Annotated in this window: 113 protein-coding genes (1 of these 113 running past the window's edge); 24 read left to right on the top strand and 89 right to left on the bottom strand. The window is 45.2% G+C overall.

Annotated elements, in window-relative coordinates:
- Positions 1–318 precede the first annotated feature (318 nt).
- The 4 genes from NE665_RS07530 (at position 319) to NE665_RS07545 (ending at position 3,169) form a co-directional block, all read left to right on the top strand.
- Entirely contained in the window at positions 319–591 is a 273-nt protein-coding gene (locus NE665_RS07530; protein WP_117445054.1) for a DUF3795 domain-containing protein, read from the top strand.
- On the top strand, positions 591–959 hold the full coding sequence (locus NE665_RS07535; protein ID WP_117445053.1) for an MmcQ/YjbR family DNA-binding protein: 369 nt from the start codon (positions 591–593) through the stop codon (positions 957–959). Before NE665_RS07530 ends, NE665_RS07535 begins: the two co-directional genes overlap by 1 nt.
- A gap of 769 nt (positions 960–1,728) precedes the next feature.
- On the top strand, positions 1,729–2,529 hold the full coding sequence (locus NE665_RS07540; RefSeq protein WP_117445051.1) for a PHP domain-containing protein: 801 nt from the start codon (positions 1,729–1,731) through the stop codon (positions 2,527–2,529).
- Positions 2,530–2,533: 4 nt separating this feature from the next.
- Entirely contained in the window at positions 2,534–3,169 is a 636-nt protein-coding gene (locus tag NE665_RS07545) for an acetyltransferase (RefSeq protein ID WP_117445055.1), read from the top strand.
- A 495-nt stretch (positions 3,170–3,664) separates the two neighbouring features.
- Here NE665_RS07545 and NE665_RS07550 read toward each other — a convergent pair whose 3' ends face one another.
- From NE665_RS07550 to NE665_RS07655, 22 genes are all read right to left on the bottom strand, one after another.
- Positions 3,665–5,179 carry an IMP dehydrogenase gene (locus NE665_RS07550; RefSeq protein WP_109770918.1) on the bottom strand — a complete coding sequence of 505 codons (1,515 nt, stop codon included), beginning with the start codon at positions 5,177–5,179 and terminating at the stop codon, positions 3,665–3,667.
- A 188-nt stretch (positions 5,180–5,367) separates the two neighbouring features.
- The gene (locus NE665_RS07555) at positions 5,368–6,573 is read right to left on the bottom strand and encodes a UxaA family hydrolase (protein WP_117442584.1); all 1,206 of its coding nucleotides are present in this window, start codon (positions 6,571–6,573) and stop codon (positions 5,368–5,370) included.
- Between the two features lie 75 nt (positions 6,574–6,648).
- Positions 6,649–6,942 carry a UxaA family hydrolase gene (locus tag NE665_RS07560; protein ID WP_117442583.1) on the bottom strand — a complete coding sequence of 98 codons (294 nt, stop codon included), beginning with the start codon at positions 6,940–6,942 and terminating at the stop codon, positions 6,649–6,651.
- 150 nt (positions 6,943–7,092) lie between these two features.
- Complete coding sequence (locus NE665_RS07565) at positions 7,093–7,737, bottom strand: ribulose-phosphate 3-epimerase (RefSeq protein ID WP_117442582.1); 645 nt, start codon at positions 7,735–7,737, stop codon at positions 7,093–7,095.
- Positions 7,734–8,420: a ribulose-phosphate 3-epimerase gene (locus tag NE665_RS07570; RefSeq protein WP_117442591.1), complete on the bottom strand. Its 687-nt coding sequence runs from the start codon at positions 8,418–8,420 to the stop codon at positions 7,734–7,736. The genes NE665_RS07565 and NE665_RS07570 overlap by 4 nt, the downstream gene beginning before the upstream one ends.
- Before the next feature lies 1 nt (position 8,421).
- Entirely contained in the window at positions 8,422–9,552 is a 1,131-nt protein-coding gene (locus NE665_RS07575; RefSeq protein WP_117442581.1) for a mannitol dehydrogenase, read from the bottom strand.
- Positions 9,549–10,895, bottom strand: a complete 1,347-nt coding sequence (locus tag NE665_RS07580; protein WP_233104674.1) for a mannitol dehydrogenase — start codon at positions 10,893–10,895, stop codon at positions 9,549–9,551. Before NE665_RS07580 ends, NE665_RS07575 begins: the two co-directional genes overlap by 4 nt.
- A 101-nt stretch (positions 10,896–10,996) precedes the next feature.
- Entirely contained in the window at positions 10,997–11,947 is a 951-nt protein-coding gene (locus tag NE665_RS07585) for a phosphoglycerate dehydrogenase (RefSeq protein ID WP_117442580.1), read from the bottom strand.
- Positions 11,944–12,585 (bottom strand): ketohydroxyglutarate aldolase, encoded by a 642-nt coding sequence (locus tag NE665_RS07590; protein WP_256302519.1) that lies wholly within the window; start codon positions 12,583–12,585, stop codon positions 11,944–11,946. Before NE665_RS07590 ends, NE665_RS07585 begins: the two co-directional genes overlap by 4 nt.
- Positions 12,586–12,592: 7 nt before the next feature.
- Positions 12,593–13,090, bottom strand: coding sequence for a hypothetical protein (locus NE665_RS07595; RefSeq protein WP_117442579.1), 498 nt, complete (start codon positions 13,088–13,090; stop codon positions 12,593–12,595).
- 22 nt (positions 13,091–13,112) lie between these two features.
- Complete coding sequence (locus tag NE665_RS07600; protein WP_117442578.1) at positions 13,113–13,526, bottom strand: PTS sugar transporter subunit IIA; 414 nt, start codon at positions 13,524–13,526, stop codon at positions 13,113–13,115.
- Positions 13,527–13,876: 350 nt separating this feature from the next.
- Positions 13,877–14,701 (bottom strand): PTS system mannose/fructose/sorbose family transporter subunit IID, encoded by an 825-nt coding sequence (locus tag NE665_RS07605; protein ID WP_117442577.1) that lies wholly within the window; start codon positions 14,699–14,701, stop codon positions 13,877–13,879.
- A 2-nt stretch (positions 14,702–14,703) separates the two neighbouring features.
- A complete protein-coding gene (locus tag NE665_RS07610) occupies positions 14,704–15,456 on the bottom strand; it encodes a PTS sugar transporter subunit IIC (protein WP_009273135.1) in 753 nt (250 codons plus the stop codon).
- A gap of 109 nt (positions 15,457–15,565) precedes the next feature.
- Positions 15,566–16,051, bottom strand: coding sequence for a PTS sugar transporter subunit IIB (locus NE665_RS07615; RefSeq protein WP_178759805.1), 486 nt, complete (start codon positions 16,049–16,051; stop codon positions 15,566–15,568).
- Between the two features lie 20 nt (positions 16,052–16,071).
- Positions 16,072–16,725 carry a bifunctional 4-hydroxy-2-oxoglutarate aldolase/2-dehydro-3-deoxy-phosphogluconate aldolase gene (locus NE665_RS07620; protein WP_233104673.1) on the bottom strand — a complete coding sequence of 218 codons (654 nt, stop codon included), beginning with the start codon at positions 16,723–16,725 and terminating at the stop codon, positions 16,072–16,074.
- Between the two features lie 13 nt (positions 16,726–16,738).
- Positions 16,739–17,722, bottom strand: a complete 984-nt coding sequence (locus NE665_RS07625) for an NAD(P)-dependent oxidoreductase (RefSeq protein WP_256302520.1) — start codon at positions 17,720–17,722, stop codon at positions 16,739–16,741.
- A gap of 1,302 nt (positions 17,723–19,024) precedes the next feature.
- Entirely contained in the window at positions 19,025–19,972 is a 948-nt protein-coding gene (locus tag NE665_RS07630) for a D-2-hydroxyacid dehydrogenase (RefSeq protein WP_117442573.1), read from the bottom strand.
- Between the two features lie 65 nt (positions 19,973–20,037).
- Positions 20,038–21,192 carry an iron-containing alcohol dehydrogenase gene (locus tag NE665_RS07635; RefSeq protein WP_117442572.1) on the bottom strand — a complete coding sequence of 385 codons (1,155 nt, stop codon included), beginning with the start codon at positions 21,190–21,192 and terminating at the stop codon, positions 20,038–20,040.
- Between the two features lie 3 nt (positions 21,193–21,195).
- Entirely contained in the window at positions 21,196–21,903 is a 708-nt protein-coding gene (locus NE665_RS07640; RefSeq protein ID WP_117442571.1) for an RraA family protein, read from the bottom strand.
- 175 nt (positions 21,904–22,078) lie between these two features.
- A complete protein-coding gene (locus NE665_RS07645; protein WP_117442570.1) occupies positions 22,079–23,002 on the bottom strand; it encodes a phosphoglycerate dehydrogenase in 924 nt (307 codons plus the stop codon).
- A gap of 346 nt (positions 23,003–23,348) precedes the next feature.
- On the bottom strand, positions 23,349–24,176 hold the full coding sequence (locus tag NE665_RS07650) for a class II fructose-bisphosphate aldolase (RefSeq protein ID WP_117442569.1): 828 nt from the start codon (positions 24,174–24,176) through the stop codon (positions 23,349–23,351).
- Between the two features lies 1 nt (position 24,177).
- Positions 24,178–25,233 carry a zinc-binding dehydrogenase gene (locus NE665_RS07655; RefSeq protein ID WP_117442568.1) on the bottom strand — a complete coding sequence of 352 codons (1,056 nt, stop codon included), beginning with the start codon at positions 25,231–25,233 and terminating at the stop codon, positions 24,178–24,180.
- A 337-nt stretch (positions 25,234–25,570) separates the two neighbouring features.
- On the opposite strand from NE665_RS07655, the gene NE665_RS07660 reads away from it, so the two are divergent.
- The 4 genes from NE665_RS07660 (at position 25,571) to NE665_RS07675 (ending at position 30,575) form a co-directional block, all read left to right on the top strand.
- Entirely contained in the window at positions 25,571–27,958 is a 2,388-nt protein-coding gene (locus NE665_RS07660) for a PRD domain-containing protein (protein WP_117442567.1), read from the top strand.
- 190 nt (positions 27,959–28,148) lie between these two features.
- A complete protein-coding gene (locus NE665_RS07665) occupies positions 28,149–28,796 on the top strand; it encodes a TetR/AcrR family transcriptional regulator (RefSeq protein WP_117442566.1) in 648 nt (215 codons plus the stop codon).
- A 70-nt stretch (positions 28,797–28,866) separates the two neighbouring features.
- Positions 28,867–29,808: an ATP-binding cassette domain-containing protein gene (locus NE665_RS07670; protein WP_117442565.1), complete on the top strand. Its 942-nt coding sequence runs from the start codon at positions 28,867–28,869 to the stop codon at positions 29,806–29,808.
- Positions 29,805–30,575: an ABC transporter permease gene (locus tag NE665_RS07675; RefSeq protein ID WP_117442564.1), complete on the top strand. Its 771-nt coding sequence runs from the start codon at positions 29,805–29,807 to the stop codon at positions 30,573–30,575. The genes NE665_RS07670 and NE665_RS07675 overlap by 4 nt, the downstream gene beginning before the upstream one ends.
- 811 nt (positions 30,576–31,386) lie before the next feature.
- Here the strand turns inward: NE665_RS07675 and NE665_RS07680 are convergent.
- The 8 genes from NE665_RS07680 to NE665_RS07715 form a co-directional block, all read right to left on the bottom strand.
- Positions 31,387–32,436, bottom strand: coding sequence for a mannitol-1-phosphate 5-dehydrogenase (locus NE665_RS07680; protein WP_117442562.1), 1,050 nt, complete (start codon positions 32,434–32,436; stop codon positions 31,387–31,389).
- Complete coding sequence (locus NE665_RS07685; protein ID WP_117442561.1) at positions 32,429–33,607, bottom strand: mannitol-1-phosphate 5-dehydrogenase; 1,179 nt, start codon at positions 33,605–33,607, stop codon at positions 32,429–32,431. The genes NE665_RS07680 and NE665_RS07685 overlap by 8 nt, the downstream gene beginning before the upstream one ends.
- A gap of 229 nt (positions 33,608–33,836) precedes the next feature.
- Positions 33,837–34,484, bottom strand: a complete 648-nt coding sequence (locus tag NE665_RS07690; RefSeq protein ID WP_117442560.1) for a bifunctional 4-hydroxy-2-oxoglutarate aldolase/2-dehydro-3-deoxy-phosphogluconate aldolase — start codon at positions 34,482–34,484, stop codon at positions 33,837–33,839.
- 61 nt (positions 34,485–34,545) lie between these two features.
- On the bottom strand, positions 34,546–35,019 hold the full coding sequence (locus tag NE665_RS07695; protein WP_118654617.1) for a PTS sugar transporter subunit IIB: 474 nt from the start codon (positions 35,017–35,019) through the stop codon (positions 34,546–34,548).
- A gap of 15 nt (positions 35,020–35,034) precedes the next feature.
- Positions 35,035–35,964 (bottom strand): phosphoglycerate dehydrogenase, encoded by a 930-nt coding sequence (locus NE665_RS07700; RefSeq protein ID WP_117442558.1) that lies wholly within the window; start codon positions 35,962–35,964, stop codon positions 35,035–35,037.
- Between the two features lie 13 nt (positions 35,965–35,977).
- Positions 35,978–36,805, bottom strand: a complete 828-nt coding sequence (locus NE665_RS07705) for a PTS system mannose/fructose/sorbose family transporter subunit IID (RefSeq protein ID WP_117442557.1) — start codon at positions 36,803–36,805, stop codon at positions 35,978–35,980.
- Complete coding sequence (locus NE665_RS07710) at positions 36,802–37,569, bottom strand: PTS sugar transporter subunit IIC (protein ID WP_002607261.1); 768 nt, start codon at positions 37,567–37,569, stop codon at positions 36,802–36,804. The genes NE665_RS07705 and NE665_RS07710 overlap by 4 nt, the downstream gene beginning before the upstream one ends.
- 25 nt (positions 37,570–37,594) lie before the next feature.
- Positions 37,595–38,014: a PTS sugar transporter subunit IIA gene (locus NE665_RS07715; RefSeq protein ID WP_117442556.1), complete on the bottom strand. Its 420-nt coding sequence runs from the start codon at positions 38,012–38,014 to the stop codon at positions 37,595–37,597.
- A 337-nt stretch (positions 38,015–38,351) separates the two neighbouring features.
- Between NE665_RS07715 and NE665_RS07720 the strand changes: the two genes are divergently transcribed.
- Positions 38,352–40,775 (top strand): PRD domain-containing protein, encoded by a 2,424-nt coding sequence (locus tag NE665_RS07720; protein ID WP_117442555.1) that lies wholly within the window; start codon positions 38,352–38,354, stop codon positions 40,773–40,775.
- Between the two features lie 201 nt (positions 40,776–40,976).
- Here NE665_RS07720 and NE665_RS07725 read toward each other — a convergent pair whose 3' ends face one another.
- The 21 genes from NE665_RS07725 to NE665_RS07825 all read right to left on the bottom strand — a co-directional run bounded on the left by NE665_RS07725 (position 40,977) and on the right by NE665_RS07825 (position 64,380).
- The gene (locus NE665_RS07725; RefSeq protein ID WP_117442554.1) at positions 40,977–41,246 is read right to left on the bottom strand and encodes a type II toxin-antitoxin system Phd/YefM family antitoxin; all 270 of its coding nucleotides are present in this window, start codon (positions 41,244–41,246) and stop codon (positions 40,977–40,979) included.
- 70 nt (positions 41,247–41,316) lie between these two features.
- A complete protein-coding gene (locus NE665_RS07730) occupies positions 41,317–42,021 on the bottom strand; it encodes a 6-phosphogluconolactonase (protein ID WP_117442553.1) in 705 nt (234 codons plus the stop codon).
- Positions 42,022–42,088: 67 nt separating this feature from the next.
- On the bottom strand, positions 42,089–42,886 hold the full coding sequence (gene agaD / locus NE665_RS07735; protein WP_117442552.1) for a PTS galactosamine transporter subunit IID: 798 nt from the start codon (positions 42,884–42,886) through the stop codon (positions 42,089–42,091).
- Positions 42,873–43,676, bottom strand: coding sequence for a PTS galactosamine transporter subunit IIC (agaC, locus tag NE665_RS07740; RefSeq protein ID WP_002607254.1), 804 nt, complete (start codon positions 43,674–43,676; stop codon positions 42,873–42,875). The genes agaD and agaC overlap by 14 nt, the downstream gene beginning before the upstream one ends.
- 28 nt (positions 43,677–43,704) lie before the next feature.
- Positions 43,705–44,172 (bottom strand): PTS galactosamine transporter subunit IIB, encoded by a 468-nt coding sequence (gene agaB / locus NE665_RS07745; protein ID WP_117442551.1) that lies wholly within the window; start codon positions 44,170–44,172, stop codon positions 43,705–43,707.
- Between the two features lie 73 nt (positions 44,173–44,245).
- Positions 44,246–46,978 carry a sigma 54-interacting transcriptional regulator gene (locus NE665_RS07750; protein ID WP_117442550.1) on the bottom strand — a complete coding sequence of 911 codons (2,733 nt, stop codon included), beginning with the start codon at positions 46,976–46,978 and terminating at the stop codon, positions 44,246–44,248.
- A 56-nt stretch (positions 46,979–47,034) separates the two neighbouring features.
- On the bottom strand, positions 47,035–47,538 hold the full coding sequence (locus NE665_RS07755) for a PTS sugar transporter subunit IIB (RefSeq protein ID WP_117442549.1): 504 nt from the start codon (positions 47,536–47,538) through the stop codon (positions 47,035–47,037).
- A gap of 384 nt (positions 47,539–47,922) precedes the next feature.
- Positions 47,923–49,362 (bottom strand): glycogen synthase GlgA, encoded by a 1,440-nt coding sequence (glgA, locus tag NE665_RS07760; RefSeq protein WP_178759757.1) that lies wholly within the window; start codon positions 49,360–49,362, stop codon positions 47,923–47,925.
- Positions 49,362–50,477 (bottom strand): glucose-1-phosphate adenylyltransferase subunit GlgD, encoded by a 1,116-nt coding sequence (gene glgD, locus NE665_RS07765; protein ID WP_117442547.1) that lies wholly within the window; start codon positions 50,475–50,477, stop codon positions 49,362–49,364. The genes glgA and glgD overlap by 1 nt, the downstream gene beginning before the upstream one ends.
- 1 nt (position 50,478) lies before the next feature.
- Positions 50,479–51,615, bottom strand: a complete 1,137-nt coding sequence (locus tag NE665_RS07770; RefSeq protein ID WP_117442546.1) for a glucose-1-phosphate adenylyltransferase — start codon at positions 51,613–51,615, stop codon at positions 50,479–50,481.
- Positions 51,616–51,897: 282 nt separating this feature from the next.
- Positions 51,898–52,653, bottom strand: a complete 756-nt coding sequence (locus NE665_RS07775; protein WP_117442545.1) for an ATP-binding cassette domain-containing protein — start codon at positions 52,651–52,653, stop codon at positions 51,898–51,900.
- On the bottom strand, positions 52,646–53,518 hold the full coding sequence (locus NE665_RS07780; RefSeq protein ID WP_117442588.1) for an ABC transporter permease: 873 nt from the start codon (positions 53,516–53,518) through the stop codon (positions 52,646–52,648). Before NE665_RS07780 ends, NE665_RS07775 begins: the two co-directional genes overlap by 8 nt.
- A 276-nt stretch (positions 53,519–53,794) precedes the next feature.
- A complete protein-coding gene (locus tag NE665_RS07785; protein ID WP_117442544.1) occupies positions 53,795–54,784 on the bottom strand; it encodes an ABC transporter substrate-binding protein in 990 nt (329 codons plus the stop codon).
- 641 nt (positions 54,785–55,425) lie between these two features.
- Complete coding sequence (locus NE665_RS07790; protein ID WP_117442543.1) at positions 55,426–56,157, bottom strand: MerR family transcriptional regulator; 732 nt, start codon at positions 56,155–56,157, stop codon at positions 55,426–55,428.
- Positions 56,158–56,540: 383 nt separating this feature from the next.
- Complete coding sequence (locus tag NE665_RS07795) at positions 56,541–57,815, bottom strand: HAMP domain-containing sensor histidine kinase (protein ID WP_233104672.1); 1,275 nt, start codon at positions 57,813–57,815, stop codon at positions 56,541–56,543.
- Positions 57,802–58,479 (bottom strand): response regulator transcription factor, encoded by a 678-nt coding sequence (locus NE665_RS07800; RefSeq protein ID WP_117442542.1) that lies wholly within the window; start codon positions 58,477–58,479, stop codon positions 57,802–57,804. The genes NE665_RS07795 and NE665_RS07800 overlap by 14 nt, the downstream gene beginning before the upstream one ends.
- A 6-nt stretch (positions 58,480–58,485) precedes the next feature.
- A complete protein-coding gene (locus NE665_RS07805) occupies positions 58,486–59,256 on the bottom strand; it encodes an ABC transporter ATP-binding protein (RefSeq protein WP_117442541.1) in 771 nt (256 codons plus the stop codon).
- Positions 59,257–59,269: 13 nt separating this feature from the next.
- Positions 59,270–61,642, bottom strand: a complete 2,373-nt coding sequence (locus tag NE665_RS07810; RefSeq protein ID WP_117442540.1) for an ABC transporter permease — start codon at positions 61,640–61,642, stop codon at positions 59,270–59,272.
- A 342-nt stretch (positions 61,643–61,984) separates the two neighbouring features.
- Positions 61,985–62,461 carry a 23S rRNA (pseudouridine(1915)-N(3))-methyltransferase RlmH gene (gene rlmH, locus NE665_RS07815; protein WP_117442539.1) on the bottom strand — a complete coding sequence of 159 codons (477 nt, stop codon included), beginning with the start codon at positions 62,459–62,461 and terminating at the stop codon, positions 61,985–61,987.
- Entirely contained in the window at positions 62,458–62,982 is a 525-nt protein-coding gene (locus NE665_RS07820; protein ID WP_117442538.1) for a phosphohydrolase, read from the bottom strand. Before NE665_RS07820 ends, rlmH begins: the two co-directional genes overlap by 4 nt.
- Before the next feature lie 54 nt (positions 62,983–63,036).
- Positions 63,037–64,380, bottom strand: a complete 1,344-nt coding sequence (locus tag NE665_RS07825; RefSeq protein ID WP_117442537.1) for a triacylglycerol lipase — start codon at positions 64,378–64,380, stop codon at positions 63,037–63,039.
- Between the two features lie 283 nt (positions 64,381–64,663).
- Here NE665_RS07825 and NE665_RS24750 point away from each other — a divergent pair, with 283 nt between their 5' ends.
- Entirely contained in the window at positions 64,664–65,497 is an 834-nt protein-coding gene (locus NE665_RS24750; RefSeq protein ID WP_269836469.1) for a prepilin-type N-terminal cleavage/methylation domain-containing protein, read from the top strand.
- A 75-nt stretch (positions 65,498–65,572) separates the two neighbouring features.
- Here the strand turns inward: NE665_RS24750 and NE665_RS07835 are convergent, their stop codons facing one another.
- The 11 genes from NE665_RS07835 to rpsF all read right to left on the bottom strand — a co-directional run bounded on the left by NE665_RS07835 (position 65,573) and on the right by rpsF (position 74,578).
- The gene (locus tag NE665_RS07835) at positions 65,573–66,190 is read right to left on the bottom strand and encodes a TetR/AcrR family transcriptional regulator (RefSeq protein WP_117442535.1); all 618 of its coding nucleotides are present in this window, start codon (positions 66,188–66,190) and stop codon (positions 65,573–65,575) included.
- A gap of 129 nt (positions 66,191–66,319) precedes the next feature.
- The gene (locus tag NE665_RS07840) at positions 66,320–66,736 is read right to left on the bottom strand and encodes a metallophosphoesterase (RefSeq protein ID WP_233104671.1); all 417 of its coding nucleotides are present in this window, start codon (positions 66,734–66,736) and stop codon (positions 66,320–66,322) included.
- Positions 66,737–66,803: 67 nt separating this feature from the next.
- Complete coding sequence (locus NE665_RS07845) at positions 66,804–67,892, bottom strand: trypsin-like peptidase domain-containing protein (protein WP_117442534.1); 1,089 nt, start codon at positions 67,890–67,892, stop codon at positions 66,804–66,806.
- Positions 67,889–68,635 (bottom strand): MBL fold metallo-hydrolase, encoded by a 747-nt coding sequence (locus NE665_RS07850; RefSeq protein ID WP_117442533.1) that lies wholly within the window; start codon positions 68,633–68,635, stop codon positions 67,889–67,891. The genes NE665_RS07845 and NE665_RS07850 overlap by 4 nt, the downstream gene beginning before the upstream one ends.
- A gap of 114 nt (positions 68,636–68,749) precedes the next feature.
- Positions 68,750–70,096, bottom strand: coding sequence for a replicative DNA helicase (dnaB, locus tag NE665_RS07855; protein WP_117442532.1), 1,347 nt, complete (start codon positions 70,094–70,096; stop codon positions 68,750–68,752).
- A gap of 8 nt (positions 70,097–70,104) precedes the next feature.
- Positions 70,105–70,551 (bottom strand): 50S ribosomal protein L9, encoded by a 447-nt coding sequence (rplI, locus tag NE665_RS07860; RefSeq protein WP_117442531.1) that lies wholly within the window; start codon positions 70,549–70,551, stop codon positions 70,105–70,107.
- Positions 70,529–72,526, bottom strand: coding sequence for a DHH family phosphoesterase (locus NE665_RS07865; RefSeq protein WP_117442530.1), 1,998 nt, complete (start codon positions 72,524–72,526; stop codon positions 70,529–70,531). Before NE665_RS07865 ends, rplI begins: the two co-directional genes overlap by 23 nt.
- Positions 72,504–73,427: a DUF2232 domain-containing protein gene (locus tag NE665_RS07870; protein WP_117442586.1), complete on the bottom strand. Its 924-nt coding sequence runs from the start codon at positions 73,425–73,427 to the stop codon at positions 72,504–72,506. The genes NE665_RS07865 and NE665_RS07870 overlap by 23 nt, the downstream gene beginning before the upstream one ends.
- Before the next feature lie 110 nt (positions 73,428–73,537).
- A complete protein-coding gene (rpsR, locus tag NE665_RS07875) occupies positions 73,538–73,768 on the bottom strand; it encodes a 30S ribosomal protein S18 (protein WP_002607228.1) in 231 nt (76 codons plus the stop codon).
- Positions 73,769–73,788: 20 nt separating this feature from the next.
- Positions 73,789–74,262, bottom strand: coding sequence for a single-stranded DNA-binding protein (locus NE665_RS07880; RefSeq protein WP_347285923.1), 474 nt, complete (start codon positions 74,260–74,262; stop codon positions 73,789–73,791).
- A 22-nt stretch (positions 74,263–74,284) separates the two neighbouring features.
- A complete protein-coding gene (gene rpsF / locus NE665_RS07885) occupies positions 74,285–74,578 on the bottom strand; it encodes a 30S ribosomal protein S6 (RefSeq protein WP_002607226.1) in 294 nt (97 codons plus the stop codon).
- A gap of 857 nt (positions 74,579–75,435) precedes the next feature.
- On the opposite strand from rpsF, the gene NE665_RS07890 reads away from it, so the two are divergent.
- The gene (locus NE665_RS07890) at positions 75,436–76,566 is read left to right on the top strand and encodes a hypothetical protein (RefSeq protein WP_347285922.1); all 1,131 of its coding nucleotides are present in this window, start codon (positions 75,436–75,438) and stop codon (positions 76,564–76,566) included.
- A 212-nt stretch (positions 76,567–76,778) separates the two neighbouring features.
- Complete coding sequence (locus tag NE665_RS07895) at positions 76,779–76,997, top strand: hypothetical protein (RefSeq protein WP_117442528.1); 219 nt, start codon at positions 76,779–76,781, stop codon at positions 76,995–76,997.
- 170 nt (positions 76,998–77,167) lie between these two features.
- On the opposite strand, the gene NE665_RS07900 is transcribed toward NE665_RS07895, so the two are convergent.
- The 8 genes from NE665_RS07900 to NE665_RS07935 all read right to left on the bottom strand — a co-directional run bounded on the left by NE665_RS07900 (position 77,168) and on the right by NE665_RS07935 (position 85,113).
- Complete coding sequence (locus tag NE665_RS07900; RefSeq protein WP_117442527.1) at positions 77,168–77,788, bottom strand: RDD family protein; 621 nt, start codon at positions 77,786–77,788, stop codon at positions 77,168–77,170.
- Positions 77,789–77,792: 4 nt separating this feature from the next.
- On the bottom strand, positions 77,793–78,977 hold the full coding sequence (locus NE665_RS07905; RefSeq protein ID WP_118654615.1) for a PatB family C-S lyase: 1,185 nt from the start codon (positions 78,975–78,977) through the stop codon (positions 77,793–77,795).
- Positions 78,967–80,070, bottom strand: coding sequence for a Xaa-Pro peptidase family protein (locus NE665_RS07910; protein WP_117442525.1), 1,104 nt, complete (start codon positions 80,068–80,070; stop codon positions 78,967–78,969). Before NE665_RS07910 ends, NE665_RS07905 begins: the two co-directional genes overlap by 11 nt.
- 68 nt (positions 80,071–80,138) lie before the next feature.
- Positions 80,139–81,464, bottom strand: coding sequence for a PTS transporter subunit EIIC (locus NE665_RS07915; RefSeq protein WP_008818443.1), 1,326 nt, complete (start codon positions 81,462–81,464; stop codon positions 80,139–80,141).
- A 40-nt stretch (positions 81,465–81,504) separates the two neighbouring features.
- The gene (locus NE665_RS07920; RefSeq protein ID WP_117442524.1) at positions 81,505–81,837 is read right to left on the bottom strand and encodes a PTS sugar transporter subunit IIB; all 333 of its coding nucleotides are present in this window, start codon (positions 81,835–81,837) and stop codon (positions 81,505–81,507) included.
- 1 nt (position 81,838) lies between these two features.
- Entirely contained in the window at positions 81,839–82,159 is a 321-nt protein-coding gene (locus NE665_RS07925) for a PTS lactose/cellobiose transporter subunit IIA (RefSeq protein WP_117442523.1), read from the bottom strand.
- 15 nt (positions 82,160–82,174) lie between these two features.
- The gene (ypdE, locus tag NE665_RS07930) at positions 82,175–83,218 is read right to left on the bottom strand and encodes an aminopeptidase (RefSeq protein ID WP_117442522.1); all 1,044 of its coding nucleotides are present in this window, start codon (positions 83,216–83,218) and stop codon (positions 82,175–82,177) included.
- Entirely contained in the window at positions 83,215–85,113 is a 1,899-nt protein-coding gene (locus NE665_RS07935) for a PTS sugar transporter subunit IIA (protein ID WP_233104759.1), read from the bottom strand. Before NE665_RS07935 ends, ypdE begins: the two co-directional genes overlap by 4 nt.
- A 382-nt stretch (positions 85,114–85,495) precedes the next feature.
- Between NE665_RS07935 and NE665_RS07940 the strand changes: the two genes are divergently transcribed.
- The gene (locus NE665_RS07940; protein ID WP_178759787.1) at positions 85,496–85,651 is read left to right on the top strand and encodes a hypothetical protein; all 156 of its coding nucleotides are present in this window, start codon (positions 85,496–85,498) and stop codon (positions 85,649–85,651) included.
- A gap of 142 nt (positions 85,652–85,793) precedes the next feature.
- Here NE665_RS07940 and NE665_RS07945 read toward each other — a convergent pair whose 3' ends face one another.
- Positions 85,794–86,618: a hypothetical protein gene (locus NE665_RS07945; RefSeq protein ID WP_117442520.1), complete on the bottom strand. Its 825-nt coding sequence runs from the start codon at positions 86,616–86,618 to the stop codon at positions 85,794–85,796.
- Between the two features lie 281 nt (positions 86,619–86,899).
- Here NE665_RS07945 and NE665_RS07950 point away from each other — a divergent pair, with 281 nt between their 5' ends.
- Positions 86,900–88,255 carry an MATE family efflux transporter gene (locus NE665_RS07950; protein WP_117442519.1) on the top strand — a complete coding sequence of 452 codons (1,356 nt, stop codon included), beginning with the start codon at positions 86,900–86,902 and terminating at the stop codon, positions 88,253–88,255.
- A gap of 64 nt (positions 88,256–88,319) precedes the next feature.
- On the opposite strand, the gene NE665_RS07955 is transcribed toward NE665_RS07950, so the two are convergent.
- The 9 genes from NE665_RS07955 to ulaG all read right to left on the bottom strand — a co-directional run bounded on the left by NE665_RS07955 (position 88,320) and on the right by ulaG (position 97,034).
- Positions 88,320–89,633 (bottom strand): DEAD/DEAH box helicase, encoded by a 1,314-nt coding sequence (locus NE665_RS07955; RefSeq protein WP_178759790.1) that lies wholly within the window; start codon positions 89,631–89,633, stop codon positions 88,320–88,322.
- Positions 89,634–90,158: 525 nt separating this feature from the next.
- The gene (locus NE665_RS07960) at positions 90,159–90,971 is read right to left on the bottom strand and encodes a Cof-type HAD-IIB family hydrolase (protein ID WP_118654614.1); all 813 of its coding nucleotides are present in this window, start codon (positions 90,969–90,971) and stop codon (positions 90,159–90,161) included.
- Entirely contained in the window at positions 90,968–91,813 is an 846-nt protein-coding gene (locus tag NE665_RS07965) for an L-ribulose-5-phosphate 3-epimerase (protein WP_118654613.1), read from the bottom strand. The genes NE665_RS07960 and NE665_RS07965 overlap by 4 nt, the downstream gene beginning before the upstream one ends.
- Positions 91,810–92,517, bottom strand: a complete 708-nt coding sequence (gene araD, locus NE665_RS07970; protein ID WP_118654612.1) for an L-ribulose-5-phosphate 4-epimerase — start codon at positions 92,515–92,517, stop codon at positions 91,810–91,812. Before araD ends, NE665_RS07965 begins: the two co-directional genes overlap by 4 nt.
- A 10-nt stretch (positions 92,518–92,527) precedes the next feature.
- On the bottom strand, positions 92,528–93,553 hold the full coding sequence (locus tag NE665_RS07975; protein ID WP_178760106.1) for a hypothetical protein: 1,026 nt from the start codon (positions 93,551–93,553) through the stop codon (positions 92,528–92,530).
- Between the two features lie 120 nt (positions 93,554–93,673).
- Positions 93,674–93,973 carry a PTS sugar transporter subunit IIB gene (locus tag NE665_RS07980; RefSeq protein WP_118654610.1) on the bottom strand — a complete coding sequence of 100 codons (300 nt, stop codon included), beginning with the start codon at positions 93,971–93,973 and terminating at the stop codon, positions 93,674–93,676.
- Between the two features lie 35 nt (positions 93,974–94,008).
- Positions 94,009–95,481 (bottom strand): PTS ascorbate transporter subunit IIC, encoded by a 1,473-nt coding sequence (locus tag NE665_RS07985; protein WP_118654609.1) that lies wholly within the window; start codon positions 95,479–95,481, stop codon positions 94,009–94,011.
- Between the two features lie 26 nt (positions 95,482–95,507).
- On the bottom strand, positions 95,508–95,963 hold the full coding sequence (locus NE665_RS07990) for a PTS sugar transporter subunit IIA (RefSeq protein ID WP_118654608.1): 456 nt from the start codon (positions 95,961–95,963) through the stop codon (positions 95,508–95,510).
- Between the two features lie 12 nt (positions 95,964–95,975).
- Positions 95,976–97,034: an L-ascorbate 6-phosphate lactonase gene (gene ulaG / locus NE665_RS07995; protein WP_118654607.1), complete on the bottom strand. Its 1,059-nt coding sequence runs from the start codon at positions 97,032–97,034 to the stop codon at positions 95,976–95,978.
- A gap of 242 nt (positions 97,035–97,276) precedes the next feature.
- Here ulaG and NE665_RS08000 point away from each other — a divergent pair, with 242 nt between their 5' ends.
- The 8 genes from NE665_RS08000 (at position 97,277) to NE665_RS08035 (ending at position 104,493) form a co-directional block, all read left to right on the top strand.
- Positions 97,277–98,074, top strand: a complete 798-nt coding sequence (locus NE665_RS08000; RefSeq protein WP_118654606.1) for a hypothetical protein — start codon at positions 97,277–97,279, stop codon at positions 98,072–98,074.
- A 20-nt stretch (positions 98,075–98,094) separates the two neighbouring features.
- Positions 98,095–98,898, top strand: a complete 804-nt coding sequence (locus tag NE665_RS08005) for a DeoR/GlpR family DNA-binding transcription regulator (protein WP_118654605.1) — start codon at positions 98,095–98,097, stop codon at positions 98,896–98,898.
- Between the two features lie 873 nt (positions 98,899–99,771).
- The gene (locus NE665_RS08010; protein ID WP_117442507.1) at positions 99,772–100,356 is read left to right on the top strand and encodes a TetR/AcrR family transcriptional regulator; all 585 of its coding nucleotides are present in this window, start codon (positions 99,772–99,774) and stop codon (positions 100,354–100,356) included.
- Between the two features lie 81 nt (positions 100,357–100,437).
- Positions 100,438–101,283, top strand: coding sequence for an ABC transporter ATP-binding protein (locus NE665_RS08015; protein WP_117442506.1), 846 nt, complete (start codon positions 100,438–100,440; stop codon positions 101,281–101,283).
- Positions 101,280–101,957: an ABC transporter permease gene (locus NE665_RS08020; RefSeq protein ID WP_117442505.1), complete on the top strand. Its 678-nt coding sequence runs from the start codon at positions 101,280–101,282 to the stop codon at positions 101,955–101,957. Before NE665_RS08015 ends, NE665_RS08020 begins: the two co-directional genes overlap by 4 nt.
- Positions 101,954–102,676, top strand: a complete 723-nt coding sequence (locus NE665_RS08025; protein ID WP_117442504.1) for an ABC transporter permease — start codon at positions 101,954–101,956, stop codon at positions 102,674–102,676. Before NE665_RS08020 ends, NE665_RS08025 begins: the two co-directional genes overlap by 4 nt.
- Before the next feature lie 321 nt (positions 102,677–102,997).
- On the top strand, positions 102,998–103,672 hold the full coding sequence (ispD, locus tag NE665_RS08030; RefSeq protein WP_117442503.1) for a 2-C-methyl-D-erythritol 4-phosphate cytidylyltransferase: 675 nt from the start codon (positions 102,998–103,000) through the stop codon (positions 103,670–103,672).
- Between the two features lie 110 nt (positions 103,673–103,782).
- Entirely contained in the window at positions 103,783–104,493 is a 711-nt protein-coding gene (locus NE665_RS08035) for an MBL fold metallo-hydrolase (protein ID WP_117442502.1), read from the top strand.
- A gap of 526 nt (positions 104,494–105,019) precedes the next feature.
- Here NE665_RS08035 and NE665_RS08040 read toward each other — a convergent pair.
- Genes NE665_RS08040 through NE665_RS08055 form a run of 3 tightly spaced genes read right to left on the bottom strand, consistent with a single transcriptional unit; the run spans position 105,020 to position 107,942 of the window.
- The gene (locus NE665_RS08040) at positions 105,020–105,385 is read right to left on the bottom strand and encodes a PTS glucitol/sorbitol transporter subunit IIA (protein WP_178760105.1); all 366 of its coding nucleotides are present in this window, start codon (positions 105,383–105,385) and stop codon (positions 105,020–105,022) included.
- A 14-nt stretch (positions 105,386–105,399) separates the two neighbouring features.
- On the bottom strand, positions 105,400–106,929 hold the full coding sequence (locus NE665_RS24755; RefSeq protein ID WP_117442500.1) for a PTS glucitol/sorbitol transporter subunit IIC: 1,530 nt from the start codon (positions 106,927–106,929) through the stop codon (positions 105,400–105,402).
- 29 nt (positions 106,930–106,958) lie between these two features.
- Complete coding sequence (locus tag NE665_RS08055; RefSeq protein WP_117442499.1) at positions 106,959–107,942, bottom strand: sugar-binding domain-containing protein; 984 nt, start codon at positions 107,940–107,942, stop codon at positions 106,959–106,961.
- A 307-nt stretch (positions 107,943–108,249) separates the two neighbouring features.
- Here NE665_RS08055 and NE665_RS08060 point away from each other — a divergent pair, with 307 nt between their 5' ends.
- Positions 108,250–108,606 (top strand): hypothetical protein, encoded by a 357-nt coding sequence (locus tag NE665_RS08060; RefSeq protein ID WP_117442498.1) that lies wholly within the window; start codon positions 108,250–108,252, stop codon positions 108,604–108,606.
- Positions 108,607–108,916: 310 nt separating this feature from the next.
- Here the strand turns inward: NE665_RS08060 and NE665_RS08065 are convergent, their stop codons facing one another.
- The 6 genes from NE665_RS08065 to NE665_RS08090 all read right to left on the bottom strand — a co-directional run bounded on the left by NE665_RS08065 (position 108,917) and on the right by NE665_RS08090 (position 113,725).
- On the bottom strand, positions 108,917–110,209 hold the full coding sequence (locus NE665_RS08065) for an NAD(P)-dependent oxidoreductase (RefSeq protein WP_117442497.1): 1,293 nt from the start codon (positions 110,207–110,209) through the stop codon (positions 108,917–108,919).
- A gap of 128 nt (positions 110,210–110,337) precedes the next feature.
- Positions 110,338–110,703 (bottom strand): PTS glucitol/sorbitol transporter subunit IIA, encoded by a 366-nt coding sequence (locus NE665_RS08070; RefSeq protein ID WP_117442496.1) that lies wholly within the window; start codon positions 110,701–110,703, stop codon positions 110,338–110,340.
- A 12-nt stretch (positions 110,704–110,715) separates the two neighbouring features.
- Positions 110,716–111,714, bottom strand: coding sequence for a PTS glucitol/sorbitol transporter subunit IIB (locus tag NE665_RS08075; protein ID WP_117442495.1), 999 nt, complete (start codon positions 111,712–111,714; stop codon positions 110,716–110,718).
- Positions 111,715–111,717: 3 nt separating this feature from the next.
- Positions 111,718–112,260: a PTS glucitol/sorbitol transporter subunit IIC gene (locus NE665_RS08080; protein ID WP_117442494.1), complete on the bottom strand. Its 543-nt coding sequence runs from the start codon at positions 112,258–112,260 to the stop codon at positions 111,718–111,720.
- Between the two features lie 14 nt (positions 112,261–112,274).
- The gene (locus tag NE665_RS08085) at positions 112,275–112,739 is read right to left on the bottom strand and encodes a transcriptional regulator GutM (protein WP_117442493.1); all 465 of its coding nucleotides are present in this window, start codon (positions 112,737–112,739) and stop codon (positions 112,275–112,277) included.
- Entirely contained in the window at positions 112,724–113,725 is a 1,002-nt protein-coding gene (locus NE665_RS08090; RefSeq protein ID WP_117442492.1) for a sugar-binding domain-containing protein, read from the bottom strand. The genes NE665_RS08085 and NE665_RS08090 overlap by 16 nt, the downstream gene beginning before the upstream one ends.
- 458 nt (positions 113,726–114,183) lie before the next feature.
- Between NE665_RS08090 and NE665_RS08095 the strand changes: the two genes are divergently transcribed.
- Positions 114,184–115,343, top strand: partial view of an aminopeptidase P family protein gene (locus NE665_RS08095; protein WP_117442491.1) — the 5' portion only. The gene runs 100 nt beyond the window's last position; only the first 1,160 of its 1,260 coding nucleotides appear in the window; it begins with the start codon at positions 114,184–114,186; its stop codon lies off the right edge, out of view.

A 115,343-nucleotide genomic window follows, 5' to 3' on the forward strand; every position in this document is an offset into this window, starting at 1 on the left:
GTAAAATCATCGATGATATAGAAGGATTCAGAGTTCTTGGATTTTGTAACTTTAATACGCTTGCTCATAGGAATCACCTGCCTATGTATATTATACCATAAAGTACCTTAAAGTACGAATATAAAATCAAATAAATTTGACAAAAAAATAGCTTATTTAAGCCATATTTTAAACTTTCAACTTTTTTAAGTGTAAAACTTCCGTGTTCTTGAAGCTTGTAAGAATAACCGCCGCATGTATGGCGGTTTTTTACAATACAGATAGCACTGCTTGTTATATAATCAGGTATATATTTCATAAAGAAAGGGAGTGCGGATTATGATCGAATCACGTTGTGGCATCAAATGCGGAAGCTGTGCATACAAAGAGCAGATGGGCTGTGCCGGCTGTCTGCATATACAAAAACCGTTTTGGGGAGAGAGCTGTCCTGTCAAGCGCTGTGTGGAAGAAAAACAGCTCCAGCACTGTGGGGAGTGCGAAACGTTTCCATGTGAGCTTGCGAAGGCATTTGCCTATGATGAAAAACAGGGAGATGGTGGAAAACGTCTGGAAACCTGCCGCTGCTGGAAGAGGGAAGGTATTGCGGGCTAATGGATGCGGAAGGTATCAAGACCACATTGCAGGCAAAGCCTGGTGTAGAGATGGATTTCAAGCTGGAATGGGATGCATTTCGATTTCTTCTCTTTGATAAAATGTTTGCTATGCTGGGGTACAATAAGCAACAGGAGAGGATTCTGACGCTGAAGCTTCCACCGCAGGAGGGAGCCTGGTATCGGGAGGAGTATGCATTTATAACGGAAGGCTACTATATGAATAAGGTACATTGGATCAGTGTACGCTATGAGCTGGCATCTGAAGAACTGATGGAGGAGCTCATGGAAAAGAGCTATACGAATTTTTTGCAGCAGCTGACAAAGAAGCAGCAACAGCTGCTTGCAAAGAGAGGACAGCATTGCTAGATAACCGGATATTTCTTATTAGGAATATCCTTTTTATTCGCTATGCAGCGTACAGAACTTCGATTCCTGATTTTGTGCCATTATTTTAATCCATGAAATGCGCAAATTGTGAAGGCTCCCTTCCTATATGCAATGCAGGGCAACTGTTCTCTCCCTAATATCTTTTTACGAAAATGCACACAGAACGAAGTATACGCAGGGCGATGTGTACCAAATGCTGTACGCTGCCCCTTACCAGCAGGAATCATAACTCATGATCGGGCAAATTCTGAGAGTGTCTATACAATATAGAAGATAGCATAGCTGCTATACACCTTTCCCTAATGTTTCTTTTCAATTCTTCCGTCTTTAGATTTTCCTTATGCCATGGCGATGAATAGTAAGCAGCTTTCAGCTTTTTCCTGCCGAAACTCTCAGTAGCATATTGACATTTCCCAATTCCGTTTTTATAATAAAGGTAATTACAGCGATACAAGATTAAGTGATGAAAGATGGTTAGCGAACTCATGATGGTGAAAGATGAGGGCATTGGAAGTCATGGATTACGCTTGTTGAGTAGGATCATTGAAGCTTTAGTAGATGATTTCGTTTGGAGACGTTATCTCCCAATCAAGATGCGCACCTTTTTTTGTCGTGCGAATCAGGATGGCACCGCGTGTAAGCACGTTCCTGTTGGAATGTGCTTTTTTGTTTTCCGCGAAAGGGAGTGGTGCCTATGTAATTGGTAAGCACATGTTTTCCGTTACACAATAGAAAAGGAGGTTCTCTTATGAACAAACAGAAATTTAATCTTCATACACACACTGCACGCTGCGGACATGCGGAAGGATTGGATATCCAGTATATCCACAGTGCAATCGATGCTGGGCTTACCCTACTGGGCTTTAGTGAACATATCCCTTATCCGGAAATGCATCTGCCTGCCTGCCGTATGCTCTATGAACAGAAAAACGAATACCTGGATACGATTCGGAATCTGCAAAAGGGATTTCAGGACAAAATCAAGATCAAGGTTGGCTATGAGGTGGAGTACATGAATGACCATGTGGAATTTCTGATGCAGATGAAGCAGGAATGTGATTACATGATTCTGGGACAGCATTGCCGAGAAATCGGTTATGAGTATGACTGCTATTGCAGCAACAAGGATGTTTTGACGTATGTAAAACAGATTGAGGACGCACTGGAGCTTGGCATCATCACCTATGTGGCACATCCGGATTATTTCATGCTGGGAAGAAGACTGTATACCGAAGAATGCGTGGAAGCGGCTCACCGCATCGCCAGAGCAAGCATCCTGCATGATATTCCACTGGAAATCAATCTGAACGGTTTTCATTATGGGAAGAAGACCTATCGGTTTTCCGACAAGCCATGGCTGAATGTTGAACGCTACCCATATCCGTTCCGTGAATTCTGGGATATCGTAGCATCCTATGGCTGTAAGGTTCTGTATGGCTTCGATGCACATTCCCCGATCACGCTGCTGGAAGCCCACCGCATCCATATGGCTGAAGAAATTCTGGAAGGCATTCCGCTAAATTTTACAGATGCCATCTGCTTGCGGTAATGCTATGAAACGATTACTGATCTGGGGAGCGAGTGATCAGGCGGTGGTCACACTGGATTGTGCACAGGCGATGCAGATGTATGGGCAAATTGATCTCATGGGCATCACCACGCAGAAAATACGCCTGTTTGCACAACATCGCGTGATGATGGAGGAAAACGTCATCCATGCAAAGCTGTTCCATGCCTATGACGAGGTGATTGTCGCAACAGGGGATAATCGTCTTCGTCAGATCCGCTTGCAGATATTAGAGGAATATGGTATTCCCATAGCTACCATCATCCATCCCTCGGCAATCATCAGTCCGACTGCTCAAGTGAACTGTGGCAGTACCATATTGGCAAATGCGGTCATCCATACCTTGGCACGTATCGGAACAGGATGCATCATCAATACAGGAGCTATTGTCGAGCATGACTGTGTTGTAAAGGATTTTGTCAATATGTCACCAAATTGCGCCATGGCAGGCCATTGCAGCGTGGAAAGCAGAGCATTCCTCGGTATCGGAAGCACCCTGTCTCCCGCTGTCACTATTGGCGAGGATGCAGTCATCGGAGCGGGTGCTGTCGTACTTACCGATATACCAGCACATGCGACGGCTGTCGGAGTTCCGGCGAAAATCATTAAGCAGAGGGACTGACAATTCTTCATGAACAAAAAAACCGTTATTCAGGTATATTCGGGAATAACGGTTTTCTTACTTTAAGTATCCCTTTCTAAGTAAAATACGATCCTTTTATGTTCCTGCTTTTCTATGAAGTCGTTTTACAAAATAGAGCGTGCAGGTTATATTATCTCCGTCCACATCACCTTGTGTTTTCTTTTATGAAGCAGCTGCTGGAGGATAAGGAAATCCTGTCATAGATCTGCTTAATTCTATAAGCGTTATTTCATTCTGTTGTTCCGATGAATTTGGATTCGCTCATAAGTTCTCATAGCATTTCTATCGTTGAAGCTAAGCTTTAATTTTCCCTCTTGAAATTTCTGATGCTACTTCCTTTGCTATGGATTCCTTTTGCAGGATATCTGCATATTGTTTTCAATATATATCAGCCTACTCACAAGACTATAGGAAAAGCCAAAAAAGCGGCATGGATTTTCTTCCATTCCGCTTTCCTTATATATATTGGAAAATTTATTTTACTTTGGCATCCAGTGTGTTGTCCTTCACAACAACATCATGTGCCCCGCCTTCTACGATACTTGTAGAAGACACGAGTGTGATTTTGGCATTTTTCTGCAGTTCCTCAATCGTCAATGTTCCGCAGTTGCACATGGTATGCTTCACCTTGCTCAGGGTCAGATCGACATTATCCTTTAAGGCCCCTGCATATGGAACATAGGAGTCAACACCTTCTACGAAGGAGAGCTTTTTGCTTCCGCCCATGTCGTAGCGCTGCCAGTTTCTGGCACGTGCGCTTCCTTCTCCCCAGTATTCCTTCATGTAGGTACCGTTGATCGTAACCTTCTTGGTTGGAGATTCTTCAAATCTGGAGAAATATCTTCCCAGCATGACAAAGTCTGCGCCCATGGCAAGCGCCAGGGTAATGTGATAGTCATGAACAATACCGCCATCACTGCAGATTGGAACATAGATTCCCGTTTCCTTATAATATTCATCACGCGCTTTCGCAACATCAATGGTTGCCGTTGCCTGTCCGCGGCCGATTCCCTTCTGTTCACGGGTGATACAGATAGATCCACCGCCGATTCCGATTTTAACAAAGTCTGCGCCTGCTTCGGCAAGGAAACGGAAGCCCTCCGCATCCACGACATTACCGGCACCGACCTTCACGCTGTCTCCGTATTTCTCACGAACCCATTTCAATGTACGTGCCTGCCATTCGCTGAAGCCCTCACTGGAATCAATGCACAGAACATCTGCACCGGCTTCAATCAAGGCAGGGATACGTTCTTCGTAATCCCGGGTATTGATACCTGCACCGACAATATAGCGCTTCTGATCATCCAGCAGCTCATTTGGATGCTCCTTGTGGGAATCATAATCCTTGCGGAATACGAATGCCTTCAAATGCTGGTTCTCATCAATGATCGGCAGCTGGTTCAGCTTGTGCTCCCAAATCATATCGTTTGCCTCGCTCAGCGTGCAGCCCTCATTACCATAGATCAGCTTTTCAAACGGTGTCATGAAATCCGCTACTCTTGTAGATGGATCCATACGGGAGGTACGATAATCTCTGCTTGTGATAATACCGAGCAGCTTTCCCTCCGGTGTACCGTCTTCGGTAACCGCCATGGTCGCATGTCCTGTTTCTTCCTTCAGATCCAGTACATCCTGCAGCGTAGCATCCGGACGGATATTGGAATCACTGTATACAAAGCCTGCCTTTGTCGCCTTTACACGGCGAACCATGGCAGCCTCATTCTCAATCGTCTGAGAACCGTAGATGAAGGAAATGCCTCCCTCTCTAGCCAGTGCACATGCCATCTTTTCGCCTGAAACAGACTGCATGATTGCGGAAACCATCGGTATATTCAAGGAAAGCTCCGGCTCTTCCTTGCCTTTTCTAAATTTTACCAGTGGTGTTTTTAAAGAAACGTTTGCTGGGGTACATTCTGCGGAGGAATATCCTGGAACTATCAGATATTCACTGAATGTACGTGAAGGTTCATTAAAATAATATGCCATTTTCACATCTCCTTTTCCATATTCAATTTTTTATAAACTTTCCCGATTAAAAATTGATATTTTAATACATTATAAAGACATTCACTTTTGAAGTCAATATGGTTTTGAAAAAATTTTCATGATTCCGGAGAACCAGTTGAGAACCTGACATTTTGTACATATCATCTGTATTTTACAAACCCTCAGAATCAATAATAGTATGTCTCCACCTGCTCTTGTTTACTCCCCGCATTCCTTATGTATCTGCCGACGCGGGCAATCGCTGTCTCATAATAGCCCAGAATCTCACTGCGTGTCAGCTTGCCGCTTGCGACCTCTGCAAGCTCCTTCAGGAGAGCATCCCGCAGCTCCTCCATCGTTTTATCCCCATAGATGAGCGGGCTTGCATCGAAATCCAGATTATCCTTCATGCTTTCCGCTGTTTCACGATTTGCGGACACCTTGATTACGGGGACGATCGGATTTCCGGTAGGAGTGCCGCGTCCTGTGGTGAATAGAATCAGCTGACAGCCACCGGCAGCCATGCCGCTCATACTGATGGGATCGTTGCCCGGGGTATCCATAATGACAAGTCCCTTATGATGAATGGGCTGTGCATAATCATACACTGCCTGTATCGGTGCATGTCCCGCTTTATAAATACAGCCCAGAGATTTTTCCTCCAGCGTGGTGATGCCGCCTGCCTGATTTCCCGGAGAAGGATTTCGCCTGCGTACATCATCATGCACACACAGCATGGCATCCTCATAATGACGTACGATGTCCAGTATCTGTGCGGATACCTCTGCATTTACAGCCCGTCTGGCAAGCAGCTTTTCCGCTCCGATGAATTCGGTGGTTTCCGATAACACCGCAGTGCCTCCTTTGGCAACGATTCTATCCGCCACCTCACCGAGCAGTGGATTTGCCGCAAGACCACTTGTGGGATCGGAGCCTCCACACTCCATCGCCAGCATCAGCTCTGAAACATCCGCCTCTTCCCGCTGCATCCTGCTTGCCTCACTCACCATCGCCCGTGCACAGCGAACCGCCTGTTCCACCGTGCGCAGTGTTCCGCCGCACGCCTGAATGATAAAGGTTTCCAGCGGCTTATCACAGCGGCTTTTGATTTCCTTTGTAACCAGCTCCATCTGACAGTTTTCACAGCCCAGAGAGATTACAATCGTTCCATATACATTCGGATTCGCAGCCATACCGGCCATTGTCCGCAGTGTACATGCCTGATCAATCGGTGTCTGTGAGCAGCCCAGCTGATTATGGAAGCTGACCGTACCCTGTACCTGCTGCATCACCTGTCGCGCCACATCGCTGGCACAGATGCTGGCAGGCAATATCAGCACATGATTGCGGATGCCGATACGGCCGTCACTTCTTCGATAGCCTGTAAATTTCATCGCTGCCTCCTTTTCTTTGCAAGCGCTGTGCAATATAGCAAAGAAGCAGCCTGCCTGTTTTTCTATATTGTCTTTCTAGCATTCTACCCCTTCTTTCTTTTCGTAAGAGCAAGCATTATGCACATGCACATGCATCCCCTGTGCAATCGCAGCGCTCGCTATTCCGATACATTCCCCGTATTTGATAATCTGTTCTCCCCTGTGTATCTCACAAAGTGCTGCCTTATGATAGATGGGAATATCCTCTTTTATGACAAAGCTATGCTCCTCACCCCGTGCATCGGTATAGCTGCATACCTCATTCTTCTTAAAGGCTTCTATCAAAACGACAACATTGTCCCGTTCATTCATCCATATAGCACGTTTCATTTCAACCTCCTGGCAATCGCCATCTGAACATAGGAAAAGGGATGTATACTGCAACCTGATTTTCACGGATCCAGACCCTAACAATCCGTACGTTTCCCTATCGAATCAGGCGCATACATCCCGTGTAAACGTCATTACAGTTCCTTATGATTATAGGGAGCGCAGCTTGTTCATGTTTTCCGCATAGCTGCCCTTCCCCTTAAATAATGCACTCGTTCCAAGCACGAAGCCGTCAACCCCCAACGCATGATATTCCTGAATCACAGCAGGAGAGCATGCACCATCGAGTACGAGCTGATAGCCGTATACCGTCTTGCACGCAATCAGCTCACGAATTTTGGCATCCACACTTTTGATAAAGGATTGTCCGGCAAAGCCTGGAAACACGCTCATGATCAGGACGTAGTCACAATGAGGAAGCAGCTCCTTCACATAGCTGAGACTGGTGTCCGGATTGATGGCAAGTCCGGCAAGTCTGCCTTTGGAGCGAATATACATCAGGGTTTTCATAGCCTGCGGCTCTGCCTCAGGATGAATATAGATCAAATCTGCCCCGGCATCCAGAAACCAGTCGATTTTTTCCGCCGGATGGCTGATCATCAGGTGTACATCCACCATACGTTTTGTCAGTGCCCGGACCGCTTTCACATCCAGCAGCCCCATCGTGATGTTTGGTACAAAGCTTCCATCCATCACATCACAATGGAAAATATCAGCTCCGGCTTTCTCCAGTGCATGGATTTCATCCTCCAGATGGGCATAATCCGCACACATCATACTCGGACATAGCATCATAGCGCCGCCTCCTTCATCCTTTGCAGATTTTCCTGTAAAGCTGCGTCCCCTTTGAATAATCCGCTGGTTCCTCCCGTCAGTATGCTGGCACCGGCGGCAATGACCTGCGGTATAGTACCAGCATGGATGTTGCCATCTGCCTGAATACGACAGGGAATTCGATTTTCCACGATGCTCTCTTTCATGCATCGGATGTGCTCAATCGCTTCACTGCGCATCGTTTGACCGGCATAGCCCGGCTGTACCGTCAGCTTTAAAATCCAGTCCACCTGTGCTGCCAGCTTTACAAAATCCGCAGGCACTGCGGTATCACTGCGCATTGCCAGAATCGGACGGCAGCCTGCCGAGCGAATCAGTGCAAAGATTTCTTCCAGATCATCGTCGATTTCATAATGCACGGCGATATAATCAGCACCTGCTCTAGCAAAAGGCACAATGTAGGGACGTACATTTTCCACAGCCAGATGCACCTCAATCGGCTTCTCACAGATGGGACGTATCTTCTCCAAAATCAGATCACCGAATACAAAGCAATTATTAAAGCAGCCGTCCACGACATCATAATGCACAAAATCAATATCTGAAGCATTGATCTGTACGATGGAATCATACAGATGCAGCAGGTCTGCACACGACAGGGATGCGCTTACCAAAAGCTTCCTGTCATTGGGAACACAGCGCATATTATCCAAACAGAATCTGCATGATGCAGATGTTGTCTCTGTTCTTTTTGATTTCATACAGGTAATGCTTTACATGCTCAACCACCGGCTCATTTCCCTCCAGAGAATTGATTTCACAGAAGGTCGTAATCAGATCCTTATCCATTTTCGGCTCTGTTTTTCCCTGCAGTTCATCCCAGTAAACAAGTGCCGCTGCCGCAACAAATTCCAGAATACGCGGATCCATGTCATGATCCAGCAAAATCTTCATCGGTGACATGATGCGTTCCGTTGGTCCCAGCTTCCTTGCAGGGGCACGACCGTTTTTGATATTGTAATCCAGAATGCTCTTATCACGGAACTTCGCAAGCGCACGATTGGTGAAGGCCTCCTGATCCTCTTTTGTAATCTGGAAGTAATCCTGTAATGCCGGGTTCAGCTCCTCCATCAAACGCATCATGAGTGCATCAATATCCGGATCACACGCCGCATCGCCGTATACCTCATAGCCCTTGATATACCCGCAATAGGATATCAGTCCTGCCAGACAGTTATACGTATAGATTTTACGTTTGAAGAATTTTTCAAAGTCATGCACAGGAACGGCTCCTTCAAAGTCCAGCTCGTCCAGCTCATCCGCATCATATGGGAAGTACGCCTCGTTCATGGACAGAATATCCAGGCGGGTGTCGTGTATACTGACTGTTGAACAGAAAACAGCCGTCTGTGTTACCGTATAATCGCCCTCTACGCCGGCGTCTTTTAAATGCGTACGCAGTACCTTTGCGGGATTGATGCCGTTTTCCGCAGTCAGAAAAACGGTTTTCTTCTGTTTTCCACACATGCCGGCCTTAACCTGCTGTGCCACATCACCCAGGTTTTGTTCCCCGGTGGAGGTCACGATGAAATCTGCCTCCCGTATGGCCTGATCCGCTTCTTTGGAATACGTAAAGGCTGCTTGAAAGCCGTTTACATAAATCGGTGTGCGGTCTTTTTTGTAGAAGTGAATACAGAAGGCACGATCCTCATCCAGCATGCGGACAAGCTCTTCCTTCTTGTCGATAAAGGTGATTTCATAATCTCTTTGAAACAGAAAGCGGGTCACATACCCACGCCCGGTTTGTCCGGCTCCAATGACAACGGCCTTTTTCATGCAGCTTCTCCTTCCCTGATCCAGCCTTTTTTCTTCAGCTCCTCCACAGCCTCTTTGATCAGCTGCGCAATTTCTCCCTGAGGATCGATTTCAGAAATTGTTTTCAGGATATAATCGATACCCTTTGTTTCCCGAATCTCCTTCAGACGCAGTGCATCCCGATCCTCAGGATTGTCAAAATAAAGTGCAGCGGCAGCACCGAGGGCAATCGCCTTCGGCTTGATACCGGCAGATAATGCAATGCGCATCGGTCCGATGAAGCGATCCTGGGGGCCAAGCTTACGAATCGGATCTCTGGCAATCCGTGTAACCAGATCGACAATGGCACGATCCGTATATTTTGCCTTCGCTGTTTTGGAGAATTTGATTTGACTTTCTTCATTGATTCCCATACCGTGAATCAGTGCATAATTGATTTCCTCATATACCTGATCCAGGATCGGCTCGATTTCCGGGTCGTTAGCGGATTCAGCCACATAGGTCAGTCCCTTCAGCTTTCCCAGATAGGAAACAGTCGCAACGCTGGTATTGTTGGTATAAATTTTCTGTTTTAACAGATCACCGAAGTCCTGTACAAATTCCACATACTGCCATACTGGAAGCTCTCCCTTCAGACGGTCTCTGTCGATTGGCAGATAGCGCATATTCTGTACCCAGGTATCCATTTCGTTGGTCACCTTATCCGGGTCGGGTGCTCCTGTTCCCGTGCACATGATAACGGATTCACTAACCCCGACATATTCCTCAAACAGCTTGCGCTCCTCTTCATTCAGATTGGTCAGGATGGCTTCCTTTACATCCTTTGCCGGATCGATCCAGTTTTCACACGTAACAATGTTGGAGGTATGTACTGCATTCTCTTCCACCAGCTTTTTAAATGCCCTTGCCAGTGTTTCACCAACATTGCCCATGTTTTTCCCACCGCATGCCGTGAACAGAAAATCGGCTTCCTTCCAGCAGCTGCTTAGCGCATCGATATCATAAAACAGATGCGCTGTTACATCTTCCATATGTGTATTCAGCTCTTCCGCTCCAAGTACATGAATTGTATATTCCTTTTTTTCATTCAGTTTCTCAACCATTGCCGGACTGGCATCGAAATACGTGATTTCCACGCCATTGGCATGCAGCAGTTCGCTGACAAAGCCTCTTCCGATTCGTCCGGCTCCCATAATCATAGCCTTCAAATGCGTCCCTTCTTTCCGTGTTGTCCACACACTTTCCTGTTTCCTGTGCAAACCGTTTTCAATCCCATGAATACAGTTCCTTTCGCTTTTTCCAGCGTCCGAATTGACATCCATCGGCTTGTACGGCTTCCTCTCTTTTTCAGCCTCTGTATGCATGAAAATACTGCTGTGCAAGCAGAGATGCTGCTGTTGCTTCCTTATCCTGTGCTGTGCTGCATCAAATGCCATGCATACGCATTTTCATTCCTACGTATGCGCTATGCTTCTTCCAACAGCCTGATCAGGTTATCGGTTGCCATTTCTACCGTATTGGATTCCGCTTCCACCGTACGCGATCCAATATGCGGTGTCAGGATGAAGTTGTCCATATGAAGCAGCTCCTGTACCCAGTCCTCCTGAACCGGCGGCTCACTTGTGAATACATCACTTGCCGCTGCATAGATTTTCTTGTTTTTCAATGCAGTATACAGCGCCCGTTCATCAATGATACCGCCACGCGCCGCATTGACGATAACAGCTGTTTCCTTCATCATGTCAAACTGTGCATCCGAAATCATATTTCTTGTTTCATCATTAAGCGGTGTATGAATGGATATAAAGTCGGCAGTCTTTAAAATCTCCTCGATACTGCACTGCTTAGCAGCATAGGTATCCAGTACATCCTGTGCGATATCAAATACATCATAGGCAAGCACCTGCATCCCGATTCCTTGTGCCATGCGGGCTACATGCCGGCCGATATTTCCGAAGCCGATGATTCCCATCGTCTTTTTTGTCAGCTCACGGCCGGTTGGCTTGTTCCAGCCGCCTTCCCGTACCTGCACATTGCTGGATACCAGATGCTTGGCTGCCGCAAACAGCATGCCGATGGTCAGCTCCGCCACCGCATTGGAATTGGAGCCGACACAGCGTCCCACCTTAATTCCACAGGCCTCTGCGGTTTTCAGGTCAATATTGTCTGTCCCCACACCGAATTTCACAACGGCCTTGAGCTGCCTGCATTCCTTCAGCAGTGCACCGTCCAGCTCATCCACACCGACGATGATACCGGTACTGTTTTTCGCATACTCCACAAATGTCTCTCTTGGAAGCGGCTTGCCTGTCGTATTGATGTTCATTTCATAGCCCAAAGCCTCCAGACGCTTCGCCGCCTGTGCGCCATAAGCCGCATATCCCCGTGGCGTTACCAGTATGACTCCCCTGCTCATGCAGTACGTTCCTTTCTGCTCTCCTCCACGATGGCGCGCAGCTTTTTCGCATTTTCAGCGATATCTGCACTGCTTCCCTTTGTCAACAAACCGCCAAGCCCTACACTGTCCACACCGTTTTCAAACCAGGTATGCAGATTATCGAAATTCGCTCCGCCGCTTGCCAGAATCGGAATCTGCGGACAAGGCACCTTAAACACCTTGGCAAGATCCGGCCCGTAGTAATTGGAAATCGGGAAGGCCTTAATAAAGGACGCTCCCGCCTTTAAGGCTTCGATCATTTCCGTATAGCTTGTACAGCCCGGTGCATAGGGAATCTGATATAGATTTGCCATTTCCTGCACCTCTTTGTTGAAGGTTGGAGCAATGATGAATTCCGCGCCGTCCATAATCGCCAGACGGGCTGTCGTCGGATCAAGCACCGTACCGGCTCCGACCAGCAGCTGATCTGCGAAGGTTTCCTTCAAGGCACGAATCACCTCTCCTGCATTGTTGTTCGTATAGCTGATTTCCAGCACATCCACACCGCCGTCAATACAGCCCTGTGCGATTTCTATTCCGCGTTCAATGGTATCTACACGTACAATTCCCATCAAACCTGTCTTTTTAATTCTGCAAATTGTTTCTGCCAACATCATGTAAGCCTCACTTTCCTATCGTTTTATTTTTATACAGCTGCCGCACTCCTGTAAACAGGGCAATGCAGCCTCCGAGTGCCGCTGTAACAGTTTCCATCGTATTCTGCGTCTGTTCCAGCGCCAGACAGAGAAACAGTCCGGCCCCGATCATCAAAAGCAGTACCGCCAGCAGCATGCTGTTGCCTGCCTTGGCTGGTTTCTCTTTGCGCCAAGTGATATTTTTTCCTTGCACCCGATGCAGGGAGGGCAGTAATTTTTTATTCATCACAAGCAGCATGAGCACATACAGCGCAAGTGCCAGCAGTGCTGTGCCTGCGATACTGTGAAACAGGAAATACCCTAAAATAATGCTGATGGAAATGGCATTGATTTCCGCATGTTTCCACAGAGTAATCGCAAACTCCCTATGTTGCGGGAGAAGATAATACGCATGTTTCTTTTTGATATACAGCAGTCTTCTTCCTTTTGTATCTGTCCCTGTGGACAGCATCCATCCAGTCACCATTCTATCACCTCAATAGGAATTGCTAGATATCCAGCGCCTTGCGCAGATTTACAATCGTATCCTTGGCAACATCTGCCAGGTGGGCGGTAAGCTGATCCAGCTCCATGGAATTACAGCTGGAAAGTGCCTCCATCAAAAACGGCATATTGACACCGGTATAGCATTGCAGCTTGTGTGCTTCCTTCAATTCATCAATCGCCACAGCCGTCATATTGAACGGAGAGCCTGCAAAGATATCCACAAACACCATCACACCGTCGCCGGTATCGATTGCCTCTACCTTTTCACAAATGGCTTCCTTCAAATCCTCCGGATTATCCGTTGGATACAGACCTATGGTTTCCACATCATTCGACATGCTGCCGAAGAACATAGCAGAGCTTTCCTTCAGTGCCTGTGCCAGAGGGCCATGCGTTACAATTAAAATCTTTATCATACTGTATTACCCTTTCTCGTTGTTAGAAATACTGTTTATGCCAGACATAGCAGAAAGGATCGGCAGGAATTCCTATCAAACTGCATACCATACGACAGGTATCCTCCTGCGCAATCTTTTCCTATAACGTCATTGCTATGTCCTGAAGGAATCATCTTCACAGGATTATTCCTTTGAAATCATGGTTAAGAAAAGCATGCTGCCTTGGTAATGTTATGTTCCCAGCGGTTCCTGAAATCCGTCATGTAGGACACGTTTACAGGCTTTCAATCATTACCAAGGTGCATTATTCCGAAAAGCTGTTCCCTGAGAATATGAAAGAAACCCGTAAGGTTTCTTTCATGAAACTGTTAGCCAAGCAATCCGACTGCACCACCGATGAAGCCGATGATAAACAGAACGATCAGTACGGTTGTGATTTTCTTTCCCTTTACCTGCAGCCAGTATGCAAACAGCGTTGTCACAAGAGGCAGGAAGCAAGGGAATATCTTATTCATGATTTCACCAAGCTTCAGCGTTCCGGTCTTCATTTCGATTTCCAGAACTGCACCGATGCTGACGTATTTTACAATCATGGCACCCAGACAGAACAGCCCGACAATACCAAGGAAGGTGGTAATTTTCTTAACAAAGCCGCTTTCCAGGAAACGGTCAATGGAATCCATACCCAGCTGATAGCCGCGCATGAACATGAAGTAGGTGATAGCAAAGTCCAGCAGTGTAACGCCGATCCCATATGCCCAGGCACCCCAAACGTAGCCCTGCATCGCCCATCCCAGCGTAACACTCAGGATGATTGGCTTGATCAAACCTGCCCAGACCGTATCTCCGATTCCTGCCAAAGGTCCCATCAGGGCGGTTTTAATTTCTGCGATGATGCTGGCATCCATATCACCGGAGTCATCATTGGCAAGACCTTCCTCCAATGCGACTACCATACCGGGAAGGACAGCTCCCCAGCGTGGCTCTGTGTTGAAATACAGCATGTGGCGTTCCAGACCTTCCACCATCTTTTCCTGATCATTCGGATACAGCTTTTCAAAAATCGGACCCATGATCCATGCCAGACAGCCTGCCTGTAATCGCTGATAGTTATAGGTCATATGACTTGTCATGTGCCAGAAGAAGGCTGTTTTCTGGACATCGCGTTTTGTTAGTGAATGTTTTTCTGCCATGATTACTCAGCCCCTTCCTGTTCTGTGTCGTTGTTGAAACCAATCTTAATCAGAATAACTGCCAGACATACACCAACCAGTGCATACAGCAGCAAATCGGTCATGCCGGAATAAGCCGCAATACCAAAGCCCAGCACGAAGAATGGAAGCAGTGCTTTTTTGTACATAAACTTCATCAGCATGGACATACCTAATGCCGGCAGCATCTTCCCTACTGCGCCCAGACCGTTCATTGCCCATGTTGGAATACTGTTGATTAGTGTCTGAATATATTCACTTCCATATAATGCAATCAGGAATACCGGAAGTGCACGCAATACCAGAACGATTGCCGGACCACCCAGGAATTGAATTCTGCGGATGCCGCGCCAGTTTCCCTTGGCAGCGAGAGCATCCATTTTCACCGGCCACAAGGATGCGATTGTCATGTATGCGACATGCACATAGTTACCTAATAAACCAATAGGAACCGCAAACGCTACGGACGTGTCAATGGACATACCGCCCTGTATTGCTACAAATGTACCAAGCAGACCTGCCCAGTATAAGTCAGAGGCATTTGCTCCTCCTGCAGAAATCCAGCCCATGTAAGAAACGTTGATCGTTGCTCCGATGATCGTTCCCTGTACGGGATCACCGTAAATCAGACCTACCCAAAATCCTGCCATTACCGGCTCACGGAAAAAGTACCAGTGATATGGTCCCTGAATACCGTTGAGCAGTGCAAGCAGCCCCATTAACAATGCTTGTACCATGAAATTTCCTCCTTTTCATTGTCAATTCATCTACTACATACGTTACTCTTGTAAAACACCTATGATATGATCATCACCTCCATGTGATCGAATACTATTGAATACCCGGCTAGAATTTCGCCAGAGCATCCTTGAACGGATACGGATTATCTTCCGGGATCGGCTGCATAAACACATCTACGCCGCCCTGATACAATACGTTCAGCTCCTCCGCTTCCGTTTTCGACATAACTACATTTTTATAAATATTCTTCTTATCACCGGAGCCTTCGATACCGCCAACCTGCAAAGAAGGGAATGTGATGCCTGTCTCCCACGCTGCCTTTGCCTGCGATGTATTTTTAAACAGAATCAACAGGTTGCTTTTTGGAAATTCTCCTGCCTTCCATTTTTCCGCAGCCTCAGCGACATTCCAAACGATAACCTTGACGCCGCTTGGCGCAGCGCCCAGCAGAATCTTTTTCAGAATCGGACTCTTTGCGGAGCGATCATCGATTACAACGATGCTTTCGATTTCATATTTTGCGACCCAGCGAGTCATAACCTGCCCATGAATCAGTCGAAAGTCAATTCTTGTCAATTTTAAGTTTTCCATAATAGTTTTCCTTCTTTCTACTATTGCTTTGCGATTTCCACAAATCGCTGTGCCCGTCTTGTCAGTTCTTCATAATTGCCTTCTTCGCGGCATTTCTTATCTACCAGCTGGGAGCTGATGCCTGCTCCGGCAAAGCCCAGATCAAGATATTGTACAAATGTTTCCTCTGTAACACCTACGGTTGCGATGTAGTTAACATGGTGCAGCGGCGCATAGATATCCTTGCAGTATTTTAAGCCCAGTGTTCCTGCCGGAAACAACTTGATGAAATCAGCTCCGGCTTTATCTGCCGCAACAATTTCCGTCGGTGACATACAGCCCGGCATGGAGACCATGTCCAGAGCCAGTGTTTCCTTGACAATTTCCTCATCAAAGTTGGGAGAAACGATAAATCTGGCGCCGGCCTCCTTGGCGTTGTGTACCTGTTCTTTGGTCAGCACAGTGCCGATGCCCAGATACAGCGCATCACCAAAGCGCTCATGCAGCTGTTGAATATTCTCTTTCACCCGTATGCAGGTATTGGGATCAGCTGGATCGTAAGTAATTTCAAAGCAGCGGATGCCACCCTGGAACAGAGCCTCTGCCAGCTTCATCAGATCCTCACCATAAATCCCCCTTGTAATGACGACTATTTTTTCCTCTTTAATCTTTTGTATTGTGTCCTGTCTGTTCATATACGTATCCTTTCTATAAACCATTGATGATTTCCACCGGTCGTTCCCCTCTTTGCATGCAGTAGATGTCTTCCATGACCTTGCGGTTCATGTTCTTCATGCAGGTGTAGTTATAGATGGCGGAATGCGGTGTGATGGTTACCCGCTCACATGTAAGCAGCGGATTATCAGCCGTCATCGGCTCCTGTGCTGCAACATCTGCGCCATAGCCGAACAGCTTTCCACTTTGCAATGCGCACAGTAAGGCTGTTTCATCCACAAGGCCTCCGCGCCCCGTATTGATGAGGATGGCGTTGTCCTTCATTTTTGCCAGTGCTTGTGCATTGATGAGGTGCTTGCTGTCTTCGCTCAGATTTGCATGCAGACTGATAAAGTCCGATTCTCTCAGCAACGTGTCCAAATCACAGAGCTGAATCCCCTCTGCCATCACGCTTTCCCTGTCCGCGTACGGATCATATGCCAGTATGCGGTTTTGAAATCCATATTTCATGATGGTCGCAAAGCGTGTACCGATATGTCCGCAGCCAATCACCCCGCAGGTTTTCCCCCGCAGCTGAAAGCCCATGATTTCCTGACGATCCTTATTCCAGTCACCCTGATGTACCTTTTGATTGGCAATCACCACATTTTTTGATACGGCCATAAGAAGCGCTGCCGCCTGCTCTGCAACAGCATCCAGCTCTACATAGTTTTGAATATGGGTTACATACACCCCATACTTTCTCGAGCTTTCCAGATCTACATTGTTGAAGCCGATACCATGACGGGCGATCAGCTTTACATCTGTATTCCTGGAGAAAAACTCTTCATCGAAGGTTGGATAATTCCCAAGCAGTACATAGGTATATCCCTTTAACTGCTGTGCCAGTGTTTTCCCATCCATATCTGCACGCAGCAGCATTTTATCGACCGGCCCCACACGTTCTTCCAATTCTTGAAGATGCTCCGGAAATTCCCTGCCGAAGCTTGTAATATTGATCACTGCGGTTTTTTTCAAATTTATCACCTGACTCTCAATCCCTTTCTTTCACATCCTGCAGCATAGCTTCCGCTGCCTTACACTACCCATCATATTGAAAACGCTTTCGATGTCAAACGATCGATTTTAAGGCTAGTGTGTCACACTTTTTTCATAGCTGTTTTTCCATTTTATCGACTTGTTTTCATATAAAACGACATAGAAAGCCAGAAAACTACAGCATAAAAGCGGTTACATACTGTCACTGTGTTATTTTCGGCATAAAATAGCACAGTATTGAATCTGTAGTGTGTATTACATTGCACGAATATGACACGAAAAAAGAGCATATTTTCTAAAATCAAGCAGCTTTTTTTGGACATGCTGCAGATATTATGAAAATAGAAAAAAGAGTGAAATCTGAAATAGTTTTTCACCCGGTTACTATACATTAAGTTTTACTATTGTAAGATATCTTTTGTGAATCTCTCTGTTATATTTTTGCTTTCATGTCCACGTTTAAATATCAAACAGTAAAAATAGTTTATTCATGATTTTAGCTTACAGGAAGTCCTGCTCTATTGTGTGATCTGTCTGTATGGAGGGCTTCTTTGCTTATAGTTAAGAGAAGCACAGTTGATGCATTTCCTAATAAGACAATCTGGAATGATATACATAGCAAAAAATCCATTTAAAATCGTTCGCTATATTTTACCAATGCAAAACAACATAAGGCACCTATCGTACTTAGCAATGTTCCAATGAGATATTTTTCTTGAAATTGTCTTCATTAGTATTGATATCCTTATATCTTACCAATGTTTTTGCTGCTAGAATAAAACCGATGGTTGAAATAGAATCAAAAAGACACAGTAAAAATATTATGAACCTTTCCAAATATCCTATGTATCTGCCAATTTTTAATTTCATGCCTATCTTTTTCATTTTTAAAGATACTTTTAAAAAATAATGTAATAAAAATACTTACAGGCTTTATTAAAACTAACACAGCTAACAGAGTAACCAAAATATGTACATTAAATATATCTTTAAATAAAATATAGAATGAGCAACAAGATATAATAAGAAAATGTATAAACTGATCAATACAGAAAAGCATACATTTCCTATTTTTATATTTACTCTTAAGAAAAACACTGCAAACATCAATCATAAGATGGCTAATAATAATTATGATCAAAAATGAATAACCACTTTTTATAAAAAATTAGCTTAAGATGGCATGGAAAAGCAGTAAAGCTTTGAGCAAGCGAATGACTTAATTAAAAAAATCACTGCTATGTTTTCATAAGCAATGATTTATTCAATATACTAACGTATTTACACAATCCGATTCTGCGTATTTCCACGTAGAAACTCTGCCAGATTTTCAGCGGCAGTATCCATGATTCTGCTTCTCGCCTCTTTGCTGGCCCACGAGATGTGGGGAGTAATCAGGCAGTTATCACATTCCAGCAGCGGATTATCACTGCGAATCGGTTCTTCTCTCACTACATCCAGTGCAGCCGCATAAATCGTACCATCCTGCAATGCCTGCGCAAGATCACATTCATTGATGAGCTTACCTCTGGCATTGTTAATTAGAATTGCATGCGACTTCATCATCGCCAGCGTCTTTTTGTTTATCAGCGAATCATTCTCCTTCGTAAGTGGACAATGCAGGCTTACAACATCACTTCGCTGCAGCAGCTCGACAAGCGATACCTTTTCACCGCTGCCGTCCTCCTGGGCAAAGGCATCATGAAACAATATCTTCATTCCCAATGCCTGGGCAATTTCTCCGACCCTTCTGCCAATTCGTCCATAACCGATGATCCCCATCGTTCTGCCGGACAGCTCCAGCAAAGGGTATTCCCAAAAGCACCAGTCCGCATTGCGCGCCCATTCCCCTTCTTTTACACGAGCCGCATGGTGACCGATTCTGGACGTTACCTCCAAGAGGAGTGCGATTGCATACTGTGCAACCGTATCCGTACCATATCCCGGAACATTGGTAACCGCAATATGGAGATCCCTTGCAGCCTCTATGTCCACTACATCATATCCCGTTGCCAGCACGCCGATATAGCGCAGTTTGGGATGTGCTTCCATAAGCTCTCTTGTCATGCGCACCTTATTTACGATCACAGCGTCTGCATCCTGAATTCGCTCAGCTGCCTGTGCTTCCTCACTGCGATCATACACCGTCACCTCACCCAGTTCCGCAAACCCGTTCCAATCAAGATCTCCCGGATTTTCCGTATACCCATCCAATACTACAATTTTCATACGATAACCTGTAAGGACACATCGTGCATCCTTATCTCCTTTCCCTGCCCTTATTATAAAACACTTTACAAGCTGTTTCGATAGATATTCTTCACATCCTCAGCGGACAATGACACATAGCCGTTCACTGTCTGTCTTGCGGCATCCATAGCCATGGCATCAAGGTGTGTTTCATCAATGCCCAGCTCCCCTAAGGATGAGCGCAGATGCAGCTGTTCATAAAAGCCACGCAGCCGCTCGATTCCCTCTCGCGCCATATCCCACACATCCTTTTCCTCCACCTGCCAGATTTCCCTGGCGAAGCGTGCAAACTTATCCACCGTATCCTCACTCAATACATACTCCATCCAATGCGGTGTCAGAATTGCCAGTCCCTCTCCATGCGTAACGGAATAAAAAGCACTGAGCGGATGTTCCATTGGATGTACGCTCCACTGTGTCATATGCCCAAGCTTCAGCATATCGTTGATTGCCCAGCTTGCCGCCCACATGAGATTCGCTCGTGCCTCATAATGCGTAGGCTCCTGCAAAACGATTGGCCCATATTTGATACATACCTTCAAAATCCCTTCCGCAAAGCGATCCTGCAGCTCAGCTTCCTCTCTTGCGAAATAGGATTCCATTGTATGGCTCATAATATCCGCAACACCACAGGCAGTCTGATACGCACTGACGCTGAAGGTGAAGGTCGGATCAAGGATTGCCGCTTTTGGTCGAAGCAGCGGATTGCGCGTACCGATTTTCTCCTTCGTTTCCGGATTTGTAATAACGGCGATATGGTCCATTTCACTGCCGGTAGCCGCAATCGTCAGCACCGCGATGACAGGTAATGCCCGCTTGATCTCCTTGGGATGAAGCACCAGCTCCCATGGTGTTTGATCACTGCAAACAGCTGCGGAAACAACCTTCGCACAATCAATCGCACTTCCTCCGCCAATTGCCACAATCACATCTACCTGTTCTCTGCGGCATACAGCCACGCCCTTTTCCACGGTATACAGTGATGGATTGGGCTCCACTCCTCCTAATTCAACATATTCTCTTCCCGCCTTTTGCAGCTGCAAAACGACTTCATCATAGATGCCGTTTCGTTTGATGCTTCCCCCTCCGTATACAAGAAGAACCCGTTTTCCATATTCCCTGATGATTCTCTCCAGCTGATGCAGCTGTCCCTTTCCGAAATATACCGTTGTCGGTATGTCATAGATAAAATTTTCCATAGGCTAATCATAGAAACCGGACATGATTTTAATCAGTTCCTCTACATCATCGGTTTCCCTCATCCTCCGTTGTCTGTTTTCTTCAAATTGCTGAAGGTACGTCGCCTTCTCAATCACCTGATCGATGGCAGCTGCCGGAAACTTCACAGCACCGTTTTCATCCATATGAATGATTTCGCCGGGACATACCTGCATACCGAAAACCTCTACTCCGGTATTGATGGACTGCACCGCCCATTTTCCATGTCCCGCTGTTACTCCGCTTAATACATACTGCATTTGCAAAGGCCGTATCTCATCCACATCCCTGCTGGGACCGTCACTGATCACACCGACACAGCCGGCAGAGCGCAGTGCCGTCATCATGTTTCCGCCAAGCAGTCCGTTGCGGCATTTGATTTCCTCCGGCATATCCTGCTTCACAATCAGTACCACCGGTTTTCCCACCGCAGCCACAGCCTTTAGTACATCACCGAATTTCAATCGGTTGTAATTGGAATCTGGTAGACCATACGTACAGGTAATCGCATACCCCACGGTTCTTCCCAGCTCTGGATACATAACCCTTGCACGTTCATCCGTATACCATTTCCCCTGCCATGGATGATAAAGCCCCAGACAGTATTCCTTATCCGGATAGGTTGCCACCACATTCGTGATGGACGGTGTATCAAACTGCTTCAGCTTTTCCAGCTTTTCATCAATCTTCATAGCCCTCTTCTCTCCTTCTCTTATGCAGTCCCAAGATAGCTCTTCGTTTTCGAGCGCTGCACCACGCGCGGTTCATGCCCTGACGAGCACATTCTGCTCGCTTATACAGTAGTAACATCCGCCAGGCAGTACATACTTTTTATTATGCATGAACGCGTGCTGTCCTCTTCGTTTTCTACGATCCGAAATATTCCAGCACATTCTCGACAGCGATATCCGACATGCGCTGAATTGCACCAGCGCTGCTAGCGGCGATGTGTGGTGTCAGTACAGTTTTCTCACTGGCGATCAGTTCTTCGTCAAAGCCGGGCTCCATGAAATGTACATCACTTCCATAGCCATAAAGCTGTCCGTTTTTCAATGCCTCATACAAAGCATTTTGATCAATCAGCTTTGCCCGGGCCGTATTGATGATGACTGCATCCTTCTTCAGCTTTAAAAAGGCTTCCGCATCCAATAGCGGAGAGAACTCCGGAAGTGCGGGAAGATGCAGCGTCAGGAAATCAGCAGTTCTTAAGATTTCATCCACAGCTGCCTTTTGTATGCCGTATTCCTTCACAAATTCTTCGTCATAAACACTGTCAAACGCAAGTATTTTACAATCAAAGCCCTTTAATCTTCGTGCAACTGCCTTGCCAATGGCTCCCAGTCCCAGTATACCAACCGTACTTTGGTACAAATCCTTCGCAACCGGCTTTTTCCACACATGAGCACGGATATTGGCATCGCTGCGTGTGATATTGTGACAGAGTGATAGCATGAGCCCCACTGTGTGATCCGCAACGGAATTGGTATTCGCAAAGCGTGCAATTCGCAATGCAATCCCCTTTTCCTCCAGATAGTCCACATCGATTTTATCCAGCCCCACACCGTATCGCGACACGATTTTCAGATTATCCGCATGGTCGATCACATTGCGGTTAAAAACCTCCGTCCCCAAAATAACAGCGTCCATTCCCTGAATGGCCTCCACCATTTCCTCTTCGCTGAGCAGTCTGCCCTTCTCATTTAAAAACACCGTAAAGCCTGCTTCCTTTAATCGGCGAATCGGCTCATCACGCAGCTTACCAAAAGACTTTGATGTCACCAATAGCTTCATAAGCAATCTCCTCCTCTCACATACTTCTTTATCTGTCTATGTATTTCTGAACGTTCCTTTACAAGCCTTTCAATATGCAATTCAACATTCATGTCCGTGTACATCCGCATATTCATCATAGACGCTCAAATCGTCTCCATGCCGTGCTTTTTATTATCGTGTTTCAAGCCTTTCTTATGCATAGCCGTCCTGATGCAGTCAGATTACGCATACCATCAAATGCACGCTATATGCTTTCAGGATATACGCGATATTGATACCGTAGGCTATGTGACTGCACCACGCTTCCCTTCTATAGCTTCTGTTCTCACACCGTGTGATTTCCTTCACTGGTGCATGTCCTATACTACCTGCCCTCACAGCCAAACAGTCGGATATAGTGCTTGATTTTATTTTTAAAGCCCTGTGCAAGCAGCGGATAGAGCTGATATACGGCATTACCGCTCAAATCCTCCTTGATCAGATTTTCAATCGCACTGCGTTTCAAATCATTGGACAGATTGATTTTATTGATTCCCTCTTTTGCACAGCGTGCCAGATTTTCATCTCCGGTGCCGCTGCCGCCATGAAGAACCAGCGGTATTTTAAGTGCCTCCTTCAACTCCTGCAGAAGATCAAAATGCAGCTCTGGCTTTCCTTTGTATACACCGTGTGCCGTACCGATTGCGACAGCTAGCGCATCGACGCCTGTCTGTTCTACAAACGCTACAGCCTCCTCTACACGGGTAAACGCCTGATGACCATCCGTATGATACTGCTCTCCGACCCCTACATGGCCAAGCTCTGCCTCCACACTGATTCCCAGCGCATGACAGATGCGTACCATTTCCTTAACCTCCCTGACATTCTCCTCAAAGGGCAGAAGGGAGCGGTCAATCATGATGGAGGTGTAGCCTGCACGGATACCGAGCAGACAATCCTCAAAGCTCTTTCCGTGATCCAGATTCAGTGCAACCTTTACACAGGAACGTCTGGCAAGATCTGTTGCCAGATGTCCAAAGCTCACCAGATCAGGATTCGCAACCGGTGTCGTATTCAGGATAATACTGGAATTCATTTCTTCCGCGGCCTCGATTGCGGCGCGCAGATTATGCTCATTATCAATGTTGCAGGCAGGTACCGCATAATTTTCCTGCTTTGCCTTTGTTAGGATTTCCGTTAATGTTACCAGCATATCAGTTCTCTTCCTTTCCGTAATTGATCATAACGCGATAAACGCCGGGCTTGCACGCATAGTCAAAGGCCTCTTTTCCCTGCGCAAAGCTAAATTCCCGATCAATTACCTTTTCCATATCGATCATATGATAGCTGATCAGCTTGACCGCCATCTGATTATCTTCAATCGTCGGATTCAGCGTTCCGATAAATTCTATTTCACGGCTATGTACCTTTCCAAAATCCACACCGATCAACTCAGCGCTGTTCTGTGAGCTGTAGGCAATCAGTCTGCCATAAGGCGCCAGCATATCAATGGCCTGCTGCCACACCTCCTTGAAAGGAATCGTATTGATTACCGCATCTGCCCCCAAGCCATCCGTGAGCCTCTTCACTGCTTCACCAACATCACACTGCGTAGGATCAAGGGCATAGGCAGCCCCCTCCCGCAGGGCAGTTTCGCGTTTTTTTTCATCTGTCTCACTGACGATGATACGAGCACCGCTCATCTGTGCCAGCTTCAGATGAAAATAGCCCATGATGCCCATACCGATAATGACGATTGTATCACCGAATTTGATTCTCGCCTTGCGAATACTGTGAATACAGCATGCAAGAGGCTCCGTAAGTGCCGCATGACGCATATCCACATCATCACTCATACGGATAATCTGCCACGCCGGTATCACCAGATATTCACATAAGCCTCCCCCCAGAATGTTTCCGTCCAGCTGTGCACGCTTTGGCATTTCTTTTTTACGATTGCACTGCGTACCTCTTCCGGAACGGTCCAGCTCACACTGATTGCAGTATCCGGAGGTAAAAATCGCCTTATCTTGCGGCTTTACATTGACAACTCCTCTGCCAATTTCTATGATTGTCCCACTGCACTCATGTCCCCCGAGAAACGGATAGCCGTAGTTTCTGGTTCCCTTGTAGGTTCTTCGATCAACGGTACACAAAGAGCATACCTCTGTTTTAAACAATACCTCATAATCCCCGGGCCGTACGATATCCAGCTTGCGTACAGCTACTTCATCTTTTCCCTCTATTACCCATGCTTTTGCTTTTTTCATAGTTCTCCTTTCTTTTTCAGTTCATAACTATGTATCAAACATGCGTTGCTGTCTGCTTCACCTCCCTGCAGCTTTTTTTATATCCGCATATTCCGCTGTCACCTACTATCATATTGAAAACGATTACAGTGTCAAATTGACACGAAAAGTAGTAGTGTGTCACAGCAAAAAGCAATCCTTTGTACAGGACATCCCTTTTATAGTTGAAAACATTTACATATTGTCCGAAATATTATCCAGTATGTACTTTTTATCCAAATTATGTTAATATTTTTTTACCTTGTGTGTTATTTATCAGCATAAATATAACACTAAAAAATAGGAGGGAATGGTATATATGGCAAAAACAAGACGCGATTCCATTATGAACCTGGTCAGGGAATATACCAGTGAAAGTCTGGCGGATAAATCGTTCAGCTTTGAGCGCTGCAATGCGTTTGACATCGCACTGGATCTGAAGCTGGATCGTTCCAATGTTTCCAGAATACTGAATCAGCTGTTCAATGACCTTCTCCTAATCAAAGTAGAGGGCAGACCGACGCTTTATCTATCCAAGGATGTCATCGTGAGTGAATACCATTTCACTCATATACCGCAGGTCATCCCCAGCAAGGATAGCCTGAAAAACCTGTTTGTTTATGATGCAAGCGACGCTAGCTTTTATAAAAAGGGAATGGATATCATCGGAAACGGGTATGAGGAAGCGCTGACGCCCGTAATCAGTAAAATCACCCCTGCGATCTTTTATAACCAGAACAAGCCGCTGCTCATTGCCCTGCAGGGGGAAAAAGGCTCCGGTAAGAAATACTTCTGCAAGAAGCTGTTTGAGCTGGCTGTCAAAAATAAACGGATTCCAAAGAAAAGCAGAAGCTTCACCTTTGATTACCGTTCGATTACCGAAAGCCTTGTAAGCCTGCGCCAGCTATTTCTTGACCGCAGCATCTCCATGGTTATCATGGAAATTTTCACGCAGTTTCAGGAGAGTGATATTTACCGCTTCTGGAATGATCTCAACAATTTGTGCACAAATGAAGGCAAGCCGGTTCCCATCATGATTTTTCTGGTAGATAAGGGTGTGGAAAACTTTTCCTATTTCTCACAGCTTACCCCCTACATCGCGCAATATCCGAATCTGAAGGAGCGCACCACCAAGGAAATGATTGAGCTGGTACTGACCTTTCTGCAGGAGGAGGCAGTAAATCTGAACTGCCGCATTAAGGTAACAGGAAATGCCATCGCTTCCTTTCTCAGCGCAGATTATACCTATAACCTGTTTCAGCTTCGCAATGAAATTGTCTATTCCCTATCCAACAACCTATATTCCAGTGTCATTACCAACCACGAGCCGATTGTCATCACACATGAAAACATATCCAAGAATGTGATTCAAAACAAGAGTGCAGACAATTCCCTCGAGGATCATATCCGCATCACGGTGACGCAGCTGCTTCCGGAAATCATCGATATTTATCCGGATCAGCCATGTGAAACACTGGAAAATCTGTTACAGACACAGCTCAATGCAAGCATTGTCATAACCGCAAAGCTGAAAAATATTATCGAAAAGGCAAAAGAGGATGTCCTGATGACACGGACAAAGCTTCTGGATTCCTCCTCCATAGAAATGCAATCCAAGGTCTATCAGGCACTCACACCGCTGTTCACCAAAACCAAGCTAAAGAATGACCGTCAGATTTTAAGCAAGCTGTATATCCAGATTCAGCACATGCTGGATAATACCTTTGCCTATCAGTTTCAGCTGGAGCATCTGGATTATAAGGAGACCGCATACTCTCAGGAGCTGAGTGACAATGTGATCAGCACAGTGGAAAACAAGTTCAATATCAGCCTTCTGAAGGTATATAAAAGCTATATCCGCAATTTTATCTATTATGCATTGAAATCCATCAGTCAGAATACCATCATGACACTGATTGTCTGTCACGGAGAGCGTCTTGCGGAAAATTATGCCCAGCATCTGAATCAGATTCTGGGAAGCCGCTGTTTCTTTTCCTTTGATTATAATCTCTATTATCAGACACATGACTTTCACGAGTTTACCGATAAAATCTACAAGCTGATCAAATATATTGATATCGGCAAGGGTGTTTTGATTGTCGGTGATAAGCCGCCCTTGACAACGCTGGACAAGTCCATCATCTCCTCTTTGAACATCCCGTCCTTCTCTTTGTATCCGGTATCCCTGCCGCTGCTTTATGAGACAAGTGAGGTAGTTTCACAGAAAACCATGCATTTACTGGCACTGCTCAGCGATGTGGTGAATCGAAAGAAAAAAATCAAGACATTCTTGAATGACAAAAGCCTGACCTTTAAAAACGAGCGACAGAGCAGTGACATCTTTCAGCGCTTTCAGGCAACTTTCCCCACCATCAATATTGCGAAATCCAATGAAGCCCTGTATCGCGTACTGCTCAATATCTGCACAGAATGCAATCTGCCGCTTTCCAATCATATTATTATACAGTTTCTGTTCCATGGTACCTGTATGCTAGACCGCTGTGTGAAGAAGCAGAAAATTCGCTACAATCTTTTGGAAAGCTTTATGATGGAGCATACCGAGCTGTTTCATATCATGAAAACGAATTTGTTGAAAATCCGGGATTTTATGACCCTTTCCATTTCACAGGAGGAAATCGCCGTTTTGTGCGATGTGATACGTAATTATCAGATGGAGATTCAGGGACAGCTGGAACAGAGGTTATAGATCCCTCATATTATATACAATGCAGAAAACCGGTCAGTCTGATCGGTTTTTGTTGTAAAGCACCGTTTGCACACAGTTCCTTATCGTTTTGAATTATACGCAGGCAAACAAAAGACAGGATATGCATTGACAACATACACTGTGTATGTTAAATTATAGATACACAATGTATGTATTAAGGAGTGATACAATGCCGCGCAATAAGTATCCGGAGGAGACGGTTCAGAAAATACTGGATGTATCCATGAAGCTGTTTCTGGAAAAAGGATATGAGGAAACAACCATTTTGGATATTGTTAGAGAGCTGGGAGGACTTACCCGCGGTGCTTTCTACCACCATTTCAAATCCAAGGAGGAAGTGCTGGATGCGCTGAGTGACCGCATGTTTCTGGAGCATAATCCATTTGAGGAAGTTCGTAAGGACAAGGAGTTAAGTGGTCTTGAAAAGCTGAAGAAGCTCATTAAAATGCAGGCGCAAAATCAGGATCAGCTCGATTTGAATCAGATGTCTGTTCCGCTGCTGAAGAATCCGAAGATTCTTGCGGATTATATGGAAAGCAATCTGCGGATCGTCACACCGTTTTTTGAAGAGCTGTTTCTGGAGGGCATTCAGGACGGCTCCATTCCGGATATCAAATATCCCAAGGCACTGGCCAGTCTATTTGTAATGATAACCAGTGTGTGGTTCATTCCCTCCATCGTTCCCTGTACGCAGGAAGAGCTGCTGGAACGCCTGTTGCTCACCAAGCACCTGCTGGACAGTATGGGAATCTACCTCATCGATGACGAAATTCTTCAGCACGCTCAGACGATCGTCCAAAGCATTCCTACGAAATAAGATTGCATATGCAATTTTATTTTACCAGAATACATACATTCTGAATGTATATAAAAAAGGAGAATAGAACATGAAGACACAAGATCTCGCTGTTTCTGTACACAGATTAACCAAACGCTATGGTCATACAGAGGTATTAAAGGATGTGAACATAGAAATAGAAAAGGGCTCTATTTACTGTCTGCTCGGTTCCAATGGAGCCGGAAAGACAACGACGATTAAGATACTGACAACACTTGCGGCCTTTGATAGCGGTGAAGTATCCGTATGCGCTCACTCTGTCGCTGCTGAGGGAGACGCCGTTCGGAAGCTGATCAGTCTCACCGGGCAGTTTGCCAGCGTGGATGAAAAGCTGAGTGGTTATGAAAATCTCGTGATGATCGGAAAGCTGAATCATCTGAAGACACCAAAGCAAAAGGCAAAGGAGCTGCTGGAGTATTTCTCTCTTACAGAAGCTGCCAACCGCATGGTGGGCACCTATTCCGGTGGTATGCGCAGAAAGCTGGACATCGCTATGAGCCTTGTCGGGAATCCGCAGATTATTTTTCTGGATGAGCCGACCACAGGCTTAGATCCACAGAGCCGTCACAGTATGTGGAGCATCATAAAGCAGCTGAATTCCATGGGAATCACTATTTTCCTTACCACGCAGTATCTGGAGGAAGCGGAGCAGCTGGCAGATCATATCGCCATTCTGGATCAGGGAAGAATCCTTACAGAGGGTACTCCTGCGGAATTAAAAAAGCTGCTGCCGCAGGGCATCGTCGAATTTGAATTTCCCGACAGCAATATGCTGGAGACAGCCATGGCATATACAGCGGACTATACGACGAAGCCGGTAGTGGAGGAGCATAAGCTGATTATATATACGGACGGCAGTGCCGAAGCACTCTTTAAGCTTTTTCAGATTTTTTCTTCCAGTGATATCAAAATCCAGAAATTTTATCAAAAGCTGCCAAATCTGGAAGATGTTTTCCTAAACCTAATTCACGAAAGAGATGATGTACGATGAAAACCATACAGACACTAAAGGATATTCTGACGATGAGCGGAAGATGTCTGCTCTTATCCAAGCGAAACCCCGATACTATATTAACGAGCATCATCGCTCCGATACTCACCATGCTGTTGTTTGCTTACGTAATTGGCGGCGCCATGCAGACAGGTGAAACAAGCTATGTGAATTACATTGTTCCCGGAATCATACTGCAATGTCTCGGACAGTGTGCCGCTACCACAGCGATTGCCGTTTGCTCGGATATAAAAAGCGGCATCATGGAGCGTTTCTGCACCATGCCCGTTAAACGCTCCTCCATTTTAAATGGGCATGTTCTGGAAGCCTTTATCAGAAATATGATAACTGCGCTGCTGATTCTCTTAGTGGCATTCCTGATTGGCTTTCGACCGGAAGCGGATTTCATCGGATGGTGTGCCGCACTGCTGATTATTTCTTTGTACATTCTCACCCTATCCTGGATATCCGTATATTTCGGAATGATTGCCAACAGTCCGGAGGGGGCAGGCTCATTCTCAATTCTGGCAATAGCTCTGCCCTGCATCAGCTCTGGCTTTGTCCCGATCGATACCATGCCAAGAGTATTGCAGATATTCGCAGAATACCAGCCAATCACTCCTATCATTGATTCACTGCGTGCACTGCTGCTGAATGAGGCATTAAAAACCAGTACACTGCTTTCTGCAATTTTGTGGTGTACGGCCTTGCTTCTATTCTTCTATATATTATCCGTAAGAGCATTTAAAAAGAAAAGCAATCGGTAGCAGCGTCTTCCAGCAGAACCTGAGAAATCGTATTTCTTCGCTTTACAAGATGTAGTTCAAAAGATTTTTTCGACAGATACTGAAGCAGGATGAGAGCAGTTGTTTGCTTTACAGGATGTAGTCCGAAAGATTTTTCCGGCAGATACGGAAGTAGGATGAGAGCAGAGATATCCTGTCTGCACACCTTAGAAGCCTTTCCTACTTCGAAATCCGAAGGTCTGTAATATCAGACCCGTTTGATTCTTTACACAATTCAGCTTTACACCACATGCTATTTATAGTAAAGTTTAGCTAGAAAGAGACAAAGGAAACAGTGTCCTGCAGGGGACCTGTTTCCCGTTTATGAATAGGAGGTTGTGTGGACATGGTAGGTATGATTATAGATATTATGAAATTTCTTCTGCTGGTTTATATCGCATTGGAGCTGCGGGATATTTCTGCAAAGCTAAACAATAAGTAAGACTTCCTGCTTATCCAGCCGAAAAAAAGATAGCAGCTGTGAAAAACCTGTTCCTTACTACAGGTGTGCAATTTCTCTTTTACAGCTGTCTGATTTTCTGCACTGCTGAAATTGCAAAGCATTCCCAGCATGAAAAAAGAATTGTCATGAATAGGCTCTAGCTTGGAAATGGATAATTTATGTAGCTGAAAAAAGAAGAAAGAAAGCTCCTGTGATTAGGATTTTATTTCTTCTTTTTCAGTTTTTTTGTACGCTGATGCAAGTAAAGGCATGAATACACGATTCCATTTAAGTCCTTCGCTGTAGTGAACCGACAGTCTCCATAATGACAACGGATACCTTATAGCTATATCATTTACAGCAGCTATGCACCACCTGCTTCCACGCTTCGCACATCCCCTGTGTGTACAGCTCCACCAGCTTTTCCCTATCCTGCGAAAGCTCTTTTGTTTTCATGCCATATCGAAGTGCCGCTGCCAGAACCTCCAGCAGCTCCCTGCTGTATTCCCCCTGTTCCTGCATCAAAGACAACGGCTTGCGAATTCTTTCCTCCGGCTTCAGCTTCCTTTCCACATCACGAACATTGCGTGCCACGGTGTCTATGATATTTCGATTTTGAAACTTTTGAATCGCCATTTTAGAAAACTCCCTTTGTTCCTGCAAGGAAACCTTATAGACCGCAGTGATACAACGATTGATCACGTCTGCGATTCGCTCAATCTTCCCGCTAATTTCATCATCATTTGCAGCTTCGGCATAATCCGTGTATCCCTTTTCATAGCCCAGATAGGCTATACATGCACTGATACAGTTATATGTGTAAATCTTACGCTCCAGTAAATCGGAAAAATGTGTTTCCTGTACAAAGCCGTATAAGGAAAGCTCATGCCCCAGTGCAATGCTGTCATATGGAAGATGATCCAGATTTTCACTGAAGATATCCAGTGAATCACGCTGTCCCAGCGTTGTACAAAATATGACAGCTTCGCTCAGATGTATCCTAGGATCACTGCGCAATACAGCAAGCGGTGAGGATGGCTGTATTCCATTTTCCGCAACAAGGATGTCCAAAGAACGCCTGGCGCGCTGCTTTAATGCCGCCTGCAAAAAGGGCAGCAATTCTGCAACGTGATCGGCTCCGACACTGATAAAGATGCGATCTGAGCGTTCGATGGCTGTTATCGCACGCTCATCTGTTATCGTATACGCTGTGTAATTATCCACGTTCAGCGGTTCCCGCTCATTTCCGAAGCGAATCGTATACGAGGGATTGTGTTGCAGCTGCTGGATCAGGTGCTCATCCTGGTCTAAAAAAACGGTTTCTTCCTTTGACAGATACAGCAGACGATTGAGATATCCCCGTCCGCTTAATCCGGCTCCGATGATTACATTCTTACTCATGTCCCTTGACCAGCCCTTCCTTGCATATCCTGTCTACAGCCTTCAGCACCTCCTGATACAACGGCTCCTGCTCATTCAGTTCACATACCGTCCGCAATACAAAAGGAATCCCGTGCTCTCTTCGCATAGCTTTCAGCTTCCTTGCAGATGCATCACTTTCCTCATCAAAGAACAGTGCCTTTGCGATCGTTTCAATCATCACGCGGGGATAGATTCCATGGTTCAGCGCCATTCTTGCCGGTGCAATCAGCCGATCCTGCGCTCCCAGCTTGCGAAGCGGATCCCATCCATGTCGGATTACACGATCGACAATCGTCCAGTCTGTATATTTTGCTCTTGCCTTTTCCGAAAAGGCCTTCTGCTGTTGCGGATCGACATGCAGCTCTGCCACCAGCGTCTGATTGATTTCCTCATATACCTCATCCAGCAAGGCGGCAACCTCGGGACTGTTTGCGGCCTGTGCCAGCAGCTCATAGCCCGCCAGATAGCCATGATAGGCAATCACGGCGTTGCTTGTATTATTGGTATACATTTTCTGGGTTAGAAAATCTCCGAAGTTTTGCATCAGCTCCGTATCCTGAATCGCCGGAAGCTCTCCCTTGAAATGCTCGGCACTGATCGGTAGATACCAGTAATTCTGCACCCATACACCTGTTGCATCCTGCTTTGCTAGGGCATCACTTGGCTGTGTTGCAGAGCGCATAATGACTGCCTCATTCACACCGATATACTGATCGAACACCGTTTTCTTTTCTTCTGAGAGCTGTGTGGTGATTCCCTCATACAAAAATGCTCCTGCATTTCTCCAGTTCTCACAGGTCACAAAGTTAAACAGCTTTTTCGGTATGCCGTTTTCCTCATATATTCTTCCGATTTTCTCACCCAGTGACTTCAGATTTGCCCCACCTACGGAAACAAAGGCAATATCCGCCTCCATAAGAGCAGCGCCAATGCGTTTTTCATCGTCCAGCTGCACAGCCTGAAAGCCTGTAACATCGCTGTCCAATGAAGAATCTCCCAAAATATACACATGGTATTTTTGATCCTTATTCAAACGATCCACCAGCTGTTGATCAATATCCACAAACGTGATATCCGCCTTACTGAGATACAGCAGCTGCCCGATAAATCCACGGGCGATTTTCCCCGCACCAAATACAATAGCCTTCATTTTTAACTCCCTTCCCCGCACTTCGCGCACGGGCACAAATATTACATGAAAATTGTTTTACATCCTCTTTTTTATTATCAGCCAGATACTCCAGCACATTCTATCCTCCATATTACGCTTCACTGCCTACCTGCTTACTGCATATGCGAATCTTGTCACCTACAGCACAAGTAAACTGCATCTATTTCCCAAAAAGCCCCGCCACTGTCAGCTATGCGGCGGGGTTGGATTAGCAGGCTTTGGCAATATCGGTAAATATCCTTGCCCGGCGGGTCAGCTCCGCAAAGTTTCCTTCAGCGATAACGGTACGATCAATAAAGCGTCCGCTGATCCCTGCGGCACAGTATCCGGCATTCAGATAGTCTTTGAAGTTATCCTCATTTACACCGGCTGCCGCAAGAAATTTCACATGATTGATCGGCCCCTTGATATCCTTCAGATAGGATACTCCCAGCCATCCTGCAGGGAATATTTTCACAATATCCGCGCCGGCATGATGGGCCTGCAAAATCTCCGTGGATGTCATAGCGCCGGGAATGGATGTCAGTCCGGCTTTTTTTGTCGCCTGAATCACTTCCGTATTCACATCCGGTGACAGACAGAATTCTCCCCCTGCCTCCTTTGTCGCAAGCACATGCTCTACACAGGTTACTGTGCCGCTTCCCACCTTCATCTGTGGAAAATGCTCTTTGATTGTCCGTATTGCGCAGCATGTCTTCGCTATTGCATCGGGGTCTGCCTGATCAAAGGTTACCTCCACGATACGTATACCGCCCGCATACAATGCTTTGATTGTTTTTACCAGCTCTGCTTCATACAAGCCGCGGCAGATAACGACTACCTTGTGCCTTGCGATAAACTCTACAATTTCATTCATCCTGTTCCCTCCGGTATACGACCTGATCGCCTCTGATATGCGGCAGTATACCGTTTCCTTTCTATAAATATTTTGCGATATCCTCTTCCGGTTCTGTAACGATGACACGCAGGAACACGTTGATTCCCTTGTTTAACAGATTACGGAAGGCTTCCTTTTCCTCTTCACTGACAGAAATGTTTTTGAACATCGGCTTTCTTCCGGCCTTCGCGCCGATTCCTCCGACATTGATACTCTTCAGACGAACACCGGCATCGCTCAGCTCATCCAATACGACCGGTGTCTTTACAAGAATGATAATTTTCTCATGCGTTCCATCTTCATTCAAATATCCAATCGCATCCTTGACGCTCAATACCTTCAAACTGATTTTGCCGGGTACACTGGATTTCATAACCATCTGCAGGAAGGAATCCTTTGCGACTCCATCATCGATGATCAGCACCTCATTCGCCTCGGTATACTGAATCCATTGTGTCATGACCTGTCCGTGAATCAGACGATCATCAATTCTTGTCCAAACGATATTTTTCATATAAGGCTTCTCCTATTATTTTGTTACTCCAAAATACTCCATCAGATGATTCACGGCGGCATGTGACATGGTATTCACAGCCTCCACACTGACGGCAGCTGTATGCGGACTACAGACAACATTGTCCAATCCGATGAAATCCGGATTCATATGCGGCTCTTTATCGAAGACATCCGTTCCATAGCCATAGATGCGTTTTTGTCGCAATGCCTGAAGCATAGCCGTTTCATCAATGAGAGAAGCTCTCGCGGTATTGATGATGACAGCCTCCGGCTTCAACAGCGCCAATTCCCGTTCTGTGATGAAATGCGTTCCATCCGCATTGCCCGGCATATGCAGGGTGATGATATCCGCCTGCTTGAAAATCTCCTGAGGAGAAACAAGGCGGATCCCCTCCCTTTGACAGTATTCTTCATCCGCAAATATATCGTACCCTAGTATCCTACATTCAAATCCCTTTAAACGTTTTACAACCTGACGGCCGATTGCGCCCAGTCCGAATACTCCGACTGTCTTATGGCACAAATCCAGACCGGTTTCCTTTTTCCATGTTCCCTTTTGCAAGGAGGAATGCACATTGCATACATGGCGCAGGGTTGCCAGCATGAGGGCAATCGTATAATCTGCCACCGCCTCCGTATTACAGTTTTTCGTCACCGTTACAGCAATACCTCTTTTTTCAGCCTCCGCAGTATCAATGTTGTCAATTCCCACACCGTATCTGGATATGATTTTCAGCCTGTCAGCCTTATCCAGCACGCGTTTACTGACGATATCAGAGCCAAGTATGATTGCGTCCACACCGGGAACCTCGTTCATCATTTCTTCCTCGCTCATAATATGATGGTAGCGGTTATCAAGCAGCTCCCAGCCTAAATCCAGCATACGCTTACGCGGAGCTTCGTCAAATTTCCCAAAGCTGTTGGATGTAATCAGAACCTTCATATCCTGCACCTGCCTAGACGATTCCCAGCAGGCCACCGATGATTCCGATGGCAAACAGAATGAGCAGGACCTTGTTTACACTTACTTTTTTGTTCATCAGATAGAATGTCAGCATGACCATACCAAACGGAAGCAGATTATTTACAACCTTATCCAATATATCAGCTTGTACTGCCAGCTTGTTGTCACCCAGAGCGATTTCCGCAGTAGAGGTCAGCTTTACGGTTGTTGCGGCAAGTGCACCGATGGTGATCGAGCCCATAGCGGTTACCATTGTCATGATTTTTTCCATCTTCCCCCCGCTGAAGAATTCACCAACGAAATCGCGCCCCTTGTCATATGCCTTACGGTACAGCGTATAGCTGATGCCGAAGTTCAGTGCCAGCGTCACAAAGAAATAGAAGATTGGCCCCAGAAGATTTCCTTCCTGCCCAATGGAGATTGCGATGGAGCCGATGATGGGAATCAGCGTTCCCTGCCGCAGGGTATCTCCGATTCCTGCAAGCGGACCCATCAGGGAGGTCTTTACCGCACTGATCGCAAGCCCGTCGATTTCTGCACCACAGGCCTTTTCTTCCTCCATGGCAATCGTAAGACCAAGAATGACCGGTCCTACCAACGCGAATTCCGAGTTATAAAACTCCATATGACGCTGACATGCTTCCGCACGTTCCTCAGGGTCTGTATATAGTTTAGCGATAACATTCTTCATACCGGAGAAAAATCCGGGTGCCTGTAATCGTTCATAGCTGCAGCAGGCCTGCGCAAACACCTCAAACATGAAATAGGATGTATTCAGATCCTTGATTGTCAGCTTTCTTTCCGTCACCTGTTCACTCATTCCTCATTCCCTGCCTTTCCGAATTTCAATTCACCATAGAAGTAAGCAGCAATAGCCGCAAAAATAGATACCACCAGCATACTCAGTCCGGAGTATGTTTCCAGGAAGAATCCCAGTGTAAAGAAAATCAGGATTCCGTTTCTTGTATTCAGCATACGGATAATCATGGCAATACCGATAGCAGGAAGAATCCCACCGATTACACTCAGAATATGAAGCGGCTTTCCTGCCAGCATGTCCAGCAGTCCCTGTGTAGCCGGAGCACCAAAGTAAACCAGCAGCGCACAGGGAATCATGGTTACTGCATATCCGAACAGCTGTGTCGGCACCAGCTGCCAGAAGGCCATCTTTTTAATATCACCGGTAACTGCATACTTATCCATCTGGTGTACAAAATAGATGTTCACCGTTTGACGAAGCGTCCATACCATCGTTCCCATGACTCCAAGCGGAACTGCAATCGACATAGCAACCTGTGGTGTGGCATTGGCACTCAGCGCAAGTGCTGTCCCCACAACCCCGCCGATTCCGGGATCGGTTGGCAGCGTACCTCCCGCATTCACGAAGCCCAGATACAAGGTATTGATCGTAGCACCCATAATACAGCCTTCCACCGGCTTCCCAAGAATCAGTCCGACAATCGTCCCCGCACAGATTGGCTGGCGGATGGACACACTGCCCAGCCCGGTCAGCCAGGGAACCCCATTGTTTGTTAAATAGTAAAGCGTACCAATCAGAATGGCCTGAATAATTGAAATCTGCATAACTTATCTCCTTTCAGCAATCTGCTTATAACTGAAACTGATTTCTCAGATCCAGAATACTGTTCCCACCAACTTCTAATGCGTGCTGCTTCAGCTCTTCCAGCTTCCGAAAGGTCTTGCTCGTTGCCACCTCCAGAAGAATGGGAAGATTCACCCCGGTGATACATTCACAGCGAACGCTATCCTGCAGCTCGTGCATCGCTCTCGCTGCCGCATTGGACGGACTTCCTCCAAACAAATCCGTCAGGATCAAAACGCCGTCTCCCTGTGAGCACTCAGACAACCTGACTACCGCCTCCTTAATCGTATCCTTCAGATTGTCAACACTGTCTCCGTGATATAAACCATGGCTTTCGATCAGCGGAGCCTCTCCCATAATCAGCGCTGCACTTGACAACAGTGCCTGTGCCAGATCGCCATGTGTCACCAATAACACTGCAACCATATTTCTACCTCCTCATTTCATCAGCTGCCGGTTATTCGACAGTCGTTTTAACTTCGAGTGTATTGTATCACGCTGTTTTCGCCACACAAAATTCCCGTTTTTTTTACACATTAAATAAACTGTGTAAAGCAATATTTCTCGTATATATCAGCGGTTTCTTTTTATTTTTACAGGAAAAGTAACCGCTTTTCTTCCTATCTATACATATGTGCGTAGGTTTTTGCACAATCACAGCAGATAAAAAATACATTTTGATTAACAGTGTGTAAGCGTCCTGCCCATTTTACACCAAATACCGGATATTTTTGTTATAATGTCAAAAAGGAGGTAAGGCTATATGGATAAGAAAAAAGAAGAGGTGTATCAGCATCTGATCCATCATACAGCAAAGCAGCTGCAGCAGCATGGCAGTTTGGGAAGGGATGCTTTGAATATCAGTCTAGATCTGCAAATGGACCGCTCCAATGTGTCCAGACTATTGAATCAGCTGCATCATGAGGGAAGATTGATTAAAACGCAGGGACGCCCGACTCTGTTTTTTGCCAGAACACCACTGGAAAACGAGCATCCGGATGTACATATTCCCAGTGTCATTCCAAAGGGAAAGAGCATTCAAAGCTACCTGAAGGAGGAGCATGAGCAGAAAAGCGAACAGACACAGGCAGATGTATTCCGTCAATATCTCGCAAACCGCAATACAAGCAGTATGTTTGAGCCGATTCAACGGGCAAAATCCGCTTTGCTGTATCCACCGCAGGGATTGAATGTCCTCTTATACGGTGACCCCTGCGTTGGCAAGCTCAGCTTTGCGAAGACGATGTATGAATTCTGTCTGCATAAGAAAATCTTTTCTCATGGCTCGCGAATCGTTGTCTTTGACTGTCTGAATTATGCCGATCAGGAGCCGGAGGAAATTCTCAGCAAGCTGTATGGCTATTATGATGGCAGCCATCTGAAAAAGGGACTGCTGGAGGCAAGCAGAAACGGTATGCTCATTTTGAATCACATGGATCGCCTGTCCTTTTCCGCCCTGACCAGCCTGTACAACGCTATGATCAATCAATCCTATACGCCGCTGCATCTACCCTCCAAGGAATATCCGATTCGCTCCCTGATTGTGGGTATCTCCAACACGGAAAACATGATACTGAACCCAGATATCCGCCGCTGCTTCCCTATGCAGATACACATTCCCAGTCTGCGGGAGAAGTCCATTCAGGAAATGCTGGTTCTGACTATGCAATATTTCCAGCAGGAGGCTGCACATATTGACAAAACCATACGCATATCGAAGGGCGCACTCAGCTGCTTTGTCATGTCGGATTATTCCGGTAACCTGCCTCATCTGCACGCGGAAATCAAGCAGGCGTGTGCACATGCATTTCGCAGCTATCTGGAGCAGGAAGCACTGTTTGTCAGCATTGATTATGATGATATTTCCACACAGGTATTAACGGATATTTATGATGTGAATGAGCGCATGAGTGAGCTGGATAACATTCTGAATCTGTTTGCCGGTGAATATTTATTTTTCTCTGCGCTGAAGCAGAATCAGGAGCTGGAGCTGCTGTATGACCTCAATGACAGCACCAGCAAAAAGGACAGCTATCTGGAAAGTATTGATGATAAGCTGATCAATCTGTGTATTCAGGATATCAATGCGGCAATCGGTATCCATCTGAATACGATTCGTTCCGTTATGCTGAAGCAGGTTTATGATCTTTTGTATCCGATTCTTCAGAATAAACCGATTTGTAAAAATGAAAATCTGCTGTATGGCTTACTGCTGCATGTATCCAATTCCATCAGCCGCATTCGCAGCGGAAATCAGGAGCTTGGCTTTCGACGGGCAGAGTATCGCATTGCCAAGCAGGAGGATTATGACTGCGCACAAAGCATCGTTGCACACATTCATGCACATCAGGAGCTAAAGCTTCCTGCGGAGGAAACAGATTATATTGCCACCTATCTGTATCTTTCCTCACAATGGATTGACAGTAACTATATACAGCTGCTGATTATCAGTGTGGATAATGATACAGCAAAGGAGTATGCGGATTATTTGAACAGCCTGTCCTTCAAATCTGAAATCCACTTCCTCCGTCTGCATTCGCAGACCTCCCATGAAAAGAATTGCAGGCTGATTGCCGATACGATGCATTCGATCAATCGCGGGAAGGGTGTTGTGATTGCCACAGACAGCAGTGCAGTTACAGCAAGTGAAGCCATACTGAAAAAGCTGAGTGATGTCGCGTTTACCATCGTAGGTGATATCAGTGTAAAAACGCTGATGGCGATTGTGGAAAAGATGGAATCACTCGGCTCCACGTTAAGCTCCATCCAGTATTTCCGACAGGATCATACATCGGATGCGGCAAGTGTAAGTGAAACGGAAACACATGCACAGGAGCTGCTGAATGATATCACAAACAAGGTACTGTCTGAGTCACTGGTATTTCTGAATCCGCACAAGGTCTGTCAGTCTTTATTTAATGTATTGATCAATATTCTGCATGATTTGAATATTTCCTATACGGATGATTTGTTGATTAAGTTCATATTCCACAGTGGATTTATGATCGAGCGCTGCATACGAAAAGAGCCCCTGTCCTATCCAAAGGCCAGAGGCATCATCAATCAGTATGATCAGATGTATTATATAATGGAGAAGAATTTTGAGATCATCTCTGAAATTTTCAACGTGACGATTCCTTCTTCCGAAATGGCGATGATTATGGAGATATTCCTGCCATATATGTAGGATGTGTTTGCTTATTCTATCAAGCGTTCCATCATGAAAACAAGCAAGGTCAAACGAAAGGTGAACCTAAAAGCAGCGGTGAAAAAGCACCATGTAGGAATTGCGGCTCACTACTGCTGTATCCTAAGGACGTATGTGATGTGATGAAATATATGAACAAAAGGCTGCCGCCTTTACGAAAGACTATAAAAATAAATCCCCTTATAGGTCTTTATTTCCATCAACAGCTTTTCTGACATCGCCAAACACTCGTTCGTGCGAATATCGTTCCTCACTTGTTTCCGCAATACGATCAGCCTCATCCAGCTTGGTCTCTACAAAATCTGTAAGACCTGCATACCGTTCCAGACTCATAACCACCATTGTACCATAGCCGTTCTTTGTAAGGTAAACGGGTTCCCCACCATTTACAATCTCTTCAATTTCAGAGAATTTATTTCTCAAATCAGAAACAGGACGAATTTGTATCATATCAATCTACTCCTCTCTATTTTGTTATCATAATTTTATCATAACTTTATCATAATAACAATATAAAAAGTTATTTCTGTATGGTATCATCAACCAGTGTAACACAGTTCGGATGCAGCCATAGCAGAGATGCCGGCGTTGCGGTTGTTATTCTCTGACTCATAAATGCCTGATAAGCAGCTTCCTTTCGTTCACCGCAAACCAGCATAAGTATCTGCCTTGATGTAAAAATCCCCTGCAGTCCTATCGTCAAACCTCCCTTAGGCTCAAAGCCCTTTACCATATCGTGTGTTTTTGTTTTCTCATCCAGCTCTGCATAATGTGCGTTCAGTGTAAGGAAATCCGCAGGCTCATTCAATCCGAGATGTCCGTTCATTCCCAATCCGAGAATCATGACATCGATCGGATGTTCTGATAAAAATGCATCCATCCTATCCAGCTCCTGCTTGATATTGGCAGCATCGGATACAAATTCAACGACCGCTTTTGGCTGCATATACAGCTGATCCAGCAAATGCTCCTTGATAAAGGTTGTGCATGTACAGGCTGCCTGCGGCTCTACTCCATACCATTCATCCAGCTTTACGAATGTGATTTCGGACAAGTCGATTCGTTCCCTGTTCACCGCCTCACATACCAGCTCATACATCCGCGCCGGAGAACTTCCGGTTGCAAGACAAATTACTGCATCCGGTTTCTTACGCAGTGTATCCAGCAGCAAATCCGCAGCCTCTTTTGACATTGCTTCATAATTCTTTGTATGTATCAGTTTCATAACTACCTCCAATTTTTGAAAAAAGCTATCCGAAAGTCTTGTATGGATAGCTTTATTTTATCATATTTTAAACAAGTCCGACCCATGCTCCCAGAATGGAAAGCACAATAATGGATACAATCAGAACGATTGGATTCGCCTGTTTCTTTTTCAGCAGCCAGAACAGCAGCAGGGTAACACACATTGGCAAAAAGTTCGGGAAAATACGATCGAAGAACTCAGCCTGTACTGCAACCTCGATACCACCGTCTACCTTAATGACTGGCAGTAGGTTGATGGTAACATAGGAAGCAATCAGTGCACCGATTACGGTGATACCCAGAATTGTTGCGGAATTGGCGATCATATCAGAGTTCTCTGTAATGATATCAATAGAGCGTGTTCCAAGGGTATAGCCAAGACGGGTCCAGACTATACGCAGAATCCAGATAACCACATAGGTTGCAAAGAAAATAATCGGTCCCAGAACGGATCCCTGAGATGCAAAGGAACAGGAGATACCTGCAACGATTGGCAGAATTGTGAACCAGAAGATTGCATCACCGATACCGGCGATTGGTCCAAACAGAGCCAGCTTCAGACCCTTGATTGCATCACGGGTTCCTCCACCTTCCTCCAAGGACATCATCAAGCCCATCAGAAAGCCGACAAGATTTGGATGTGTGTTAATAAATTCCAGATTATCTGTCATCGCGGCAGACAGCTTTTCCTTATCGTCTCCGTATACCTTTTCCAGAGCAGGCAGCATTGCCCATGTAAATCCACAGGCCTGCATACGTTCATAGTTGAAGGATGCCTGCAGGAAGGAAGAACGTATACCAAGCATTGTAATATCATGTTTTGTTAATTTCTTAGATGCCGACATTCGTGTCACCTCCAGTTATCCCTGCGTTTTTCACAGCTTCTTCAATTTCGTCTTTTCTCTGTTTCACACCAAAGAAATCAATCAGTGCAAATACGGTACCAAGCAGCGCTACCGGCAGCAGGTTCGGCATTTCGCAGAAGCATGCCATCAGGAAGCCTGCGATAAAGTATGGTGTGTATTTTACCTTCATCATAACACGCAGCAGCATAGCGAATCCGACAGCCGGAAGAATTCCGCCGGCAACCTCAAGACCGTGTGTGATAACTGCAGGCAGTGCGTTTACGAAGTCTGCCATTGGCTGCTGTGCAACATAGGTACACAGGAATGCCAGAGCCCCATAGGTCAGTGAAATAATCGTCATGGTTGTGAAGTTGATGCGACGGATACCCTTAACATCAGCTTCAGCAGCACACTTGTCGGCTTTTCCCATAAAGAATGAGAATGCGGAATAATAGAACAGAATGACATACTGTCCCAGGAAAGAGAATGGCAGGCAAAGACCCAGTGCAGCTTTTGGATCACAGCCGGTTGTATACGCAAGTACCGTTCCCATCAGACCTGCGAATACAGGGTTTGGCGGCTGTGTTCCACCGGCCGGTGTCAATCCTGCGAATGCAAGCTCGATCAATGCTCCAACCTTCAGCCCCAAGGTAATATCACCCAAAATTAGTCCCGTCAGTGTCGATACGATCAACGGACGGAAGATAAAGAACGCTTCGAGGAAGAAATCAAGACCGACGATAATCGTCATAATGGTCAGTAGGATTCCCTGTAAAAGTGTAATCTCCATATTACTTTCATCTCCTTTTCAGTTTTGGCTATTCAATAGCGGATTTCGAATCACCCGGTACATCCTGTGCATACACATTGATGCCCTTTGATACCAGATACTTTAAATCATCCATGTCTTCATCATCGACATAGACCTTCTTTGTCATAGCGCGTTTCCCTTCGGAGAAATGCATGTTTCCCACATTTACCTCCTTCAGATCAACACCGGCCTCCACCAGACGGCGGACATCCTTCGGCGTACGGCATACGATAAAGATTTTCTGTTCCGGTGCTGCCTTGCCAATGATGGCTGCCGTTTTTTCAATACTGAAGAAACGAATTCCCACACCGGATGATTTTGCTGTGACACTCATCAGTGACTGCTGGATTCTGTCCTCAGCAGCAGTGTCATCCGCTACCACTATCAGATTGGCTCCCAGCGTCTTTGTCCATGTGACCCCAACTTGTCCATGTACCAGACGGTTGTCAATTCTTGTTAATAGAATATTCGGCATATATTCCACCTCCATTCACTTATTATCTAGCAAGAAACGTGCCAACTTTCTGTCGCAGCACGTTTCGCTTGATTTATTTAGGATTTTTAAAGTAATTCAGCACATAGAGTGCTTCGGGCGCCGGAAGTTCGACACTATATCTCATTTCCACGCCACTAAAGGCATCCTTGACCTTATCTACACGCTCCTTCTTTCCCTCCATAGCCTTTTCCATGCCTTCCACATGCTCGATTCCCTGTTTCAGAATCAGGCGTTCGATCAGACAGCTGATATGTACATACAGACCGACCTTGCGGGTCGCGTCCAGCTCCTCATTCAAATCCTCCTCCAGGTTTTCCACAATTTCCTCCACATCGTCGATAATCTTCTCCCCATTCAAAATGGTAAGATGATTCACGATATTGGACAGCGTGAAATTCTTCGTAATGTTCTGATTAAACGCCTCCAGATCCGCAGCCCCCAGATATCGCTGCATCAGCTGTTCCAGAACACCGATTTCATCGTTCATCATGACACTTTCAATCGCCATAAATGGAATACCGCTTACCTTGGGATCCAGCGTACCGACGATCAGCTCCACCTGATATCGGTTGAAAATAGAATCACGGTTTCCGTTTTCCACCAGCTGCTGGTAATTATAGGGGATGATTTCCAAATCGATTTTGCGTGGCAGGGAGCCCTCCAGCAGCTCACTGATTTTCTTTGCTGCACCAAAGCCGGTGGCACAGATGGACAGAATGGCAGACTTTTTCTTTCTGCTTTTCAGATAATGTGTGGAAAGCTGATGATGCTCCTTCACCAGCTGTAGTATTTCCTCCACACGCTTTCCCTGCATGATGTAGTTTCCAACCTCCAGTGCCATGGCGGTGGATACATTGTTGATCAGTGCAATATTATAATCGGACATCGGTTTAATTCTTGTATAGATTTCTTCCAGACTTCCCATATCCACCAAAAAAATCAGTTCGTGTATGGTTCCCTTGCGCTTCAGATAATCATCCGCCAGCTGCGCCACCTTATCGATGGTAATGTTGATTTCCATATCAATACCGTCAAACACATACTGCCCCAGCATACGATTCGCCGTATCCGCAATACTGCTTGCGGTAGAGTAGCCATGGCACAGGATCACGCCGACACAGGAGCTGACCTCTTCATTCTGATACCCTGCAAACGCGATAGCAATAATCACCAGCAGTAAATCATCCAGCTCCAAATCCAGATTCAGCCGTACATTTTCCACAATTTCCTCTGCAATGTGGAAGATTCTCGGCATTCGTTCCTGCACCTCCGCTACCAGCGCTTTTACCGTTTTCTGATGCGCACTGATCCACACATTGGCATCCGTTGCACATTTGGAATATTCAACAAGGATACGCGAATAGATTTTGATTTCGTTATTCGGTATATTGATGGAGTATTTATTCATGACGATGGAATAGATTTTATCCAGCAGCTTTAGCAGGTATGCCTCACTCGTATTCTTCTGATAGCGGTTATGGAACATGACATAGTCGATATAGCTTTGTATGAGAATCGCTGTTTTTTCCATATAGGCAGGAAAGGCATTTGTCGAGGTCTGATATCCCTCATACTGCGTGACCAGCTGACTGTACAGATGCAGCAGCGGGGATGCCTGATTCAGCGACCCCTTTAGCCGCTCGATTGGTATCATAGCCTCCTGCATGCCATGGGTGGAGGATTTCAGCTGCACGGAGGTCAGGGAAGGAAAGATATAATCCGGTAAATCGGCTACCTGTATTTTCAGCTTTGGCTCCCCCTGATGGACAAGGAAGGAATTTGCACAGGCTGCCTTGATTGCATTTTTCAATGCCCCGACATTGCCGATAAACTCAAAATCCATCAGACTCTGATAGGCGAGGTTGCTGATGAGGATTTCCTTGCCGAGACGTTTGCTTTCCTTTGTGAAGATCGTATAAATCAGCTCCCGCTTTTCAATCAGCGGACGATCCTTTAATGCTGGAACGGTGATTGTTATCGGTATTCTTCGCAGCAGAGTCTTCAACAGAACATTCTGCGGGTCCTCCGTTGTTGCGAAAACAAGACGGCATTTGGAATAATACCAGTTTTCATTGTCACCGACCTTATGATACATTCCCTTATCCATAAAGAAAAACAGCTTTTCCTGACATTCCGCCTTGAGGCAGTGCACCTCATCCAGAAATAAAAGTCCGCCATCTGCCAAAGAAATCAGCCCCGGGTTATCCTCATCCGCACCAGTATAGGCACCCTTCACATTTCCAAACAGATTGGTTGTCAACAGCTCCGGATTATTGGCATATTCCGAGCAGTTTACCGCTACGAATTTCTTGTTTTTTCCGATGATATTCTGATTCACCGCATATTCATACATCATTGCCGCAATCATACTTTTCCCCGTACCTGTCGGACCGTTGATGAGTATTGGAAGACCACCCGGATAGGATACTGCCGCCTTGCAATGCTCAACTACACTGGATAGAGAATTGTTACAGCCGATCAGCTGTTCAAAATCCTGGGCGTCACCTACCAGCTCCTGCTCAAACTGTTCAAAGGAATCAAAGCTGTATTTTGTAACGATACCGCTTCGTTTGTTTTCCACAACCTCGCGAACAAAAAAGTATACCGGACGGGAATTGATTTTGATCACATCCTTGGTTTTCACCTTCTCATTCAGATACTGGGATACCGTATTGCGACTGATATTCAGTGCATCTGCAATACTGGCTGCTGTAAATCGCGTGTGCTCCTCGATGGCATACTCCTCACAGCGTTTTTTCAATTCTTCAAAAACGATTTCCTTCATTGCGTTGCGCCTGCCTTTCCATTCTCTACATGCAAGTATACAAAAGCGAAGACCATTTACCTTCTCCGCTTCATTGTTTCATAATCAAGCTCACTGAACTTCTCAACAGCTGATCCGGGAACATCCTGATAAAATACCTCCGTCCCCTGTGAAATCATATAATTTATATCCTCAATATCCAGCTGTGTAAGATATACCTTTCGATTGAATGCAACTCTTCCCTTTTCATAATGCATATTACCGACATTAACGCGCTTTAGTTCAATTCCCGCTTCCACCAGCAGTCGTGCTTCGTGGGGGGATTGTACAACAACGAACAGCTTTTGATGACTTGTGTTGTCATTGTATGCCCGGATGAAGTCATTCACCGTATAAAAGCGGATTTGGCGGCTTGCGGCGGAGGCAACACTCTGCATCAGCTTCTGCGCAAAGCTGCTGGCAGCTGTCAGATTATCCACGACAACAATCGTGTCGATATTCAAGGTACTTCCCCATGTCAGACCAACCTGTCCATGGACAAGCCGGTTGTCAATTCTAGTCAATTCAATTCTTGCTTTCATATGAACCACCTCATTTCTTTCATTTTAACCCATTTTTCAAATAAATGATATCCTAAAAAAAATTATAATACAACCGCCGCTATAAATGCTGTAAATTCTTTACAGTAACGGGAAAGACCATCGTATCAAGACATCCGGTATTATGCACTGGAATCACTGCAGTCTGTGCCTGTGCCAGAACAGGGCTTTGCATAAAAAGCATATCTATAACAGAATATGATGTTTCCATAACCTGTTCCGGTATTCCTACTCACTTCTATTACTATTCTTTTTATTAGAATCCCCGGTTCAGGCAGCAGCCGTTATTTATCTAAGCGATGTATCTGCATATCCCTGCACAGAAAAAAAGACATACTGTCTTACACAATATGCCTTTTCATGTTCTTATGGATGCAGCTGAGCGTACAGCTGACAATAGGTTTCCGCACTCTTTGCCCAGCTGACATCTGTATTCATCGCATTGCGGACAAGTATCTTCCAGTCTTCCTTGCGATTGTAATAGACATCAATGGCATTGTACATCACCTGAAGCATTTCATCAGAATTGTAATTTGCGAAGCTGAAGCCGTTACCGGTCTTTTCAAACTCGTTATACGGTGTTACCGTATCCTTCAGACCTCCGGTTTCACGTACCAGCGGCAGTGTACCGTAGCGCATGGAGATCAGCTGTGAGATACCGCATGGTTCAAACAGGGATGGCATCAGGAACAGATCACATGCGCCATAAATGCGGTGTGCCAGAGAATCATTGTATCCCTTGTAGAATGCAATTTTCCCCTTGTTTCCTGCTTCCAGCTGCACCATCTTTTCCTCAATGCTCGCCTCTCCGCTTCCTAACACAGCAAGCTGAATCGGCATAGCACAGATTTCAGAGAGCTTTTCCATCATCAGATAGAAGCCCTTCTGCCAGGTAAGACGGGATACCACACCGATCAGAAGTACATTCTGATCTACAGTGAGACCAAGCTCCTTCTGCAGCGCTTCCTTATTTAACGCCTTGGCTTTCTTCACATTCACCTTGTTGTAGTGATATGGAATTTCCGGATCATTCTTCGGATCCCAGTATTCGATATCAATACCGTTTGTGATTCCCCACAGGTCATATTTACGGATATTCAGCACCATTTCCAAATGCTCACCATACTGCGGTGTCAGAATTTCCTGTGAATATGTAGGGGAAACCGTTGTCACCTTGTCCGCATACAGAATACCGGACTTCATGAAACTGATTCCGCCGTCGTAGCGCACATTCCCGTTATCATAGATTCGATAATCCAGTCCCAGACAGCTGTCCAGCATTTCCACACCGAAGTTGCCCTGATAAGCCAGATTGTGAATCGTATAAACAAAGCGGATATTGCGGTAGCGTTCATCAAAGCTGTGACCTTCCTTGCACATAGCCGGTATCATACCGGTATGCCAGTCATGACAATGCATGATTTCCGGGAAGTAGTTCAGCTGATTGCACATTTCAATGACAGCCTTCTGGAAATAAGCAAAGCGTTCTCCATCATCAATATGTCCATACATTTCTTCACGCTCAAAGTATCCCTTGTGCTCTACAAAATAGAATTTAACATCCTTGCGCATCGTTGACCAGATATTTACCGGTACCTCATGATACGCAATACTCACGGAAAATTGAGCCTCCAGCGTAAATTCATGGTGAAACTTCTGCGCAATTTTCAGGTACAGCGGCATGATAACACGCACCTCATGACCCTTTTTTGCCAGCTCGTTCGGCAATGAGCCGATTACATCTGCCAGTCCTCCGCTTTTAATAAAGGGAAGACCCTCGGCAGCAACCATCAATATTCTTGCCATTAAATTTTATCATTCCTTTTCACGTACAGTGGAGTGTCGGCAAGTCCCAGCAGTTCTTTTTTACGAACGATTCTTGCTTTCTTATCCACTACTACATTTTCAATGTGCACATCTTCACCGATCATAGCACCCGGAAGGATCACACAGTTTTTCACAACTGCCCCCTTCTTGATAATCGCACCACGTCCGATGACACTGTTTTCAATATCACCCTCTACCAGACATCCGTTGGAAACCATACTGTTTTTCACACTGACACCTGAATAGTACTGTGTAGGGCAGGAATCGTTGGTTCTTGTATAAACCGGCCAGTCTGTATGGAACAGATCCATCGCCTTATCATAGTCCAGCAGATCCATATTGGCATTGTAGTAGCTCTTAAAATCATTGATACATGCCACAAAGCCACGGTGTGCAACACCACGGATGTCCAGCTCCGCACACTCATCGTTTACGATATCACGGAACCAGTACAGAGAAGAGATATTCGCTGCTTTCTTTACCAGATCCATGAACAGCTCCTTACTCAGGATATAGGTTTCCAGAGAAATTGTTCTGGATTTGGAGTTTCCGCGGTTCTTTTCCAGAGAAAGAACACCCTTCTGCTTGTTCAGATTCACAACATCGCAGTTTACGAAGGATTCCTTCGCATTATCCACATTCTGATACAGCATGGTGATATCCGCACCGCTTTCAATGTGGGCATCCAGCAGGGCACTGAAGTCCTGACGGAAGACAAAGTGGCTCGGTGTCAGAACAACGTAAGGATAATTGGCATCCTCGATTGCCTGCATATTGTACATATAAGAGTTAATATCATTGCTGTAGAAATCATTTTCATCCATGCTCTTTGCCGGCAGGATGTGCAGCTTTCCACGCTTGGAATTAATGTTGTAATGACGTCCGGTTCCCAGATGCTCCAGAAGAGATCTCGGATTCGTTTTTACAAATACCTTGATATGATTCACACCGGAATTACTCAGATTAGAAATTGGAAAGTCGACCAGACGATATCTTCCCAGGAATGAGAAGGCGGATACCGGGCGATAATCCTGCATACCTTTGACCTGTACATTAGGTCCTTCATAATTTACAATACCAATTGCATTGCACATATTACTCACCCCTCACTCTCTTGCTAATCAGTTCGATTTCTTCACTGTTTGGATCACCTACGACAGCACCGGCATCAATCTTGACACCCTGCATGACGATGGCACGGTGAATGACGGCACCCTCGCCGACCTCCACATCCGGTAACAGTACCGAATCGTTGACCTTCGCATTTTTTGAAACCTTTACGTTCGTGAACAGGACTGAGTTGTTGATTTCACCATTGATGACACATCCCTGGTTGATATACGCATTATCCACCTTACCGTCTGGTCCGATATAATGCGGAACGGTTGCTACATCCTCTGTATAAATCTTCCAGTTTGGATCATTCAGGTCTAGCTCGTTGTTTTTGCTCAGCAGGTCCATGTTTGCTTCCCACAGGGAATCCACAGTTCCTACATCCTTCCAATAGCCTTTGAATTTCCATGCATACAGACGCTTGTTCTCCGCAAGCATGGCAGGAATAATATCCTTACCAAAGTCATGGTTGCTGTTTGGATCATCCATATCTGCGACCAGCATTTTTCTCAGCTGCTTCCAGTTAAAGATATAGATACCCATAGAAGCAAGATTGCTCTTCGGGTGCTCCGGCTTTTCCTCAAATTCCACGATACGGTCTGTTTCATCCGTATTCATAATACCGAAGCGGCTTGCTTCCTTCATCGGTACCGGCAGTACGGCGATCGTTGCATCGGCATCGCATGCCTTGTGGTGGGAAAGCATCTTGGAATAATCCATCTTGTAAATATGATCTCCCGACAGAATCAGAACATACTCCGGATTGTTGCTGTCGATGAAATCGATATTTTGTGAGATTGCATCTGCAGTTCCGCGATATACGTCAAACGCTGCTCCGTCTTTCTCACGAGGCGGCAGTACGTATACACCACTGTCTTTTGCATCCAGTCCCCAGCGCTGTCCAGCTGCTGCATAGGAATTCAGCAATACACTCTCATACTGTGTCAGTACACCGACGACGTTGATGTTGGAGTTGGCACAGTTGCTCAGCGGGAAGTCGATAATTCGATATTTCCCTCCGTAATACACTGCAGGTTTTGCAATCTTCTTGGTCAAGGCATACAGTCGTGTTCCTCGGCCTCCGGCTAGTATCATAGCCAGCATGTTGTTTTGTCTCATGTAAATCCCCCCTTAGGAATTTTTCTATATATTAAGTATAATGATTTTTAACATAAATTTCCACCCTTTTTGTAAGAAAAATGAACTTTATGTATGCGTTTTCAGCTTTTCAGGCAGAAATGACGCCAAAAGCAAAAACACGCGGAAAAGTCAAGTCAAAATTTCATTGATTTTTTACAGGTTTTCATGAAATTTATGCTCAATCTTATACTCGCATGTTCATTATATTATCGTATGTGGCAGATTATTCCAAGAAAAACAATCTGCCAAATACTTCCTTTTTCAGACAAAGTCGTACATGTTGAGAAGGTCATCAACCGTTGTGTTCTTTCTTTCTTCCCCTTCCAGCACCTTGACGATTTTCCCTTCATTCAGAATAATCGTCTTGTTGCCGTATTCCAGTGCCTGCTTCATGTTGTGCGTAATCATGAGCGTAGTGATATGGTTTTCCTTCACAATCCTCTGTGTGATATCCATAACAGAGGCTGCCGTTTTCGGATCCAGTGCCGCCGTATGTTCATCCAGCAGAAGAAGCTTCGGTGTGACGATGGTAGACATCAGCAGTGTCAGAGCCTGCCGCTGTCCTCCACTCAGCAATCCCACGGTTGTAGAAATGCGATCCTCCAGTCCAAGTCCCAGCTCCTTCAGCTTTTCGATAAAGAAGCTTCGATCGCCTTTTTTTATTGCCCGGCTCAGCGTTGTTCGCTTACCGCGACTGTATGCCAGCCCCAGATTCTCCTCAATGGTCATATGCGGCGCCGTTCCTTTTAAGGGATCCTGAAACAGGCGTCCGATTTCTCTTGCACGCTTATATTCGGGATAGGCTGTAATATCCTTTCCATCCAGAAGAATCGTTCCGGAATCACTCATAATGGAACCGCTGATTACATTCAGAAGCGTGCTCTTTCCGGCACCGTTGGTCCCCAGCACACTGATAAAGTCACCATTCTCCACATGGAAGGACAGATGGTCCAGAGCCTTTCGCTCATTGACGGTATTGGCGTGAAAGGTTACGCTGATATCCTTTAAATCAAGCATGCGATCCCCTCCTTCTCTTTTTCAGATGCGGCAGTGATATTGCCAGTGCCACAAGCGCTGCGGAGAACAGGTTCAAATCACTTGCCCCGATTCCCAGCTGCAGTGCTACGGTCAGAATAAACCGGTAGACGATTGCGCCTACAACAACAGCCGCAAATTGAAAGCCCAGTGTTTTTCTGCGGATAAATGCCTCACCGACAATGATGCTTGCCAAACCGACAACCATCATACCGATTCCACCGCTCACATCCGCAAAGCCCTGATTCTGTGCAAACACCGCACCACCCAGCGCCACAAGCGCATTGGCAAGTGCGATTCCCATGATTTTCATCAGGTCTGAGTTGATGCTGCTGGCACGTACCATCGCCTCATTGTCACCGGTTGCCCGCAGACTCATACCCAACTGTGTTTTCAAAAACAGATAAAGCAAAAGGATCAGAAGAAGGAGGAGACCGGCCACCACAACGCCATAGGCATGATCACCTAGCAACGCTATCAGCGGTGTGAAAATGGTCTTCTTACCGAACAGGGAGACATTCGGCATTCCGCTCAGAATTTTCAAATTGACAGAATACAGGGCTGTCATTGTCAGAATGCCGGCCAGCAGGGACTGCACCTTGCATTTGGTCTGCAGCAGACCGGTCACCAGCCCTGCAAGGCCTCCTGCGATAAACGCCATCAGCGTACCGATAAACGGATGTCCGTTCATTGCAAATACGGCAGATACCGCACATCCGGTTGTAAAGCTCCCATCGATCGTCAGATCGGGAATATTCAAAACGCGGAAGGAAATAAATACCCCCAGCGACATGATGGAAAATATCATGCCCAGAATTACCGCATCCTGTATGGTTGACAATGCCATAACCTTCATCCTCTCTTCTTCAATACTGTACCTTGTATCGTCTGCTTCATACATGTAGTATTCTATCCAGCCCTAATACAGCCTCTCGTTCAGCTTTTTCTTGCAGCCTTATCACTTATTCCTACATATCCGATACCGTATCATCCGATAACCTGTTCGTATAGTATTTTAAACAGCCGCTTCTTTCTTAAATGTGAAGTTCCTATACATACGATTGCTTTTCTCATATATATCCTTACGATAGTACACATTTTTTGTTTCTTTCATGCCGCATGCTTACATCATAACCAGATTCTTGCTGTTTTTCACATCCTCTGGAAGCTGAATACCAAGTGCTTCCATCGTTTTCTCATTGACATAAATATTCAGATTATCCTTGAAGACCTTAACCGGCAGATTTTTCACATCCTCGCCCTTCAGAATTTTATCTGTCATTCTTGCTGTTTCCTTGCCCAGCTCTGTGTAATCAATCCCTACCGTCGCAAAGCCGCCGTCGCTTACCATAGAATCCGCCCCTGTATATACCGGAACCTTTTTCTTGTTTGCTGTTTCCACAAGTGCACTCATAGAGCTTGCCACCGTGTTGTCATTCGGTGCAAAGATCGCATCGCATTTATCGGTAAGCACACTGACTGCACTCTGAATCTCCGTGATATTTGCGCCGCTTCCCTCAACCAGCTTGATATCGTGTTTTTTACAGAATTCCTTCGCCTTTGCCAGATTGCTTACGGAATTTGCCTCCGAGCTGTTGTAAATAAAGCCAAGTGTCTTTAATTCCGGGTCTACCTTCAGTGCAAGGTCCAGAATCTGATCAACCTGAATTTCATCGCTTGTTCCGGTGATGTTGTTATTCGGTTTCTTTAAATCATCCATCAGACCTGCCCCTACCGGGTCGCTGACAGCGGAGAATACGATTGGAATATCCTTGCTGTATTTCGCTGCCGCCATGGCCGTTGGTGTTGCAATCGCCACGATGACATCGCTTTTGTTTCCTGCAAAGGTTGACATGATAGAATTCAAGGTATTCTGCTGTCCGCCGGCATCCTTGAAATCCAGCTTGATATTTTCTCCATCCTTATATCCAAGCACTTCCATTTCTGCCTTGAAGCTGTCACGAATTGTATTCAATGATTTATGCTCCACAATCTGCGCTACAGATACCACCGGAATTTTTTCCTCGGTCTTCGCATCCTCCTTGCTTCCACATCCTGTTAATACGCCTGCACATAATAGAAATGCCGCTGCTGCCTTACATAATTTTTTCATAATCTGTTGTCCTCTCTTTCATTGTGTTGGTTTGTTTCCTTTGTTTATATGACGTCTGTTTTCCCTTATGCCATCGCCATTCCTCTGTGCCTTGTAACACAATGACCACCTCCCTTATATAAAAAAGCACCCGTCCAAAAGTCTGTTGACTTCAGGACAGATGCTGTTAGGTTCATCTGCGGTACCACCTGATTTGATCGTTCCATTCATAGGGAACCATCCTCTCATCAAAATGCTGACACATTTCTAGCCCTGTAACGTAGGCCTACGTCTTGGATACTGAGCTGCGCCGTTCACCTTGCCCTCCAGAGTCCATTTACAAAACTGCATCTCTGCCGCGATTCCACCATCCGCGTGCTCTCTATAAGCGCATCTTTCTGCTTGATCTCTCTGTCTTTGGTTTCCTATAGGATACACCTCTTCTTTTTGCTTGTCAACACTTTTTCTGAAATTTTACATTTTTTATTCTGAAAATATTTTCATCATTTGCAAGGATTTCTCCAGCAGCTTCTTATAGATTGCCCTTTGCTTATATGCGATCAGATGAATGTGCTGTCCCTGGGTAGAATGACTGCATGCACAGCGGCTTCCTGATCACGGGTGATGATCCATTGGGGATAACGGCATCCTGTCTGTATTGCCTAGCCGCGGTTCTCTTGTGCTTTCCCATACAGATGAAATCCATTCCATAGCTGCAATGCGGCAGCTGCAGCAGTGACACTGAAGATGGCTGCCGATTCCTGCATATATGCCTCTTTACAGGAAATCGCCGTCAAAACACCGCAGATAACGGAAAGGATACCGGTCAGCAGCAGCTGTTTCCAGCCGATTTCCATGTATTGCAGGCCATGAATTCTCGTATCGTAATACACGTTTTCCAGAAGCTGCAGGATAAAAACAAGTGGCAGCGCAATCCACCATAGGTTATATGCGCCGCTAAACCAGGGAAACAAAAGAAAGCCGGGAATGCTCAGCATGCATTGGATACACCCCAGCAGCAGAAAAGGCTTTTTGATATATACATACGGACACATTTCGTTTGTATATTCTATTTCTGCCTCCTCATGGTGCATACGCCTGCGAAGGACTGTACGCTGGTTTTGCAGGCGCACCATCTGCATATCGATTTCATGAATCAGCTGCTCATATACCTGTGGTGCATATTCATCCTCTATAAGAATTGCGCGGATTTCCCGTATATGCAATCCCATCTGGCGCATGGAATGAATTTCACGCAGTGTTTTCAAACAGCCTTCATCATAATCGCGGTAGCCGTTTTCCAGCTTCCCCGGTTTTACAAAGCCCTGATCCTCATAATACTGTACAGCCTTCTTACTAAGACCGCTTTTCTCCATAACCTCTTTCAGCAGCATTTCTCTATCCTCTTTCCGGCCTTTTAGATGCCGTCACGTTTACATAACAGGTAATCCTTTTTAGCTTCCTGCATGTCATGCTCAAAACGCATACCTGCACATTACATCCCTTCCCGTTTTTTTTCGAATTCTCTTTCCCTGATATTCTATAGCAGTGACGCTCGCAGAACAAGCCCTTTTCTGCGTATTCCTATAAGTTTTAAGAGCGTTCCTGTATTTTTTATGAAGCAGCGGCAGTTCGTCGAATAAGCGATGAAGCAACGCTCTGCTTATTTTGTATGTGCTTTATAAAGGATGAAAAAAGATGCACACTTTCCTTTTCTAAGCAAAGCATTGCATCCTTGTCAATAGCAGCATTTGCATACAGCTGCACCATTTGTTCTTCAATATGGGAATACGAGTAGAAAGGCCATTCCATCTGCTTCCTTTTCGGCGAAGATTTCCCCATTCATGCGCCGCATGATTTCCCGGCATATATAAAGGCCAAGACCGTTGCCCTGCTTTCCTTCGCTGTTGCTGGCACGAAAGAAGCTTTCAAAGATATGATGAAATTCAGTGTCATTCACTGTATTGCCAGTATTAAAAATACGAATCAGCTGGCAATAGTCCTCTTCATAGCACGATATTTCTATCCTTCCTCCATCTCCGTATTTCAAGGCATTTTCCATAATGTTTTCCACGACCTCAAAGCTGCGCTCCAGATCCCCCTTCAGCAGCAGGTTCTCATAGGGCTTTACCTCCAGCTCCATGCGCCGCAGACGCAATGGCTCGTTATAGGCGTGAACAGCCTTGTCAATCAGCTCCTTCAAATAGAATTCCGTGTTTTGAACCTGTATATCCAGTAGATCGTGACGGGACTGCTGCATGATTTCTTCTACATAATGCTCGATTTCCTTCCCCTTTTCCTGTATCTGATGAGCTGCCTGTACATTTTGTGCCTCATCCGTATACAGATGCTCCTCCAAAGCCCGCGCATACAGCTGAATGGTGTTCAGCGGTGTCTTAATATCATGTGATAGAGAAAGCAGCAGCTTCTTCTTTTCCTTTTCCAGCTCCAGCTGTCGCTTTCTGGAGGTATCCAGCGAATCCTTCAACTGTCCGATTCCCAGTAGGAAATCATGTGCATATCTGCTTTTTTCCTCCTTCACGATTCCCTTCCAATGCCCCTTCGCAAGCTCACCGGGAAGATCACGCACGCGATCAAAGGGCTTCAGCAGATGCTTTTTCAAATAGAGAAGCACGCTCAGCAGTACAGCGAACAAGGCGGCGAGTGACAGCTGTGTGCGCAGCAGCAAGCCTTTGGCATCCACAAGTGAGCGATGATAATCAAAGCGCAGATATCCTGTCAGCTGCTGCTCCTTGTAAATCGGCTCCACATGCATATCCTGATTATTGCCTTCTTCAAAAAAGGCGGAGGCTGCTTCCCGGCTTCCTTCCTTTGCGGACAGCCACTGCAGCTTTTCGATATGCGGATAGCTGTTCAGCGCGATATCCTTCTCTTTAACACCCTTTTCTACCTGCTGCAGAATACGATTGATTTCCACGCGATATGCATGGTCCTTGGTTTCCTCCATCTGCAATATACTCCACCCGAGAAAGATAGCGATGCCCAGATACAGCAGAAAACAGGAAAGGATCAGGAGATTATACTTCTTCAAAGCGATACCCCACGCCCCAGACTGTTTTGATCCGCTGCGGCTGTTTTGGATTCTTTTCTATTTTGTCACGCAGCATTTTGATATGAACGGTCAGTGTCTGCTGTTCACTGAAGCTGTCCATCCCCCATATGCTTGCGAAAATATATTCCTTGCGCAACGTCTTTCCAGCATTGGATACCAGCAGCGTCAGCAGCTCGAATTCCTTAGCGTTCAGCTCCAAAAGCCTTCCATCCACAAAGGCCCTGTGCTGTGCACGCGCAATGACCACACCGCAGCAGGATATGGTTTCCTTGCGATGCAAATCGGAGGTACGCTGTAAAACAGCACGTATCTTTGCGGCAAGTATTTGCGGGTCCACCGGTTTCTCGATATAATCATCCGCTCCCAGCTCATATCCGTTCAGCTGATCATTTCGATCCTTTCGAGCACTCATAATCAGTATCGGGACCGCTTTATGCTCCCGCACTTTTTTGCATACCGTAAAGCCATCCATATGGGGCAGCATGATATCCAGCAACAGCAGACGTACTTCCGCCTGTGCAAGATAGGAAAGCGCAGCCTCCCCGCTCTCCACATGGTGCACCTGAAAGCCATCCCGCTTTAAAAAGCTTACAATCAGCTGGGCAAGCTCCCGGTGATCCTCTACAAGTAAAATATCTATCATAGGCAATTACCATCCTAACGTTATCAGCCATTCATTTAATCTGCGCTCCCGCTTGCGTACATCCGCAGCCTCTTCCCATGCGCCAAGCTGCATTTCATCCCGGATATTTCCGTCTTCGATATATAACACCCGATCACAGCGTGAGGCTACCTTCATATCATGGGTTACCAGCAATATGCTTGTCCCTTCCTTATGAATCCGGTTCAGCTCCTCCATGACCTCATAGGAGCTCTGCTTATTCAAAGCACCCGTTGGCTCATCCGCAAACAGAATACGCGGATGATTGATCAGACTGCGGCAGATACAGGCCCGCTGTAATTGTCCTCCGGATACCTCATTCACATCGTTGTCCGCAATATCACTGATACCAAGCTTCTGCATGAGCTTTGCGGCGTAGGCGTTGATTTCTTTTCTTCCCTGCTTCGTCTTTCCCTTTACGGACTGATAGGCCGGTAAAATAATATTATCATATACGGACAGGTTTTTCAGCATATACATTTGTTGAAAGACAAATCCCATTTCCTCCAGGCGTAAATCACTGATTTCATTGCAGCTCATATCCGTAAGCTCCCGGTCAAAGAATTTCACACTTCCGGCAGTGGCGCTGTCCATCCCGCTGATCGTATACAGCAGGGTCGTCTTACCAGAGCCGGATGGTCCCATGACGGCGATCATTTCCTTTTCCTCCAGTGTCAGATTGACATTTCTCAATACGTTGTTCTGTCGTTTATTTACAATATATGTCTTACACAGATTACTTACTGTTATTCCACTCATAATAGCTTCCTCCTTATTCCATGTTGTTCATTTCACGTATGTGGATACGCTTGATTTTACCGGTAGCAAATATCGTTGCACACAGGATTCCCAGCAGCAGTACCCCTGGGTAAAGCAGATAGACCTGCAGCGGATCGATCTGGATACGCACATCAGCACCCATGATGGCGAAGATTGGCTCCAGCATAAAGCGGTTACTGAGCATGGACAGCGGAATTGCCGCAATCATGGAAACCAGCGCAACCAGAATCATACGAATCACCTGCCATGTTCGGATACTGCTGTTTCTGAACCCGACACTCTTCATCATGGCAATTTCACCCTTTTCGCGTACGATGAACAGCTTTTCCATCAGCAGTGTTATCAGCATGATAACCGCACAGAGCATGGCTGTCATCGGAAGCAGAAGCTCACTCAGAGATTCCTGAATACCGCCGATATTGCGATCGACAATTTCCTGCGCTGTATACCACTCATAATCAGGAAATTGTGTTTGAAGCGTATTCTTCAGCTCTTTTTGACTCTTATCTGTTTTCATATCAACATTGACATTCCAGTATTCAAACAGATCCAGCTCACTTAAATCCAGCGAGGCATTCAGGCGGGCACTTTTCCCAAGCTGCATATAATCGGAATAGCTTCCTGTAATGATGAAGGTATAGGGATTTCCATGAAACTCCGTCTCCACCCGATCCCCGATATGCCAGTTGTTTTCCTCGAGGATAAGCCGGGAGAAGGCGATTTCATTTTCTAGCACAGGAGCACTGCCCTCTTGGTAATCCAGATATTCCGGATTGCGCCCCTGGAGTTGTATGGACATGATCTTCGTATTCCCCTTTGTCCCGGGTGCGTGAAACGGTAAGAAATAAATGGAGGAGGCCGTCAGCGCAGCATCATAGCCCTTTTCTTTCATTTCCTGTTCCACACGCAGCATTCCCTTTTTCAGCTGCTTGGCGTTTTTATATGCGGAATCTGTCTTTCCTTCAATTTTCTTTATATAAACGGCACTGTCTGTATTCACAGTGAATTTGGATGCCATTTCACTGCTTTGCATGGTTTGGATGGTATTCAGCGGAATGGTTATCAGAACAAAGCTGATACAGAAGGTAACCAGCAGCAATGCATAGCGCTTCAGATGCGTCAGCATATCATTGATTCCCAGATAGGCAGGGACACGCAGATACTTCTGTTTGAACAAATACAGGGCTGATGCTTTCGCAAAGCTCTCTCCACTGTGACCACCGCGTATCGCAGATATTGCGGTTATCCGGTTCAGCTTTCGTGTGCAATTCAGACAAAACAGCATGACAAGTGAAATGATAACCAGCGTACAGAGAATATTTACATAGAAATTCACACTACTGTCCTCCATAATCATATTCACACTGACTCCTGCCACCATGACACGACTGATCGGCACACTGATCAGCAGTCCGAGGAACGCCCCGCTGCAGACAAGAAACGCATATTTCACAAGATACAGCCGCCGTATTGCTTTATCTCTCAATCCGATTGCCTTCATAATACCGATTTCACGGTATTCCTCTTCCATCGTAAACAGCAGTGTAAAGCGCAGAACCAGCAGTGCAATTAAAATTACGCAGATGCCAATCAGAATAAGCAGCGCTGCCAGAATCAGATCAAAGGAATAGATCATGGAATACATACTGCGGGAAACTGTATTTAAAACGGAGGGGAAGCTTTGCAGATTCTGTGCTTCAATAAAATCGGACATGGACGCTACATTGATAAAGTATAAAGAATAGGTCTGTTCACTGCTCGCTTTCTTAAATTCTCCATACATGTCTGAATTCATAAAGATTCTTGACATACCAACCATATCATTTCCAAACGCCGCATCCTTTACCACGGTTTTCAGAGTAAAGGTTTTATCCACGCCGCCTATTCGGATTCGCACCTTATCGCCGACCTTCAAATCGTTTTTATCCATCAAAAAGGCAGGCATTCCGATTTCATCATCCTGTAAATGAAGAGCATTTCCATCCGGATCAAAGCCCTTGCAATAGTCACTGCTTTCCTCGGACAGAAACAGACTAAGTCCTTCGGCATTAAATCTCTTTCCGCTCTCCCTATGCAAATTTGCCTGATCTACGGAGAGCATTTCCTGATAACCGTAATCCCTTACTCCCGGAGCCTTGGTTTCCATCCATTTCATTATTTTTTCTTTTTCACTCGGATTTACAGCCACCAGATTCACATCCGGTATATTCGCATAATCCATATAGTAATCCACAGAGGAGCCTACCACCAGAATATTGTTCACACTGCTCGCAAGAAATACAGTCGCAATGGTAATAAACAGAAACAGAATCAGATTGACACTCTTTCTATGCATTAAATCCTTTTTTAACATTCGTTTCAGCATTGCCGTCACACCCTTTCTACAAGCTAAGAATACCGCACGCTTTCTTAAAAAATCCTTAAATACAATAAGAAAGCGTTGTATTCATCGTAAGAATCATTTTCTTTCTTCTTCAGTCAGTTTCAAGCACCATTATTTCCAAAAACATCCATCCGCATTCATAAAGAAAGCAGAAGCCTTCAAAACCTCTGCGAATTTCATATCCTAGTAGCTAAGACTACCCTATTTCAGACAGATAGCGAATTCATTTTTTTACTGGCAGTATACAACAGTAATCGCTTCATCCCAGAAGTATCCTATTTATGATATAGAATACAACAGAAACCGCTTCATCCCGGAAGTATCCTATTTATGATATGGATTGTTGTTCTGTATCATAAAGGCACGATAAATCTGTTCCAGAACAAGAACTCTTGTCATCTGATGGGTAAAGGTCAAATCACTCAGCTTCCATTTCCAGTTACAGCGTTTATAGACATTTTCCCCAGGTCCCAAAGAACCTGCGATCACAAAGGTCAGATTGCTGGTCTGATAGGTCTGGAGCCGCTCCAGCTTTTGCGCAAATGCTTCACTATCCACCATTTCTCCCCATAAATCAAGCAGGATCACATATTCCTGTTCCTTTATTTTGGCAAGAATACGTTCCCCCTCCTTTTCTTTTACCTGCTTGTTCTGTGATTCGCTGTTGCTCTGCGGTGCCACCTCATCGTTTACTTCGATGATTTCCAGCTTTGTGAACGGCCGCAGCCTTTTTTCATATTCTTCAATCTGAGCACGCAGTGCCTTTTCCTTTATTTTTCCTACAGCAACGATTTTTATCATAAGCTCTCCCTTACTTCCTTCAGCAGTTCCAGCTTGCTTGTCAGCCATCTGCGGCGCAGTTTTTTAAACATTCGATATTCTGCGAGCACTTCAACAATACTGGATGCTGTATCCACCGCATTCACCACCCACGCTTCTTTGCAGGTAGGTGGTATAACGGTTAACGGCCACATATGCTTGCGAATGATTTCCTGTTCCCGTTCGCTGATTTGAAAATCACGCAGTGCATTTTGATTCGCAAAAAACGGGTGCCGGAAGCCGTGGAGTCTGTGCCAGTCCTCTGCCTCATGCCAGTCATACAAAAAATAGTCATGCAGCAGTGCCCCCCGTATCAAAGAACGCTCATCACAGGACATCCGTAGCTTTCTGATGAGTGTGAAGCTGTAATAGGACACAACGAAGCTGTGCTCCAAACAGCTAATGGACCCGTGCTGTATATATTTTTGCATATCCCATACACGGGCATCCTTCAACAAATCCTTTGCTATATCTAAAAATACCGGTAATTCCTCTGCTTGCATATTCCACCTCGCTATGGAATTTATTGTACCCTGTTTTTCATCAGAGTGCAAATATCAAAAGCCCTTCTTTTTCAGCTCCGCTACCATCTGTACATAGGTTTCCAATACATCAAAGCCCTTATAATCCTCTCTGGTCAGATCAATGATATTTCCGTGTGATATCCCCTTGTAGTGGCGGTTGGTAAAGGTTCCCTGAAAATCCCCCCATTTAGCGCTTTCCTCAGTTACCAGGCCATCGTTTTTTGCATCTACAAGGCGGATAAACAGATACGGAATAGTGAGCAAGAGGTGTGACCAAGCATGGTGCATCAGACTCATATAGCTCTGGTAATATACCTGTGGATCATCCTTCACGTCTTCATTGAATTGGGCACTCCATGTTGTTGTGAACTGGTGTGTCACTGTATAGAAATCCGGATGGAGATCCTTCATGCCAAGAAAGATCTTATCAAAAACAGATGCCAGCCAGCGATACAGCTTTTCCGGGGCATGCTTTATCAATACATCTACAAAGCGACAGCCGCGATGCGGTGTGGATATGGTTGTCAAGGAGGCGACATGTGCTCCCATTTGTCCCTTGGATATCGCATGACGAGCATCCAGACCACCCTTGGAATGGGCAATGATATTTACCTTATCACACTGCTCGATTGCACAGATTTCCTCAATTCGCTTTTGTATGTCCTTGCTGTTTTGTTCAATCGTTGCAAAGGCTTCCTGATTGCCATAATAAACGGTAGCCCCGTTTTTGGTCAGCACACGTGGAATCCTGCCCCAGTAATTGATGTATTTCAAATCACGAAAGCCAACGCCATGCAGCATGAGCAACGGATATCTGGTTTTACATATCTGTGATTCCACGCGTTGTGAGGAAACCTCGATTGCGATCGTTTCATGATCATATTCTTCTTTTGCCTTGCTTTGCAGATACAGCAGAAAAGGTATGCGGATGATTGGCAGAAACAGTACCATCCACAGCAGAATACGCCGCAGGATACGAAGCCGCCGGCTGATGCAAAATATGATCATAGCGGCAGTCAGTGCATATGTATATTGAAACACCAGCATCCAGATTAGGTCTGCAATATACCAGCTGTCTGTTCGATCTACAGAATATAGTGACAGATATAGCAGAAGCTGTATAAAAAACAGAAGAAAGCTTCGATTTATCATATCCTTTGCATGAAGCAGAATTCTTAACCGCCTTTGTTTTTTGCCTGCTCCTATCCCCAGTCGTATGATATACAGAAGCATCATAACAAGCAGAAGTAAGAGAATCACCACTATAAAGCTGCCTGTACCATAAGCCCAGGCAGCCTTGCCTCGATGAAGCAGCAATGGCAGATGAGAAAACACCAGCAGGATGAAAACTCCGGCAATTTTCTTTATAAATTTCATGTGAACGCCTCTTTCCCATTCTTACAGGCTTTATTATATCATATTGTTACCATTCACTGAAATACACAGGATACAGGGAATCGATTCCCCTCTATGAGGAATCCATACCGTTTACAAACAGCTGGAAGGAAAATTCGATTGGAAATGGTATGTATGCTGTTTCAGCTATCCGCACATCCGGCTGCACGAACAAGCTTACGCGATATGCAAAAACCATTTATTTTTTTCTAAAATATCTACAAACAGGGAAATTTATAGTACAATTAGAGCAAAGGGTGATTGTATGAAAAAGAATAAAAAAGGATTTACACTGGTCGAAATCATCGTTGTTCTCGTTATTATAGGAATCCTTCTGGCACTGGCTGTTCCTGCCGTTATGAGCTATGTGAAGGAGGCGGCAGATACTAAGCTGATCTCTGAGGCCAGAGCTGTGATGGTTGCCTCCAAGGAGAAGGGAATCGAGCTGGTCCAAAAAAATCAGCTGGATTTATTATCTACGAGTGAAAATATGGAGGATATCATGAAGCGCGCAGAGGTAGAGGGCACCCTGATGGAAATATATAAAAACCATGCAAATAATGGGGCCGGTGATTTTATCGTTTTAATAGACGAAACCTATGTGCGTTATGATGATCAAAAGCAGAAGTATGAAATACTGACTTCGTATGATAATTTATTTATAAAAGCAAATGCTATCCACCTCGCTTTGATAAAAGGGGAACCATTGGACATCATCAATCAATTCTGTCTAAACACCCCAAAGGCCTTTATCAATTCGGAAGGTGCCAATACCGGGAAAAAGCTGCGCGCTGCACTTAATGAAGCAGGAATCGCCAGTGGAGATGATTACAGCTTTAGAATTTATGCAAATCAGAGTGAGAATAATTATACGATAACAATCAGCGAGCGGAAAGTAAACATGAGTGATATAGAGCAGGGGAATAAAGTCAAAGTCATTCAGTATGATTATTCCGGGAAAAACGGATTTAGCGGAACACCAATCGTTAAAACTGCAAATGCTTCCGTTAAGCTTGGAGAGGACTCCGGAGGTTCACAGGACGATTACGCTGCATTAAAGCTAGATGACATAAAGGACTGGGAGGTCATTTCAAAGTAACAAATCCAGATAATAAAAAAACTGCCATGCTCTATGATATACATATAGGTATCACAGATGCTGTCGCAGTTTTTTTTACTGATATTCTTTTTTGTATGAGATTTTCTTAAACATGATCTTCCATTCTTCAAAATCCCTCATAATATCCTTTAAGTTTAACGATTCCTGATAACTGAGCTTATCATGCATATACCCCTCTGTCATCCATGCCAGCATTTGATAGACCTGCTTCGGATCAACATCATTGTTGAATTTTGAGAAATCCACATGAGCAAAGTATCGGTCAAAGGTCGTGTCTATGAGTGAATGCAGCTCCATTGCCACATCCTTGCTGACAGCCTCTCGACTGGAAGAAAAGGCACGAGATATAAAGTCCAGAATAAACGGATGCTCCACCATCGTCTGCATTTTTTTCTGAGCGCCGAATTCCATCAGCTCAAAGAAATCTGTAATTTTGGTATAATCCTCGTCATCCATCATCCTTGTGATAATTTCTACACAGTATTGAAACAGATACATATAAAAGCTTTTCTTATCCTTAAAATAATAGAACAATAATCCCTTGGATATGCCTGCCTTGGCTGCGATATCCTCAGTGTTAGCTTTTTTGTATTCATTTCGCCCAAACACTTCCATTCCGGCATCGATGATACGCCGCTGTTTTTCCTGTGATAGCTCTTCAAATTTTTCCATACTACGCTCCTGTCATTCCTGATAGTTATTCAAAAAAAGCTATGATTTCCTGTATGCTGATTGGTGCCATAGCATTTGCATCCACGCCGACATCATATCTTAACAAACCATTATCGCGATTTCTGTAATTCACATCCACATGATTGTGCGGATGTCCGTGCAGATGAATTGCTCTGCGTAAAAAGCCATTCCATTCCGCCATCGGATAATGAAGAAGACAAAGGTGTGCCCCTCATACTTCAGCTCATGCAGCTGCTTTACCCACATAAATAAAGTCTGATCAAATTCCTTTTGATGAACAAAGCGGTCATGATTTCCTTCAATGAGATATTTTCTGCCCTTTAGCTTCATCAGCATTTCCTGAGCATACGTATGATTTTTCATAGTAACATCTCCCAGAATATACACCTCATCATTCACGCGTATCCTTCGATTCCAGTTTTCCACAAGGGCCTCATTCATCGCTTTACAATTACGATAGGGTCTGTTGGCAAGATGAATGATATTATCATGATAAAAATGTACATCCGCTGTGGAGTATATCATGCTGTCCCCTCTTTATTATTCAGAAAACGGCACCCATGCAGGTTCATGCATCAGATGCCGTTCCTTTTTATTCCAGTATTACCGTCTTTTCGATTTCCTTACCGTTGCGGTTTACGACAATGCTTACCTTGTCCTTTACCTTATGACTGTAAAGATACTGACGGAACTGCTTATAATCCTTGATATCCTTGCCATCAAATTTCACAAGGATGTCTCCCTCTTTTATTCCTGCTGCAGCTGCCGGTGTCCGTGAGGCAACCTTGACAATCAGCAGGCCGCTTTCCACCTTGGAATCAATCCCCAGATATGCCTTGTCCAGCATGCTCAGCTGCTCGATTGGCTGTACGGATATTCCCAAAATCGGACGTACCACCTTGCCGTTGTTTTCCAGCTCGGTGATGATGGGAAGAACCTCATTGATCGGCAATGCGAAGCCAAAGCCCTCTACGGAGGTATCCGTAATCTTCATGGAATTGATACCGATCAGCTCTCCTGCCATATTGATTAACGGTCCACCGCTGTTTCCCGGATTGATTGCAGCATCCGTCTGCAGAACATTCACATCCCAGTCCGCAACACCGTTGTTGTCAATATCCATTTCCATCCGTCTATCCACGCCGGATATCAGACCACCGGATACACTGCCCTGATACTCAATGCCCAGTGGACTTCCCATGGCGATGACATATTCTCCCTTTTTTACAAGCGAGGAATTTCCCATCACGAAGGCTTCCGCTTTGAAATCCACTTCTGTTTTCAACAGTGCAAGATCCGTCAGCTCATCCTTTCCGACGATTTCCACCTTCTGTTCCTTGCCGTTCGCAAAGGTGACAATGGCTTCATCCCCATCCGCAACGACATGATTGTTGGTGATAATATAAACCGTTTTTCCATCAACCTTATAAACTGCGCCGCTTCCGGAATCAATCGATTGTCCTCTTGCTTTTGCGGTAACCGTTACCACCTTATTTTCACTTTTCGCCACCAGCTCTGTCACATCACTCGTAATATCCACACTGGCGGATTCCACCTTCTGATTCGTCTGCTGCGCAGCCCCAGCTGCTGTGCTGTTCTCTTTTGACTGTAAATATAAAATCGTCAGGACAATGTTCCATCCGATCAGTGCTACTAGAAGAAAGGCTGTCAGTCGCTTCATGATGATTTCCCTCCGGTATAAATGGAAAACTGATCAGCAGGATACAATCGAAGATCCTCGCGATCCTTTTGCTTCCGCTTCAGTGTTTCCTTCAGTGTTGTAAGTGCCATATCACGGGTGTTTCCCTCCTGCGAAATATGCGCAAGAACAATTTCCTTCGTATTATCCCCCATGACATCACACAGGATATTTGAACAATCCTCATTGCATAGATGTCCGCAGTCTCCAATGATGCGCTGCTTCAGATAGACCGGTCTGGTTGTCTGCATCAGCATCTCGATATCGTGGTTGCTTTCAAAGATATAGTAATCCGCATTGCGTATGTATTCTCTGACCTCATCCTTTATATAGCCGGTATCTGTCACATACACCATTTTTTCATCCTCGGTCTCTATGACATAGCCTACAGTGCCTTCACAATCGTGGCTCATCGGTAAAACCGTTATACGAAAATCCTGGAGCTCAAAGCGATCATACGGGCGTATGCTATGCAGATGATTGGTTGCGATTTCCTGTGTCGCATACGTTGGTATCGGATCAAAGAGCTTCATCTGTGCGACATGATCACTATGCGTATGCGTTATCAAAAGTGCATTGCTTTGCATGGGATCATAAGCAATCTGTTCAAAGCAGCTTTTCAGATATTTTCGTGTCGTTCCACAGTCGATGACCAGCTTGGTATCCCTATGTTTTATCAGACAGCAGTTCCCTTTGGAACCGCTGGCCAGTAATGCAAATTTCATATGCGGCCTCTTTTCTATTACACTTCATTGTTTCAAGAGCATGCAGTAAGCACAGCTGCTTGAACAGCTTTTCTATAAGGACTCCGATAGAGTCATGGTTTGTTCGTCTGTATGTCAGGCAAATCCGTCATGTGCGATATTGAAGAAGGCAGAGATGGATTTTTGGAATGCCAGCTCCACCTTGCCTGTTGCTCCGTTACGATGCTTGGCAATGTCAAGATCGGTCTGATCGGTCGGATTGTTTTGTTCCGCCTCATCATCCTTCGCATAGTAGGCATCACGATACAGAAACATGACGATATCGGCATCCTGCTCGATGGCTCCGGATTCACGAAGGTCAGATAGCATTGGATGCTTATCGGGACGTGTCTCTACAGAACGTGACAGCTGCGACAGTGCGATCACCGGACATTCCATTTCTCTGGCAAGTCCCTTCAGGGAACGGGAGATCTCCGATATTTCCTGCTGGCGGTTATCTCCGCTTTTTCCGCTTCCGCTGATCAGCTGAAGGTAGTCAATGACAACCAGATCAAGACCATGCTCACTTTTCAGCTTACGGCATTTAGAGAACACCTCGGATATTTTGATATTGGAGCTGTCATCCACAAACAGCTTGCTGGCCATCAGCTCATTCGCCGCTTCATTCAGCTTGCTGAATTCATCATCCAGTATGGCTCCACTTCTCAGCTTATTGGATTCCACTGCGGATTTGGCACTCAGAATACGCTTCATCAACGCCTCCGCCGGCATCTCCAGTGAGAAAATGGCAATCGCTCCGGGATTGTAAAAGGAAGCATTCAACGCCAGATTCAGCGCAAAGGCGGTCTTTCCCATTGCGGGACGAGCCGCAAGAATGATCAAATCCCCACGCTGAAAGCCGTTTGTCATGCGGTCCAGATCCGTATAGCCGGTCTTGATTCCGGTTACACGGTTATCACTGGAGCGCAGACGAATCAGCTCCTGCATCACATTGGAAACAACCTCCCGGCTGCTCTTGAAATCGGTGGCACGGCGGCTGCGGGTTACTCCGAGAATATCCCGTTCCGCCTTGTCCATGATTTCATCCAGATCATTTGCCGTATCAAAGCCGTCCTCGGCAATCTGCTCGGCTGCTTCAATTAAGCGTCGCAGATGCGCTCTGCTTTTGATTATTTCAATATAATACACACTGTTGGCGCTGGATATCGCCGTATCACTCAGCTTGATGATATAGTCAGCTCCACCTACCAGATTCAGCTGCTCGATATCCTGCAAACGGGCAATCAGGGTTGTGACATCCACCGGCTTTCCGCTGTCCGTGATATCCATCATGGCAGAGAATATACGCTGATGGATATCCAGATAAAAATCACGCGCGTCCAGACCCTGATCATATACAACACTGGTTACGCTGGGATAAATCATCATTGCACCGAGAATGGACTGCTCCGCCTCGGTACTATGTGGCAATTCTCTACTCATAAAGCCTCCTATCCATTCACATGAACACGAATGGTTCCGATTACCTTATTTCTGTAAAGATCCACCTTGACATCCGTATAGCCAAGAGAGGTGATGGCATCGTTGTCGATGACCTTTCTCTTGTCCACATGAATGCCGTATTTTTCATGCAGCTGTGCCACGATCTGCTTTGTGGAAACACTGCCGAACACACGTCCGCCTTCCCCTGTTTTCACATGGAATTCCAGTGTGATTTTCGCAAGCTGCTTCTTCAAGTCCTCCGCATCCGCTTCCTTCTGTTTTTCTTCCAGATCATGCTGCAGGTTCTGTTCATCCAGAATCTCCATGCTTTTCTTTGTTGCCATTACTGCCAGGTTTTTATTCAGTAGAAAGTTTCTTCCGTAGCCGTCACTGACCTCTACGATATCCCCTTTCTTACCCAGCTTTTTCACATCACTTAGCAGTATCACTTTCATCTTCGTCGTCCTCCTCGTTTTCTTCCAGATAGGCATCTATCATCTGTTTCAGTTCTTGCTGTACGGCCTTCACCGTCGTTTGTTCTCTTTGCAAGGCAGCCATCGTGAAATGTCCGCCGCCGTGCATGTTCTCCATAATAATCTGTACGTTGATTTTCCCCTTACTGCGGGCAGAAACCGCCACTCTGCCATCCTCGATATTGCCGATGACAAAGCTTGCCTCCATATCCTTGATATTCAACAGACTGTCTGCCACCTGAGACATCAGCGTTCGATTGATCACATGGTTGTTATCTACTGCGGCGATCAGAATGCCGTCCGCATATTGCTTAGCATATTTCATAACCTCTGTTTTTGCTTCAAAATCATCAAAATCCTCTTTCAGAAGATTCTCTGCCGTAATGGGATCCACACCCAGATTTTTCAGATAGGCAGCAGCTTCAAACGTACGGCTTCCCGTTCTTGTTTTAAAGCGGTTGGTGTCCACTAGAATACCGACATACATCAGCGTTGCCTCTTCCTCACTCAGATTTACCTTATTGTTTTGATATGGCAGGAATTCAGTTGCCAGCTCGCATACAGAGCTTGCACTGGATTCCACGTACACCAGCAGTGGATTCCCGATGAAGTCCTCACTTCTGCGGTGATGATCAATAACCACGATGCGGTTTGCCTCTGCCAGTGTCAGCGGCGCCCCCGTCTGTTTCGGATTGTGATGATCGACGGCAATCAGAAGATCATCGTTTTCAATCATTTTACTGGCATCCGGATCACTGATAAACCGGTGCCGGCCCTCCAGCTTGTCCATATACAGCTTCATAGCTTCTTTTAGCTGCGGCTCAATACCGCCGCTATCCGATACGACATAGACTTCCTTCCCATAGGCAGCAGCCAGCCGTGACATGCACAGGGCACTTCCCATACAGTCAAAATCCATATTCTGATGCCCGATCACAAACACCCGGTTCGCTTCCATGATGGCTTCCTTAATCGCCTGTGACATCACACGGACACGTACCTTGCTACGTTTTTCCCGGGCCTCACTGTTTCCTCCGAAATACTTCACGCTCTCGCCATATCTCTTGACGGCTGCCTGATCACCGCCCCGGCTCTGTGCCAGCTCCAGCAGATCATTCACCATCGTATCCAGCAGGCGGAAATCATCCGTACCACGGGCAAACGACATACTCAGGGTTATGGATACATCGATATCCTCAGCATTTTTACGTATTGTGTTCAGAATGTCAAATTTATCCTGTACAACCTGTTCAAAAATCGCCTCATTCAAAATGACAAGAAAACGATCGGAGCGCAGACGCCGGATAAACATCCCATAGCGTCCTGCCCATTCCACCAGCGGCTGACGCAGCTGCGTATTGATGGTAGCCATGGTTCCTTCATCCTCATACTGCTGAATTTCCATATAATTATCCAGCTGCAGCAATCCGGCAACGACACTGTCCTTCTTAAACCGCTCTGTTATGGTTTCCAGCTTGGTGATATCCCGTACAAACAGCACCTGTCCGTTTTCCTTACGGGCAATCTCATAAACATATTCCCCATTCGGATCACTTGCCGTCAGCTCGTCCACAGAACCGTTGAAAAGATCTGTAATCTCCGGAATCCAGCTGGTCAGCTTTTTCCCGACAACATTAACAGCACGCTCCTCCAGAAACTCATTGATCCATGTCGCATTGTATTGCTCATCGTACGTGATGATACCGACCTCACCAAAGGACAGGGCATCCTTGGCGTCATGTCCCAGAATATGGGAGATATCAATATCACGCTGTTCCTTATCACGCTCATACTTTAATACGATCCATACAATGACAAGGATATTCAAAATCAACAGAATCGTCATGGGTAGAATCTGAAGACCCGGAATCCCGGCCATATACAGGACAAATAATGCAGCAGCTTCCGCAATCAGAATAATCGCGATTTGAACCTTAAAATTTTCCAAACGATCCATTTATGACACCTCGTTTCATTTTATCTCTCAGCAGAAACAGGATATCCGCAATGCCGATTACGGCAATCACATCCTGTACATAGGGCACAAACACAGCAATCATCAACAGAAACACCAGTGCGCGCTTACGCAGCAGCACCAACAGTCCCATAAGGCACATCGCTCCGCAGGCGATTGCATAGACCTTGCAGACAAGGTAGGCCCCCAGCAGTATAGTCGAAGCTTCCTGGTTTAATTTTAGCACATTTCTACTGTAAAATAGAACCCAAATGACAAGAATCAGCCATCCGTTCCATTTCGGAGCGCGAATACTGAGAATATTGTTCATCGGGCGTACCCTGATATGCAGCCGGGAAAGCAGGATGTTGCCGATCATATGGATGCACATCGTCTGCAGTACGCTCATGAGAACAGCCACCAAAACAACGATGATCGTTACGGTTTTCATGAGATCGATTCCGGTATGGATGTTCATAAGCTCCAGTATGGTTTTCACCAGCTCGATATCCTCTGCCGGATCATACCCGAATACAGCCGCAAGCAAAACGGTTGTGACCAGATAGGAAAAGAATGTGAAGATACCGCTGAAAACAAGCAGCGTACCGTTCTTCCAGCCTTTTCTCACCCCGCCACCATATACAAGTCCCACAACGATGCAGCTAAAGAGATAGAAAATCGTTGTAGGTGAGCTGATCATGAAGGAAAGCAGCAGCATGCTGACAGAGGGAACCAGTGCATTGCGCACTCCGTATTTTGCCGTATAGACAAGAATGGGGAAGGTCAATACCCAATACATAAAATATTCCAGCATATTGCCAAGCTGCCGGTTGATAAACAGAAGCAGTCCGACAATGGCGCACATCATCGCCCCTTCTGTTATCTTGCGTGTCTGATTGTTCATACCCTCTGCTTCCTTTCTCTGCTGTGCCTCAGCAATGCTCCTGCAGCCCTGTGCAGGGATACAGCTATGAAAAAACTCCATCCTGCGACAGATGGAGTGAAATTGCGATATTATTCGCTTACGTAAGGCAGTAAAGCCATCTGGCGTGCACGCTTGATTGCAGTAGCCAGCATACGCTGATATTTTGCACGTGTACCTGTTACACGTCTTGGAATGATTTTTCCGTTTGCAGAAATGAATCTTTTTAATAATTCAATATCCTTGTAGTCGATGCTTTCAATTTTATTTTTCGTAAAGTAACATACTTTTTTACGTCCCATACGCTGTTTTTTGAATGCCATAGAAAATCTCCTTTCTACCATTAAAATGGTAAATCATCACTTGCGATATCCAGTGTATCGCTGCTTGTAAAGTCATTGGAGTAGGACTGGGAGCTGCTGTTGTCACTCTGGTAGCCCTGATTGCTTCCCTGCTCATAGTCAGGTACATAGGCATTGCTGTTCGCATTGCTTGCAGCAGCGCTTTTGCTTTCCAGAAACTGTACACTGTCTGCGACAACTTCTGTTACATAAACGCGTTTACCACTCTGATCATCATAGCTGCGTGTCTGGATTCTTCCTTCCACGCCGACCAGTGAACCTTTATGTGTATACTGTGCTACGATATCCGCAGTTTTATTCCAGGCAACCGTGTTGATAAAATCAGCATCCGGCTGTCCCTCCTGCTTGAAACGGCGGGTACATGCTACAGTAAAAGAAACAACAGATGCACCATTTGCAGTCTTACGCAAGACAGGATCTTTCGTTAAACGACCGACTAATACGACTCTATTGATCATATGTCCATCCTCCTAAGTCTTACTCTTCGTCCTGAGTTTTGATAATCATATAACGTACGATGCTGTGGTTGATACGTGCCAGACGCTCGAATTCGTGAATTCCTTCGTTGTTGGCAGTTGCATTTACTACAACATAGTAGCCTTTTTTCATGTGATTGATTTCATACGCGAACTCTTTCACGCCCCATTCGTCTACCTTATCGATAGTACCCTCGTGGTCAGTAATAATCTTGTGGAAACTGTCCATCAGTTTAGTGCGTGCTGCATCATCCAGGGATGCGTTCACGATGTACATGATTTCGTATTTTTTCATTCTGTACACCTCCTCGTGGTCTTTAGGCCCTATATCCGTTATGTATAGAGCGGGGAGTAGAGATTTCTACCCGTTTACTGATTATATCATGGGGAAATGGTGAAAGTAAAGTGATAATTTGACTTTTTCCAGAAGTTCAGAGCAGTAAGACATTTTCAGATAAGAGAGGGATTGTACGTTTCCTGCGCTTTATCTTGTTATTCTTCCTTAATAATGATTTATTCGTAATCATATTCCTGATACTATCAACCTATCAATCGCATAATCAGGAAGCAATCGCATTCATATATACGGATTCTTTTTTTAAACACCTAAATTTTCTTAATCCCTTAAAAGCAAACGGTATGGAGAGTAAAAACGAAGCTGTATCATCATACAGGACGTATCATATTCGTTATACAATATATAGAGCAAATACATGATCCCAACGCTGAAATGAGAAATATTTTTTCATACTCTGGTTTTTCGATTTTTTCTGTATTTCCGAGAGGATATATGCTACACTGTAGATACAAAAAAAGGAGAGGTTGGTCTATGAGAAACTATATACATAATACAATCCATTCACATGGTATTCATCCGCTAAAGCCCCGGCCTTTCCGTAGCTCAACCGCTTGCTAGAAGCGTTTTTTCTTATGCTTTTAACAAATTAAGTTATTTTTTCCCATCCCTGTGTAACACGCTGCAGCTAAATACCGCTTGTCGGCGGTAAGGACTGCCTTGTTTTTGTTGCATGCATTACAGCGTATGAAACAAAACAGCAGGTACTTCTATATGCTGATGAAAGCAACAGCAACATAAGAGCTCCACCAGATCATATCCCTGTAGTACAGATAACAATAGCAGAAAGAAAGGATATGATCATGAATACAAATACAGAAACAGCAGCTATGATTAGTTGTTATGATGATAAAAAGGCATATGACATGTACTGTAAAAAGCTGTTATCAAATAAGCAGATACTCGCCTATGTTATGAAAGGCTGTATTCCGGAATATGCAGACATTCCACTGGAGGATATACCGTCCTATATCGAAATGTCTTCCATAAAGAATACAGCGGAGTACGAACATATTGATGATAAGCAGATAGAGGTTACGGATGAGGCCATACCGGGAGCCCAGATCAAATACGATATTCAGTTTGAAGCAGTGATACCATCAAAGCAGATGACTCCGGATAAGAATACATCCTCGGAAAATAGGCTTCGCTTGATCATCAACCTGGAAAGCCAGGCGGAGGATAACCCCGGCTATCCTCTGATCAAGCGTGCTTTGTACTATTGCAGTAGATTGATGGCAAGACAGAAGCATCCCAGAGATGGATTTCAGCATTCCGATTATGGTAAAATCAAAAAGGTCTGTTCCATATGGATCTGTATCGGTCACAGCAATCAAAAGAACGATGTCATCAATACCTATAAGATACAGGAAACATGCGAAACAAAGATATGGCATGCCGCAAAGGAGGACTATGATTTGATCACAGCAGTCATGGTGTATCCGAAAAAAGAAGGCGTACGAAAAGCACAGGATATTCCGAATGCGGTGGAGCAGGAGGATGAGAACAAGCAGAGGCTGCTGGAGCTATTAAAGATTTTGTTTATAAAAAATCTCGCAGTAGTGGATAAAAAGGAACAATTACAGAAGACGTATGGTATACTAATGGAGAAGGAGATAGATAAGGAGGTCATGACGATGTGCAACTTTAGTGATTTCATTGAACAAAGAGGTATAGAAAAAGGCTTGGAGCAGGGGCTGGAACAAGGACTGGAAAAAGGACTGGAAAAAGGACTTAGAAAAGGCTTGTTACAGGGAAAAGCTGAAGGTAAAAGGGAAGGAAAGGCGGAAGGCAGAGTGGAAGCAACGCTACTCTATGTAAGAAAACTGATGCAGAAAATCGATGTCAGTGCGGTGGATGCGATGAATATGCTGGATGTTGAAGAAGACATACGACCTACCATTCTGCACTCTCTACATTTATCCTAAACAGCAATGCCCACAATAATTTTAAAGAGCTGTATCATCTCAGCTCTTTTTCTGAATGTTATGATTCCGCACATATAAGAAGTAAATGAAACTCCTGCAACGTTTTTATCCTTCATAGCATATAAGCTTTTATTTGCATCACAATATGAAAATAAAAGCCCGTTACATCCCGGTTCTGAATGCTATACTAGAGAAAAGAAAGAAGGGATTTGATGAAACTGCTGATTGGATCAGTTACCAAGTGTGAAGAAATTAAACAGGCAGTCCTGTCCATGGAGCTACCACTTACCTATCAGGGCAAGAAGGGACTACAGATGGTATTCGACTGTGCATCTGATGAGGATGAGAAAATCATTCTGAGAAAGGTAAAAGACGAATTGAAGCAGCTGCCGGAGCTTGGCGGTATCTTCTACAATGTGACATGTGGATAAGCAGACAGCCTGTAACCTCACTTTATAGCACAAGAAAGGAAAGCACTTCTGATGAATAACAGAATCATGCTTTCCTTTTTCATACAGCTTGTTTGCCGTTCCTAATACTGTCTGCCCTGGCTTATTTTACACGTTGTTACCTATTCATTATGTATCAGATAGAAGAATACTCATTCTTTCTGTTTTTCAACACAAGTCACTCTGGTTTTCGCAAGATAGTCGTGAAGCGAGCGATGTGAATCTGTCTTAACAACAAGAATGAGAGAAAGTGCTGTCAGTAACATCCCTGCAATCTGCCAGTAATAATCTACATAGTAGCTCAAGGACAGGGTTACCAGCTGACGGATGTAGTTCGATGCGACAAATGCTGCCCCCTCCAGCAGGAAGCCACCGATAACCTGCCGTTTCAGCAGTGTGATCAAATCCACTGCTTCACCATCTGTTTTTTCTATACGATAACCGGCAATGTGCTTCCCCAGTGTCTGCCCCGGCCAAATGCGCCAGGGAACATATACAAAATAAAACAGCGCAAACAACATACAGAGTGCCCCGGCCAGTAAGGCCCAGCCTCGTGCATATCCAAGTGATTCAAAAACATACAGACCACCAAACATATCCTGTTTTTTCGTCAATCCGCTGTATAGCAGCACAGCCGGCAGCCCGGTAAACATACCGCCGACTACCCAGTCTACGATATAAGCGCCGAATCGTTTCGGTGTATCAACATCACTCGGTGTATGATCGGTAATCGCATATAGCTTTTCATATATTCCTGTCATATTCAGCTGCATTTTCCTACCTCTTTTCTTCATACAGGGCATCCACCGCCTTCTTCATGCGCTGTAATCCCTCCAGAAGCTTCGCTCTTGGACATCCACAGTTCATACGCAGATAGCCCTTCCCATTGTTGCCGTAGGTTTCCCCCTTCATGATTGCGACCTTTCCGATATGCACCAACGCTTCCTGCAGCTCCTCGCTTGAAAACGGCACAGCTCTTACATCGATCCATGCAAGATATGTCGCCTGTGGCATAGCAAAGCGCATATCCGGGAAATGCTCCTTCACAAACTGCTCCACCAGCTCCATATTGCCGCGTATATAGTCGCACAGCTGATCGACATAATCATCACACCTCGTATAGCCGACCATGGTCGCATACATTCCGAAAATACTTGCAGAATTCAGGAAATCACGCTTTCTTGTTTGATACAGAAATTCATCCCGTACCATCTGATCCGCAATCACTGCATAGGAGCCAATCAAACCGGGAACATTTAAGGTCTTACTGCAGGAGCTGACCAGAAACAATCTGTCATATTCCCCGATATACTCAAGAATCGGAGTATGTCTTCCCCTCAGCTGCATATCCATATGAATTTCATCCGATATGATGGCCGTTCCATGCGCCTTGCAGATCGACACCATTTTTTGCAGCTCCCTGCGACTCCAAAGACGTCCGGTTGGATTATGCGGAGAGCATAACAGGAATATGGAGCAGTCCTTTATATCCTCTTCAAATTTATCAAAGTCAATTTCAAAATCACAGTCCCCCTGTACCAGATCATTGCTGATGAGAATGCGATCCTGATCCTCAATAACCGTGAAGAAGGAATCATACATAGGGTTAAAGCTCAGAATACGATCCTTTGGTTTGGATAACAGCCGGATTAGAAGAGAAACGGAATACATGACACTGGGACTGTACAAAATCCAGTCCTCCTCCATACGGCATTGAAAGCGCCGTTGAAAATATCCGGTGATGCTCCCCTTGAAATCGTGATGATTCCAGCGTGTATAGCCGTAGATTTCGTGCTGTGCCACCTTTTGAATCGTATCGCTGATCGGCTTGGGAATCCGAAAGTCCGTATCGGAAATAGAAAACGGAAGCAGGTCTTTCTCCCCAAAACGGTCTTCGATATAATCCCATTGTGTACAATAGGTGCCTCTGCGCTCGATCACTTCATCAAAATCATACTTCATGTGCTGCATCCTCCTTCAGAATCAAAAGCTCCTTGCTCGTCCTATTCATCACTACACCGATGCCATCTCTGATTACCACATCATCCTCTATGCGAATACCACCGATTCCCGGCAGATAGATTCCCGGTTCACAGGACATCATCATACCGTTTTGTAAAACAACAGTACTTGTTTCGTTCAGAATCGGATATTCACAGCCATCGCCAATTCCAAGACCATGGCCCAGACCGTGTGTAAAATATTCCCCATAGCCTTTACGGGCTATAATTGAACGTGCAGCGTTGTCCACCTCGTTTGCCACTGCCCCCTGTTTCATCGCTTGGATACCTGCGAGCTGTGCTTCCAGGACGATATGATAAATACTTGCAATTTCCGGCTTTGGCTTTCCAATAAAGCAGACTCTTGTCATATCAGACTGATAATTTTTATACTGAATACCGAAGTCCATTAAAATTGGCTCATGCGCACGGATTTTCCTTCCTGTCGGGCGTCCATGCGGCAGGGCACTGCGCTCCCCGGTTCCCACGATTGTTTCAAAGGACATCTGTGTAGCTCCGGCGGATATCGCATAATACTGCAGCAATGCAGATATTTCATATTCACTCATACCGATATGCAGATGATGAATGACGCTTTGATAAATATCATCCGTGATATCCACTGCCTCCTGCATAAGACGCTGTTCCTCTTCATCCTTGCAGATACGAAGCATATGAATTTCCTCATCCAGCAAACGAATATTGACACCGAGAGCCTCCATGCGCCAATATTCCTTCACCAGTTGCTGCGAGCTCTCCACCCCCATGCTCGTACAGGCATGCTTGTGCAGCAGCTCTTCAACAACGCCAAGATAGCCGTTCCCACCGGTATGCGGCATATGTTGGACGATTTGTAAGTCATGCTCCCGCTCATTTGCCTCAATCAGGTAACGTCCATCGACAATCAGGTAACCCTGATCTCTCATAAGTAGAATCTGACAACCGCTTCCTGTCAGTGTGTCCATATACTTTTTCATTGTTTTACTTTTGATCAGCAATGCATCCAACTTCTGCTTTTGCAGAAATGCTTGCAGCTTTCCTAAGCGCTTCGCCATTGCACAGCACCCCTTTCCTCTATTTGTTAAATAAGGCAGACCTGCGCCTGCCTTATCCTAGGTTGCCTTTAGAAATCCAGATCCAGATCGTTCAGCAATGCTTCATCCTCTGCGGAGATAGCACTCTTCTGTGCTTCCACAGCCTTTTCATTCTCCAGCTCACGTTTCTCGTACAGCTTGAAGAACGGATACCACAGAGCGATGGAGCCTAGCATCTGTATGGCATTAACGACGATGGTTCTCCAGTCCAGATTGACCAGATAGCCCTCCAGGAAGACACCGACATACGGTGGATTGAAGACCGGCATATTCAGCAGTCCCATATCCATCAGCCAGTGCGGGAAGGTTCCAAGAATTGCCCCACCGATGACATAAGGGATAAAGAACAGCGGATTCAATACGATTGGCGCTCCAAACAGAATCGGTTCATTGATACCGAACAATGCAGGAATCAAAGCAACACGGCCGATTTTCTTCTGTGCCGCCGCCTTTGAGAAGATGCACCAGAATACCAGTCCGAAGGTGACACCGGTTCCTGTGAAGTTTGCGAAGGCAGAGATCGCTCCACCGGTATAGAAATGCTCCAGCGGCAGATGTGCCTTGTAGTTGGCGATATTGTCAGCCAGAAACTGTGTGGAGATCGGGCTGGTGATCGGACTAAGTACGGATGGATGAATACCGAAGAAGAACAGCAGACAGCTCATCATCTGCAGGAAGGTGAATGCCAGCGGGTTATCCATGGAGCCTACCAGCGGTGCCAACAGATTGGTGAAGATCATCGGCGGTATGGTTTCAAATACGTTCACACATACAACGCGGATAATCAGGAAGAATCCGATGACGATAACAGAAATCGGAATCATTTCAAAGGAGCGTGATACAAAATCAGGTACTGACTCCGGCATTTTAATGGTAAAATGCTTTTTAATACACCAGCGATACAGCTCCACCGCAATAATGGTCGCAAACATAGCAGCAAACAGGCCCTTGGTCCCCAGATAGGTTCCGGATATCCCACCGTCCTCCGTATACTCAACCGCCATCATCAAGAAGGCAATAATCCCCATACTCATGCAGCCGGGAACATCCAGCTTATAGGAATTTGCCAAATGGTAGGCGATAATAGCCGTCACATACAAGGACATCAGACTCATTCCGACATTGAACGGAATATAAATAATGTCCAGATTTGCTGTGATCCACTGCGATATTGGATTCTCTGTACCGATCATATTCGGAATTGCTTCCGGAATCAGACAGAAGCTTCCGATAATCAGCAGCGGTGTCATCGCTACCATCGCTTTCTTAATTGCGCTCAGATGCACCTGTTTATCCATCTTATTGGCGATCGGAGTCAAATATTTATTCATAAATGCCTCAAATTTATCAAACATGTTTCCACTCTCGCTTTCTTTTTTATAATTCCCCTCAGAATTATTTCTGCATATCTGCTTTTTTTCTTGCGATCAATGCCATTTTCATAACCGTGGCTCCATCCATTTTTCCATATGTATCTTTGTCTACGATAACATAAGGAATATGGTGTGGATCGATAATCGGCTTGATGTAGTCGATTTTGTGTGCAATCTGCGGTCCGATGACAAGCACATCCATGCCTTCCACTTCACTCTGCAGTAAATCTACCGGTATAGCAGTGAATTGGAAATCATCGATATTCAGCTTGGCACTGTCCTTCACAGTTTTCTTCATGCTGTCCATCAGCATGGTTGTGGAGAAGCCTCCTGCACAGCACAATACGATTTTCATGTTATTTACCCTCCTTTGCCTCAAATACATTTATCATTTCCTCAATCAGATCTCTCGCTAATTGAGAAGTCATATAATGGTCCTGCGCATGAACCATCAACAACCCGATTTCCGGTTTCTCATCACTGTCACTCATTTCTGCAGTGATGAGCTTTGTCTGGATTTTGTGAGCCTCCAGATCTATCTTTCTCGCCTGAGCAAGCAACTCGCGTGCCTCATCATAACGGCTATCCTTCACCATTTTTAAAGCCTCAAATGCTTTTGCCTTACTATCTCCGGCAGCAGAAATCATACCTACGATTTCCTGTTCCAACTGATTCATTTCGTCTCCTCCTCATCAATATGCAGTAAATACTTCCATTCTCTCTTTCGTTAATGCTTTCGCCAGCTGTACAACCAGCTCTATCGTATGATCCAGATCCCGTGTATCCACCAGACTCCAAGAGCCATGGCAGTAGCGTAGCGGTATTCCGATGACCATAGCAAGTGTGCCGCTGCGGCTGATTCCGGCATTGCCGGCGTCGGTACCTCCACCGCTGAACATATCACATTGATAAGGGATATCATGTGTCTGTGCAGTTTCTTTGACAAACGCCAGCAGCTTTTCATTCGGTGCCAGTGTTTTATCGTAATGCACCAGCATGCAGCCCTTTCCCAGCCTGCGGTGATTGGTATAGTTTCTTGACAGCTCCGGATGATTCGCCACATCGAGTGCGAATACAAGATCCGGTTCTTCCTTATATACTGCTGTTTTCCCTCCGCGCACACCAACCTCTTCACTGCTGGTTGCACACAGGATGATCTCATTTTCCAATGACAGCTCATGGATACGCTTCATCACCTGAGCCAGCACATAGCAGCCGCTTCGATCATCCATCGCCTTGCCGGCATATACATGATCCTGATTGAACGGATGTGCATGGCTGTCGAAGCAGACCATATTGCCAATTTCCACGCCAAGTGCCGCGACCTCCTCCCGGCTGTCACAGCCAAGATCCACATACAGCTCTTTGACACGGTGATTCTCATCCGTTGTAATGTTCAGAATACCGGATACCTTTGATCCCGAAGCCGTCGTAATTCTGACCTTCTGCATTTCCATGCTTTTCTGCTGAACGCCACCCAGTGCAATCAGATATACAAAGCCGATATCCGATATATGCCGCACAAGAAAGCCGACTTCATCCATGTGGGCGCAAAACATGATTTTCAGCGGTTTTTCTGCTGTTCCCTTTTTGTGAAAGGATATACTGCCCAGTGTATCGTACGTAATTTCATCACTGTATGCGGATAATTCCTCTTTCAATATGGTACGTACCTCCCCCTCTTTGGAAGCAACCGCATCCGCATTGGACAGGCGTACCAGTAAATCTTCTTTCATAGACTTCCTCCATCCAGTTCCTTCATAACAATCAACAGCTCCTCCAGTGTCCTGCTGCTTAACACCTGTTCCAGCCGCTTTTCATCCTTCATGAGCTGATACAGCTTTCGGGTGATATCCTTGTGCATCTCATAGCTGCTTCTTGTCAGTGATATCATAAAGATAATGCGCACCTCTTTGCCCTCATACAGTATCGGCTTATGCAAAATACAGACCGATATCATATTCTTTTCCGCAAGGATTTGAATCGGATGCGGTATAGCAACCCCATGTGCGTATACGGTACTCATATAGGACTCACGTTCCATGACGTAATCCGCATAATGCGCACCGCCATAGCCGCAGGTTTCCAGCTGATCCGCCATCTGCTTCAGCAGACGCAGATAGTCCGTTTCCTCACTGATCTGAAAGAAATCACGACTGAACAGGGAATACATATAGGAATCCACATCCGCAATGCTCAGGGAATCGCAGTTATCAAACTGCAGCACCTGTCGAATACGAATCAGATCCTGATCATCCAGCAGCTCCTTGATATAGATAATCGGAGCACTGAACTCCCGGTTTAAAGGAACGATGGTAAAAATCAAATCCGGCTGAAACGCTTCCAGCTCCTCCAGCTGAAGAAAGCTGAAGGTTTCCACCTCTGCCTTGACAAACAGCGATTCTATCTGCAGCTTGATCAGGTACGCACTGCCTCCACCGGTGGAACAGACGACACCGATGCGGTTAAACCGCCGGATACGCAGCTCCCGTTCCTTTTCCATGTGCGCCGCAAAATGTGTCGCAACAAAGCCGACCTCATCGTGTGTCGCTTCCACATCATATTTTTCTTTCAGCATATCCGCAAAGCGTATGGCAATGTTGAAAACCATCGGATAGCGAATACAAATTTCACTGATCAGATTATTCTTATACGATATTTTCTGATGCAATCGGTCGATCAATAGGGATACATGGGTAAGCAGTGAAGTTTTAAACACTTCATCCTCACTGAATTCTGTTCCATATACCTCATCGCATTCCTGCAGGAACTGGTTGATGTCGGCACGCAGGCTTACACTGAAGGAGCTGACCGGCACCATCTGCCGGATATTGATCCGCAGCACCTCAAGAAACTGCTGATAGGTCTTTTTTGATATGCCATAGGTGAATAAGCCTTCCACGGTCTGTATGACCTCAGCTCCAACCCGTTCACAGGCGTCCTTACGCGCGGTTGGATGATATCGTTCCTCTGCTTGGATCTGCGCCAGATACAGCGTAACCTTCAGCCAGACGATAACGTTTTTCAACTCATTGTAATTGATGTTGAGATGCTCCCGCTCAATGCTGTGTACCAGTACCTCATGAATCCGGGTAAAGGAAGCTTCCTCCTTTTCCAGCTCCTGTGTGATAAAGGTATTCCCATCAAAATACAGCTCGCTCATCAGCTTTCTGATATGCTGAGTATCTCCACGGATGCGGATGCCGTAATGGCTTTTCTTTTCCAGCTGTAAATGATGGACCTGCAGCTGATTTTCCACCTCCTGCAAATCCTTTTTTACTGAGGTGCGGCTAATTTGGAACTGCTCTGCCATACGATCCATGGAAACATAGCTTTCCTGCAATGTCAGATACGCCATCATGTTCTTGACACGATCCTTCATATCAAACATCGTTTCATGCTCGAGCGATTTCATGAATTCATCCAGCAGACGGTCATTGATTACTTCAAGCAGATATCCGTTCCCTCTGCGCATGTGCAGCTGATACCCGTTTCTTGAAGAAATCTGTATCAGATATGACAGGTCATTCTGTATCGTTCTTCTGGATACATCATATCGCTTCATGAAATATTCCATGGGCAGGTATTCCTTCATTGTCAGAAAGTCTTTCATTATGGAATATAATCTCATACAGGATTCTCCTTTCTTATTTTCGGTATCGCTTACATCCACATTATAAGATTGCTTTCACATTAAGAACAGATTAACAATTACGCCTGAATGTGCAAATAAAATCGTAAAGTGCTGCTTTGATAACGGATGTAAAAGATACAGGGATAATAGTAACACATTCATTCCGCAGTTCCTGTTTTTCATCTACTTGCAGGAAGAGCATTGTCTATGTTGAATGATTTATATGTAAAGTTTTCCATTATTCTGGCTTTTTTTCCTTATGTATTGTAGATAGATACATATTCTATTAAAATTAAATTAAGGATAAACGCTTGGCAGCACTGCAGTATAAACACAGAATTTCACCCAATTAGCACGATTTCATATGGAGGATATCATTATGACTGATGAAGAAAGAAAGCGTTTAAAAAATTTGAATAAGAAAAATGAAGAATTCAACAAACAGCTATATGATAATGCAAGAAGCTATGCAACGGGTTTATTTGTTTTAGGCGTATTAGCATTATTTATTCTTATTTTATATTTGGTATTCTAAGCAAAACGTTACCTAAAAGAATCCGTTTGCTTATACGATGCCTTAAGATATTAAAGAAGTCATGTATAACACTGATATTCATAACAGTGATTACATGACTTTTCTTATAATTTTATTTATCACCACAATCTAAAAAGACACACTATTTGTGTGTCCATGTAGTTTTCACTAAATCCTTTAGCTGTAGCTTTACACTCGAGCGTCCTGCAACCAGTGATTTACTCAAACGGAAGCCATATTCGTCCTTATTCTTCGTTTTATTAACGCTCAGATACATCCACGGAAGCTCCTGGGAACCGTCATCCAGCAGAACATTCACACTTCCCTCCAGCTCATAAGCCTTATGCTTTTTCTCTATATCATGGGACACAACAGAGACAATACTTCCTCCCTGTGTGCTGAATTCCCCGCTTGCTTCAAAATAGATCAGATAGGCATCGGTCTCTTCCTCAACATCCGAAAGATAGATCGTATTTCCCTCACTCTCATATACCTTCTGTCCCTCATTAGAGGACACATCCTTCAGCTGGAAGGTATACACAGCCTCTTCCTTTATTTCCTGCTGCATTGTACGATAATTGCTGGATTCCTGCAGATAGCCCATTGCCTTACGTTGGTCATCGATCGCCACACTGCGGCTGATTGCATAAAAGCTGATCATAATGATTACAGCAACCAGAATACATATCACCGCACGGTTTCCGGCCTTGCTTTTTTTGTTCTTTAACAGCAGCGGCTCCGGGACGCTGCGCACGATTCCATTGATAAACGCAGCTTCATCCCCATTGTAAATAGCCTGTGGCTGCAGGCTCCGCAGTTGTGCAGTATACAGTTGATTCGCGATGTCATGCAGCTCCACATTCAGATAGCTGCTCTCTCTTATTTTTTTAAGAAGTCGATTTTGTATTTTTCTGTATTCCTGCAGGTATTCCTGTTCCAGCAGGTCCAGTATTTCATTATTTTCCATGTTTATGACCTCTTTCCTGTCCTATTATAGTATATCATATGAATCCGATTGCGTGAGCATTTATACGATAACAAATACACCGTAAAATTACAATGTTTTTTCTATGAAAAATTATGGAAAAGTATACTTTCATGGGTTATGTATCCATTTCCCGGGGAATACCTTTCTCGTACAATCCTGTTTGCGCCAGCTTTGAACAACCGATTCTTTTCAATTTTTAAACATTTACCTCTGAACCAAACAGGCGTATAATAAGATACAAATATCAAAGGGGTAGTAGAATGAATAAAGAGAAGTCAAAAAACAGAGGTTTGATGACTGAGGGAGTCATCTGGAAGGAAATTCTGCTGTTTTCCATACCACTGCTGCTGGGCAATCTGTTTCAGCAGCTGTATAATGCAGTGGATTCCGTTGTTGTGGGGAATTATATCGGAGCACAGGCACTTGCGGCTGTTGGCTCCAGTGCACCTGTCATCAATTTGCTGGTCAGCTTTTTCATGGGACTTGCGGTCGGAGCCGGTGTTATCATCTCCCGCTATTTCGGCGCAAGAAAAAAAGAAGAGCTGCACATCGCTGTGCACACCTCGCTGGCACTGACCTTTGCGGCAGGCCTTGTTATGACGCTGATTGGCGTACTTATTTCGCCTTATGTATTGCAATGGGTAGGAACACCAAGTGATGTCATGGAAAGCTCCGTACTGTATCTGCGTATTTATTTTCTGGGCATTTTGTCTGTGATGGTTTATAACATGGGAAGCGGTATCCTGCGAGCGGTAGGCGATTCCAGAAATCCACTGTACTTTCTAATCGTGTCTTCCGTCACCAACATTATTCTGGATATGCTGTTCGTCATTGTCTTTCACATGGGAATTGCCGGAGTTGGATGGGCCACGCTGATCGCGCAGACGATCAGTGCTGTATTAACCATGCTTCTGCTTATGCGTACCAAGGAAGAATACCAGGTAAAGCTGAAACATATTCGTTTTCACAAGCATATGCTTTATGAAATTGTCCGACTGGGCCTTCCCAGCGGTTTACAGAATGCCATCGTTTCCTTTTCCAATGTTATCGTACAAAGCAACATCAACGCCTTCGGTTCTCTGGCTATGGCAGGCTGCGGCTCCTATACCAAGATCGACGGCTTTGCCATACTACCGGTTATGAGCTATTCCATGGCACTGACCACGTTTACCGGTCAGAATATGGGGGCGAAAAAATATGACCGCGTAAAGCAGGGAGCAAAGACCGGCATTCTCATGAGTGTCATAACGATTGTCTGCATTTCTGCCCTGCTGCTGATTTTAGGCCCTAATGTTCTTGCGATTTTCTCCAGTGATCCGACAGTTATCAATTATGGACTGTATATGATGCATGTACTTGCACCGGGCTATATCTTCCTGGCAATATCCCATGCCTTTAACGGTATCATTCGTGGTGCAGGTATTACGACTGTTCCTATGATCGTCATGGTCACATGCTGGTGCGGGCTGCGTATGGCGTGGATTCTAACCAGTGTACCGTTGTTTCACGATATCGGTGTTGTCTTTATGGGGTGGCCGCTGACATGGATTGCCAGTGCCTTATGGCTGTTCCTATATTATCGTAAGGGAAGCTGGATGACACGCTATGATTCTTAAATAAATCGATAAAAGCCATCGAATAAACTGATTTAACCAGATTATTCGATGGCTCTCTTTATATTTATGCCGGATGTACCGGCTGCTTTTGTGACTGCGGTCTGCGTCTGCGGTTGTTCCGTTTTGGTGCAGCTGCCGATGTTTGCGGCTTCCCTGCAGCACTGCGGTTCTCGCTTCGATTGGATGCGGAAGGCTTCGCTGCGGATTTCTGCCTTCTTCTATTTTGCGACTGTACAGATGCTGCAGGCTCCAGATTACGCATTGGAAACTCACGATCCTCCACAACCGGTATGTGCATACGAATCAGCTTTTCAATGCTTTTTACATACTCTGCCTCATTGCAGTCAGAGAAAGCAATGGCACAGCCCTGTCTGCCAGCTCTACCGGTACGTCCGATGCGATGTACATATACTTCAGCTTCATTGGGAATATCGAAGTTAAATACATGGCTCAGCTCCTGCACATCAATCCCTCTTGCGGCGATGTCTGTAGCAACCAGTACCCTACTTTTTCCTTCCTTGAATTGCAGCAGTGCCTGCTGTCGCGCATTCTGTGACTTATTCCCATGGATTACACCACTCGTTACGCCGTTTTCATTCAGATACTTTGCAAGGCGATTCGCATTGCTTTTCGTTCTTGTGAATACAAGTGCATTTTGTACACGGTTCTTCTGTAAAAGCTTTAACAGCAGGCGTTTTTTGTTTGCTTTATCCACATAATATAAGCTCTGATCAATCTTCTCCACTGTAGTTGATGCTGGTGTCACCTCAATGCTGACAGGCTCATGCAATAAGGACTGCGCAAGCTTACGAATTTCTGAAGGCATGGTAGCACTGAAAAACAATGTCTGCTTCTTTTTGGGCAGCTTTGCGATGATCCGTTTTACATCCGGAAGAAATCCCATATCCAGCATGCGGTCTGCTTCATCCAGAATGAAGATTTCAATATGGCTGATGTCAATTATGCCCTGTTGAATCAGATCATTCAATCGACCGGGTGTTGCGACCAGAATATCCACTCCGGCCTTCAAAATACGTTCTTGCGGCTTCTGCGGTACACCACCAAAGATGACGGCACTGCGTATTGTTGTATATTGGGCATACGCCGTGATGTTTTCCTGGATCTGAATGGCAAGCTCTCTGGTCGGAGTTACGATCAGGGAGCGGATGCTTTGTTTATGATGCGTTTTCAGCAGTTGAATCGTCGGAATGGAAAATGCTGCTGTTTTCCCGGTACCGGTCTGTGCACAGCCGAGAATGTCACGACCCTGCAAAGCGTAGGGTATCGCCTGTTCCTGAATTGGTGTGGGATCAACATATCCCTGTTCTTTAATAGCCTTTAAAATAGGCTCTGTTATATGTAATGTGTGAAATTTCATGTTCTCTTCTTTCTATCAGGCATGAAAAAGCGATACTTATTGTTCATCCCTAAGTATCGCGTTAGCCTTGAATTTAAGCAACCCCATCATAACACACTTTGTTGCAGAACAGAAGATATTTTTGAAATTTCACAAAGATTCACATAGAAATATGTGCTTTTTATATTTATGCTTTACCAAACGTGCGTGCGTATTTATATTTTTCTGCACGGTAATAGGAGCGAACATATTCTACAGGTTTTCCATTCTGATCCAGAGAAGTCCTTGTTCTCAGCAGCAATGCCGTGTGCTCTCACGACCTGTAATTCACTGCTGATAGAGCATGTGCATAGCCAACCTCAATATCCTCATACACGCTTGTGATACAAATACCTTTTTCGCGTTCAAGATATTCATATAAAGAAGAATAATACATTCTCATGAGCATAATCCCTGAACCATCACAATTGTTAAGACACAAAAAGGTTCGCACGATAATCAGTTCATCCTGCGAACCTTTTTAAACATATCAGATTTAATACTTCTCTACCTTAACACATATTCCTTCAAAAACCGGCTGACTCCCTGCTCGGTATTCGCCTTTGCGATATAATCTGCCTTTTCCTTTACCTCAGGCTGACCGTTTTCCATGCATACGCAAATACCGGATTCAGAAAACATAGTCGCGTCATTGAAGTTATCGCCAAACACCATCGTCTGCTTTGGCTGTACTTGCAGCAGCTCCATCAGCCGCACCAGTGTCTTTCCCTTGGTCGCATCCACGTGCGTGATCGTGTAAACATCATCCTCACTGCGTACAGCATGCAGGCTTTCACAATGCGCATTGATCGTATGCAAAACAGGCTCCATCACATTCGCATCCTTTGCGACCATAACCACCTTGAAGATAGCATGCCCCAGCATATCCCGATAATCGACTGCCTGCTTCATCCTTGTTTTTCCACGCAGCCGGTTCAGAAAGAACTGGAGCCGCGCATCCTGCAGTGAGGTTGTAAAAACAACATCGTCTGTGTAAGCAATACATGGAATATCCTGTTGCTGCAGCTGCTGAAAAGCAAATGCCAGCTCTTCAGATTCCATGCTTTTCTCATAGATACAGGCATCTCCCTGAAACATATTCGCCCCATTATTTGCGATAAAGGGAAGCTGCAGGGACAGCTCCTTCAGATATGGCTGCATAATATGAATATTGCGCCCGCTTGCCAGTGTGAACATGATATCGCGTTTCTCCAATTCCTTTATCACATCAACGATTCCGGCATCCAACTGCTTTTCATCATCCAGCAGTGTGCCATCCAAATCGGCAACAATCAGCCGAAGATCTGCAAAGCTGCTCATACAAAGACCTGATCCAGCTTATCACGCAGGAAGGCAGAGGCATGCGTGCATACCTTTTGCCAATCTGAATTTCCCGTGTACCAAAATTCCCCTACAAACATCCGTACACCCTGCTGCTTCAGCTCTCTTATGTTTTCCACAAACTCCGTATGACCACTGCCAAACGGTATTTCACGATAATGACCGGGAATAGTTTCCTTTAAATGTGCCGCCACAATATGACCCTTTCCCGTCCGGATATCTTCGTTTACATCCTTCCCGTAAAGCAGACTCGCATTTTTCAAATTTCCCATATCCGGATATACGCCAAGATAAGGAGAAGCAGCCTGTTGAACATAGTGCATGCTTTTTTCCACCGTATCCATAAACGGTGTTTCCATCGTCTCAAAGCCCAGCAGGATTCCCTTTTTCGCTGCCAGCTCCACACAATGTCTCAGGTTGCGGATGAAATTCTGCTTTGTCTGTTCGTTGCCCTCTTCATAGTATACATCATAGCCTGCCAACTGTATGATACGGATTCCCAAATCGTCTGCCAGCTGTACAGCAGCCTCCATGATTTGAAGAGCCTTTTTTTGTATATGTTCATCCGGGTGTCCCAGAGGATACTTACGGTGTCCACTCAGACACATGGAATGAATCCGCACACCGGTTTCCACCATGGCCCGCACAATAGCCTCACGCTCTTCCTTGGTATATTGCAGCCGTGCAAGCTTTTCGTCGCTCTCGTCAACACTCATTTCAAGATAATCAAAGCCGAATTCTCTGCATAGCTGCAGTTTTTCCTTCCATGACAGGGTGTTTGGCATAGATTTCTCATACTGTCCCAGCTCATATGCTCTCATGAGGAGCTCCCCTGTCCATAGTAGGCATTGGGACCATGCTTGCGCTTGAAGTGCTTATCCAGCAATACCTGCTGCATCGGCTGAGCACTTCCATTTTGCAGCATCACACTCACAAACGCCATAGCGGCGCACTCCTCCATCACAACGGCATTGTGCACTGCCTCAAACGGATTCTTTCCCCAGCTGAACGGTCCATGGCTGTGTACCAGCACCCCTGGCATACTGTTTGGATCAATATTTTTCTGCTTGAAGGTCTCCACGATTACATGTCCGGTTTCCAGCTCATATTCTCCATGGATTTCCGCCTCACTCATTTGTCTTGTACAGGGGATATCTCCATAAAAATAATCCGCCTGTGTCGTTCCCAGCGCAGGGATCGCTTTACCTGCCTGTGCAAATGCCGTAGCCCAGCGTGAATGCGTATGCACAGCTCCTCCGATATCTGGGAAGTTCTTATAAAACGCAAGATGTGTCATCAGATCACTGCTTGGCTTTAGCTTTCCCTCCACCACATTTCCTTCCAAATCACATAAAACGATATCCTCAGCACTCATGTCATCATACTCCACACCACTTGGCTTGATCGCAATCATGCCCTGCTCACGGTCGATTCCCGATACATTTCCCCACGTAAAGGTAATCAGTCCATGCTTGGGAAGCAGCAGATTTGCCTCCAGTACCCTCTTTTTCAGTTCTTCCAGCATCGTATACCTCCTAGTCCTCTACGATATAGACCGCTGCCTCATTCGCCGTATGATTGGCGGCAATGATCAGATCACGGTTCTCTTCATTAACCAGACACAGATTAGCCGGACCCACGCCACGATCGATTACTTTCATCACAAAGGCACCGTCCTTATACTGCACATAGAACAGCTCCGCATCCTTTCGACGCACACCTGCCAAAAAGGTCGGTACGCCCCGCAGGGTGCCTCCCACCAGCGTATGGGCAAAGTCAATCTCATTCTCATACGTATATACCCGCTGATAGCTTCCCTCCAGCTTCTTGTAAATGTGGATTTCTGTACCATGAAACGGCTCAATCGTCATAATCTCCTGATTACCGTCCCCATCAATATCCAGCACAGCAATCTCACCAATGGTACCGCTCAGCACGTATTCCACCTGCCACTGTCCGCCTCTGTGCGCAGGCGGTGTGACCTTAACGATTCCCTGATCACTTCCGAAATACCCGCAGGTATGCTGTGCATCCCGATAATAGCCGTGATTGCGATACAGCCCATCCATCAGGACCTCAATCTGTATACCCTCGTTCAAATCCTCAGGCAGCTCACCGACATAGATGCGTCCGGGAACACTCCAGTCCTCCTTGTTCTGCTTTGCAGTCGCTATGGTGGCACCGATAAAATAATTCACACCGTTTTTATGATAGATATCAAAGCGGTGAATATACGGCAGCTGCAATACATCCTTTATAACAAAGCCGCCCTCTGTATATTTTCCCCACACGATCTTGGAAAGGGATGGGGATACCTTGAGGTAAAATTCCTGCACTGCAAGAAACTCCCCCTCCCGATTGGGAATCGGAATAATGGACATGCAGCCACCGGCCTTTTTCCAGATGGTTTCCTTATGCTTAAAGTTCTTTCCCGAAAACATTTCACACATTACATCCGGGTCCTCACTGGCATAGATCAGGTGATTCTCATGCTTCATATGGATGCTGGCAGCACAGTAACAGCGCCGTATTTCATCCAGTTTTCTCTTTGTAATTTTCATTGTCAAAGCCCTCATTTCTGTATGTTCTTATAGAACGTTTTATCGTTAATTCTATAGGTTTTTCGTTAGATTCACGAATTTTTCGTATAAGAAAAGCTGCACTGGGCAGCTTACTCTTTTTTACTTATTTATAGCGGCTGCCAGCCCTTCTTCAATCTCTTTTGCGGACATTACATTTTTCAGTCCAACAATTTTTGTGCCTCGTTTTTCCGCATCCGCAAACATGCTTACAAAGTTTTTGGAGCATAGAACGATATCATACTGGCTTGCGGCAGATTTTCCTTCAGATACCGCACAGTGACGGATTTCCTGGATGCCCAGCCCCATCTTCTTCGTTACCTTTTCGACGTTTAATTTAATCATCATACTTGTGCCTGCACCATTTCCACAGCAGACCAGCAGTTTCAGTTTTCCAGCCATTGTTATCTCTCCTTTATGATTATGTCACTTCTATTTTACGCCTTTTGCGCTTCTTTTTCTTTCATTTTTTCCAGATATTCATCATAATCCTCTGTAATCAGGAAATACGTATCCGGATGCTTGCGATATTGAAGCTGTGGAATTGCAAGCAGAATCAATACAACGATTGCGACACCGAAGTATCCAAGGAATTTCATAATGACGGTGAATAACGGCCATACGGTTGCCCAGTCAAACATTCCCAGATAACCGCCATATGCCGCAAGACCGACACCTCCGGCAATCAGAGCTGAGCCGAATACCTGAATCAGACCGGAGATAAACGGGAACAGCATAGCTGCCTTGATACCGCCTCGATTATCCGCATAGATTGCGATTACCGCATTGTCAAAGAAGACCGGTACAAACCCTGCGATAACCAGTGTCGGACTCTTCATCAGCAGCAGAATCATGATGGCAAGGAACTGACCAAGCGCCCCCATCAGGAAGCCAACCGTAACTGCATTGGCGCTTCCAAAGCCGAATACCGCTGCACAGTCGATGCCCGGAACAGCACCAGGCAGGAAGGTGTTGGAAATACCCTGGAAGGAATTTGTCAGCTCAGTAACAAAGGTACGTACACCAAGCTGCAGGATTGCCAGATAAACAGCGAAGTTCAATGCTGTTGTCATAATGTAGAAGAAGAAGTTATCAGCGGCCTTCATGAACTCCATGCTGACCAGATAATCCTTGCCGAGCACGAGTAGAATCGCTCCGAAGAACAGGAACATCAGAATAGAGGTTGCCACCATATTTTCATTGAAGATGGACAGGAAGCCCGGGAATTTCAGATCATCCAGACGCTTCGTGGATTTTCCCTTCAGCTTATCTGCCAGCTTCGCAAAGATTGCGATACCGAACATCTGCTGGTGAGCGATGGCGAAGCCGCCGCCCTCGGTCAGCTCCTGCGTGATTTCAACGGTAAGATTGGAGCCGACTGCCCAGTACAATCCCAGAATCAGACCCATGAGGATCAGAATTGGTGTATCCCCAAGCTTTGGAAAGCAGAACAGAATCAGCCAGAATGCGGTGGAAGCCTGCTGCATCTGTACATGCCCCGTCGTGAATACAGCGCGCATTTTTGTCCATTTCTTTAAACGAACAAGCAGTAAATTCATAATAAACGCAATCAGCAACAGCAGCATGACCTGTGAAAAGGTTCTGCCAAAGCGTTCCCCAAGCCCTGCTGTAACTGCATTTTGTCCGAAATACGGGTCAATGACCATCGCATCCAGATTAAAACGGTCCTTCAATCCGACCAGAATCGGACGGAAGTTATTGACCAATCCACCGGAGCCGACTGCCAGAATCATATACCCGACGGTTGCCTTGATAAACCCTGCGAATGCTTCATATAACGGTTTCTTAAGCAGCAGATATCCGACCAGAACCATGAGCCCGATGAAATACGCCGGCTGTGTCAGAATATTTGTTGCGAAGAAACTCCAGATACTCATTAAAAAGTCCATAAAGTTTTCCCTCTCTTTATATTGGTTTATGCTTCGTATGTTTGTGCTGCCTGCTGCAGTTCCTCGACTGTATGCGCTTCCAGTAATGCATTGACGAGCTCCTCGTTCATCAAGGCATCCATGAGCTCCTGAATATTATGCAAGTGCTGCTCATGATCGACAGCGGCCAGGGAGAAAAACAGCCGAGCTTTTTTGTCAGGATCCTGTTTATCAAAATCCACAGGCTCTTCCACCTTCATAAAGGAGATGGCAGTGCCATGGCACCCCGCTGCCCCTTCTGTGGAATGCGGCATGGCGATATCTGGTACGATGACAATATAGGGACCGTATTTATTTACACAGTCAATCACTGCCTGCACATAGATATCTTCTACGACTCCCGCTTCCAGCAGCGTACGATAACTGGCACGGATCGCCTCCTGCCAGTCATCAAAGTGCTGTTCAAAGGAATAATAGCCTTTCTCAAGAATTTCCTTCAGCATGCGTTTTACCTCCTATAATATGGAACGGAATGGAACATTCGGTTCATCTGTAAAGCAGTCCTCAAAGCCTCTGCGGTAATGGAACTGGCGCTTGTTCTGATCTGTCGGCCACACATATTTTCCACCGACATCCCAGATAAACGGATGAAATTTATAGTCCAGAACATCCTTTTTGTATTCATACAGCAGATTGATTTCCTGCGGGTCTGCCTTGAAGTTTGTCCAGACATCGTAATGGAATGGAATAACGACCTTGCAGTTCAGTGCTTCCGCCATACGCAGGATATCCACACTTGTCATTTTGTCCTGATTTCCTGCCGGATTCTCCCCATAGGAGCCTAATGCGACATCAATATCATAGTCCTTGCCATGCTTTGCATAATAGGTGGAGTAATGAGAATCTCCGCTGTGATAAACACTTCCGGCTGGTGTCTTTATGATATAGTTAACAGCTTTTTCATCCATATCGGTTGGACACTTACCGCGTACATCCTCATCATTGGTAACCAGACAGGTACGATCGAAGCTGTCCACAACGATGATTTCCGTATCCTTGATTTTCACCACATCTCCCGGCTTCACAACCTGACAGCGCTCTTTTGGTACGCCGTAGCTCAGCCATTTTTCCACACTCTTTTGCGGACCGATAAACGGTACGGCAGCATCGCAGTTTTTCAATACCGCTGCTGCATAGAATGGATCGATATGATCGTTATGATAATGTGTGGATAAAACAGCATCCACCTGTGTTACAGCGAAGGGATCATATACGATTGGCGCAGCACGCAGATTTGGCTGTGTCATTCTTCCTCCGGTCATATTGCGCATCTGATGGAATTTCGCCATCTCTTTGTTTTTCTTCGTTCGTTTTCCATTTCCAAACCACAGGTCGATGGAAATATTCGTATTGTTCTCTGTCTTGATCCATAAGCCGGTACAGCCAATCCACCACATGGCGAAGGTGCCTTTTTCTACGACCTCCTGATCAATTTCCTCATTCAGCCAGGTTCCCCATTCCGGAAAAGCTCCCAGAATCCAGGATTCTCTGGTAATTTCATCTACTTGACTCATTGCATATTCCTCCAATTTCTTACTTGAGCGCGCCGCTTGTTTTTGTACACCCCTATGATAAACATTTCATGAACAATTAGCAATAGTTTTAAATGAACAGTTCATAAAATATATGAATAATTAAAGAAATGTGTGCGATTACAATTCATATAACCATGTATAAATGAATTATTTTATGAATTATATGATTGACAACCAATCATAAAGAACATATAATGAATTTGTAAAAGAGGTGCAGACATATGAAAAAAGGATTATCAAGACTCACGTTCAGTGAAACAACACGCCGTATTATCACCATTGCCATCTATGCATTCTTCACAATCTATACCTTATATAAGCTGCTTCAGGAGCCAAGCCCGGAAGGCAAGCTATGCTATGGTCTGCTTCTGATCATCTTTATGGGCGTAGCGCTCTGGGCGGAATATCTGCGGATTCTATACCAGAAAATGATTACGGCATTGAACATGGATTGTGACGCAGGTCTTGCGAAACATTATTATAACATATTGAAAAAGCGGGATTTCATGAAAAGCTATCGGACAACCCAGCTAATCTTCGATACCCTGTATTATCAGGATATCGGAAAACCACAGACCTGCATCGAGCTATTGGAAAGCAATGAGAAAACCTTTCGCTCCTCCCTGGATTATCTTCTGATTCGCAATTATACCTATTTCTATTCCTATTATAAGCTGGGAAACCGAACAAAGGTAAAGCATTGGTATCCGGAAGTCATGAAGCTGAAGGATACCAAAATCAAGGGCAGCAAGGTATCTCCATTATATAATTGGGAGTTTATTGAGGCCATGTATCTTTCCTGTATGAAGGATTATAAGAAAAGTCTGGCAACGTTCAAGCAGATTGATACCAGATATATGAACAATCGGGAAATGGCACAGTATTATACGGAATTTGGAAAAGTTTACAAAGAATTGAATGATAAGGAAAATGCAGTTATAATGTTTACAAAGGCTATGGAAACAGGGAAACAGCTGTCCAGCAGCAGGGAGGCAGGCGCCTGCTTCCATCGTTTATGAAATGAAACAGGGGATACAATATGAAAATGAATAAGGCAGTCGTGGATGCACGACGCAATAAAATCATGCAGAAGATTCAGAGTCAGGGAAAGGCTGCGGTCGAGGATTTGGCAGAGGAGCTGCAGGTATCACCGCTGACCATACGGCGTGATCTGCAGTTCTGGGAGGAAATGGGGGCAGTGGAGCGCTATTACGGCGGTGCCAAGCTAATCCAGCATTTTGTGGAAAACGACGATCCACAGCTCTCCAACGAACAGTACAAGCATGCCATCGCAAAATATGCCGCACAGTATGTACAGGATGGAGATACAATATTTATCAATACAAGCTCAACTGCACTGCTTGTACTGAAATATATCAAGAACAAGCGTGTCACCGTCATCACCAACAACGGCAAAGCAATTTTCATGGACCATGATCCCATGGTCAGCATCTATCTGAGCGGCGGTGAGCTGCGCATTCCGAAAGAAAGCATGGTCGGCGATTTTGCATTGAATAATCTGAACAAGGTATCGGCAACAAAAGCCTTTCTCGGCTGTAGCGGCTTCAGCGTGGCAAGCGGCATGACTACTGCTATTTTGCAGGAGGTCGCAATCAACGAGGTGATGATCACACGCTGTATCGGTGAAACCTTCATACTGGCAGACCATACAAAGATCGGAACCAATCACAGCTTTATCAGTGGAATGATCCAATCCTTCGATTACCTGATTACGGACCATCTGGCTGACGAGGAGGAACTGACAGCGATACAGGAGGCAGGCGTTAAAACTGTCACACTGGATCCGATTACGCACATTCCAAGCGGAATTGGAAGGCTGTAAATAAAGTCTTTGCTGTACGATGTATCGCTTCTGCTGTCGGAAAAATACCGGGTTTTAAATAAAAAAAGCAGATGGACAAAAAAGGGATGCTTACGGTATCTCTAGTCAACTATTACCATATTTGTTAAGCATATGGGCAGCCTGCCCTCTTAGGTAAAGTTTCTATTCACCGACGATTAGCAAATCAACAAAGGGTATCATACAGTAAATTCATTACTTATAAGATTATTATCCTGCTTTTTTCCCGTTTCTTAACTATGATTATGCAATATTGGTGAATAGTAACTAGGTGAACTGTATATTGCTTACCTGAACCATAAGACAACTCATAAGACAACCATAGCAACAAACCATAAGATACCATTGACATTCAACAGCAATTCGTTATAATAATGTTGTGGTGATAACATCCATCGCGTATTAAGAAAAGCCAGAAGAGTGACCTTCTGGCATTTTTATGCTCATTGCTTTCTGTTCATGCGCTTAACAGCAACATTCACTATGACAGCCTTCATAATGGCTATGATAACATCCATCGCAATCACCTCCTTTGCGATTTATCGGAGGCTGGAAAGCAATAATTAATAATACCATAGCTTATCAAAAGAATGATTAAAAATCCTTATATACGAGATTTTTCATTAATACTTTTCAGATTATAACAAGTCATTTCCATATCAATGATTCCTCATAGCTCCATTCATAAAAAGCACTTTGACATCGGCGAAAAAACGGATGTAGTTTTTCTAATCGGTCCTTTACGATACAATCCGCTACATTGCATGCTTCATCTTTTGTGTTTGCTCTTGACGAACGTAAGGAATATGAATATAATGACTATATCAACAAAATCAGTCAAAAAGAGGTGATACCATGCCGAAATGCTATTCTCCCCAGGAACGCGATTATATCCGTAAACGCCTGAAGGAAGAAGCAGCCTCCTGCTTAATGCAATACGGTGTTCGCAAAACAACCGTCGATGAACTGGTACAGAGGGTCAATATCCCAAAAGGAACATTTTATCTTTTTTATAAGACGAAAGAGCTTCTACTGTTTGAAGTTATTCTCGAACAGCATGATCTGATGGAAAAAAGCATGATGCAGGAAATAGGCAGACTCGATCCGTTGCATATAGACAGTGAAGCCCTGACCGAGATGCTGTTTCAATTTTATAAAATGGCGGAAAAGCTGCCGATTCTGTTAAATCCAAGAGAAGTTGAACTGCTGGCACGCAAGCTGCCGCCTGAAATTCTGGAACAGCATATGGGACATGATACCGATATGATTGAACAGCTGCTGAAATGCTTTCCCCTGAAGAGCCATAGCCCGCAAACACTGAGCACGGCCTTTCGTGCTATTTATATGGCTACCCTTCATGCGAAAGAAATCGGAAATGAGCATTACGATGAAGCGTTGAAACTGCTGATTCGCGGTGTAGTACTGCAGATATTGCAATAGTCCGGCTTTGCGCCGGATTCTATTTTAAAGCATTTTGACTATTAAAATAAAATCAGTCAATTAGTCTAAGGAGGACAAATCATGATTAACGTTGAACATCTTTCATTCCACTATACAAAGGAAGCATTCATTCAGGACATGAATTTCAATGTAAAGCGCGGTGAAATATTTGGATTTTTAGGGCCGAGCGGCGCCGGAAAAAGTACCTTACAGAAAATTCTCATTGGTTTGCTTCCGGGATATGCGGGCTCTGTTCAGGTGAACGGTGTAGAATGCCGAACCCGTAAAAACGATTTTTACGAATCGATTGGTGTGGATTTTGAATTTTCCACCCTATATGAGAAGCTTACTGCCAGAGAAAACCTGAAGCTCTTTGCTTCACTCTATCAGAATACTGCCTGCGATATTAATAAGCTGCTGGCGTCTGTCGGACTATCAAAGGATGCCGACAAAAAAATTTCCAGCTTCTCCAAGGGAATGAAATCCCGCTGTAATTTTATCAAGGCTCTGCTGCATGATCCCGATCTGCTATGCCTTGATGAGCCGACAAGCGGACTGGATCCGGCAAACAGCAGGCTGATGAAGGACCGTATTCTGGAGGAAAAGCAAAAGGGAAAAACCATTCTCCTTACGACACATAATATGGAGGACGCAACGGAGCTGTGTGACCGGGTTGCTTTCATTGTAAACGGGCATATCTGTGCATTGGATACTCCGCATAATCTCATCATGTCCAAAGGTGCAAGGCGCGTTACGTATACATGGGAGGAGGAGGGTGAGCAGCAGGCAGTCTGTCCTATGGATACCCTGTCTTGCGATACACAGCTACAGCGGCTGATTGCAGAAAACCGTCTGCTATCCATTCACAGCAGTGAGCCGACGCTGAATGATATCTTTCTGGATATCACAGGGAGGACGCTGGTATGAGAATTTCTGCACTGATCCGTTCGGATATACGCCTGCAAATACGCCACGGCTTTTATGCCCTGTACATCATTCTGACTACCTTTTATATCCTGCTGCTGGCTGCTGTTCCTGCTTCATGGAAAGGAATCATTGCGGCATTCGCCATATTTTTTGATCCTGCCACAATGGGATTGTTTTTCATGGGTGCTATGATGCTGTTTGAACGCAATCAGCGCATCCATCAGGCACTTGCAGTGTCTCCGGTTTTACCGAAAGAGTATATATATGGAAAGCTTGCTTCCTTTGGGTTGATTTCTTTGCTTGTTGCGGCAGTTCTGGCACTGGTTTCCAAAACTCCACTGCTTCCTGTGTTAGCAGGAACATTGCTTGCTTCCTCTCTGTTTACCCTGCTTGGTATCATTGCAGCTGCGCATATAAAAAGTCTAAATCAGTTTTTGCTGGTCAGCGTTCCACTGGAAGGTATTTGTTATGTCCCTCTGCTCGTCTATCTTATGGGCTATATGCACAATATCCTCTCGCTGTTTCCGACAGCTGTCTGCATGGATCTGATTTTGAATAAACCGGTATCTATCCTTGGCATCAGCATGGTCATAGCTGCATTTGTACTGCTGTTTATACTCGCACAAAAAAGTCTTGCGTCCATGTGGAAAAAGGAAGAGGGTGCAACGCTGTGAAGGCCATACGACTTAGCTTTCTGCAGCTGCTTCGCTTTATCCGCAATGATCTGATGCTGCTGGTGGTGCTTTCCACCCCGATTCTATGCACGCTGCTCTATCGGCTTCTGCTTCCTGTACTAGAGAAATTCTTATGTAAAGCATTGGGGCAGTCAGCTGTTATAGCGCCTTTCTATCCACTTTTGAATATCTTCTTCTGTATGCTTGCTCCCGCTATGTTCTGCTTTGTATCCGCTATGATTTTACTGGAGGAACGCGATGAGCATACCGCAGTATATCTGATGATTACGCCTTTGGGGCGCAGTGGCTACTTATGCTCCAGACTACTGCTGCCCGCCATACTCGCCGCCTGTTATACCTGTTTGCTGCTTCCCTTCGCCGCATTGAGCAGTCTGTCATTTCCTGAAATGCTGTTGTTTTCCGGTATAGGGGCTCTTCAGGGACTGATATCGGCAATGCTTACCATATCCTGTTCCTCCAATAAGCTGGAAGGTATGGCAATCACGAAGCTATCCTCTCTCTTGATACTATGCGCTGCTGCCCCCTGGTTTTTACAGGATGCGATACAATATCTGCTCTCCTTTTTCCCTGCCTTCTGGTTGGGAAAAGCCGTTGTGGAGAACAATCTCCTCTTTCTTCTTCCCTCCCTCTTCACTGCTTTATTATGGATTGCTGGCTTGTGGAATCGGTTTCGCCGCATACTATCGGGACTTCTATAGTGAACTCGTTTGCATGCTGGAAAAGACTGACAGACAATGAAAATAAGCCTACCCTTTCATTTTGTGTATTTATCAGCTGATTCCCTAACCAAGACAAAAAGAAGAATTTTTTGAGCAAGGCTTTATCCGATACCTTTTGATGGGCACACCTTATATTTCTCAAAATCACTGCCATGTCGATTGCTCTGTAACATGAGCTGTTTCCGCAATTCAACTTCCAACATGATTTTCTGAAGTAGAATTTAACTTTTCCCTTTTGGTCCAAAATGATTCATAGCTATCTTCTGTTTACTTTTTCTCCAGATATGATATGATGTTTCCATGAACTATAGTGTAATTATTGTTGCGGCTGGAAAAGGTACGAGGACCGGCCTGACCTATAACAAGGTATTTTACAAAATCGGGAATGCTCCCATCATCACACAAACGCTGAAGCCGTTTCTGGAAGATGCAGATTGTGCGAAAATCATTATGTCGATCTCTCCTTTTGAACAGGAGGAATTTGAAAAGGTCATTCACAGCGAGAAGATCGTCTATGTTCCCGGTGGAGCAACCAGACAGGAAAGCGGATACCTCGGTCTGCAGGAAGTAGAAACAGAGTTTGTCATGATTCACGACGGCGTTCGCCCATTTCTGACAGAAAAGCATTTACAGGCATTGAAGGATGCACTGAAAACAGAGGATGCCGCCTTACTGATGGTGCCACTGATCGATACCATCAAGGAAGTAAAAGACGGCTATGTCGTGCACACACCGGAGCGCTCTGATTATATGAGTGCACAAACACCGCAGGCATTTCGCACACAACTGATCCGCAAATGCCATGAAGAGGCAAAAAAACATCCGGAGATTGTTGCCAGTGACGATGCTATGCTCGCAGAATTGTTCTCAGATGCAAAAATAAAGGTTGTAGAAGGAAGCTATGACAATATAAAAGTTACTACACAGCGTGATTTGAAACAGATTCATCTGCTTCATGAAGAGCAGAACAGGTAACCAGAGAACCGGCCGTGTCATGGATACACAGCCGGTTCTTTCATATAAAGAAATGAATCGCATTTCCTGATGGAACCTGTTTTGATACCTATAAAGAAAGGGTGGACTCTATGAAAAAGCTGCAGATAACAGAAACACTGAACGCCTATGAATTTGAAGAACTAATTCCCTACAAAACCTATGTCTACGCTCTTATAAAGGATGACACAGTCTATATAATTGATACCTTTTGCGGCTCTGCCTACATGGAGATTATAAAATCAGATTATCCAAACAGCAGCTTTATCGTCATCAACACACATTATCACTTTGATCATATATGGGGAAATTACAGCTTTTCTGATTGTCCCATCTACGCGCATCAAAGCTGCCGAGAAATGATACGAAGGCATGGTGCACAGGATTTGCAGGAGCAGGCACAATATTTTCAGGGTGTTCACAAGCTGATACCTCCAAATCATTGCTTTGACGGCAGACAGCTGACACTATCAGACGGACTGCTTTTATTATATACACCCGGTCATACCATCGATGGTATCAGTCTATACGATCAAGAACAAAATGCCCTGTTCGTCGGAGATAATCTTGAAAAGCCGCTCATTCAGATTGAGAAGGGATTACTGAGGGAATATAGGCAGACTCTGAAAGATTATCTTTCATTGCCCGTAGAGCATTTTTATGCAGGACACACCCTGTACATGACAAAAGCAGATGTGGCAGATTCTCTGGCGTATATACATGCACTACTGGCAGGAGAACCCTTGTATTTTAACAATGCGGAAACGCAGAGCATGCATGCTGAGAACATGAAGCTGCTATAACCGCTATGAAGAAATGAAACCACCTCTATCTATATTGTTTTATCCTTGCAGGGTCTTCATGAGAAGATACAGCCAAGAGTTTTTCATAAATGGATAAAAATTCAGAGCATACGTTACGTAGTCTGTATGCTTAATTTCCTTTATCACTCCATACGCTGCTCACAGTTTGCATATTTACAAAAGCAAAATGAAAAAAAAGCATTATTTGAGAGTCATCTCATGAAAGCTTGAACAGAGATGCGATTTGTTTATCTTTACGCACGAAGGCACATAACAGCGATCCTGCACCGGATAGGTTCTTGATACGGCCAGGATCCATCCTCATGAAGGACAAAAAGGATCAGACATTTCAAAACTGACCCTTTTTATTATGTGCTTCTAAATTATAACCGATGGTGTACAAGAACCGAAGGAGCTACAGCTTTTGATTTTCAAAGTCATTCCCCTCTCATTTACACAGTCGTAGAATAGCCTCTATTGTTCGCATTTCTTCCACCCGTTCTTAACGATCTCTCTTTTCCTATACTCATAAAATCTGAAGTCTGCCTCCTGCATACAGCAATTCCTCTCGAAGAGTCGGACCTGCCAATTCAATATTGCCGGGACGCAGTGCACTCTTCGCACCGCTAAAAGACAGACAGCAATGTCCCAGTTCCTTCAGTGTGTGCAAAGCCTCCTCACCGATTGCAGTAATTGTATAGACCTGATCACATAGGCATAGTGTATCCCCGACACATGGATCCGCAAGCAATTCCCCAGCCGTATGCAGAATAGAGATATCTGCCAGCTCCTGCGGTGCTGAATCATTGAAAATTATAAGGAAATTACAGTCCTCATGCAAAAACTCCAGCGCACATTCTCCCCATCCGCTTATTCTTGTATCATATTTCATAACACGCTCTCCTTTCAATACAGACCTATGCTGAACAGATAGGCAATCAATACCGCCAGAGGCCCTGTTAGCATGCGACTGTACAGCACAGCCGGTACACCTGTCTCCACGGTTTTTGCATCGGCCTGACATAACGATAACCCTACCGGAATGAAATCACAGCCGACCTGCGCATTGATGGCAAATAATGCAGGTAAAGCATACTGTGGCGGTATGTTTCCCAGTGCAATCTGTGTCCCAAGCAAGGCTCCGACAACCTGTGCAATAACTGCTCCAGGCCCCAGAATCGGAGATAAAATCGGCAGGGAGCACAGTAGGGAAATCACAAGCATACCGGGCAGCGTCGCACAAAGAGGTGCAATCGTATGTGCTATCAGAGTTCCCAGTCCAGTTACCTGAATGATGCCCAAAAGCGTTGCAGTAAACGCCATAAAGGGCAAGATATTACGCAATACCATCTCTATGGTTTCCCTTCCTGCAGAATAACACAGGCTGACAACGCGGCTCATTCCAAGACCGACACGAAGAAGCGGATTTTCTTCTGAAACAGATTGCTGTTTTTCCTCACTCTCCGGGATGGTTTTCGCAGAAGCTAAAGCCTCCGTTACTACTTCAATCTGTGCTTCGCTGATATCTGATACATATAAATCTTCTGTGATGAACCTTGCCAGCGGACCGCTTTTCCCTGTCGCAAGAACATTGATTGTCGCAATGCCCTTTTTTGGATAGACCCCGCAGCGAGCGGTACCTCCGCAATCAATAACCGCAGCCAGAATTTCCTCCTCCGGACAGCTGCCGGTAAACCCGTCTATGACATCACAGCGACATGCATCAGCCAATGCCTGCGCAACCGGATGAATGCCTCCTCCGCACACACATAAAATGATGTGCTTCTGCTTGCTTGGATATAAAAGCAGCGGACCTCCCCAGCCTGCAGCTCCCTGTGTAATTCGGACGCAGGGGTACGCAATATCCTGTTTTTCCTCTTCACATATTTTCTTCTCTGACGATACCGATGCTTTTTTAACATCCTGCTTCTGACTCAGAAACGCTGAAATACGCTCACTGATCATACCGCGTACAATCATGATTACCAGCCCCGCCATGAAATAACGGATTGCCAAATCTCCCAGAGGCAGCTTTTGTTCACTGATTCCTGCAGCTATTCCCATATAGACAAACAGCTCGGATGCATTCGCATGTGGAAACAGTGCGGTAACCGGATGCAGGAAGCTCACACAGGCATCGTAATAGGCCGCCTTATATCTCTCATCCAGAAATTTTCCAAAGGTGAAGCAAAGCGGATTCCCGAGAAACAATACCGCCATGAGCGGCATTAGTGTATAGCGGGCAATACGCCAGCGTGTCAGTGCCTTTGTGAAAGCTTCAACACGGTTTTCTCCAATCATTTTAACGATTGCCTGCACTGCGGTCATCAGACAGACAACCATAGGCAGTATATTGGTTATCCATCCTAGTAGGATGCTTCCCCCGGTTTCAAACATTGACAGAAAGCTCTGTGCCATATTGGTAAACAGCTCCATTTAAAGGGCCTCCTTCAAAGAAACCACCCTCATATCTCTTCGTTCAGCAGTGCCATCATGCTACGAATACAGCTGATATCCGTTATCAGAATATTCACCTTACCCGCACGAATGACGCCCAATACAGCCTCCCCCTTGTCTGCACCGACTGCTACACCGACACGATTTTTCACCTTCAGCAGCTTTTCGTCGGATAACCCCATAACTCGATCATTAAAGGAACGAAATGCATCACTGTTTCCATTTGCATCCACATATTTCAAGAGAACATCGCCAACTGCTCCCTGCTTTTTGAAATCCTCATAATCCTCTTTTGTCAGATAACCGCATTTCACAAGGGTTGGCTCCTTTGCTGTTGTTGTTCCGATGCCCATAATCACTGTTTTCAGCTTTTTGAAAACTGAAACCACCTCCCTGACCGGCTTCTCTTTCAAAAATCCCTGCATAACCTTTGGATCATCAAACATCGCCGGCGCGAAGAACTGCATCGCCTTCCCGTGAAACTTCATGGCAAAGCCCTTTGCGATATCATTGGAATGGTAGCCCTCCTCCATCTGATAGGGTGAGCCGACACCACCGACAACCGGTACAAAGGTAGCATCCACTTCATCCACACTTTTCTTAACATTAACGATACTGCTCAGCGTTTTTCCCATAGAAACCCCAATGGTATCTCCCTTATTGATAATACGGGATAAATACAGCAGCGCCTCTTCAAAAACATGCTGCATATGGTCCGCCTTGCTTTCCAGCTCCAGCTCATCCACAATAAGAACCTCCTTCAGTCCCAGCAGCTGCTCCACTCTGCGCTCCAGCTCTCCATACAGGACACTGTCCGGATTTTCCAATTCAATTTTCACAACCCCGGTTTCCTTCCCGGCCCGCAAAAGCCGTGATACGGTTGCTCTGGATATTCCTACAGCATCACAGATTTCCCGTTGTCCCATGCCATCCACATAATACAAATAACAGCATTTATAAATCAGACGGGCATCATCAACTATTTTTTTCACACAGTTCCCTCTTTCCTGTAAACGTTTTCTTTCGTAATAAAAGATTATCACAATCATTTATTGACGTCAACGTTCCATGCTGAACAAGTGTGAAAATAACATTGTAAAGCTATCTGCCTACCTTTCAAGCACCGTTTACATATACCACCGTTTACATATACCGTTGCAGGAATTCCCTATATAGCAAAAAAAGCGCTTATGCACTCTTCTAGCGCATGCAGACTACTCCATTTACCCTTTTGTATCACCTGCCCATTGCATTTCCCTTTTTACCTATGTATAATAAAGAAAGCAAGGAGGCTTCCTCATGAAATGTAAACATCGTATTTTATTAGCAGCGACTTTGCTGACGTGTGTTGGAGGTGTGCAGATACTGAGAAGCAGTCTACAGAATCAGAAACAGGACACTATCCTCAAAGCCATTTTTGAAAAGCACGCTACCGTATCCGCCAACGGCATGGATGTGACAGACAGCTTTCTCTGCGAGCACCTTTTCAAATATGAGCAAAAACAATATAGCACCATATACCAGGATATTGCAGTAAATGATTATGAAATCAACAGCTTTTTCACAGCTGATAATACACCGCTTTTGACAAGAGATGCAGAAGATAACAGCTGTTTTTATGATAACGCAGGAGCACCGATCAGCACTGTTCAATAAAGCGGATATTCTGAAAATACATTACAGTTTATTACCGTAAACAGAAAGAGCAGTTTTGAAGCAAGCTTACTGTATACAGCTGACAGAAGATAATTTATAGAAAAAGCATAGAAAAAAGCTCTTTTCATCGGCATCCATCATTGCCTGGAAAGAGCTTTTCTTTTTTGATTATGAAAGCAAGCATCACTATAAGACACGTTCTGTAAACGATACTCCCGGATCCTGCTTTTCTTGCGCCGTTTTCTAAAGGTGAGCTTGACAGCCTGACAGAATAAGAAATATCACAGCTGCTACAGTATGCATTGTATCGTTAACCGAATATTTTATCCTGCTCCTGACGCAGCTTATAGATCAGTGTTGATGTGTCTAGCTCGATATCATCATATGTGATCAGCTCCCCCTTCTTCACATCACGCTTCATGACTGCCTTATTATTGACCAGACCATATGGTACATAGCCCTTTTCCTTTGCCTCTTCATGCTTGCAGATGGAACCATAGGTGGTATACCCGCCAATACCGTCAATCGTCTGTCCCGCCTTCAAATCGATTTTCGCAACAGTAATACATTCGGAAACCAAACCGTTTTTCGGAACAATAGTAGGCTCCCCGTCAATAACAACCTTGGCAGCCGTCAAAGGAGTTTCCAGATTGCACAGGTGGTATGGACGATACAGTGTCCACAGTGGACCAGGCCCCATAGAGTGATACTGCATCTGATATGCAATTTCTTCATTATCGGTTGCCACTGTCACAAAGACTCCCGGCGCAATACCGTTCACATACTCCACAACACCATGCTGATTCAGAATACCGCCATCCTCCTTCAGCTTATACGTTTCATTCAGACTCTTCACGTCACTGGCGATTCCATGTCCTCCGATCACATCAGGAACAAGCCCTGTAGCGTTTGACATCGCTGTCATTTCTACCATGGTTTTTGTACCATCCTTAAAGGCACACAGCATCTTCGGAGACATTTTTCTTCTTGTAGCCTCTTCCAAAACGGTATCCGGATTACAATTCTTATCAATGCGATTGTTCTTACCTTTTCCCATGACCTTAACTTCCAGACCCATCGCTGTAGCGAAATCATACAGCTCCATAACAGCACCCGGCTCATCTCCGGCGCTTCCTGTATAAATAACACCGTTGTCCTTTGCCATTTTATCCAGCAGCGGCCCGATGACAACATCAGTTTCCACATTCAGCATAACCACATGCTTTTTATTTTTAATCGCATCTGTTGCGACCTTTGCCCCTACATCAGGTACACCGGTAGCATCGATTGCCACTTCAACTGGGCGGCACTGGGAAATCAGGTTGGAATTGGTCGTTGCGACATACTTTCCTTCATCCATTGCTCGATCCGCTTCTGCAGTGTCATTGGTACGTACAATATCCGCATCCTTTACCCCTGCATATTTGAATGCGTGCACCGCAAGCTCCAAATCGATATCAGATACTACAGCTGGTGTGATTCCCTTCATCAGCACCATCTGCGTAACCATACCGCGTCCCATCTGACCGGCACCTACGATACCGCATTTGATGATGTTTCCTTCCTTTTCTCTTTGTTCCAGTTTCTTGTTCATGTTTAACATAACAGATGTCCTCCTTTTTCCTATATATAAATAGATCCTGTTATTTTCTTGCTTCCATCCTTTAATAATTTCGTTGCACAATTTCTATTTTCTGCTTTGTTTAATCTCTTGATTCATTTACAATTTCGTCATTCAATTTCTATTGTTCCACCGACAAGCAGCTGTTCTGCTTTGATAGGCTCGCCGACAAGCTCAATGATCCCCGGTCGTTCCACTGTATCCAGCCCCTTGAAGGACAGCGTACAGTGCCCCAGCTCTTTCAGCGTATTGAGTGCTTCCCAGCCGACATCGGATATCGTATATTCCACACCGCAGATACGAACTGTATCTCCCTTTTTCGGGTCTTCTTTCACTTCACATTTGGTATGCAGGACAGAGATGTCTGCCAGCTCCGAAGGTGCATCCTCATTGAAGATGATAATGAAGTTACAGCATTCATCCAGAAAATCCAGAGCACATGCGCCGAGTCCTGTAATCGTTGCCTGATATTTCATGATGCCTCCTTTTTAGTACATGCCAATACTGAATACGAATGCGATGATAACAGCCAGAGGCCCGGTTATCACACGGGAGTATAAGACTGCCGGAACACCGAACTCAATCGTTTCCGGTTCTGCCTCACCAAGCGATAATCCTACCGGTACAAAGTCACCGCCGACCTGTGCATTGATAGCAAACAAAGCTGGTAGTGCGTATTGTGCAGGGATATTTCCCAGACCGATTTCCGCACCGAGCAGGGTACCGACAACCTGTGCGATAACTGCACCAGGACCCAAGATGGGAGACAGGAACGGCAGACCGCAAATCAATGAGATTACAATCATTCCCGGCATGGTCGAGCATAGTGGAGAAATCGTATTTGCGATGACATTTCCCAAACCACTGACCTGTATAATACCAAGAATTGTGGATGTAAAGGCCATGAACGGCAATACATTCTTGATCACCATTTCGATGGACTCACGTCCTGCCGCAAAGAATTTGTTTACCACCTGACCGACACCAATACCGATTCTGGTAATAATACCGGGCTTTTTCCCCTGATTCGCCTCTTCCAGCTCTTTTCTGGCCTGTGCCTTTGTCTTTGGTGCCCCCGGCTTACGTTTCTCTTCCGGTTCTTTTTCCGTATGCACCTCTTCATCCGTAAATACGATGTTATCCTCTTTTACATCAGATACATAGATGTCCTCTGTAATAAACTGTGCCAGTGGTCCGACAGCACCTACCGGAACGATATTCACTGTATGAATGCGTTTTTTCGGATAAACACCACAGCGTGCAGTCCCCCCGCAGTCCACTACCGCTACAAGCACCTGTTCATCCGGAACAGTCGTTTTAAAGCCATCTACGGTTTCAGCTCCAGTCATTTCAGCGATTTTTGCGGCAATCGGATGAATTCCCCCACCGGTTACACACAAGATTTTATTGCAGGTTTCATTGGGTTCCAGCACCAGCGGTCCGCCCCAGCCACTGCTTCCCTTCGTGATTTTTACCTTTCTATACATGTCCTATTCCTCCGTGTTTCCTTTTGCATTTGTAAATTTTGAAGTCAGTCGCTGATAGATTTTCTCCGTCAGTACACCTCTGATCAAAATGACAATCAGACCAACGATGAAATAACGAACTGCCAGATCCCCAAGCGGCAGATTCAGCTTTGTAATACCTGCCGCAATCCCCATGTATACAAACAGCTCTCCTGGATTTGCATGCGGGAATAATCCGGTTACCGGATGCAGAAAGCTTACACAGGAATCATAATATGCAGGCTTGTATTTTTCTTCCACGAAGCGCCCAAAGGTATAACACATCGGGTTTCCCAGAAACAGCACTGCCAGCACCGGTACAACGGTATAGCGCGCAATCGTATATCTTGTCAGTTTCTTTGTGAAGCTTTCAACTCGTTTTTCTCCTATCAGCTTGATGATGGAATTGATGGCTGTCATCAGACAGATTACCATAGGGATAATCCCGGTAACCCACCCTACGAAGGTTTCTCCTCCTGCCTGAAATAATGCCATGAATCCTTGTGCAAAATCAGATATGAATTCCATATGTCACTTCCTCCTTATGTCAATCCACTCTTACGCAGTTCGAGATGTTCGGCCGTGTTCATCTCTTCCGTGCAGTCTGCATTGTGAAAGCGCAGCTCCAGTGCTTCCAATGCCTGTATATATCCTCGATACTGCTTCTGTTTTTTCGCTTCCATGGAGCGAAGCTGTTTTAGAAGCTCATCGATTGATACCCCTTTTAAATTTTTGCCCAGCAGACGATCTACCTGATGAAACTTTGCCAGGAAGGTCTTGCCGTCCATAATCTCACAATCTGTGATGATTTGCTCACAATCACAGGCAATGATTACGATATTTCCATTGAAGAGCTTACCTCTTTTCTGTCCGATTCCCACATTTCCCTTTTTATGAACACGCCGTATAGCAGTTTTATAATTTCTAATCTGGAATACACCTCCCACTGCCTGCATAACAAACAGTGATATCGCAATCATAAAGATCAGCATCAAATCGTTTGACATGATGATCCCTCCTCTTCCATCAATAACAGCAGCTGCTTAACACAGCTGATATCGGTAATCAGAATATTGATTTTCTTTGCCCGGATTACACCGAGAATGGCCTTGCTCTTTTCTTCACCCACCGCGATTCCGATACGGTTTTCTATATTCATGAGTCCTTCATCCGACAGTCCCATCACCCGTTCATTAAATTCATGAAATGCTGTACTGTTTCCATCTTTATCCAGAAACTTCAATAACACATCTCCGACAGCTCCCTGTTCCTTGAACTGCTCATAGTCCTCTTTGCTGAGATAACCGCATTTCACGAGGGTGGAATCTCTGGAGCTGCAGGAGCCAATTCCCATAATGACGGTTTTCAGCTTTTTAAACAGTGCGGTTACTTCCTGCACGGGGCGTTCCTTGAGAAAGCCCTCCATGATATTCGTATCATTGAACATGGCAGGCGCGAAGAACTGAACAGCACTGCCGTGAAACTTCTTCGCAAAGGCATTGGCGATTTCGTTGGAATGATATCCCTCATCCGATTGCAGCTGTGTACCGACACCGCCAACTACCGGAACAAAGGTACAGTCAATCTCCTCAACACTGATTTTACCGTTGGCCAGATTATACAAGGTCTTTCCCATGGAAACTCCAATATAATCCTGATTGTGAAAGATGCGCGCCAGATAGGCCAGTGCCTCCTCATATACCCGCTGCATATGATCGGCTTTGCTTTCCAGCTCCATTTCATCAACAATCAGCACTTCCTTCAGACCCAGCTGCTGTTCTATGCTTCTCTCCAGCTCCCCATACAGAATACTATCCGGATTATCCAATTCAATTCTGACAACACCGTTTTCCTTGCCGGCCTTTAACAGCCTTGAAACAGTCGCTCGTGAGATTCCAAGCTGATCACAGATTTCCTTTTGTCCGAGTCCATCCATGTAATACAGATAACAGCATTTATAAATCAGCCGAGCATCATCAACAATTTTTTTCATTCCAGCGCCTCCTTTCTGTAAGCGGTTCCTTTATCTGCTTTAAGATTACCACAGCATTTTATTGAGGTCAATGCATAAATACTGAACATATGTATAAGTGAATTTTGTTAAATGTTTATCTTAATCATTTGTTCCATATAGAAACAATGATTGAATGATAGTTCTTTCACAATATGAAAATATGACGATAAACAAAGGATTTCCACATTACAACAGGAGTATCTGTATGATCTTTTCCTTTTCTTTTTGCACATAAATTCTGTCTGCCTCTTCATAAAGTCTATAAAACCCCATTACATCCGATAAGTTCACAGCTTTTTAAACGCTGTAAAGGATACCTGTCCGCGCTTCTGTACAAATGTATAAGCCAATCAACACCAACTGCATCATTTTCCTGCACCTTTTACTTAAATCAACATTTCGTGGTACAATACATAGTAGAAAAGAGGATTGATAGAATGTATAAGCAACGACGTCATGCACTGGCTAATCTGCTGCCGGAAAATTCCATCGCTTTGTTCTTCAGCGGTAAAGCCCCGTATAAGGTAGGCGATGAAAAGTACCCATTCAGCGTAGACAGAAGCTTCTATTACCTGAGCGGTCTGGATAAGGAGAACATGATTCTGGCAATTATCCGAACGCAGGGAGAAATAAAAGAACAGCTGTTTCTGGAGCAATATGATGAGGAACAGGCGAAATGGGTCGGTGGAAAGCTTTTACCCAAGGAGGCATCTGATATCAGTGAGATTACGGAGATTTTCTGGATCGAGGAAGCAATGGATCTGCTGGGTCTTCAGATTTCACGATTATTTGATCATGAATCCCGTGTTGATATCTATGCGGATTTCACACGGCAAGAAGCCTATCAGGCGGACAGTGAGGCACATCGCTTCACAAGAGAGCTGCTGCGTCAGTACCCCTATGTAACCCTGCATAATGCAGCCGCCAGAATAAGCAGTCTGCGTTTAATCAAGGATGAAAAAGAGCTTGCTGATTTGAAGCAGGCTATTGAAGTCACACGACAGGGAATTATGGCGATGATGGATCATGTATGCAGTACGATGAAAGAGAATCAGGTTGAGGCATGGTTTGATTTTGTATTAAAGACCAATGGCTGCTCGCATTCCTTTCCATCCATTATCGCCAGTGGAAGAAATGCCACTGTGCTGCATTATGATGAAAATAACCAGAAAATAAAAAAGAACTCCCTTGTGCTGTGTGATCTGGGTGCCAGCTATCATTATATGAATGCCGATATCACAAGAACCTTTCCGGCAAATGGTGCCTTTACAAAGCGGCAAAGAGAAATCTACAATATTGTTCTCGAGGCCAATCAAACCATCATGTCACTGGTACATCCGGGCGTTACGCTGAAGGAGCTGAATCAGGAGCTGCTTCACTTTTATGAAGGCAAGCTGAAGCCGCTTGGCTTGTTGAAGCGTGGAAAAAGGGTTGAGGATTATTACTGGCATGGAGTATCGCACATGCTGGGACTGGAAACACACGATGTGTCTTTGAGCGGCTATAAGCTGCGTCCCGGCAATGTGTTTACGATTGAACCAGGCTTATATCTGGAGGATGAAGGAATCGGCATCCGCATCGAGGACAACGTGCTGGT

It is taken from the genome of Clostridium sp. DFI.1.208 (genome assembly GCF_024463855.1).
GTDB lineage: Bacteria > Bacillota_I > Bacilli_A > Erysipelotrichales > Erysipelotrichaceae > Clostridium_AQ.

Coding starts and splice junctions, on each gene's coding strand:
- NE665_RS07530 (WP_117445054.1), top strand. CDS start 319: ATGATCGAATCACGTTGTGGCATCAAATGCGGAAGCTGTGCATACAAA.
- NE665_RS07535 (WP_117445053.1), top strand. CDS start 591: ATGGATGCGGAAGGTATCAAGACCACATTGCAGGCAAAGCCTGGTGTA.
- NE665_RS07540 (WP_117445051.1), top strand. CDS start 1,729: ATGAACAAACAGAAATTTAATCTTCATACACACACTGCACGCTGCGGA.
- NE665_RS07545 (WP_117445055.1), top strand. CDS start 2,534: ATGAAACGATTACTGATCTGGGGAGCGAGTGATCAGGCGGTGGTCACA.
- NE665_RS07550 (WP_109770918.1), bottom strand. CDS start 5,179: ATGGCATATTATTTTAATGAACCTTCACGTACATTCAGTGAATATCTG.
- NE665_RS07555 (WP_117442584.1), bottom strand. CDS start 6,573: ATGAAATTTACAGGCTATCGAAGAAGTGACGGCCGTATCGGCATCCGC.
- NE665_RS07560 (WP_117442583.1), bottom strand. CDS start 6,942: ATGAAACGTGCTATATGGATGAATGAACGGGACAATGTTGTCGTTTTG.
- NE665_RS07565 (WP_117442582.1), bottom strand. CDS start 7,737: ATGATGCTATGTCCGAGTATGATGTGTGCGGATTATGCCCATCTGGAG.
- NE665_RS07570 (WP_117442591.1), bottom strand. CDS start 8,420: ATGCGCTGTGTTCCCAATGACAGGAAGCTTTTGGTAAGCGCATCCCTG.
- NE665_RS07575 (WP_117442581.1), bottom strand. CDS start 9,552: ATGAAAAAGGCCGTTGTCATTGGAGCCGGACAAACCGGGCGTGGGTAT.
- NE665_RS07580 (WP_233104674.1), bottom strand. CDS start 10,895: ATGCATACAGAGGCTGAAAAAGAGAGGAAGCCGTACAAGCCGATGGAT.
- NE665_RS07585 (WP_117442580.1), bottom strand. CDS start 11,947: ATGAGCAGGGGAGTCATACTGGTAACGCCACGGGGATATGCGGCTTAT.
- NE665_RS07590 (WP_256302519.1), bottom strand. CDS start 12,585: ATGATGTTGGCAGAAACAATTTGCAGAATTAAAAAGACAGGTTTGATG.
- NE665_RS07595 (WP_117442579.1), bottom strand. CDS start 13,090: ATGGTGACTGGATGGATGCTGTCCACAGGGACAGATACAAAAGGAAGA.
- NE665_RS07600 (WP_117442578.1), bottom strand. CDS start 13,526: ATGATAAAGATTTTAATTGTAACGCATGGCCCTCTGGCACAGGCACTG.
- NE665_RS07605 (WP_117442577.1), bottom strand. CDS start 14,701: ATGGCAGAAAAACATTCACTAACAAAACGCGATGTCCAGAAAACAGCC.
- NE665_RS07610 (WP_009273135.1), bottom strand. CDS start 15,456: ATGGTACAAGCATTGTTAATGGGGCTGCTTGCACTGCTCAACGGTATT.
- NE665_RS07615 (WP_178759805.1), bottom strand. CDS start 16,051: ATGGAAAACTTAAAATTGACAAGAATTGACTTTCGACTGATTCATGGG.
- NE665_RS07620 (WP_233104673.1), bottom strand. CDS start 16,725: ATGAACAGACAGGACACAATACAAAAGATTAAAGAGGAAAAAATAGTC.
- NE665_RS07630 (WP_117442573.1), bottom strand. CDS start 19,972: ATGAAAATTGTAGTATTGGATGGGTATACGGAAAATCCGGGAGATCTT.
- NE665_RS07635 (WP_117442572.1), bottom strand. CDS start 21,192: ATGGAAAATTTTATCTATGACATACCGACAACGGTATATTTCGGAAAG.
- NE665_RS07640 (WP_117442571.1), bottom strand. CDS start 21,903: ATGAAGATTGATGAAAAGCTGGAAAAGCTGAAGCAGTTTGATACACCG.
- NE665_RS07645 (WP_117442570.1), bottom strand. CDS start 23,002: ATGAAGCTATTGGTGACATCAAAGTCTTTTGGTAAGCTGCGTGATGAG.
- NE665_RS07650 (WP_117442569.1), bottom strand. CDS start 24,176: ATGCTGGTAACATTAACGGAAATCCTAACAAAGGCAAAGCAGGAAAAT.
- NE665_RS07655 (WP_117442568.1), bottom strand. CDS start 25,233: ATGAAAAAAGCAAAAGCATGGGTAATAGAGGGAAAAGATGAAGTAGCT.
- NE665_RS07660 (WP_117442567.1), top strand. CDS start 25,571: ATGGCAAAAACAAGACGCGATTCCATTATGAACCTGGTCAGGGAATAT.
- NE665_RS07665 (WP_117442566.1), top strand. CDS start 28,149: ATGCCGCGCAATAAGTATCCGGAGGAGACGGTTCAGAAAATACTGGAT.
- NE665_RS07670 (WP_117442565.1), top strand. CDS start 28,867: ATGAAGACACAAGATCTCGCTGTTTCTGTACACAGATTAACCAAACGC.
- NE665_RS07675 (WP_117442564.1), top strand. CDS start 29,805: ATGAAAACCATACAGACACTAAAGGATATTCTGACGATGAGCGGAAGA.
- NE665_RS07680 (WP_117442562.1), bottom strand. CDS start 32,436: ATGAGTAAGAATGTAATCATCGGAGCCGGATTAAGCGGACGGGGATAT.
- NE665_RS07685 (WP_117442561.1), bottom strand. CDS start 33,607: ATGAAGGCTATTGTATTTGGTGCGGGGAAAATCGCCCGTGGATTTATC.
- NE665_RS07690 (WP_117442560.1), bottom strand. CDS start 34,484: ATGAATGAAATTGTAGAGTTTATCGCAAGGCACAAGGTAGTCGTTATC.
- NE665_RS07695 (WP_118654617.1), bottom strand. CDS start 35,019: ATGAAAAATATCGTTTGGACAAGAATTGATGATCGTCTGATTCACGGA.
- NE665_RS07700 (WP_117442558.1), bottom strand. CDS start 35,964: ATGAAGGTTCTGATTACATCCAACAGCTTTGGGAAATTTGACGAAGCT.
- NE665_RS07705 (WP_117442557.1), bottom strand. CDS start 36,805: ATGAGTGAACAGGTGACGGAAAGAAAGCTGACAATCAAGGATCTGAAT.
- NE665_RS07710 (WP_002607261.1), bottom strand. CDS start 37,569: ATGCAGATTTCAATTATTCAGGCCATTCTGATTGGTACGCTTTACTAT.
- NE665_RS07715 (WP_117442556.1), bottom strand. CDS start 38,014: ATGGTTGCAGTGTTATTGGTGACACATGGCGATCTGGCACAGGCACTG.
- NE665_RS07720 (WP_117442555.1), top strand. CDS start 38,352: ATGGATAAGAAAAAAGAAGAGGTGTATCAGCATCTGATCCATCATACA.
- NE665_RS07725 (WP_117442554.1), bottom strand. CDS start 41,246: ATGATACAAATTCGTCCTGTTTCTGATTTGAGAAATAAATTCTCTGAA.
- NE665_RS07730 (WP_117442553.1), bottom strand. CDS start 42,021: ATGAAACTGATACATACAAAGAATTATGAAGCAATGTCAAAAGAGGCT.
- agaD (WP_117442552.1), bottom strand. CDS start 42,886: ATGTCGGCATCTAAGAAATTAACAAAACATGATATTACAATGCTTGGT.
- agaC (WP_002607254.1), bottom strand. CDS start 43,676: ATGGAGATTACACTTTTACAGGGAATCCTACTGACCATTATGACGATT.
- agaB (WP_117442551.1), bottom strand. CDS start 44,172: ATGCCGAATATTCTATTAACAAGAATTGACAACCGTCTGGTACATGGA.
- NE665_RS07750 (WP_117442550.1), bottom strand. CDS start 46,978: ATGAAGGAAATCGTTTTTGAAGAATTGAAAAAACGCTGTGAGGAGTAT.
- NE665_RS07755 (WP_117442549.1), bottom strand. CDS start 47,538: ATGAAAGCAAGAATTGAATTGACTAGAATTGACAACCGGCTTGTCCAT.
- glgA (WP_178759757.1), bottom strand. CDS start 49,362: ATGGCAAGAATATTGATGGTTGCTGCCGAGGGTCTTCCCTTTATTAAA.
- glgD (WP_117442547.1), bottom strand. CDS start 50,477: ATGTGCAATGCAATTGGTATTGTAAATTATGAAGGACCTAATGTACAG.
- NE665_RS07770 (WP_117442546.1), bottom strand. CDS start 51,615: ATGAGACAAAACAACATGCTGGCTATGATACTAGCCGGAGGCCGAGGA.
- NE665_RS07775 (WP_117442545.1), bottom strand. CDS start 52,653: ATGCTTGATTTAAAGGATATCAGCGTAACCTTTCACGCCAATACCGTC.
- NE665_RS07780 (WP_117442588.1), bottom strand. CDS start 53,518: ATGGCATTGTCAACCATACAGGATGCGGTAATTCTGGGCATGATATTT.
- NE665_RS07785 (WP_117442544.1), bottom strand. CDS start 54,784: ATGAAAAAATTATGTAAGGCAGCAGCGGCATTTCTATTATGTGCAGGC.
- NE665_RS07790 (WP_117442543.1), bottom strand. CDS start 56,157: ATGCTGCTGAAAGAGGTTATGGAGAAAAGCGGTCTTAGTAAGAAGGCT.
- NE665_RS07800 (WP_117442542.1), bottom strand. CDS start 58,479: ATGATAGATATTTTACTTGTAGAGGATCACCGGGAGCTTGCCCAGCTG.
- NE665_RS07805 (WP_117442541.1), bottom strand. CDS start 59,256: ATGAGTGGAATAACAGTAAGTAATCTGTGTAAGACATATATTGTAAAT.
- NE665_RS07810 (WP_117442540.1), bottom strand. CDS start 61,642: ATGCTGAAACGAATGTTAAAAAAGGATTTAATGCATAGAAAGAGTGTC.
- rlmH (WP_117442539.1), bottom strand. CDS start 62,461: ATGATAAAAATCGTTGCTGTAGGAAAAATAAAGGAAAAGGCACTGCGT.
- NE665_RS07820 (WP_117442538.1), bottom strand. CDS start 62,982: ATGCAAGCAGAGGAATTACCGGTATTTTTAGATATAGCAAAGGATTTG.
- NE665_RS07825 (WP_117442537.1), bottom strand. CDS start 64,380: ATGAAATTTATAAAGAAAATTGCCGGAGTTTTCATCCTGCTGGTGTTT.
- NE665_RS24750 (WP_269836469.1), top strand. CDS start 64,664: ATGAAAAAGAATAAAAAAGGATTTACACTGGTCGAAATCATCGTTGTT.
- NE665_RS07835 (WP_117442535.1), bottom strand. CDS start 66,190: ATGGAAAAATTTGAAGAGCTATCACAGGAAAAACAGCGGCGTATCATC.
- NE665_RS07840 (WP_233104671.1), bottom strand. CDS start 66,736: ATGATATACTCCACAGCGGATGTACATTTTTATCATGATAATATCATT.
- NE665_RS07845 (WP_117442534.1), bottom strand. CDS start 67,892: ATGAAGCGACTGACAGCCTTTCTTCTAGTAGCACTGATCGGATGGAAC.
- NE665_RS07850 (WP_117442533.1), bottom strand. CDS start 68,635: ATGAAATTTGCATTACTGGCCAGCGGTTCCAAAGGGAACTGCTGTCTG.
- dnaB (WP_117442532.1), bottom strand. CDS start 70,096: ATGAGTAGAGAATTGCCACATAGTACCGAGGCGGAGCAGTCCATTCTC.
- rplI (WP_117442531.1), bottom strand. CDS start 70,551: ATGAAAGTGATACTGCTAAGTGATGTGAAAAAGCTGGGTAAGAAAGGG.
- NE665_RS07865 (WP_117442530.1), bottom strand. CDS start 72,526: ATGGATCGTTTGGAAAATTTTAAGGTTCAAATCGCGATTATTCTGATT.
- NE665_RS07870 (WP_117442586.1), bottom strand. CDS start 73,427: ATGAACAATCAGACACGCAAGATAACAGAAGGGGCGATGATGTGCGCC.
- rpsR (WP_002607228.1), bottom strand. CDS start 73,768: ATGGCATTCAAAAAACAGCGTATGGGACGTAAAAAAGTATGTTACTTT.
- rpsF (WP_002607226.1), bottom strand. CDS start 74,578: ATGAAAAAATACGAAATCATGTACATCGTGAACGCATCCCTGGATGAT.
- NE665_RS07890 (WP_347285922.1), top strand. CDS start 75,436: ATGATCATGAATACAAATACAGAAACAGCAGCTATGATTAGTTGTTAT.
- NE665_RS07895 (WP_117442528.1), top strand. CDS start 76,779: ATGAAACTGCTGATTGGATCAGTTACCAAGTGTGAAGAAATTAAACAG.
- NE665_RS07900 (WP_117442527.1), bottom strand. CDS start 77,788: ATGCAGCTGAATATGACAGGAATATATGAAAAGCTATATGCGATTACC.
- NE665_RS07905 (WP_118654615.1), bottom strand. CDS start 78,977: ATGAAGTATGATTTTGATGAAGTGATCGAGCGCAGAGGCACCTATTGT.
- NE665_RS07910 (WP_117442525.1), bottom strand. CDS start 80,070: ATGGCGAAGCGCTTAGGAAAGCTGCAAGCATTTCTGCAAAAGCAGAAG.
- NE665_RS07915 (WP_008818443.1), bottom strand. CDS start 81,464: ATGTTTGATAAATTTGAGGCATTTATGAATAAATATTTGACTCCGATC.
- NE665_RS07920 (WP_117442524.1), bottom strand. CDS start 81,837: ATGAAAATCGTATTGTGCTGTGCAGGAGGCTTCTCCACAACCATGCTG.
- NE665_RS07925 (WP_117442523.1), bottom strand. CDS start 82,159: ATGAATCAGTTGGAACAGGAAATCGTAGGTATGATTTCTGCTGCCGGA.
- ypdE (WP_117442522.1), bottom strand. CDS start 83,218: ATGAAAGAAGATTTACTGGTACGCCTGTCCAATGCGGATGCGGTTGCT.
- NE665_RS07935 (WP_233104759.1), bottom strand. CDS start 85,113: ATGAGATTATATTCCATAATGAAAGACTTTCTGACAATGAAGGAATAC.
- NE665_RS07940 (WP_178759787.1), top strand. CDS start 85,496: ATGACTGATGAAGAAAGAAAGCGTTTAAAAAATTTGAATAAGAAAAAT.
- NE665_RS07945 (WP_117442520.1), bottom strand. CDS start 86,618: ATGGAAAATAATGAAATACTGGACCTGCTGGAACAGGAATACCTGCAG.
- NE665_RS07950 (WP_117442519.1), top strand. CDS start 86,900: ATGAATAAAGAGAAGTCAAAAAACAGAGGTTTGATGACTGAGGGAGTC.
- NE665_RS07955 (WP_178759790.1), bottom strand. CDS start 89,633: ATGAAATTTCACACATTACATATAACAGAGCCTATTTTAAAGGCTATT.
- NE665_RS07960 (WP_118654614.1), bottom strand. CDS start 90,971: ATGAGCAGCTTTGCAGATCTTCGGCTGATTGTTGCCGATTTGGATGGC.
- NE665_RS07965 (WP_118654613.1), bottom strand. CDS start 91,813: ATGAGAGCATATGAGCTGGGACAGTATGAGAAATCTATGCCAAACACC.
- araD (WP_118654612.1), bottom strand. CDS start 92,517: ATGCTGGAAGAACTGAAAAAGAGGGTACTGGAGGCAAATCTGCTGCTT.
- NE665_RS07975 (WP_178760106.1), bottom strand. CDS start 93,553: ATGAAAATTACAAAGAGAAAACTGGATGAAATACGGCGCTGTTACTGT.
- NE665_RS07980 (WP_118654610.1), bottom strand. CDS start 93,973: ATGGCTGGAAAACTGAAACTGCTGGTCTGCTGTGGAAATGGTGCAGGC.
- NE665_RS07985 (WP_118654609.1), bottom strand. CDS start 95,481: ATGGACTTTTTAATGAGTATCTGGAGTTTCTTCGCAACAAATATTCTG.
- NE665_RS07990 (WP_118654608.1), bottom strand. CDS start 95,963: ATGCTGAAGGAAATTCTTGAGAAAGGCTATTATTCCTTTGAACAGCAC.
- ulaG (WP_118654607.1), bottom strand. CDS start 97,034: ATGAGTCAAGTAGATGAAATTACCAGAGAATCCTGGATTCTGGGAGCT.
- NE665_RS08000 (WP_118654606.1), top strand. CDS start 97,277: ATGAAAAAAGGATTATCAAGACTCACGTTCAGTGAAACAACACGCCGT.
- NE665_RS08005 (WP_118654605.1), top strand. CDS start 98,095: ATGAAAATGAATAAGGCAGTCGTGGATGCACGACGCAATAAAATCATG.
- NE665_RS08010 (WP_117442507.1), top strand. CDS start 99,772: ATGCCGAAATGCTATTCTCCCCAGGAACGCGATTATATCCGTAAACGC.
- NE665_RS08015 (WP_117442506.1), top strand. CDS start 100,438: ATGATTAACGTTGAACATCTTTCATTCCACTATACAAAGGAAGCATTC.
- NE665_RS08020 (WP_117442505.1), top strand. CDS start 101,280: ATGAGAATTTCTGCACTGATCCGTTCGGATATACGCCTGCAAATACGC.
- ispD (WP_117442503.1), top strand. CDS start 102,998: ATGAACTATAGTGTAATTATTGTTGCGGCTGGAAAAGGTACGAGGACC.
- NE665_RS08035 (WP_117442502.1), top strand. CDS start 103,783: ATGAAAAAGCTGCAGATAACAGAAACACTGAACGCCTATGAATTTGAA.
- NE665_RS08040 (WP_178760105.1), bottom strand. CDS start 105,385: ATGAAATATGATACAAGAATAAGCGGATGGGGAGAATGTGCGCTGGAG.
- NE665_RS24755 (WP_117442500.1), bottom strand. CDS start 106,929: ATGGAGCTGTTTACCAATATGGCACAGAGCTTTCTGTCAATGTTTGAA.
- NE665_RS08060 (WP_117442498.1), top strand. CDS start 108,250: ATGAAATGTAAACATCGTATTTTATTAGCAGCGACTTTGCTGACGTGT.
- NE665_RS08065 (WP_117442497.1), bottom strand. CDS start 110,209: ATGTTAAACATGAACAAGAAACTGGAACAAAGAGAAAAGGAAGGAAAC.
- NE665_RS08070 (WP_117442496.1), bottom strand. CDS start 110,703: ATGAAATATCAGGCAACGATTACAGGACTCGGCGCATGTGCTCTGGAT.
- NE665_RS08075 (WP_117442495.1), bottom strand. CDS start 111,714: ATGTATAGAAAGGTAAAAATCACGAAGGGAAGCAGTGGCTGGGGCGGA.
- NE665_RS08080 (WP_117442494.1), bottom strand. CDS start 112,260: ATGGAATTCATATCTGATTTTGCACAAGGATTCATGGCATTATTTCAG.
- NE665_RS08085 (WP_117442493.1), bottom strand. CDS start 112,739: ATGTCAAACGATTTGATGCTGATCTTTATGATTGCGATATCACTGTTT.
- NE665_RS08090 (WP_117442492.1), bottom strand. CDS start 113,725: ATGAAAAAAATTGTTGATGATGCTCGGCTGATTTATAAATGCTGTTAT.